We start from the raw sequence: 111,902 nt of genomic DNA, 5'->3' as shown, positions 1-111,902 counted from the left end.
GCCGTCGACGTGGACGGACTGTCCCGTGATGAACAGGACCGTGTTGACGCAGATTCGCATCCAGAGGCCCCGGCCTCCGTGAAAGGATGCCCGGCACCATGAGAACGATCAGCATTCCGGTGCCGGGCGGGAGCCCCCGGTGAGGGGCCGGGCGAAGCCGCCGCCATCGCCGCTCCCCCAGCGCGACGGCGTCGACCCGGTCCGGGTGCGGCTTCCGGCCGACCCGGAGGGGCGGTGGGCGACGGTCCGGGACCATCTGCTGGACCGGTTCGCCGGGGCTATCGGCGCAAACCGGGTGAAGGCACTGCTCGCGGGTGGCCGCTTCGTCTCCACGGAGGGCCCGGTCCTGGGCGACGAGCCGTACACGGCGGGCCGCTACCTGTGGTTCCACCGGGACTTCGCCCCGGAGGAGCCGGTGCCGTTCCCGGTGGGTGTGGTGTACCGGGACGAGCACCTGGTGGTCGCGGACAAGCCGCATTTCCTGGCGACGATGCCGCGCGGCCGGCACATCACGGAGACGGCGGTGGCCCGGCTCCGCCGCGATCTGGACCTGCCGCGGTTGCAGCCCGCGCACCGGCTGGACCGGGCGACGGCGGGGCTGGTGCTGTTCGTGGTGCGGCCCGGGGAGCGCGGGGCCTACCAGACGCTGTTCCGGGACCGGCTGGTGGGCAAGGAGTACGAGGCGGTGGCCCCGTACGATCCCGGGCTCGACCTGCCGCGTACGGTGCGCAGCCGCATCGTGAAGGAGCGCGGGGTGCTCGCCGCGCGCGAGGAGTCCGGGGAGCCGAACAGCGAGAGCCGGATCGAGTTGCTGGAGCACCGGCAGGGGCTCGGCCGCTACCGGCTGCTGCCCGCCACCGGGCGCACCCACCAGCTGCGGGTGCACATGAACAGTCTGGGCCTGCCGCTGGTCAACGACCCGGTCTATCCGGCGGTCCTGCCGGACGCCGCGCCCGGTGACTTCTCGCGACCGCTGCAACTCCTGGCCAGGCTGCTGGAGTTCACCGACCCCGTCACCGGAGAGCCGCACCGCTTCGAGAGCGGGCTGCGGCTCTCCGCGTGGCCGGAAGAGGACTAGGCCCTAGTGACCCCGGGCGATCCACTCGTCCAGGTGCGGGGCCTCCGCGCCAATGGTGGTGGAGTCGCCGTGCCCGGTGCGTACCTCGGTCGCGGGGTCGAGGGTGAGCAGCCGGTCCCTGATCGAGTCGACGATCACCGGGAAGGACGAGAAGGACCGGCCGGTGGCGCCGGGACCGCCCTGGAAGAGCGTGTCGCCGGTGAAGACCGTGGCCAGCTCGGGGGCGTACAGGCAGACGGCGCCCGGGGCGTGGCCCGGGGTGTGCAGCACCGTCAGCGTGGTGCCCGCGACGGTGATCTCCTGGCCGTCGGTCAGTTCGCCGTCGGGCGCCCGGTCCGGGTGGGTCTGCTTCCACAGCGGCAGGTCGTCGGGGTGGAGCAGGATCGGCGCGCCGGTGGCGTCGGCGAGGGCCGGGGCGGCGTCGATGTGGTCGTTGTGCGCGTGGGTGCAGATGATGGCGCGCAGCGTACGGCCGCCGAGGGCGTCCTCGATGGCGGTGGCGTCGTGGGCTGCGTCGATGACGACGGCCTCGGTGTCGTCGCCGACGATCCAGACGTTGTTGTCGACGTCCCACTCGCCGCCGTCGAGGGCGAAGGTGCCGGAGGTGACGAGGTGGTCGATGCGGGCGGTCATCAGAACACCACCACCGAGCGCAGCACGTCGCCGTCGTGCATCCGGTCGAAGGCCTGCTCGATGTCGCCGAGGCCGATGGTCTCGGTGACGAACGCGGCGAGGTCGAGGCGGCCCTGCTGGTGCAGGTCGACCAGCATCGGGAAGTCGCGGGAGGGCAGGCAGTCGCCGTACCAGGAGGACTTGAGCGAGCCGCCGCGGCCGAAGACGTCGAGCAGCGGGAGTTCGAGCTGCATCTCGGGGGTGGGGACGCCGACCAGGACGACGGTGCCGGCGAGGTCGCGGGCGTAGAAGGCCTGCTTGTACGTCTCCGGGCGGCCGACGGCCTCGATGACGACGTCGGCGCCGTTGCCGCCGGTCAGCTCGCGGATCGCCTCGACGGGATCGGTGGAGCGGGAGTTGACGGTGTGGGTCGCGCCCATCGACTTCGCCGTCTCCAGCTTGCGGTCGTCGATGTCCACGGCGATGATCTTCGCCGCGCCGGCCAGCCGGGCGCCCGCGATGGCGGCGTCGCCGACGCCGCCGCAGCCGATGACGGCGACCGAGTCGCCGCGCCCGACCTGACCGGTGTTGATGGCGGCGCCGATGCCCGCCATGACGCCGCAGCCGAGCAGCCCGGCGACCTCGGGGGCGACCTCCGGGTCGACCTTGGTGCACTGGCCGGAGGCGACGAGGGTCTTCTCGGCGAAGGCGCCGATGCCCAGGGCCGGGGACAGCTCGGTGCCGTCGAGGAGGGTCATCTTCTGCTTCGCGTTGTGCGTGTCGAAGCAGTACCAGGGGCGCCCGCGCAGACAGGCGCGGCACTGGCCGCACACCGCACGCCAGTTGAGGATCACGAAGTCTCCGGGGGCCACGTCGGTGACGCCCTCGCCGACGGACTCCACGACGCCCGCGGCCTCGTGGCCGAGGAGGAAGGGGAACTCGTCGTTGATGCCGCCCTGCTTGTAGTGCAGGTCGGTGTGGCAGACGCCGCACGCCTGGACCTTCACCACGGCCTCACCGGGGCCGGGGTCCGGGATGACGATCGTCTCGACGCGCACCGGTTCGTTCTTTCCCGGTGCGATGACCCCTTGTACGTGCTGCGGCATTCCCGTGGACTCCCTTTTCCCGACTCTTCGCTGAGACCGGTGCTCCCGGATTTCCCGGGATCGATCACGGGCCACGGTACGCCGTGCGGGGCGGCGGGCGGTCTCAGGGCGCGAGAACGTCCAGCTCGTGCAGGGCGCCGACGGCGATCTCCTTCGTCAGGCGCTCCGCCTCGGCCGCGTCGCCCTCGCGCACGGCCTCGGCGAGCCGTACGTGCAGGGTGACGGCCGCCGGGTCGGGGTCCTCGAACATCACCTGGTGGTGCGTGCGGCCGGCCAGGACCTCGGCGACCACGTCGCCCAGGCGCGCGAACATCTCGTTGCCGGAGGCGTTGAGGACGATGCGGTGGAAGGCGATGTCGTGCTGGAGGTAGCCCTCCAGCTGGTGGCCGCGCGAGGTGGCGACCATGCCGAGGGCGCGCTCGGTCAGCTCGGCGCACTGCTCCGGGGTGGCGTGGCGGGCGGCGAGCGAGGCGGCGACCGGCTCGATCGCGGACCGCAGGACGGTGAGGGAGCGCAGCTGGCGGGGGCGGTCCGCGCCGGCCAGCCGCCACCGGATGACCTGGGGGTCGTACACGTTCCACGCCTCGGCCGGCCGTACGGTCACGCCGACCCGGCGGCGGGACTCGACCAGGTGCATGGACTCCAGGACCCGGACCACCTCGCGGACCACCGTGCGCGAGACGTCGAAGCGCTGCGCCAGCTCGTCCGTACGCAGCACCTGGCCGGGCGCGTGCTCCCCGGCGGCGATCTCCAGGCCCAGGGTGTCCAGGACATGCGTGTGGAGCCCCTGGGCAGGTGTGGTCATGGCCCCAGGGTACGGGGCACCCCCAGGAGCCTTTAAGTACGACGTTTATGTCACACCCTCTTGAATAAGTCGTACGTATAGGTTTCAGTGGCGCGACGGACCGATGTCGAGGAAGACATCGCAGAGACAGCGAGGCACCGCAATGAGCACCCCCCACGTCGTCGTGGTGATGGGCGTGGCAGGGACCGGCAAGACCACGATCGGCCCCCTGCTCGCCGCCGCACTGGGCGTTCCGTACGCCGAGGGCGACGACTTCCATCCCCCCGCGAACATCGCCAAGATGTCGGCCGGCACCCCGCTGGACGACGCGGACCGGTGGCCCTGGCTCGACGCGATCGGGCAGTGGGCGCACGGCCGGGCCGGGCTCGGCGGGGTCGTCAGCAGCTCCGCGCTCAAGCGCGCCTACCGCGACCGGCTGCGCGCCGAGGCACCGGGCGCCGTCTTCCTGCATCTGACCGGCGACCGGTCCCTCATCGAGGAGCGGATGGCCGCCCGCAAGGGCCACTTCATGCCGACCGCGCTCCTCGACTCGCAGTTCGCCACCCTCCAGCCCCTGGAGGACGACGAGGCCGGCGTGTCGGTCGACGTCTCCGGCACCCCCGAAGAAATCACCCAGCGAGCCGTCGCCGCGCTGCGCCGGCTCGACAGTTAAGGATCACCACCGTGACCAGTCTCAGCGCCGAGATGCTGGCAGCGGACGCCGTCGAACCGATCACCTCGGCCGGCAACGCCCAGCTGGGCATCGCCGTCCTGGCGGGGATCGCCGTCATCGTCCTGCTCATCACCAAGTTCAAGATGCACGCGTTCCTCGCGCTGACCATCGGTTCGCTGGCGCTCGGTTCCTTCGCCGGCGCCGCGCCGGCGAAGACGATAGCCAGCTTCACCGCGGGCCTCGGCTCGACCGTCGCGGGCGTCGGCGTCCTCATCGCGCTCGGCGCGATCCTGGGCAAGCTGCTCGCGGACTCCGGCGGCGCCGACCAGATCGTCGACACCATCCTGGCGCGGACCAGCAAGCGGGCGATGCCGTGGGCGATGGTCCTCATCGCCTCGATCATCGGCCTGCCGCTGTTCTTCGAGGTCGGGATCGTGCTGATGATCCCCGTGGTGCTGCTCGTCGCCAAGCGCGGCAACTACTCCCTGATGCGCATCGGCATCCCGGCCCTGGCCGGCCTGTCCGTGATGCACGGCCTCATCCCGCCGCACCCCGGCCCGCTCGTCGCGATCGACGCGCTCGGCGCCAACCTGGGCGTCACGCTGGCCCTCGGTGTGGTCGTCGCGATCCCGACCGTGATCCTCGCCGGTCCGGTCTTCTCCCGTTACGCCGCCCGCTGGGTGGACATCGAGGCGCCGGACAAGATGATCCCGCAGCGCCCCTCGGAGGACCTGGAGCGCCGCCCCGGCTTCGGCGCCACCCTCGCCACGATCCTGCTGCCCGTCGTGCTGATGCTCGTCAAGGCGCTCGTCGACATCGTGGTGGACGACCCGGAGCAGGGTCTCCAGAAGGTCACCGATGTGATCGGCTCGCCGCTGATCGCGCTGCTCGCGGCCGTGATCGTCGGCATGTTCACGCTGGGCCGGGCGGCAGGCTTCACCAAGGGCAGGCTCTCCACCACCGTGGAGAAGTCCCTCGCCCCGATCGCCGGTGTGCTGCTCATCGTGGGCGCGGGCGGCGGCTTCAAGCAGACGCTGATCGACGCGGGCGTGGGCCAGATGATCCTGGACTTCTCCGAGGACTGGTCGATCCCGGCCCTGCTGCTCGGCTGGCTGATCGCCGTGGCGATCCGGCTGGCGACCGGCTCGGCGACCGTGGCGACGATCTCGGCGGCCGGTCTCGTCGCCCCGCTCGCGGCCGACATGTCGACCTCCCACGCGGCCCTGCTGGTCCTCGCCGTCGGCGCGGGCTCGCTCTTCTTCAGCCATGTCAACGACGCCGGCTTCTGGCTCGTGAAGGAGTACTTCGGCATGGACGTGGGCCAGACGGTGAAGACCTGGTCGGTGATGGAGACCATCATCTCCGTGGCCTCGCTGATCTTCATCCTGCTGCTGTCACTCGTCCTCTAGCCGGCCGTCCGCCCCGGGCTCCCACAGCGGGTGCTCACGGCGGGCCCACTCCCCGCTCACCGACCCGGAGCGCATGCCGCGGCGTGCCTCCGGGTCGGCGTACGCCATGGCGATGTGGCCGGCCAGCACCAGGCCGGCCGCGAGGGCCAGCCAGTCGTGGACGAAGGTCGCGGCGGTGCGCCACACCAGCGGGGCGAAGCCGGTGAACCACATCAGCAGCCCGGTGCCCGCCATGACGAGCACCGCCCCGGCGATCCACGCCGCGTACAGCTTCTGCCCGGCGTTGAACTTCCCGGCCGGCCGCGCACCGGGCCGCCGGTCGCGCCGCAGGGCCGCCCGCAGCCACCGCCGGTCGTGCGGCCCGAAGCGGTTGAGCCGCCGCAGGTCCGCCCGCAACGGCCGCGCCGCGAGACCCGCGAGCAGGGGTACGGGGATGAGCAGCCCCGACCACTCGTGCACGGTGACCACGAGGTGGCGGCGGCCGACGAGTTCGGCGAGCTGCGGCACGTACAGGCAGGCGGCGGAGGCCACGCACAGCAGCGTCAGCGCGGCCGTGGCCCGGTGCACCAGGCGTACCGGACGGGCGAACCGGTGCACCCGGCCCGCCGTTTCAGACGGTGGGGGCGTCGTCGCGGCCGTTGGACCGGCCGACCCAGGCGTCGACGTCATAACCGAGCTTCTCCCAGTAACCGGGGCGTACGGAGTCCGTGACGGTGATCCCGGAGAGCCATTTCGCCGACTTGTAGAAGTACATCGGGGCCACGTACAGCCGCACCGGCCCGCCGTGCGCGTGCGACACCGGCTTGTCGTTCATCCGCAGCGCCACGAGCACATCGGCGCGGCGGGCCTGGGCGAGGGTCAGGCTCTCGCTGTAGGTCCCGTCGAAGCAGGTGAAGCGGACGGCCTTCGCCCCGGACCGCACGCCTGCCGCGTCCAGCAGGGCGGAGAGCCGCACGCCCTCGAAGGCCGTTTCCGGCACCCGCCAGCCGGTGACGCACTGGACGTCCCGGACGATCCGGGTCTGCTCCATGCGCCGCAGCGTGTCCAGTGTGTACGTGGCCGGGCGGTCGACCAGCCCGTCCACCTTCAGCCGGTAGTCGGCGGCGCCCCTGGACGGTACGGAGGAGGCGACCGAGTAGTAGCGGAAGCCGCCGCCGTTGGGCAGCAGGCCGGTGAGCCCGGTGGGGTCCTTGCCCGCGACCGCGCCGAGTCCCGATTCGAGCATCCGTTGCAGGACGGGCGCGGCGACGAGTCCGGCGGCGCCGAGGCCCAGCATGCCCAGGACCACGCGGCGGCCGACGGGAGCGCCGACGCCGTCGGGGCCGTCGCCGGGTGGGCCGTCTTCGGGTGGGGAACTGTTCACCCGACGATTCGAGCACCCGGGGCGCCCGTGCGCCAGGGGCGGCGGCGGGCCGTCACCAGCTCGTCAGATTTGCCCGCGCACCCGGGCCGGGCCGGGTGCCAGACTGGCGCCATGCCGAACCGTGAAGCGCTCAAGCCCTTCCTGCTCGCCTTTCCGGGGCCGCTGCGCGACCAGTTGGTCGCCGCGGTCCTGGACGGGCGCAAGGTGTCGACCTCCGGCCTGCTCGTGGAGTACGAGATCGAGCAGGAGGAGCTGCCCCCGGTCGGTGAGCGGTCCGCCCTCATCGACTCGGACGGCCGGGAGATCGCCGTACTCGAAGTGACGGAGGTCCGGGTGCTCCGGCTGGCGGACGTGGATCTCCAGCACGCGCTGGACGAGGGCGAGGGCTACGCCTCGGTCGCCGAGTGGCGGGCGGGGCACGAGCGGTTCTGGCACAGCGAGGAGATGCGGGACGCGCTCGGCGAGCCGGAGTTCACGGTCGACGACGACACGATGATCGTCGCCGAGCGGTTCCGGGTCGTCGAGCGCATCGGCGCGGACGAGGACTGACCCCCGGCGCCCGCGCCGTCAGCGCGCCTCGGCCTCCGCCCGCTTCTCCCGGTCCCCGCTCTTCACCAGGCCCAGACGGCGGCGGAACGCCAGCAGCCGGGGGTGGCGCTCGTGGAGTACGGCGGAGCGGCGGTCGAGTTCCTGGCCCAGGCGCTCGGCGCGCTTCTCGATGTCCAGCTCGTCCAGGATGCGGTCCACCTCGGCGAGCAGGGCCCCGTGCAGCTGCCACTTCCTGGGGTGTTCCTGGACGGCGGCCAGCAGCATGTCCGCCACCAGGTCGCGGGTCGCCCGGCTGGCGTCGAGCGCGTCGGTGAGCCGGTCCTCGGCCTCCTCGGCGCTGGCGGCGACCGGGGTCGTGATGAGCACCGAGAAACTCTCGATGGCCCCCGCCATCTGTTCGAACAGTTCGGTGATGTGGGCGGCGACCTCGGGCGGGAACTGGGGCGAGTCGCCCCGGTCCTTGGCGAGGTCGGTGAGCGTCCGGGACAGCACCCGTACGACGACCGCGCAGATCTCCAGCGTGTCCAGTCCGGTGCGCAGCACCACGCGGTGCAGCAGCCCCTGCCGCACCCTGGGGTTGTACATGAGGCTTTCCTCGGCCTGCCGCAGGGAGGCGTCCACCTCGACGATGTCGTGGTCGAGGCGGCGGGCCCGGTGCAGCCGGTCGGCCGCCTCCGCGACGGTCACCGGACGGGCGAGGTCGCTGCCCAGGTCGCGGAACATCTGCCCCATCTCGCGGGCCAGTCCGTCGATGGACGCGCCCGCGGTCTGCACCCACACGGGCGGGGCGAACAGCAGGTTGAACAGCAGGCCCACACCGGCGCCGATCAGCGTCTCATACACCCGCTCCCACGCCATGCTGGAGCGCGCGGACTGCGAGGTGACGCCGAGGACGAGCATGGCGCTGATCGCCACCTCGGGGACGAACTCGTCGACCCGGACCAGTCTGCCGATGATCAGCGCCGTGAAGATGGTCAGCCCCAGGCTCCACCAGGAAATGCCGACCAGGGCGCTGAAGCCGCTCGCGATGAGGACACCGACGACGACGGCCACCACACGCTTGACCGACATGTTGACAGTGGCGTAGAGGGTGACTTGGACGACGAGCAGCGCGGTCAGCGGCGCGGTCAGGGGGGCGGGCTCGGACAGCGTCGCGGTCGCCACGGCATAGGCGATGACCGCCGCGCCCGTGGAGCGCAGGGTCTGCGCGGCCACGGGCTCGGTCGTGCGCCGGACGAGGTTGATGACGGGTTCGGCTACTCCTGGCATCCTCTTCCCATGCCCGGATAACGGCGTCTCCCCACGGTTCCGTCCCCGGAACCCCACCGGACGGACGCGCCCCGGGCAGGGAAGCGCTCAGCCGACCGCCTTCGCCGCCGCGCGGCCCGCCGCCCGGCCGGAGAAGATGCAGCCGCCGAGGAAGGTGCCCTCCAGCGAGCGGTAGCCGTGCACCCCGCCGCCGCCGAAGCCGGCCGCCTCGCCCGCCGCGTACACCCCGGCCAGCGGGGTGCCGTCGCCGGTCAGGACGCGCGAGGACAGGTCCGTCTCCAGGCCGCCGAGCGACTTGCGGGTCAGGATGTTGAGCCGTACGGCGATGAGCGGCCCGGCCTTGGGGTCGAGGATGCGGTGGGGCGTCGCGGTGCGGATCAGCTTGTCGCCGAGGTAGGTGCGGGCGCCCCGGATCGCGGTGATCTGGAGGTCCTTGGTGAAGGGGTTGGCGATCTCCCGGTCGCGGGCGGTGATCTCGCGGCGCAGCGCGTCCTCGTCGATGAGCCCGTCCCCGGTGAGCGCGTTCATACCCCGTACGAGGGCGCCGAGGTCCTTCTCGACGACGAAGTCCACGCCGTTGTCCATGAACGCCTTGACGGGTCCCGGCACGTCCGCGCGGGCCCGGCCGATCACGTCACGGATCGACTTGCCGGTCAGGTCGGGGTTCTGCTCGGAGCCGGAGAGCGCGAACTCCTTGCCGATGATCTTCTGATCGAGGACGAACCAGGTGTAGTCGTGGCCGGTGCGCATGATGTGTTCGAGGGTGCCCAGCGTGTCGAAGCCGGGGAAGAGCGGGACGGGCAGCCGTTTGCCGGTCGCGTCCAGCCAGAGGGAGGACGGGCCGGGCAGGATGCGGATGGCGTGCTTGTCCCAGATCGGGTTCCAGTTCTCGATGCCCTCGGTGTAGTGCCACATCCGGTCGCGGTTGATGTGGTGGGCGCCCGCCTCCTCGGCGATGCCGAGCATCAGCCCGTCGACGTGCGCGGGGACGCCGGAGAGCAGCTTGGCCGGCGGGGTGCCGAGCCGGTCGGGCCACTGCTCGCGTACGAGGTCGTGGTTGCCGCCGATGCCGCCCGAGGTGACGATCACCGCCTGGGCCTTCAGCTCGAAGGTGCCGGCGGTCTCCCGGCCGCTCGCGGTCCCTCGCGGGGCGGCGCTCGGCTCCAGGATCTCCCCGGTCACCGTGTCGACGGCGCCCCCGGTGCGGGCGAGGCCGGTGACCCGGTGGCGGAAGCGGAAGGTGACCAGGCCCTTGGCGACGCCCTCGCGGACCCGGCGCTCGAAGGGGGCGACGACGCCGGGTCCGGTGCCCCAGGTGATGTGGAAGCGGGGGACGGAGTTGCCGTGGCCGTTCGCGTCGTAGCCACCGCGTTCCGCCCAGCCGACGACGGGGAAGAACCGCATGCCCTGCGCGTGCAGCCAGGAGCGCTTCTCACCGGCGGCGAAGTCGACGTACGCCTCGGCCCACTTGCGCGGCCAGTGGTCCTCCTCGCGGTCGAAACCGGCCGTGCCCAGCCAGTCCTGGAGGGCCAGCTCGTGACTGTCCTTGATCCGCATCCGGCGCTGCTCGGGCGAGTCGACGAGGAAGAGGCCGCCGAAGGACCAGTGCGCCTGGCCGCCCAGCGACTGTTCGGGCTCCTGGTCGAGCAGGATGACCGAGCGGCCTGCGTCCACGAGTTCCGCGGTGGCCACGAGCCCCGCGAGTCCCGCCCCGATCACGATCACATCAGCGTCGTACGCCATGGCTTCCATCCTTGTCGGGGCTCGCGCCTCGTCGGGGCGCGCGAAGTTACTGGTGCGTCAGATCTTCGGCACCGCCCGTCCCCGCGTCAACCGCCCGGTCGGCCGCGCTGTCCCCGCACCGGCCGGGGGCAGGCGCTATCGTCGAACCACATCACCCTCTTCCGGCCTGACGTGGGGTGGAGACGTGTCGGTGCTGGTCCTCGTGCTCGCCGTGGCTGCCGCCTGCTGCCTGGGCTTCGGCTTCGTGCTCCAGCAGGCCGCCGCCGCGCACGCGCCCAAGCGCGACTATCTGACGTTCCGGCTGCTGCTCGACCTGATGAAGGTGCGCAGCTGGCTGGCCGGCATCGGCCTCATGGTGTGCGGGATGGTGCTGGGCGCGCTGGCGCTCGGCAAGGGTGAGGTCTCCCTCGTCGAACCGCTCCTGGCGACCAATCTGCTCTTCGCGATGGCCCTGTCCCGGCACCGCACCGGCCAGCGGCTCGGCCGGCAGGGCTGGGCGGGGCTCTGGCTGCTGGCCGGCGGGGTCGCCGCGTTCCTGCTGGCGGGCCAGCCGCAGGGCGGCCGGGCGGAGTCCAGTCCGCTGCGGCACTGGCTGGTCGTGGGCGTGGTGGCCGGGCTCGCCCTGCTGCTCACCGCGTTCGCCAAGCGCCGCCGGTCCACCGCGTCCCCGGCGCTGCTCGCGGTGGCGGCCGGGCTGCTGTACGGATTGCAGGACGCGCTGACCCGGGTCAGCGGGCAGCGCTTCTCGGAGGGCGGCTGGGCGGGCCTGATGACGTCCTGGCAGCCGTACGCGGTGCTGGTGCTCGGGGTGACGGGGCTGCTGCTGGTGCAGTCCGCCTTCGAGACGGGGCCGCTGCGGATGTCGCTGCCCGCCCTGACGGCCGCCCAGCCGCTGGCCGGGATCGCCTGCGGGATCGGGTTCATGGGCGACCAGGTGCGGACCGACACGGGCGCGCTGGCCTGGCAGGCCGTCGGGCTCGCGGCGATCGTGACCGGGATCGTGCTGCTGGGCCTGCATCCGGCGATGCCGGAGGGGCCGGTGCGGCGCGGTACGCACAGCCTCCAGCAGCGCTGAGAGCCCCGGGCCCGGCGGGGTGCCGGGGGTCTGCTGTTGGATGGCGGACATGAACCCTTCCGCGGACATGAACCCTTCCGACGAGATCCTGGACATCGTCGACGAGAACGACGTGGTCGTGGGGCAGGCTCCGCGCGGCGAGGCGACCGCCCGGGGCCTGCGCCACCGCTGCGTCTTCATCGAGGCACGGGACGCCGAGGGCCGCGTCTTCGTGCACCGCAGGACCGCGACCAAGCTGGTGTTCCCCTCGCACTACGACATGTTCGTCGGCGGGGTGGTCGGCGCGGGCGAGAGCTACGAGGACGCGGCGCTGCGGGAGGCCGAGGAGGAGCTGGGCGTCTCGGGGCTCCCCCGCCCGGAGCCGCTGTTCAAGTTCCTGTACGAGGACGGCCGGCACGCCTGGTGGTCGTCCGTCTACCGGGTCAGGTGCGAGCTGCCGGTGCGGCCGCAGGTGGAGGAGGTCGCCTGGCACACCTTCCTGGACGACGAGGAGCTGGAGCGGCGCATCGACGACTGGCTGTGGGTGCCGGACGGCCTCGACTGCTACCGGCGACTGCGGGCGCTGCGGGACGCTTCGTGAACGGAAAACCGGCGGATAAGGTCCACGCGTGAACGAATTCGTGCAGAGTGTGCGGCTGTGGTTCGCGCCGGAACGCATCCGCGACGAGGGCGACACCCCCGACTACCGCTTCTCGCTCGCCAACGAGCGGACGTTCCTCGCGTGGATCCGGACGGCGCTGGCGCTGATCGGCGGGGGCTTCGCGGTCGACCAGTTCCTGCCGGAGCTGTCGTGGGGGGTGCGGGCCGGTCTGGCGCTCGCGCTGCTGGCCGCCGGTGTGCTGTGCGCGCTGCGGGCGGTCAACCACTGGGTGCGGTGCGAGCGGGCGATGCGGCGGGGTGAGGATCTGCCGGTCTCCCGTTTCCCGACGCTGCTGAGCGTCGTGGTCGCCGTGGTGGCGGTGGCGATGGTGGTGGTGGTCCTCTTCGGCTGGGAGGGCCGGTGACCGCCGGGGAGCGCGACCCGGGGCTCCAGCCGGAGCGGACCCGCCTGGCGTGGCGGCGTACGACGCTGTCCTGCACGGTGGCGGCGGTGCTGGCCGTACGGCAGACGCTGCACGGCGGGGCGACGGGCGCGGGGATCGTGGCGCTGTCGCTGAGCGCGCTGGCCTGGGTGGGGTTCCTGTGGGTCGCCAACCGCCGGGTGCAGAGCATGGGCGGCGCCCGCCCGCGTCCGATGGAGGCGGGGGGCGCGCTCATGGCCACGGCCTGCGTGGTGGCACTGGCGGTGTTCGCGGCGGCCATGCTGTTCTGACGGGCCGCGGCCCGTCAGCCCTGCGGCGCGTCCCAGTCCACCGTGACGACGATCTTGCCGCGCGTCCGGCCCTCGGCGTTCAGCCGCTGGGCCGCCGCCGTCTCGGCCAGCGGAAAGACCCGGTCGACGTGGACCGTGACGATGCCCTGCTCGGCCAGTTCCGCGAGATGCGCGAGGTCGTCGGCGTCGGGCCGGACGAAGGCGTAGCGCCCGCCGTACGAGAAGACCTCGGGGTCCACGATGGAGGCGAGACGTCCGCCGGGGGCCAGCGTCTCGGCGGAGGCGCGCAGGGCGTCCCCGCCCACGGTGTCGAAGGCGGCGTCGATGCCGTCGGGGGCCAGGTCCCGCAGCCGGTCCACGAGCCCGTCCCCGTACGCAACGGGCTCCGCGCCGAGCGTGCGCAGATGGTCGTGGTTGCGTTCGCTCGCGGTGCCGATGACGCGGCAGCCAGCGTGCCGGGCGAGCTGGACGGCGAGCGAGCCGACGCCGCCGGCCGCCGCGTGGACGAGGACGGTGTCGCCCTCCTGGACGCGCAGGGTGCGGTGGAGCACCTGGTAGGCGGTGAGACCGGCCAGCGGCAGGCCCGCCGCCTCCTCGAAGCTCAGGCGCAGCGGCTTGCGGGCGAGGGTGCGCACGGGCGCGGCCACGTACTCGGCGAAGGTGCCCCGGCTCAGGAAGTCCTCACGGACGTAGCCGATGACCTCGTCGCCCACCGCGAACTCGTCGACGGCGATGCCGGGCTGGACGACGACCCCGGAGACGTCCCAGCCGGGGATCACCGGAAAGACCGTGTCCAGGATGCCGTCGAGCTTCCCTTCCCGGGTGGCCCGGTCGACGGGGTTCACGGCGGCGGCCCGGACCTTCACCAGGACGGTGTCGGGGCCGACCTTCGGGTCGGGCCGCTCGCCGTACTCCAGGACACTCTCGTCGCCGAATCCGCTGTAGCTGATCGCCTTCATGCTCCGACCCTCGCGGCGGGCCGGTGCGCCCGCAACTCGGCCGGTGCGCTCACCAGCGCGGGATCGACGGGGTGCGCCACTCCGGTTCGGCCTTGCGCATCGCGGCGGCGTCGTCGCGTTCGCGCATGGTGCCGTCGTCGTCGAGCCAGCGGCGGTGCAGGGCGGCGAGCCGGTCCCGGTCGAGTTCGACACCGAGGCCGGGGGCGTCGGAGACGGCGAGGTGCCCGTCCCGGAAGACGTGGCGGGTGGTGATGACGTCCTCGGTCTGCCAGGGGTAGTGGCTGTCGCAGGCGTAGTCCAGGTTGGGGACGGTGGCCGCGACGTGCGTCATGGCGGCGAGGCTGATGCCCAGATGGGTGTTGGAGTGCATCGAGAGCCCGACGCCGTGGACGCGGCAGATCGCGGCGAGTTCGCGGGTGCGGTGCAGTCCGCCCCAGTAGTGGTGGTCGGACAGGACGACCTGGACGGCGTCCCGGGCGAACGCCTCGGGGACCTCGGCGAGCGTCGTGACGCACATGTTCGTGGCCAGGGGCACGTCAGTACCCGCCGAGACGGCGGCCATCGCCGCCGTGCCGCTCGCCGGGTCCTCCAGGTATTCGAGTACGTCCTTCAGCTGCTCGGCGACGTACAGCGAGGTCTCCACGGACCAGGCGCCGTTGGGGTCGAGGCGCAGCGGCTGTCCGGGGAACGCCTCGGCGAGGGCGCGGACGGCGGCGATCTCCTCGTCGGGCGGGAGGACGCCGCCCTTGAGCTTGAAGGAGGAGAAGCCGTGGTCGCGGGCGAAGCGGCGGGCCTGGGCGACGACTCCGGCCGGGTCGAGGGCCGCGCCCCAGTCGTCGCGCTCGCCGCCCTCCGGGTGGCCGGCCCAGCGGTAGAAGAGATACGCGCTGTACTCCACGCGGTCGCGGACCTTGCCGCCGAGCAGCGCGTGCACCGGCAGCCCGAGGGTCTTGCCGAGCGCGTCCAGGCAGGCCACCTCGAAGCCGGAGACCACGGAGAGGCGCAGCTTGTCGGCGGTCTGGACGCCGCGCAGCCCGCCCGCGTCGACCCGCTCGTCGGCCGCCCGTGAATCACCGCACACCTCGTCGGCCAGGGCGAACAGCCCGTTCACATCGCTGACCGGCCGTCCGGGCAGGGCGGCGGCCAGGGGCTCCGCGAGCTCCAGGTACTTGCCGTCGCCGTAGGTCTCCCCGATTCCGGTGACCCCGCCCCGGGTGACGACCTCCACCACGAGCCGGGGCGTGTACGGCTGGTGGACGCCCTGGGTGTTGAGCAGGGGCGGGTCGGCCATGAGGATCGGGGTCAGCCGGACTTCGTCGATCAGCAGCGCGGTATCCATACGTGAACCCTATTCAGAGATGCGATTAAGCGCCAGAGCCGGGGCCCGGATGGGACCGGAGTCTCCTCATCCGGTTCCGGGGACGCACTGGACGACATACCGACTGGTCGGCATCATGAGAGCGACCGTTCGCCCACCCCGGAGGTACGCACGATGAGCCACGTCCATCCGCCAGGTCTCGACCTCGACCGGCTGCGCGGACACCTGGACCGCGAGCGTCCCGGACTGGTGAACGGACCGCTCGACGCCCGCGTCGTGGAGGGCGGCCGGTCGAACCTGACGTACGTGGTCACCGACGGGACCGGCCACTGGGTCGTCCGCCGGCCCCCGCTGGGGCACGTCCTGGCCACCGCGCACGACATGAAGCGCGAGCACCGGGTGATCAGCGCCCTGCACCCGACGGCCGTCCCGGTCCCGGAGCCGCTGCTGCTCTGCGAGGACGACGCGGTCATCGGCGCGCCGTTCTATGTCATGGAGTACGTCGAGGGCACGCCGTACCGCACGGCCGAGCAGCTGGCCCCGCTCGGCCCGGAGCGCACCCGCGCGGCGGTCCTCGCGCTCGTCGACACGCTCGTCGAGCTGCACGCCGTGGACCCCGAGGCCGTCGGGCTCGGCGACTTCGGGCGGCCCGAGGGCTTCCTCGACCGGCAGCTGCGCCGCTGGGGCAAGCAGCTGGACGCCTCCCGCAACCGCGAGCTGCCCGGCATCGACGAACTGCACGCCGCGCTCGGCCGGGAGCTGCCCGTCTCCCCCGCGCCCACCGTGGTGCACGGCGACTACCGGCTGGACAACGCGCTGATCGGCGCCGACGACGAGATCAAGGCCGTCCTGGACTGGGAGATGTCCACGCTCGGCGACCCGCTGACAGACCTCGGGCTGCTCGTCATGTACAGCTCCGACCTGGGCCTGCCGCAGTCGCCGGTCTCCACGACCAGCGGCGCGCCCGGCCATCCGACCCCCGCCGAGCTGATCGAGCGCTACGCCGCCCGCTCCGGCCGCGACACCTCCTCCCTCTCCTGGTACACGGCCTTCGCGTGGTTCAAGCTCGCCGTGATCCTGGAGGGCATCCACTACCGCTACACCCTCGGCCAGACGGTCGGCGGCGGCTTCGACCGCATCGGCGACCTCGTCCCCGTCTTCATCGAGCACGGCCTCACCACCCTCCAGGAAGGCTGAACCACCCCATGGACTTCGCATTCGACGCCCGTACCGAGGAGCTGCGCACCCGGCTGCTCGCCTTCATGGACGAGCACGTCTACCCGGCCGAGCGGATCGCGGACGAGCAGCGCGCCGGGCTGGACTCGCCCTGGCAGACGCCGCGGATCGTGGAGGACCTGAAGGCGGAGGCCCGCCGGCAGGGCCTGTGGAACCTCTTCCTGCCGGGGACCGAGCACGGGGCCGGGCTGAGCAACCTCCAGTACGCGCCGCTGGCCGAGATCACCGGGCGCTCGCCGCGTCTGGCGCCGACCGCGACCAACTGCGCGGCGCCGGACACAGGGAACATGGAGGTGCTGGCCGAGTTCGGCACCGACGAGCAGAAGAAGCGGTGGCTGGAACCCCTGCTGGCCGGGGAGATCCGTTCGGCGTTCGCGATGACGGAACCGGAGGTCGCCTCCTCGGACGCGACCAACATCGAGACCCGGATCACCCGCGACGGCGGTGACTACGTCATCAACGGCCGCAAGTGGTACATCTCCGGGGCGATGAACCCGGACTGCGAGATCTTCATCGTGATGGGCAAGACCGACCCGGACGGCGCGGACATCCGCCGCCAGCAGTCGCAGATCCTCGTCCCCCGGGACACCCCCGGTCTGACGGTGAAACGCGCCATGCAGGTGTACGGCTACGAGGACCACTGGCACGGCGGCCACGCTGAGGTCGTGTTCGACGATGTGCGGGTGCCGGCGGCGAACCTGATCGGCGAGGAGGGCGGCGGCTTCGCCATCGCCCAGGCGCGGCTGGGTCCGGGGCGCATCCACCACTGCATGCGGCTCATCGGGATGGCGGAGCGCGCCATCGAGCTGATGTGCCGGCGCGCGGTCTCCCGTACCGCGTTCGGCAAGCCGCTCGCCCAGCAGGGCGTCGTGCAGAACTGGATCGCGGACGCCCGCGTCACCGTGGAGCAGCTGCGGCTGCTGGTGCTGAAGACGGCCTGGCTGATGGACACCGTCGGCAACCGGGGCGCGCACACGGAGATCCAGTCCATCAAGATCGCGACCCCGCGTGCGGTGGTCGCCATCCTCGACCAGGCGGTGCAGCTGCACGGCGCGGGCGGGGTCAGCCAGGACTTCCCGCTGGCCGAGCTGTGGGCCTCGGCCCGCACCCTGCGGCTGGCGGACGGCCCGGACGAGGTGCACCAGCGCTCGCTGGCCCGGCGGGAGATCAAGAAGTACCTGTAGCGCTTCAATAGCCCCCGTACGGTACGTGGTCGGCCAGGGCCAGTTCGCGGGCGAAGGCCCGCACCCGCAGGAGGGTGCGGGCCAGCAGCCTGACCGGGAGGGGGCGGTGCGGGCCGTAGGCCACGGTCCACAGGGCGGGGATGCGGGTGGTGCTCTGGATGTGCGCCATGAATCCAGCTTGGCCCCGGTCCGGGAGGCGGTCCAACAGATGGATTCGCTGCCACCCATCGATAGCGTAGATGCGGGCCGCTAGCGTGGGCGGATGGAGATTCGCCAGCTCCGCCACTTCATGGCGGTGGTCACGCACGGCAGCTTCACCGCCGCCGCCCGTGCCGAACTGATCGTGCAGTCCGCGCTGAGCACGTCCGTACGCAATCTGGAACGGGAACTGGGCGCCGAGCTGTTCGACCGCACCGGCCGCCGGGTGGTCCTCACCGAGGCGGGCAGGGCGCTGCTGCCGGCCGCGCGGACGGTGCTCGCGGGGACGGACGCCGCGCGCGACGCGGTGGCCGCCGTGTCGGGGCTGGCGACCGGGCGGGTGCGCGTCGGCACGATCCAGACGCTGACCTGCGTCGACCTGGCCGCCGAGCTGGCCGCGTTCCACGGGCTGTGGCCCGGGGTGCAGATCTCGCTGCGCGAGGCGACGACGCCGGAGCTGGTGGCGGGGGTGCGCGCCGGGGAGCTGGATCTCGCCTTCCTGGCGCCGGACGCCGCCGCGCTGCCCGAGGGGCTCACCGCGTTCGCGACCTGGCACGAGGACCTGGTGCTGATCACCGCGCCGGGGCACCGGCTCGCGACGGCGGGGCGCACCCTGATCAAGGACCTCGCCGACGAGCCGTTCGTGGACTTCCGCGCGGGCACGGGCCTGGAGACGGCGGTGCGCCGGCTGGCCGCGCACTGCGGCCTGGAGCGCCGGATCACCTGCGACGTCACGCAGATCCGGCTGCTGGTCGACCTCGTCCGGGCGGGCATCGGGGTGGCGATCGTGCCGCGCCGGATCGGCGAGGACGCGGGGCTGCCGTGCGTGACCATCCGGCAGCCGGAGCCGGGCCGGACGGTGCTGCTGGTGGGCCGGGCGCCGCGGCCGCGCAACCCGGCGGCGGAGGCACTGCTCGGGCGGCTGTGCGGTGGGGAGCCCGTTACGGTCTGAGCGCCCGCAGCAGCAGGTCCGCGAGGTGGTCGGCGACCTCCTGCGGGGTGAGGGGGCCGTCCGGGCGGTACCAGGTCGACAGGTGGTGGACCGAGCCGAAGTGGTAGTCGACGATCAGATCCGCCGGGGTGGCCGTGGAGAACACCCCGCTGCGCTGGCCCTCCTCGACGAGAGCGCGGAAGCGCTCGTGGTAGCGCCGCCGCTCGCCCCGTACCTGCTTGTTCTTCTCGGGGCTCAGGTGGTGCATGGAGCGGAAGAAGATCGAGGCGTCGTCAAGGTTGTCGATGGTGGTGACGACGACGTCGGCCGCCGCGTCGCGCAGCCGCTGCTCGATGGGCGCGTCGGCGTTCGCGAAGGCGTCGAGGCGCTCCTGCTGGAGGCGCAGCACCCGGGCGTACACCTCCTGGAGCAGGTCCTCCTTGGAGCCGAAGTAGTGGTACAGCGCCCCCTTGGTGACGCCGGCCGCCTCGACGATCTCCTGGACCGAGGTGCGGTCGTAGCCCTGCTCGGCGAAAAGCCTCGTGGCGGCGGCCAGCAACCGCTGGGGGACGGGGGTGCCGTTCCCGTCCGTCTCCTTGGCCATAGCCGCCGCCTTCCTTCCGTTCGTATCTCTGTGCTACCGGGGGGAACGCAGTTCCCGCCTGAGGATCTTCCCACTTGCCGTCTTGGGCAGCTCGGCCAGGATCTCGACTTCGCGCGGGTACTTGTACGCGGCGAGCCGTTCCTTGCAGTACGCGCCCAGCTCGTCCGGTGCGACGCTCTCGCCGGGCCGCAGGCTGACGTACGCCCGGACGGTCTCGCCCCGGTAGGTGTCGGGCACGCCCACGACGGCGGCCTCGCGGACGGCCGGGTGCGTGTAGAGGACGTCCTCCACCTCGCGGGGCCAGACCTTGAAGCCGGAGGCGTTGATCATGTCCTTCTTGCGGTCGACGACGTAGAGCCAGCCCTCGCGGTCCATGAAGCCGATGTCGCCGGTGCGCAGCTCGCCGTCGGGGAAGGCGGCGGCGGTGGCCTCGGGCAGCCGCCAGTAGCCGGAGACGACCTGCGGGCCGCGCACCGCGATCTCGCCCTGCTCGCCGAAGGGCAGGTCCGCGCCGTTCTCGTCGATGATCCGGACGACGGTGTCCGGGCCGGGCACGCCGACCGAGAGGGTGCCGGAGACCGGGTCGACGGGGGCCTCGCGCTCCGGGGGTACGGAGGCGCAGGGGGCGGTGCACTCGGTGAGGCCGTAGCCGTTGCGTATGTACGGGCCGAAGCCGGACCGGAACTTCTCCACGAGCGCGGGCGGCAGCGGCGCCCCGCCGGAGGAGATGACCTGGAAGGACGCGAAGTGCTCGGGAGTCACGCCGGGGGTGGCCGCGAGCGCCATGAAGGCGGTGGAGGGGCCGACGGTGTACGCGGGCCGGTGCTCGGCGAAGGCGTCGAGGACGACCCCGGGGTGGAAGCGGTAGGCGAGGACCAGGGTGCCCCCGTTGGTGAGGCAGGCGGCCAGCTGGCAGACCATGCCGGTGATGTGGAAGAGCGGGGCGAGCGCGAAGTAGGCGGCGCCCTCGGGGACGGGGTGGCCGGTGCGCTGGCGTTCGGCGTTGACCATGATGTTGCCGTGGGAGTTCATGGCGCCCTTGGGGGTGCCGCTGGTCCCGGAGGTGTAGCTGATCAACGCCGTGTCGGAGGCGGTGAGTTCCCGGCCCGCGGGCGCGGCGAGGCCCCGGCGGGCGACGGCGACCAGGTCGTCTGCGTCCTCGGTGACGGGCAGCCGCTCGAAGTTCAGCACCCGCTCGTCGTTCTTCGTCTGGAGGTCCAGCTCGCAGGCGGTGAGCGCGATCCGGACGCCGGGCGCGGCGGCGGCGGTGTCCCGCAGATACGCCTCCCAGGCCCGGTCCGCGCAGATGAGGGCGGTGACCTCGGCGTCCTTGAGTACGTGGCCGACCTCGGCGGACTTGTACATCGGGTTGAGCGGGACGACGGTGGCCCCGGCCTTCCAGGCGCCGAGGAGTGCGAGGACGAACTGCGGGGAGTTCTGGAGCATGATCGCGACCCGGTCGCCGCGCTCCAGGCCCCGGGCGGCGAGGTGGCCGGCCACGGAGTCGGACAGCTCGTCCGTCTCGCGGTAGCTCAGGCGTCCGTCGAAGTAGGCGAGCGCCGGATGGTCCGGGGTGCGGGCGACCGACGCACGGAAGGCGTGCACCAGGGTCTCGGCGGGGTGGACGGGGGCCCGCTGGGCCTCGCTGAGCAGCGGCAGCCAGGGCTTCGCCGCGTAGATCGACTCGGTCATGCGCCGGTCTCCTCCCAGGTGCGCTGGAGGCGGTTCATGCCGCGGATCCAGCGGTCGGTGTCGGCGGCCCTGGCTTCGTAGTAGCCGCTGACCTCGGGGTGGGGCAGGACCAGGAAGCGGTCGTTCGCCATGGCGTCGAACAGGGCGTCCGCGACGGCCTCCGGCTCGATGGCGCCGGGCGCGAGAACGAGTTCGCCGGCCGATCCGGCGGCGGTGAGCATGTCCGTGCGCACACCCTGCGGGCAGATCGCGTGGACCTTGACGCCCCGGTGCCGGTAGGTCAGCGAGAGCCATTCGGCGAAGGCGACCGCGCCGTGCTTGGTGACGCTGTACGGGGCGGCGCCGATCATGGTCAGCAGCCCGGCGGCGGACGCCGTGGCGACGAACCGGCCGCTGCCGCGCTCCAGCCAGTCCGGGAGCAGCGCGCGGGCCGCCCGGACGTGGGCCATCACGTTGACGTCCCAGGCCGCGGCCCAGACCTCCTCGTCGGCCATCGGGTCGCCCGGCGAGGCGAGGCCCGCGTTGGCGCAGTAGACGTCGATGGTGCCGTCCAGCGCGTCCCGGGCCGCGTCCACGATCCGGGAGGCGTCCCCGGCGACCGCGATGGCGCCGGTCTCCTCGGCGAGCGCCTCGATCCGGGAGGCGTCGAGGTCGTTGACGACGACCCGTGCGCCCTCGGCGGCGAATCTGCGGGCGAGCGCGGCGCCGATGCCGCCTCCGGCCCCGGTGACCACCACGCCCGCGCCCTGCACCGTACTCATCGCTCTCGCACCTCTCAGCCGACTGCACGGGCAGACTAACCAGTCGGTATGTCGCGAGGGAAGGGGTGGAGCCGTCTCATCGGTCACTCCCGGCGCGGCGGCCCCGTCCGACACGTTCCCCCGGGCCCCTCCGCGCGCTAGCGTGCGTGACCATGACACTCGTCGCGATCTTGGAGGTAGCCGAATGAGCCTGTCCAGGCGTGGTTTGCTGACCGCCGGCGGTGCGATGGGGGCCCTCGCGGCCACGGCCGCTTCGGCCGGGCCCGCGGCGGCCGGTCCGTCGCACGGCAAGGGCCATGGGCACGGGAACGGGGGCGGGCCGCGGGTCCGTACCGGGTTCGACCGGCTGGCGGCGGACGGCTACGCCCTGCTGAAGGGGCAGCGGGTCGGCGTCGTCACCAACCCGACCGGGATCACCTCCGACGTCCGGCACATCGTGGACGTGATGCACCCGGACGGCCGGGTGAACCTCACCGCCGTCTTCGGCCCCGAACACGGCTTCCGGGGCACCGCGCAGGCGGGCGGCTCGGAGGGCCGGTACGACGACCCGGCGACCGGACTGCCGGTCTACGACACGTATCTGAAGAGCGGTCAGGCGCTGGCGGACATCTTCACCACGTCGGGCGTGGACACGGTCGTCTTCGACATCCAGGACGCCGGCGCCCGCTTCTACACGTACATCTGGACGCTGTACGACTGCATGGAGGCGGCGGCGCTCGCGGGCAAGAAGTTCGTCGTGCTCGACAGGCCGAACCCGGTGACCGGGCGGGCCGCGCTCGGGCCGGTGCTGGACCCGGCATTCGGCACGTTCGTGGGGCGGCGGGAGATCTCGCAGGCGCACGGCATGACGGTGACCGAGCTGGCGCTGCTGTTCAACGGGGAGTTCCTGAAGGACCGCCCGGCCGAGCTGGAGACCGTGAAGATGTCGGGGTGGTCGCGCTCCGACTTCTTCGACGCGACGGGCCTGCCGTGGGTGCCGCCGAGCCCCAACATGCCGACGGCCGACACGGCGCTCGTCTACTCCGGCACCTGCATGTTCGAGGGGACGAACCTCTCCGAGGGGCGCGGCACAACCCGCCCGTTCGAGCTGCTGGGCGCGGAGGGCATCGACCACACGTGGGCGGACGCGGCCAACGCGCTCGATCTGCCCGGAGTGGCGTTCCGCGAGGCGTACTTCGCGCCGACGTTCTCCAAGTTCCAGGGCGTCACGGTGGGCGGCGTGCAGCTGCACGTCCTGGACCGCGAGGTCTTCGACCCGGTGCGCACGGGAATCGCGCTGCTGATCACCGCGAAGCGGACGTGGAGCGGGTTCGCGTGGCGGTCGGACAACTGGATCGACAAGCTGACCGGCAATACGCGGGTGCGGACGATGATCGACGCGGGGGCGGACGTGGACGAGGTTGTCGGCGCGTGGGCGGCGGATCTCGCGAAGTTCCGGGCCGTCCGTAAGCGGTACTTGCAGTATCGGTGAGTGTGCGCGGCCCGCGCGTGCGGTGAAGCGTGTGGGGGCCCGCCCGGCGCACCGGTTCCGTCCTCAAACGCCGGACGGGCTGGGTGTGCCGGGCGGGGCGGGTTTACCGGTGGCTCGGGAACTCCACCACCTGTTGGTACGTCGGGCGGTTCTGCCAGTGGATGGCCTTCTGGGAGATGCCGCCCAGCGCGCGGTGGATGATCGAGTCCGTGCACCACTGCTCGCCGGCCTTGCAGCTGTCGTCGGCCGGGTAGACCTCCGTCGCCGGCACCGCCGCCGCCTCCTTGAGCGAGGACAGCAGCACCGTACGGCAGGCGCTCAGGTCACCGTTGCCGCAGTACGACTTGGCCAGCGGGCCCTTGACCGGCTGGCCGAGCACCTGGCGCAGGTCCTTGTCGGCGAAGCCCCACCAGCCGTACTGGAAGGCCGAACCGCTGTGCGCCCCGCTCGGCCCGTGGCTGGCGGCCGGGGACTCGTCGGTGGCGAGGTTCGTGGTCAGCGCCCCGTACAGGTCGTCACCGAGACCGGGCCGGAACTCCGCGTCGATGAGCTTCGGCCACCACGCGTCCATGATCCGGACCGCGTCGGCGTGGGTGTACGTGTGCGAGCCGGGGCTGCTCTCCTTGCGCTGGGCGCCCGACGCCCGCCAGGAGTCCAGCTGCTGGACCACCGCGTTCAGGTCCGGGTCGGTGACCGGCTGGGAGCGGATGACCTTCAGCAGCTCGGGCAGCAGCTGCTCGCCGCGCAGGTCGGTGAGGGCCGCGTCCGCCATCGCACGGGTCAGCGAGGCGCGGGTCACACCGCCCTCGTCGACGAGCTTGGAGACCCGGTCGTCGAGCAGGTCGCCCCGGTGCACCGCGCTGAGCCCGAAGCCCGAGGCGGCGTATCCCTCGGCCTGCTTGTTGTTCCAGGAGATGTAGTAGTCCTGCCCGCTGGAGTGCGGGTGCTCGGCGAACGGGGTGTACGCGGCGGTGTTGGCCGCCGGTTCGAAGCCCTGCCACTCGTACGCCTTCTCGGCGCGGATCGGGAGCGCCGGGTCGATGCCGGACGGGCGCACCGGGTTCATGCCGCTGTTGTAGTAGGCGGCGGTGCGGGAGTCGGCGTAGAACCAGTTGAAGGCGTAGTCGATGTTGCTCGCCGCCTGCTGGAAGGAGGCGGCGTCGGTGACGTACGACGGGTCGTTGAGCATCTGGAAGCCGATGATGGAGTCGGCCTCGTGCCGGTAGGTGGAGCGCAGTGAGGTATACGCGACGGGCTTGCCGCCCATGGTGGCGCGGTGGGTGACGATGCCGTAGTCCGTGCGCCACACCTGCATCCGGTAGGAGCCCTTGGCGGTGGAGTCGGCGACGGTCGGCTTCCAGGAGTTGGTCTTCTCCATCTTCTCCATCGCGGTGCAGGCGCCCCGGTAGAGGTAGTGCGTGGAGTCCTTGGTGGGCGCCGAGCCGTCGGGCTCGCACAGGTCGACGGCGTAGGTGTCGGTGATGTCCTGGCCGGCCGAGGTGGCGCTCCAGGCGTAGTCCTGGCCGCGGCCCATCTGGATGTACATGCCGACGCCGGCGAAGGAGACGCCGCGGGCGCTGATGCCGGGGCCCTGGAGCTCCTGGAGCATCATCAGCTGCGGGGCGAAGTAGCCGGTCTGCGGCCCGAACACGGCGACCGGGTGCCCGCTCGCGGTGCTCTTGCCCGACACCACCAGGGCGTTGGACATGCCGCGCTTCTGGGCGCCGGAGCCGGAGCCGGGCAGTGAGCCCTCCGGGATGACGCCGTCGTCGAAGATGCCCTGCGCCTTCTTGAGCGTGGCGGGAGCCTTGACGGGCGCCTTCACCCCGGTGCCGGCGGACCCGGTGCGGTCGTGGATGAGGGGTTCGGCGGTGACGGAACCCCGGTCCGGGAGCGCGGTGCCGACGGCCTTGTCGGGCTTGTTGGCGTACGGGAAGGAGGTGCCGTCGTGGATGGTGAGGACGGCCTCGGGGTCGTTGCGCTGGCGGAAGGACTCCCACACCTTGGTGCCCTCGGCGACGCCGTACTTCTGCTGCGCGGACAGCAGCGACAGGGCTGCCTGCACCTCGCCGCCGCCCCCGCCGCCGAACTGGCCGCCGACGACCGAGGCGATCGAGATCAGGTCGGTCAGTTTGAACGGCTGGATCTCGCCTATGTTCGTGATGGCGTCGATCTTGCCGGTCAGGACGTACTCGCCGGGGAAGTAGCGGCCGTCCTTCGACTTCTTGCGGTAGGCGTTGATGCCGTCGACGTACGCCTGCGCGTCCGCCATGGCCTGCTCGCCCCGGGCCCCCTCATGGGTCCTGATGTACTCGACCTGGGCCTCCAGATCGGCCTCGGTGTACGGGGCCTGCGGCCAGAACTGCTGCTCCAGGCCCTGGTTGGCGAGAGCACCGCCGGCGAACGAGGTCAGCTCGCCGCGCCCGATGTGCCGGAAGAGGTCCATCAGCCAGAGCCGGTCCTGTCCGGCGGCGTACCCGGCGCCGAACTCGGTGCCGTAACGGGTGGTGCCCTTGATGTGCGGGACGCCGGAGGACTTGTCGCGGGTGATGGTGACGTCGTCGCGGGGCGAGGTGACGGACTCGACCTGGTCCTTCGGGACGCCGAAGGAGGCGTCGTTGAAGAAGTCGGTGAGCTTCTGGTCGGTGAGCCCGGTGTGCCCGGCGACCAGCCCGTTGTAGCGGTCGAGCTGGTCGTCGCTGTGCGCGGGGTGGGTGCCGAACGCCTTGTTGCCGAGGATCTCGACCAGGGTGGCGTTGCCGTTCTCGCCGGGCGGCAGGATGTCGTCGCACTGCCCCTGGCAGTAGTCGGGGACGGGGTCCGCCTCGGCGGCGCCCGCGTGCGGCGCGGCGGCGAGCAGGGACGTACCGAGGACGAGAGCGGCGGCGAGCGCACCTGCTCTGGCGGTACCGGTGCGGGCGGTCATACGGGTGCGTGGGGGCATGCGTACTCCTCCGAGAGGCCGATGCGCGGCAGGTTACTGGCGGTATGACCGGCCGGTAAGATGAACATCGGTCACCTTTTCCGAATCACCACATGCCGACGGATTCTGTGCGGCGTCTCATCTGTCGGACGTTCCGGCCTTTGGATGGAGCCGATCCGGGCAGTCGTACGTCCATCCCCTGACGCCGAAGTACGGGCGACGGAGCACGAGCGACGGAGGTGGCGGTGCAATGGCCGGTTTCCGGAGTCTGGCGAGACAGGTCCGCGATCCGAGGAGCGATCTGGCACTGCGGCGGTACTCGCTGCGCAAGTGCCTGGAGCGCTTCGCCCCTTACGGGCACCGCGCGACCTGGGACCATCTGTGCGCACGGCACGGCATCGCCCCCGAGGACCGGGCCCCGGACCCGGTGCGGCTGATGCGTGCCCTGGACGAGCTGGAGCGGGCCCGCACGGTCTGGCTCGGCTACGAGGCGGGGTTCGCGGAGCGCCGCAGGCGGGAGAAGCACCGGGGGCTGCGCCGGCCGGGCGCCTTCGACGACTGGCACCGGCGCACCTGGGGCGGCAACGGGGTCGCGCGCTGCGACGATCCGTCGGTGCACCCCTCGGCACCGCTCGCCGAGGTGCTGGCCCGGCTGATCTCGGCCCTGGAGGGGGAGCCGGGCGCCGGCTGCCCGGTGTGCGCCAGGACCCGGATCACCTGGCGGCACGACCTGGACAGCGAGCCGTGGTCGGGGCCGGTGTGCACGGGGTGCGGGATCGTGGTGCCGAAGCCCGTGCTCACCCCGGCGGCGCTGGCGCGGGCCCGGCGGGACCGGGCCGGGCTGGCCTCCGCGGCGTAACGGCCGGCAGGCGGCCCGCGATGTGCGGGCCGCTCAACACCCCTTGCCGGCGGGGTCGGCCGCCCGGCGTTCCGGCATCAGGCGCGAGCCGCTGATCTTCTCGCCGTTGATGTCGTCCGGGTTGGACAGCACACAGGTCTCCAGCGAGAGGCAGCCGCAGCCGATGCAGTCGGTGAGGTGGTCCCGCAGCCGGTGCAACTGCGTGATCCGCTCGTCCAGCTCGGCCCGCCAGGCGTGCGAGAGCCGCGCCCAGTCCTCGTGGTTCGGTGTGCGCTCCTCGGGGAGTTCGGCCAGCGCCTCGCGGATGGTGGCCAGCGGGATACCCACCCGCTGGGCGGCGCGGACGAAGGCGACCCGGCGCAGCGCGTCCCTGCTGTAGCGGCGCTGGTTGCCGCTGGTGCGGCGGCTGCTAATCAGGCCCTTGGCCTCGTAGAAGTGCAGGGCCGACACGGCGGCACCGCTGCGCGCGGAGAGCTGGCCGACCGTGAGTTCATGAAGTGTCTGCGGGATCTGGGGCACCCGTCGAAGCCTACGTGGCCCGTTCCCCGCCGGTCCGTCGTTGACAGGAACGCACCCGCCAACCATGCTGAGCAAGCGCTTAGACAGCGTGGACGGATGGACGGACGGCAGAGCGGGAAGGCAGGACCAGGGACATGGCAGAGCCGAGGATCTTCAACTCCGCGCAGGAGCTGCGGGACGGCGTGGGCGAGCAGCTGGGGCACAGCGACTGGCTGGAGGTCGACCAGAAGCGGATCGACCTGTTCGCGGACGCCACCGGCGACCACCAGTGGATCCACGTGGACCCGGAGAAGGCGGCGGCCGGCCCGTTCGGGAAGACCATCGCACACGGCTACCTGACGCTCTCGCTGCTGCCGGTGCTCGTACCGCAGGTGATGGCGGTCGAGGGCGCGAAGATGGGCATCAACTACGGCACCAACAAGGTCCGTTTCCCCTCCCCCGTGCCCGTGGGCTCGCGGCTGCGGGCGACCGCCGTCCTGAAGAGCGTCGAGGAGGCGGGCGGCGGCGTGCAGATCACCGCCGTCGTGACGGTCGAGCGCGAGGGCGCCGACAAGCCGGCATGCGTCGCCGAGTCGGTCTCGCGCTACTACTTCTGAACCGGCCGCCCGTACGCGCGTACGCGAACGCCCCCGGCCCCGCGAAGGGACCGGGGGCGCGCCCGTGCTCAGCGCGCGGCGCCCACCATCCGCAGCACCAGTCCGGCGTACAGCTCGCCGACCTCGTCGGGCGTCCGGCTGCCCTGCGCGTTGAACCACCGCGCCACGTCGATGCAGAGCGACAGCACCGCGAGCGTGGTGCCCGGCACGTCCGGTACGTCGAACTCGCCGGAGGCGACGCCCTCGCCGATGATCCGGCGCACCACCGCGTCGGTCCTGCGGCGCAGCGCGATGATCTCGGTGCGGTGCTCCTCGCCGAGCGCGTCGAGCTCGTACTGGACGACGCGGGCGGTGGTGTGCCGCTCGGCGTGCCAGCGGACGAAGGAGCGTACGGCGGAGGCGAGCCGCTCCGCGGCGGTGCCGTCGCTGTCGGCGGCCGACTCCAGCAGGGCCAGGGCGCGGTCGTGACCGATCCGGCTGATCCGGTGGAGCAGCTCTTCCTTCGTCTTGTAGTGGATGTAGAGCGCTGCGGGGCTCATGCCGGCCCGGCCCGCGATGTCCCGGGTGGTGGTGGCGTGGTACCCGCGCTCGGCGAAGGCGTCGACGGCCGCGACGAGGAGCCGCCGGGCGGCCTCGGGCGTGACCTCGGCCCACGGCGGGTCCTCGGCGTCGGTCTCCTGCGCCGTGCTCATCGTCGCTCGCCCCTCTCAGTCAACAGGACGCACACCATACCCTGACCCTGAGCAAGCGCTTAGGGAAACGTTTCGCGAGTGGGTCTCAGAGCTTCTGGAAGGGGTCGTGCTCGGCGAGGATCTTCTCCAGCCGGGCCTGGTCGACCCGGCTGACCAGCTGGCCCGCCTCCTGCTTGTCCCGGATCACCTTGGCCAGGGTGAAGCACGACGTGACCAGGTAGAGGACGCCGATGGCGAGGAAAGCGCGCACCCAGGCATCGGCGTCGAGGAAGTAGATTCCGAGGGTCACCGCGGCCATGGCGATCCCGAAGGACGCGACGGCCTGCCCGAAGTAGGCGCCGGTGGTCTGCTGTTTGACCGATGTCGTCTCACTCATGGCGCCCAGCATCCGCCGGTATGACCCACGCCACATCCGTACAGATACTCAGATGGTACTCAGAACGCCGAAACCCCGGTCAGGGCGCGGCCGATGATCAGCTTCTGGATCTGGCTGGTGCCCTCGTAGAGCGTCATTACGCGGGCGTCGCGCAGCAGCTTGCCGACCGGGTACTCGTCGATGTAGCCGTAGCCGCCGAAGACCTGGAGCGCGTTGTTGGCGGCGCGCACGGCGGCCTCGGAGGCGAAGAGCTTGGCCCGGGACGCGGCGGTGGCGAAGTCCTGGCCCCGGTCGACGAGGTCGGCGACGCGCCAGGTCAGCAGGCGCGCGGCCTCGACGTCCACGGAGATGTCGCTGATGAGTTCCTGGACGAGCTGGTAGCCCGCGATGGGCTTGCCGAACTGCTCGCGCTCGCCCGCGTATCCGACGGCCGCGTCCAGGGCGGCCTGGGCGATGCCGACACAGCCGGCCGCCACCGACATCCGCCCCTTGGCCAGGGCGGACATGGCGATGGAGAAACCCTTGCCCTCTGGACCCATCAGGGCGGTGGCGGGTACGCGGACGTCCTCCAGGACCAGTTCCGCCGTCGCCTGGCCGCGCAGGCCGAGCTTGCCGTGGATGGTGCGGCGGGTGAGGCCGGGGGTGTCGGCGGGGACCAGGAAGGCGGAGACGCCCTTGTGGCCGGGGGTGTCGTTGGTGCGGGCGAAGAGCAGCACCACATCGGCCCAGGTGCCGTTGGTGATGAACATCTTGCTGCCGTTGATGACGTAGTCCGCGCCGTCCCGCACGGCCCGGGTCGCCAGGCTGCCCGCGTCCGAGCCGGTACCGGGCTCGGTGAGCCCGAAGCAGCCGACGGCGTCGCCCGAGGTCAGCCGGGGCAGCCACTGCCGCTTCTGCTCCTCGTCGCCCCAGGCGGCGACGGTCTTGGCGACCAGGCCGAGGGAGACGGAGACGATGCCGCGCACCGAGGAGTCGCCCCGGCCCAGCTCCTCGGTCACCAGGCAGTACGCGAGGTGGTCGCCGCCCGAGCCGCCGTACTCCTCGGGGACGGTCAGGCCGAGGAAGCCGAGGGCACCCAGCTTCTTCACGATCGACTTGTCGACGTTCTCGGACCGGTCCCACTCGACGGCGTACGGGGCGACGTCACGGGCGACGAAGTCCCGGGCGAGCTGCCGGACGGCTTCCTGCTCCTCGCTGAGCTCCAGGTTCATCGGCCGCACCTCTCGATTAATTAGCACTGCTAGTTTTCATCGTGCAGGGCCTACTATGTGCCGCATGGCCCGCCCGCGCAAGCCCCTCCTGAGCAGAGAACGCATCGTCGAGAAGGCGAGCGCCCTCGTGGACGCCGAAGGGCTCGACGCCGTGTCGACCCGCCGTCTGGCGGCCGAGCTGGGGGTCAGCGGGCCCTCGCTGTACAACCACTTCCGCAACAAGGACGAGATCCTGGACGCGGTCGCCGACGCCGTCTCCGCGCAGGTCGATCTGTCGATGTTCGAGGAGTCCGATCCCCGTGACTGGCGGGCCGCCCTGCACGACTGGGCGGTCTCCTACCGGGCGGCACTCGCCGCGCACCCGCACATCGTCCCGGTGCTCGCCCAGGGGCCCGGCCGCCGCCCGGCCGGTCTGCGGGTCGCGGACGCGGTGTTCGGGGCGATGGTCCGGGCGGGTTGGCCGCCGGCCCAGGCCACGTACATCGGGGCGCTGATGCGCTACTTCATCACCGGCTCGGCGCTCGGCTCCTTCGCCCGGGGATTCGTGGACGACGAGACGGCGTACGACCCCGCCGACTACCCGCACCTGGGCCAGGCGCACCTGCTCGCCGAGCGGCGCCAGCAGGTCGACGAGGGGGCCTTCGAGACCGGGCTGCGGGCCCTGGTGGACGGGCTCGCGCTGCAGTACGTCCCGCCGCGGTCCGAGCGGTGACCCTTCGGTGGGCGCCGAACCTTCCCGGCCGTACGGTCAGGTCCATGACGACGCTCCCCTCGCCCGCCGCCGCGCCCCCGGCCCCCCGTGACTGGCGGGCCACGGCCGCCGCCTCCACCACCGTGGTCCTCTGGGCCTCCGCCTTCGTCTCCATCCGCAGCGCGGGCGACGCCTACTCCCCCGGCGCCCTGGCCCTCGGCCGGCTGCTGGCCGGCTCCCTGGCGCTGGGCACACTGCTGCTCGTACGCCGCGAGGGGCTGCCGTCCCGGGCCGCCTGGCCGGGGATCGCCTGGTCCGGGCTGCTGTGGTTCGGCCTGTACATGGTGGTGCTGAACTGGGGCGAGCAGCAGGTCGACGCGGGGACCGCCGCGATGGTCGTGAACATCGGGCCGCTGCTGATCGCGCTGCTCGGTGCCCGGCTGCTCGGCGAGGGGCTGCCGCGCCGGCTGGTGCTGGGCATGGCGGTGTCCTTCGCGGGCGCGGCGGTGGTGGGGCTCTCCATGTCGGGACACGGGGGTTCGTCGGTCCTGGGCGTGCTGCTGTGCCTGCTGGCGGCGGTGGCGTACGCGGGCGGGGTGGTCGGCCAGAAGCCGGCGCTGCGGCACGGATCGGCGCTCCAGATCACCACGTTCGGCTGCCTGGCCGGGACGGTGGCGTGTCTGCCGTTCTCCGGGGCGCTGGTCTCGGACGCCGCCGACGCGCCGCTGTCCGCGACGCTCAACATGGTCTACCTCGGGCTCTTCCCCACCGCGCTGGCCTTCACCACCTGGGCGTACGCCCTCGCCCGCACCACCGCCGGGCGGATGGGCGCCACCACCTACGCGGTCCCGGCGCTCGTGGTGCTGATGTCGTGGCTGCTGCTGGACGAGGTGCCCGCCCCGCTCACCGTCGGCGGCGGGCTGCTGTGCCTGGCCGGGGTGGCGGTCTCCCGGATGCGTCCGCGCACTGGTCCGACGCCGGGCGACCCGGCCCCGGCGGTGGAAGGCCCCCGTGATGACGCGGAAGCCCCGGCAGCGGACCGGAGCTGAGAAGCGGGGGCCGGCGAAGCCCGCCCGGCTGCCGCCGGACAGGCCCTAGAAGACCACCAGCGCCCGGCCGCCCCTGCCCGCGATCATGTGGTCGAAGGCGGCCGGGATGCCGTCCAGGCCGATCCGGTCGGTGACCATCATGGAGAGGTCGAAGCGGCCCGCCCCGATGTGGCCGGCCAGCACCGGCAGGTCGCGGGCCGGGTCGCTGTCGCCGTAGACGCAGCCGGTCAGGGTGCGGCCCCAGTGGAAGATCTCCAGCGCGTTGAAGGTGACCTGCTGGTCCTTGCCGCCGATACCGACGACCGTGGTGCGGCCGCCCCGGCGGGTGGACTCCCAGGCGGCGCGGATGGTGGCGGCCCGGCCCACGCACTCGACGGCCACGTCCGCGCCCTGCTTGCCGGTGAGCCCCCGGATCTCGCGGGGTGTGGTGTCCGAGGCGATCACGTAGTCGGTGGCACCCGCCCGGCGGGCCAGCTCCTCCTTCTCCGGGGAGACGTCCACCGCGATGATCTTCGAGGCGCCGGCGATCCGGGCGGACTGGAGCACGGCGAGCCCGACGCCGCCGATGCCGAAGACCACGACGGACTCGCCCGCGCGGACCCGGGCGCTGTGGTGGACCGCGCCGTATCCGGTGAGCACGGCGCAGCCCAGGAGCGCCGCGTCGGTGAGCGGGATGCCGTCCGGGGCGGGCAGCACGCAGTTCCCGGCGACGACGGTCTCCTCCGCGAAGGCGGCGACGTTGAGCCCGGGGTGCAGTTCGGTGCCGTCGGCCGTGCGGGCGTGCACGTTCGCCGCGCCGGCCAGGGCGTTCGAGCAGAGCCAGACCTCGCCGATGCCGCAGTGGTGGCAGCTGCCGCAGGAGGGGGCCCAGTTGAGGACGACGCCGTCGCCCGGGGCGACATGGGTGACGCCCTCGCCGACCGAGACGACGGTGCCGGCGCCCTCGTGGCCGAGGACGGCGGGGACGGGCACCCGCATCGTGCCGTTGGACAGCGAGAGGTCGGAGTGGCAGACCCCTGCGGCGGCGAGGCGGACGCGCACCTGGCCGGGGCCGGGCTCCGGCAGGACGATGTCGGTGATCTCCAGCGGAGCTCCGACGGCGGGCAGTACGGCGGCGCGGACCACGGACTGGCTCCTTGCTGATCGCTGTTCGGTGGGCGGTACGGGTCGGGTGGGCGGTACGGGGCTCAGAACTGGAGGGACTTGGTCTGGAGGTACTCGGCCAGGCCGTGCGCGCCGAGTTCGCGGCCGACGCCGGACTGCTTGTAGCCGCCGAAGGGCGCGAGCGGGTTGAACCGGCCGCCGTTGATGTCGACCTGGCCGGTGTCCATCCGGCGGGCGAAGGCGACGGCCGTCTCGTCGTCGGCGGCCCAGACGGCGCCCGCGAGTCCGTAGACCGTGCCGTTGGCGATGCGCAGCGCGTCGTCCTCGTCCTCGTACTTCAGGATCGAGACGACGGGGCCGAAGATCTCCTCCTGGGCGATCGTCATCTCCGGGGTGACGTCGGCGAAGACGGTGGGGCTGACGTAGTAGCCGGTGGACAGCGGGGCCTCGGGGCCGCCGGCGACGAGGCGGGCGCCCTCCTCGACGCCCTTCTCGATGTAGCCGCGCACCCGGGCCTGCTGCTTGGCGTTGACGAGGGGCCCGACGCGCTCGCCGGGCACGTACTTGGCGACGGCCGCCGCCGCGAGCGCCACGGCCTCCTCGTACCGCTCCGCGTCCACCAGCATCCGGGTCCAGGCGCTGCACGTCTGGCCGGAGTTGGACATCACGTTGGCGACGCCGACGCCGACCGCCTTGGCGAGGTCGGCGCCGGGCAGGATGACGCTGGCGGACTTGCCGCCCAGTTCCAGCGCGACGCGCTTGACGGCGCCGCCGGCGGTGGCGCCGATCTGCCGGCCGACCGCGGTGGAGCCGGTGAAGGAGACCAGGTCGACGCCCTCGTGCTCGGCCAGCGCCTGTCCGGCGACCGGCCCGAGGCCGGTGACCAGGTTGAAGACACCGTCGGGCAGTCCGGCCTCCGCGACGGCCTCGGCGAACAGCTGGGCGGTCAGCGGGGTGTCCTCGGCGGGCTTGAGGACGACCGTACAGCCGGCGGCCAGCGCGGGGGCGACCTTGGCGACGATCTGGTGCAGCGGGTAGTTCCACGGGGTGATCGCGCCGACGACGCCGACGGGCTCCAGGAACACCTTGGAGTTGCCGTGCCGCTCCTCGAAGACGTACGTGGCGGCGAGCTCGGCGTAGGTGCCGGCGACCAGGACCGGGAGGCCCGCGTGCACGGAGACGGCGAGCGCGGGCGGGGCGCCCAGCTCGGCGGTGACCGTCTCGGCGATCTCCTCGGCGCGGGTTCCCAGCACGTCGCGGAGCGCTGCGATGCGGGCGGCGCGCTCGGCGGGCGGGGTGGCGGCCCAGCCGGGGAAGGCGGCGCGCGCGGCCCGTACCGCGGCGTCGACGTCCTCGGCGGTGCCGGCCGGTACATGGGCGATGACCTGCTCGTCCGCCGGGTTCACGACCGCGATCGTGTCCGTTCCCGCGGCGGGCCGCCATGCGCCGCCGATGTACATACCGTCGTGGGCCTTCATCGCTGTTCCTCCCGGGCACGGTGACGGACGGGATCGTCCGCAGCCCAAACTAGCGCTGTTAGTTTTCGGGCGCCAGGGACTGTCCGGAGACCCCCGTCACGTGCCGTGCCCGGCACCGTCCTACATGTCCAGGCCGGGGACGTCCTTCGGCAGCGGGCAGATGCGGCGGCCCTGGTGGTCGAAGACGTACAGGTGCGCCAGGTCGACCAGGAGCGGCACCTGGCCGCCGGTGCGCAGCATCATGTCGGGCCCGGTCCGGACGACGAGGTCGCTGGCGGTGACGGCGGGGCGGTCCGGGCTGTGCACACCCGCCGGCAGGTCGTCGCTCTCCGGCGCCTCCAGTACGGCGACGGAGCCGCCGACGTAGGAGGTGGCGCGCTCCTTGATCCGCTCCAGCACCCCCGTACCGCCCTGGCCGCCGCGCCGCCTGCGCACGGAGGCGCGGTCGGCGCGGGCCGATTCCAGCTCCGGGACCACGGCGGGCCGTGAGCCGGTGTTGAGGTGGACCAGCGCCTCGTGGCCCTGGTACTCGACGTGCTCGACGATCCCGCTGAGCGCGACCTCGCCCGGCCGGGCCTGGCTGGGCGGGGCGATCCGGACCGCCTCCGAGCGCAGGCCCACGATGACCGGGCGGCCCTGCTGGATGCGCAGCAACTGGTGGTCGGGGCTGAGCGGTTCGGGCAGCGGGAGACGCTGGCGGCCCAGGTCGATCGACATCCGGCCCTCCAGGGGCGCGTGCACGACGGCCTGGAGGAGGTTGATCCTCGGGGTTCCGATGAACGCGGCGACGAACACGTTCTCCGGCAGGGCGTACACCTCGCGCGGCGGGCTGACCTGCTGGAGGACGCCACCGCGCATCACGGCGACCCGGTGGCCGAGCGACATGGCCTCGGCCTGGTCGTGGGTCACGTAGACGGTGGTGACGCCGAGTTCCTTGGTGAGCTGGGCTATCTCGGCGCGCAGGTGGTTGCGGAGCTTCGCGTCGAGGTTGGAGAGCGGCTCGTCCATGAGGAAGGCGGACGGCTGGCGCGAGATCGCCCGTCCCATGGCGACCCGCTGGCGCTCGCCGCCGGAGAGCTGACCGGGGAGGCGGTCGAGGATGCGCTCGATCCCGAGCATCCTGGCGGTGTTCTCGATGCGCTCGTTGTGGTCCTGGCGCGGGTTCTCCAGCTTCAGCGGGAAGCCGATGTTGGCCCGGTTGGTCATGGTCGGGTAGAGCGCGAAGTTCTGGAAGACCATGGCCATCCCGCGTTCGCGCGGGGTGAGGTGGTTGGCCGGTTCACCGTCGAGCAGCACCTCGCCCTCGGTGGTGTTCTCCAGGCCGGCGATCATGCGGAGCACGGTCGATTTGCCGCACCCGGAGGGGCCCAGCAGGACGACGAACTCCCCCGGGTCGATGGAGAGCGAGAGACGGTCGACGGCGCGCGGGGACCGTCCGTACGCCTTGCTGACGTTGTGCAGAGTGATGGCGCGAGTCATGTGTTCCGCCCGGGAGGGATGGTCAGGGAGCGGTGGGGAGCGGCAGCAGTGGCCTGAAATTAACCCACTACGCCCGGTGAGGGAATGACTCGCGCAAAGTTGGGTACGGCAGGGGGCGGTTCACAGCTTCGGGGTGATCAGTCGAGCCTTCGCGCGAGGTAGGCGTGGATGAGTACGCGGGTCTCGGTGACGATCGCGGGGTCGCCGGACGGATCGGTGCGGAAGGCGAGTTTGAGCAGCGCGTCGGCCGCCTCCACGCAGACGAGGATGGCGCGCAGCAGGTCCTCGTCGGCCTCCCGGCCCAGTTGTCCCGCGAGCAGTTCGGTGAGCCGGCCCGCGACCCGCTGGTTGGCGTCGTCGGCCGGGTCCTCGTCGGGGGCGGGGGCGCCGAAGTCGACGAGGGCGAAGCCGGGCACGGAGCGCTTCATCGCCAGGTACTCGTCGAGCACGGCGTCGATCGCGCCGCGCCAGTCGGCCGGTTCGATGGAGGTCAGGCGGGCGGTGATGCGTTCGGCGTAGCTGTCCAGGTTGCGCCGGGCCAGCGCGTCGGCGAGGGACCGCTTGTTGGAGAAGAAGCGGTAGACGGAACCGATGGGCACCCCGGCGCGTGCGGCCACCGCCCGGGTGGACAGCTGCTCGTAGCCGGTCTCGTCGAGGAGTTCGGCGCAGGCGTCGAGAATGCGGGCGAGGCGTTCGGCGCTGCGCTGCTGCACCGGGGTGCGGCGGAGGTTCGTGTTCGCGTGGGGCACGCCTTCCATGATGCCGTGGTCCTCCTCGGCGGACGGCGGGGGTGGGCCGCCCTAGGGCCGGCAGGCCCTAGGCGATGAGCAGCGCGAGACCTCCCACCGTGTACGCGATCATCAGGACGAGCAGCGGGAGTTGGCCGATGACGGCGCGCCGGGGCGGCATGAGCCGTACGGACCTGTCGTGCGCGGCGATGACCCCGAGGACGTGTCCGGTGACGATCGCGACGACCTGGAGGGTGGCGACGCCGCCGGGCCCCAGGGGCGGTTCGGGCACGGCGGGGCGGTCGGCGCCGGACGCCAGTGCCAGGGTGTGCGGGCCTTCGGTGGCGAAGAGCGTGAAGTAGTGGGCGACGAGGTAGCCGAGGGCGATGGGCACCAGGGAGTGGGCGAACGCGGTGAGCGGGTGGGGCAGGCCGCCGCAGACCAGCCGGGTGGCGCCGGCGCAGAGCGCGTACAGGGTGGCCACGAGGGCGACGGCGGCGAGGAGTCCGAGGGTGGCGGTGGTGGTACGGCCGAGTGCGGAGGTCTGCACGGTGGTGATCCAGCGCGGCGCGTCGGAGAAGCCGTCGTACGCGGTGGAGCCGAGCATCACGCAGACGGTGGCCACGAGTCCGGGGAGCCGGGGCGTGGCGTCGAGCCCGTTGAACGGGGAGCGGACGACGAGCCGTCCGTCGGCGGGGCGGCGGCCGAGGGGTGAGAGGCGGGCGAGCAGGCCGGAGTACACCTCGAAGGCGTCGGCGTGGTCGAACCAGTGGGCGCCGTACACCGCCGCGCCCGTCAGGTGGACGGCCGCGTAGACACCGAGGAACACCAGCAGGGCGGTGGGCGAGGCGGGATCGGGCGCGACGAGTTCGAGCCAGGTGAACGCGAGGAGTCCCGCAGCCGCGGGCCACACCCCCAGCTGTACGGGGAGGGAGCGGCCGGTCTCCGGGTCGCGTCCGGACACCCGGCATGCGAGGAGGTGCAGGGTGCGCAGCGGGTTGAGCAGGCGCCAGACGGGCCCGAGGAGCAGGGACGCGGGGACGAGCCCGACCCACAGGAGGACGTAGACCGCGCCGGGCGCCGGGTTGCGGTCCGGGCCGGCGGGCCCGAGGAGCAGCCACAGCACGACGAACAGCGCGGCGGCCAGGCCGAGCGCGTGGGCGGTGACCCGGGTGGCGCGGGCGTCGGCCGCGCGCCGGACGGCGGCCGGCAGCGGGCGGCCCGCGCGCTCGCCCGTGAACCGCGAGTCCGACCAGAGCAGGCCGAGTGCCAGGAACGAGACGAAGAGCGCGGCGAAGGCCCCCGCGAACGCGTAGAACGGCGAGAGCGGCAGATCGTGCTGGGCCCCGATGCCGTGGGCGAGGACGCGCACGGCACCGGGGGCGGGGGTGCCCGTCACCGGACGGCGAGCTGGGTCAGCAGCAGGTCCGACTCATGGGTCTCGACCTCGAAGAGGCCGGTGCGGTCGGCGGTGAAGGTGACCGTGACGGTCCGCCCGGCGGGCAGCTCCGCCTCCTTGTCGTAGCCGTGGACGTGCAGGGTGTCGTCGCGGTCGCTGCGCACCCGCAGGCGCACGGTGCGGCCCTTCTTGATCTCGGTGCGGCCCGGGGGCGGGCTGACCTTGCCTCCCTTGAGGGTGATGCCGACGGTGGTGGTGTTCTCGTCGGGCTGCTCCGCTCCGGCGCTCGCGGCGGCCTCGGTGAGCGTGGCGGCGGCCCTGACCGGGGTGGAGCCGACGGCCCAGGCGGTGTGGTCGTCGGCGTACAGCCCGGCGGTGAGCCGGGTGCCGCCCCCGGCCGCCCGGAGCAGCGACGTGGGGAGGTGGAACCAGGCGCCGTAGACCCGGGCCAGCGGGTGGCCGTCCAGGAAGAGCTGGGCGTGGCCGCGTCCGGCGAGCGCGGCGCCGCCCACGCTGTCCGGGGTGAACCGGAAGGCGCGCACGGTGAGGTGGACGTTCCAGCCGTCCTCCGAGTCGGGCCGGACGGCGACGCTCACCCCGGGCGCACCGTCGGCGTCGACCTGGCGGAGCCGGTGGCCGTTGCCGTCGTCGGCCTTCAGGAGGCGGCCGTTGCTGCCGGTGTCCTCGGCATGGCTGGTACCGGGCTTGTGGTGGGTGGTGGCCCTGCCCCCGCAGGCGCCCGCGCCGAGGGCGAGGACGGCGGCGGTGAACAGGGCGAGGGCGGTACGGGCGGGGCGGGCGCGGTTCATGAGGGGTCGCCTTCCGGTTCCGGTGCGGTGGCGTCGGTCTTCGCGGCGGGCGCCGGCACGGAAGGAGCGGCGGCGGGCGCCGGTACGGAAGGAGCGGCGGCGGGCGCGGGCTCCGGCGCCGCCGCGCCGTCCGGCCCCCTGTCGCCGGCGCCCCCGGCGCCCTCCGTGCCCCGCTCCCCGTGCCGGGCGGCGGCCACGACGGCCCAGACGACCCAGACCAGGCCGAGCAGCCCGCGTACCCAGGCCGGACTCAGCGGGATCCACGGGATCATGAACACGGCCTTGTCCAGCGCGTCGAGCAGCGTCAGCGCGCCCAGCACCACGGTCACCCAGCCGAACACCGGGCGCGCCGGGCGCAGAGCCAGGCCGATGCCGGTCCACCAGAGCCCGGTCAGCAGCAGCGCGAGGGCGGGCACATAGGTGGCGGCGAGGCCCATCGTCGATCCGGCGACGTCCAGGCCGAGGCCGATGAGGCCGATGACGGACGCGACGCTCGCGAGCCGGCTGTCCCGCAGCCGCCGCCACCACAGCACCCCGCCGACGAGCACGAGGACCACGGCGATGCCCAGGGCGGCCTGGACCTCGACGCGTTCGATACCGCGTGCCCCGTACCAGTCGCAGCCGGCCGGCAGCCTGCGGGCCCGTGCGTCGTAGTCGGCGCAGACCAGCAGCTGGGCGAGCTTGACGGGTTCGCCGACGAGCCGGTCGGTGCTGCCGGAGACCACGCCCCGCTTCTCGCCGCAGGCGGGCAGGGAGCGCGGGGTGGAGGCGCCGGTGTCGGACTGCCAGCAGTTGCCGTCGCCCTGGCCGTCCCACCAGACGTCGGTGCCGTTGGGCCGCGCCTTGCCGTTCCTGTCCTTGCCGAGGTGGTTGCCGGCGTAGCGGTTGTGGTGCGAGGTGTCGGTCTGCTTGCCGAGGGCGTTCTCGCCGCGGATGAAGGCGGGGACGGCGCTCAGGAAGAAGGCGGCGCGGTTCTGGCCGTAGATCCAGTTGTCCTCGTAGCGGTTCCAGTTGCCGCCGGCGGTGATGATGCCGGTGCCCGGGGGCATGGAGATCTGCGGGCAGACCACCCCGTCCTCGTACCCCCGCTCGGCGGGCGGCTTGGCGCAGGTGCCGTCGGCGACGTAGCGGTAGTAGTCGGCGTTGTTGTCGTGGATCAGGTTGCGTTCGAAGCGGGCGTGGTTCTGCGGGAGTCCGGGGTGGCCGGGGAAGGCGCTGTCCATCGAGGCGCCGCCCATGTTGTGGTCGAACTCGTTGTCGTGGACGTAGACGGAGTCGCCGGCGGTGCCGGAGTAGCCGACCATGCTGTGGTGGCTGTGGCAGCCGGTGATCTCGATCGAGTAGCGCGGGACGTCGTAGCCGTAGCCGTCGTTGATGTCGGAGGCGCTGCCCGGGTAGATGCCGGAGTCGCCGTTGCCGTAGGACTCGCAGTTCTTGTACAGCCCGTGGTCGCTGGCGAAGGTCAGGAAGCCGTACTCGTCGTTCCAGCGGGTCAGGACGTCGTCGATGACGAAGCCGTCCTGGGCCAGGACGTAGAGCGAGTTGAAGGTGGTGCGCTGGGCGGTGAAGTTCTTGAAGTAGATCCCGTCGGACTTGTCCGAGCGGATCGCGTTGAGCTTGCGGTACTTGGCGTCGATGACGACGTCCGTGCGCGCCGCGCCGGTGCCCTCGATCTGGAGGTCCTTCTTGCCGAGGATCGCCACCAGGTTCTGGTTGTGCGGGCACTTCGCCTGCTGGGCGTAGCTGAGAATCTGGTAGCCGAGCTGCGAGTCGGGGGCCTTCAGCCGGGTGCACGCGCCGGTGGGCTTCGGCAGCGACGGCTCCTCCTCGTAGAGGCCGGGCAGGATCGCGATGTTCTTCCCGGGTCCCGTGACCGCGTCGACCGCCTGCTGGAGGTGGCGGTAGCCGGACTTCCGGCACCGTTCGAAGAGCGTCAGGTTCCTGGCCTTCAGGGCGGCCGGGAATCCGGAGATCCGGCGCTCGAAGTCGGCCCGGTCGGTCTTGCAGACCAGGAGATCGGGCTCTCCGGTGCGGTACACGGGGACGCTGCCGGTGCCGTCGGGCAGGGTGACCGGCCGTTCCTCGTGCGCCTGGGCGGCGGGGGCCGCGAGAAGGGCGGCGACGAGCGCCGCCAGGACCACCAGAAGTCTTCGTGTCCACGACATGTGGCGGAGAGTAGAGCATTGTTCAGCTTTTTGAACCCCTTCTGCACGACGAATGCCGTTGACTCGCCCCGCTTCCATTCCTACGGTTGTGCATAGGATTCCTTCGGACGGGAGCGCACATGGGCGGCAAAGAGCAGGCGAGGAAGACGGCGGAGGGGCTTGAGTACTCCTCCGGGTTCGGCAACGAGCACAGCTCGGAGGCAGTGCCGGGAGCGCTCCCGCACGGCCGCAACTCCCCGCAGCGCGCCCCGCTGGGGCTGTACGCGGAGCAGCTGAGCGGTTCGGCGTTCACCGAGCCGCGCGCCCACAACCACCGCAGCTGGCTCTACCGCATCCGCCCCTCGGCGGCCCACCCCCCGTTCGTCCGCATCGGCAACGCCGCGCTGCGCACCGCCCCGTTCACCGAGACCGTGCCCGACCCGAACCGGCTGCGCTGGGACCCGCTCCCGGACCCCCTGCCCGGCACGGACTTCGTCTCCGGCCTCTGGACCCTGGGCGGCAACGGCGACGCGGCGCAGCGCAGCGGCATGGCCGTGCACCTGTACCACGCCGACACGTCCATGACGGACCGGGTGTTCAGCGACAGCGACGGCGAGCTGCTGATCGTCCCCCAGCACGGCGGGCTCCTCCTGCGCACCGAACTGGGCCTGCTGCGCGCCGAGCCCGGCCATGTCGCCCTGATCCCGCGCGGCGTCCGCTTCCGCGTCGAGCTGCTGGACGGGACCGCGCGCGGGTACGTCTGCGAGAACTACGGCCGCCCCTTCGTCCTCCCGGACCTCGGCCCGATCGGCGCCAACGGCCTGGCCAACGCACGGGACTTCCTGGCCCCGGTCGCCGCGTACGAGGACGTGGAGCGGCCGGTCGAGGTGATCAACAAGTACTGCGGCAACCTCTGGGCCGCGACCTACGACCACTCCCCGCTCGATGTCGTCGCCTGGCACGGCAACCACACCCCGTACGTCTACGACCTGCACCGTTTCAACGTCATCGGCTCGATCAGCTACGACCACCCGGACCCGTCGATCTTCACGGTGCTGACCTCACCGTCGGACACACCGGGCCTGGCCGGGGTCGACTTCGTGGTGTTCGCGCCGCGCTGGCTGGTCGGTGAGGACACCTTCCGCCCGCCGTACTTCCACCGCAACGTGATGAGCGAGTACATGGGCCTGATCGAGGGCGCGTACGACGCGAAGACGGCCGGAAAGGGCGGCTTCGTGCCCGGCGGCGGCTCGCTGCACACCATGATGTCCGCGCACGGCCCGGACCGGGAGACCTTCGACCGGGCCAGCGCGGCCGAGCTGAAGCCGCAGAGGATCGACGACGGCCTGGCCTTCATGTTCGAGACGCGCTGGCCGGTCATCACGACCGCGCAGGCGGCGACGGCGGACCATCTGCAGCACGGCTACGACGACGTGTGGCAGGGTCTGAGCCGCAACTTCAGGCCGTGACAGGCCCCGCCAGGCCCTAGGGCCGGCCACGACGCATGCAGGAGAACCAGGTGCCGCAGCCCGCTCCGAACAGCCCCGCGCCCGGGGGCGGCGCCTTCGCGCCCGACTCGCTGGTCCTGAACCGCAAGCTGCCGCTGTGGTACCAGGTCTCGCAGTCGCTGCGGGCGTCGATACTCGGCCGCTCCCCCGACTCCACACTCCGGCTGCCCACCGAGGAGCAGCTCGCGGCGCACTACGGGGTCAGCGTCCTCACCATGCGCCAGGCCCTCAAGGAGCTGGAGACGGAGGGCCTGATCAGCCGGCACCGGCGGCGCGGCACGTTCATCGAGCCGCGCGCCCGCCGGGGCTCGCCGGTCCGGCTGCTCGGCTCGATCGACGCGATCGTCGCCCAGCAGTCGGGCGAGCGCAGCACCCTGCTCGACCACGGCCCGGTGCCGGTGCCGGGCGAGGTGGCCGAGCACTTCCCGGGCTGCGCCGAGGTCGTCGGCTACCGCCGGCTGCGGTGCGAGGGGACGACCGGCGAGCCGACCAACTGGGCGCAGAACTGGGTGCACCCGGAGGTCGCGGCGCACCTCGACCCGGCGGACCTCGACCGGTGGCCGATGACCAAGGTGCTGCGCGACCGGGTCGGCGTCCCGATCTCCCGGATCACCGACACCGTCGAGGCCCGCCTCGCCGACCCGGCCACCGCCGAACTGCTGGGCGTCCCGCTGCTGAGCCCGATCCTGTACTACACGGGCGTGACGTACGACGAGGACGGCCGGGTGGTCGACGTGGCGCAGATCCGCTACCGGGGCGACCGGTTCTCGTTCTCGGTGACGGTGGACGCGCACTGACGGCGGACGCGCACGAAAGGTGGACCGGCGCTGGCAGTGGACCCGCGCCGACGGTGGACGCGCACCGACGGTGGACGCGCACCGATCGCGCGGGGGCGCCCGCGGCCGGCCGGGCGCCCTGCCGCCGTCCCCGTCGCCGCCGTTACGATGCCGGGGAAGGCGGCGGGCGTGGCAGGCGGGGAGGGCGACACGGTGGCAGCACCGGCAGCGGCCGGGTCCGGCGAGGGCCCGCGCGGCCCCCTTCTGGACGACCTCATGCCCTGGTCCGTACGCCCGCTGCGCACCGGACGCCCCTGGGTGACCGCCGCCGACGCGACGTCCCTCCGCACCCGCTGGGACCGGCTCGTACGGGCGTCCGGCGAGGAGCGCGAGCGGCTGTTCGCCCCGACCCGTGCCCGTACGCAGCTCAGCGCCGTGGCCGCGCTGCCCGGACGGTCCGGTGGTACCGGCCGCTTCGCCCGGGAGACAGGCCCGTGCCCGGAGCCGGTGCGGGTCCTGCACGGCCCGTTCGACGAACAGTGGCTGCTCCCCGACCACCGCCTGATCGACGTGGCCCGGCCCGAGCTGTGGCGGGTCGCCGACGACCGGCAGCTCTTCCTCGTCGAGCACGGCCGGGTGCCGAACGATCCGGGCCCCGCCGTGTCGGTGACGGCGCTGCTGCCCGACGGCCACTCCCCCGCCGGGCGCCCCGGCCGCGTCCGCCCGCTGTACCGCCGCCCCGGCGGCCTCGAACCCAACCTCGCCCCGGGCCTGCTCCCGGCCCTGCGGGCGCGGTACGGGGAGACGGTCAACGCGGAGTCGGTGCTCGCCTGGATCCTGGCGGCGGCCCGTTCCTCACCGGCCGGCTGCGTGGTGCCGCTCCCGGCGGACGCCGCGCGCTGGGCGGACGGGGTCGAGCTGGGCCGTGAGCTGCTGCGGCTCCAACTGCGCGGGGCGCGCGGGACGGAGCGTCCCCGGCTGCCGGGCGGGCAGCGCCCCTATGTGCGGGCCGCCGTCCCGCCGGACCCGGCGCCGCTGTCGTACGACGCCGAGGAGCGGGTGCTGGGTCTCGGCACCGGCCGCGTCTCCCCGGTGCCCGCCGGTGCTTGGGAGTTCCGGGTGAGCGGGGTGCGGGTGCTGGAGCTGTGGTTCGAACGCCGGACGGCGGCTCCCGGGCCGGCGGGCCTGGAGGCGGTGCGACCGCGTGCCTGGCTCCAGGAGTGGACCTCGGAGCTGCTGGAGCTGATCACGCTGCTCGCCCTGCTCGCCGAACTGCGGCCCCGGCAGGAGGAGCTGGCCGACGCGCTCGCGGCGGGACCGGACACCGGCGTCGAGGAGCTGCGCGCGACGGGGGTGCTGCCGGTGGCGGAGGCGGCGCGGCGGCCCGCGTCGGTGCTGGACCACCAGGAGGAGGGCCCGGAGGGGCAGTTCGCGCTGCTGTGAGACGCGGCCCCGGGAAGGGGCCTGTCCGCCGGATCTTCGCGGGACAGTCCCTAGTCGCAGAGCGTGACGGGCCGGTCCAGCGCTCCCAGCAGGCGGACGAAGCCGGATTCCAGGAACGCGCCCAGCTCGTCGAGGGCGTCCGGGTCCTCCAGCGGCCAGCCGGTGACGGCCTCCTCGGCGAAGGCGAGCCAGGCCCGGGTGGCGAGGGTCAGCCGGCGCGTCTGCGGCATCCCGAGCCGCCGCTGCCCCTCCTCCACCCGGCGGGCGAGGGTGGCGCGAGTGGCCTCGACGATGTCCTCGACGGCGGGGTGGCTGCCCGCGGCGCCCCGGACGAGGGCGCGGTAGACCTTGCGGCGCCCGGTCACGTACGCGACGAAACCGGCGATGAACGCGCGCATCCAGGCGACGGGGTCCAGCGAGGCGTCCGGTTCCGTGGCGGCGGCGAAGTCGTCGCACTCCTGGCGCACCACGGACCGGTAGAAGTCGCGCTTGGAGTCGAAGTAGTGGAAGAGCAGGCCCCTCGATATGCCCGCGCGGCGGGCCACGGCGTCGGTGGACAGCTCGTCCAGGGAGCAATCGGCGAGCATGTCCACGCCAATCGCCACCAATTGCGCCCTCCGCTCGTCGGGGTGCAGACGCGCGGCTCGCTTCTCGGGCATGCGCACAGTGTAGAAGTAGTTCGGCACCGAATTACCTCGGCACCCGGGCGGGCCCCGTCGGACACGGTGCGTAACCGGGCGCGGACACGGCGACGCGCCACTGCCGGCTCCGGGGATGACGGAAGAGCGGGCAGCAGCGCGATGCGTGGACCAGGGCGCCGTCGGGTCAGCGGCGGCTGCCGAAGAGCGATCGTCGCAGCCGCCGCAGCGGCGCGAAGAGCGAGACCCGTGCACTTCTGCTGCGCCGGGTGTGTCCGGCGTCGCGCGAGGTCAGCTCGCGCATCAGCAACGTCGCCTCAGCGGACTCGCGCTGCGGGACGACGGGGCCGCCCAGCACCGCGAGATGACGGTCGAGGCGCGAACTCGTCGCGCTGCTCCCGCATGTAATGGCAGGCACGCGCGCCCTGCTGCGCACCGTTATCTGTTCCATGTCACTCCCCACCCGTACGAGGGCACTCGGCCCCGGGCAGGTTAACCCTATCGCCTGCCACCGACACTCGTGTATCCCGGGCGCGGGATTGCGCACACATATACAGAGGTTGACGAACCGTCGGTGAATCCACGTGATTCCGGGGCGACTTGACGGGCGCGCCCCTCCCGGGGCGCGCCACCGCCCTAGTCGAGCGCGTTCAGGACCGGCAGGTAGCCACCGGACTGCCCGGCGGCGAAGGGGTGGTACGACTCGCCGATGTTCAGCCAGTTGAGGCTGTGCAGCCAGGCGCTTCCCGAGCAGATCTCGTGCCCGGTGAACGCGCTGGTGACATCGCCGAAGCTGAAGCCGTGGCCGGCCGCGCGCTTGGCGGTGGCGGCGTTGAGGTAGTCGGCGGCGCCGTTGATGGCGCTGCGCACCTTGTCGCTGAGCCCGACGACACAGCTGCCGCCGATCTTGTAGAAGCGCGGGTAGCCGAGGACGACGACATGGGCGGAGGGCGCCTTGGCCTCGATCGCGTCGTACACCGAGTTCAGCTTGCCGGGCAGCGTGGTGTCCACGTAGCTGCGGGCGGTCGCGATGCGGTTGAGGCAGGTGGACTCCGACTGGAGCACACAGGTCGTCATGACGTCGGAGAATCCGGCGTCGTTGCCGCCGATGGAGATCGAGACGAGGTCGGTCGAGGAGTTCAGCGGTCCGAGCTGATTGGCGAGCACGTCGCCGGTGCGCGCCCCGGAACAGGCCGTGAAGGAGAAGGAGGCCGGCGAGTGGGCGGCGGCCCAGAGGGAGGGATAGGCGAGGGTGCTGCGCTTGCAGTCACCGCTGGAGCCGATGTAGCTCCCGGAGCCGACACCCGAGGAGTACGAGTCACCGAGGGCGACGTAGTCGACGGACGGTGCGGCGTTCGCGGTGGCCGCCCCTGTCAGGGCGATGACCGCGCCGAGCAGGAGCGAGGACGAGAATGCCACAAGTCTGGACAATTTCACGGAATCTCCCTTGGACCGACCGGCAGGATCTCTGCCTACTCATAAGTAGCAGCGCGGACGGGCTTTCCGGAAGTGTTCATGCCAAGTCGAACGGATGAGCTTACGGCGACGGCGCCATGACGGCCGGTCAGCCGGTCGGCCCGGGGCTCATGAGCCGGGAGATACGGTCCGGGACCCGGGCGGACACACCGGGCCGGTTCCCTGCCGGGCCGTCACCTCAGTCCCCGAAGACCGCCCGCACCGCGTCCTGGGCCAGTTCCAGGGAGCGGGCCCGGGAGAGGCCGAGGCGGCGGGCCTGTTCCGCGTACTCCCGGGCCGCCGCGGCGGCATGGCGGTCGGCGGTGTCGCCCGCGGCGGCGACGAACGTGCCGTTGCGGCCGCGGGTCTCGATGACGCCGTCCGCCTCCAGCGCCCGGTACGCCTTGGCGACCGTGTTGGCGGCGAGGCCCAGCTCCTCGGCGAAGCCGCGTACCGTCGGGAGCCGGTGACCGACCGGCAGCACGCCGGAGCGGGCCTGTTCGGAGATCTGCGCGCGCACCTGCTCGTACGGAGCGATGCCGGAATCCGGGTCCACGGTGATGTTGGGGGTCACGGGGCGATTGTCCCCCACCGGCGGAAAATGGGAGGCGAGCGGGGCGGGGGCGTCGGTACGGTCCGGCGCATGACTGTCATCGTGCGCGACTTCCGCCCCGCCGACGCCGAGGCGTGGGTCCGGGTGCGGCGCGCCGCTCTGCCCTACATGATCATCACGCCGGAGCAGGCGGTCTTCGAGCTGACCGGTGCTCCGGCCGGACGGCGGTACCGGATGCTGGTCGCCGAGGAGAACGGCGAGGTCATCGGGACGGCGCAGGTGGGTCTGGCGCACGAGAGCCCCGAGCCGGGGCAGGCGTTCTGCAATCCGTACACCCACCCGGAGCGCACCGGCCGGGGCGCGGGCACGCTGCTGCTGCGGACCGCCGAGGAGTATCTGGCCCTGGCGGGCGCGGCCTCGGTGCACACCTGGGTGCTGGACACCCCGGGCAACCGGGCCTTCGCCACGAAGCACGGCTACGAGCCGAGCCGGCCGGCCCACTTCCTCCATCTGGACCTGGCGAACGGCTCGCTGCCGCCCCGTCAGGAGCCGCCGGCCGGTGTCGAGCTGCGGACGGCCGCCGACTTCGCCGACGACCCGCGCCCGCTCTTCGAGGCGGACGCCGAGACCACGGCGGACGAGCCCAGCGACACGCCCGCCCGGCTCGACGACTACGAGGAATGGCTCACCGAGACCTGGGGCGACCCCGGTCTGGACCGCCGCCTCACCTCGGTCGTGGTGGCCGACGGCGAGGTGGCGGCCTTCAGCGCCGCGCGGACCGACGGGGTGGACCGCTACTGGTCGGGGATGACGGGCACCCGGCGGGCCCACCGGAACCGCGGCCTCGCCAAGCTCGCGAAGAACGACTCGCTGCACCGGGCGCGCGCCGCCGGGTACACCGACGCCTATACCGGGAACGACGCCGGCAACGGTCCGATGCTGGCCATCAACCGCTGGTTCGGCTACGAGATCTGTGCCACGGAGGTACGCCATGTCCGCAGGCTCGGCTGACGCCGGTCTGACCGTCGTCCTGGTCAAGGCCGGGAAGACCAAGATCAGGTATCCGGCGGCCCTGGTCGCCGACAACGGCACCCGGGTGACCGTGCGGGCGCCCTGGGCCGCCCCGGGCGTGCGCGACTTCGGCTTCGTCCGCTTCGAGCCGGGCGACGTCTTCACCGAGCACTACTGGCGCGACGCCTGGTTCGCGGTGAAGGAGGTCCGCACGGGCGCAGGCGAACTCAAGGGCTGGTACTGCGACGTGACCCGGCCGGCCGTGCTGCGGGACGGCGAACTGGTCGTCGAGGACCTGGACCTCGACCTGTGGGTGTCGGCCGACCGCGCGGAGATCCTGCGGCTGGACGAGGACGAGTTCGCGGCGAGCGGCCTGGCCGGGCGTGACCCGGAGGCGGCGGAGGCCGCCGTGTCGGCGCTGGACGGGCTGGAGCGGCTGGCCCAGTCGGCGGACGGCCTCGCCCCGCTGCTGGCCTGAGGGCGCGGGCCGGGCCGGGCTGCCGGAGCCCGGCCCGGCCGACGCCCTCTCAGCGCACCACCAGCTCCACCTCGTACCCCGCCGCGTCCTCCAGGTAGGCGGCCACGCAGTCCTCACCGCCCGCGTGCGGATGGCGGTCCGCGAAGAGCAGCCGCCAGCCGTGGTCCGGGGCCCGGTCCACCAGGGCGTCCAGGGCGGCCCGGTGCTCCACGTGGAACGCCAGGTGGTTGAGGCCGGGGCTGCGCCGCTCGTGCGCACCCGGGGCCAGATCGGGCGACTGCTCGATCACCACATAGGTGTCCCCGCGCCGCCAGCTGCGCCCGTGCGCCCACTCCTGGTACGGGACATGGCCCAGCTCACCGAGGAGCCAGTCCCAGCCCGGCACGGCCGCCGCCAGGTCGGGCACCCACAGCTCGATGTGGTGGACCCGCCCGGTGCGGGTCCCGCCGGACGGCAGCGCCACCGCCCGGCGCTCGCCCTGCGGTTCGTACCCGATCGGGTCGCCGTCCTCGTGCCAGTGGATCAGGAAGCGCTCCCCCGCCCGGTAGCCGTCGAGCCCCGCGCGGCAGTACGCGACCATGTCGTCCGGGAGGGCGTCCAGCGCATACCAGGCCAGCTCGGAGCACTTGTCGGGTTCGCGGTTGTACGGGGGCCGCGTCCGGTCGTACGCCGCTTCGAAGAACCAGCCGGTCCGCGGGTTGCCGCCGGGGCCCCGGTGCTGCATGACCAGGGCCACGCGCAGCTCCTCCGGGTCGAGGTCGAGACCGATCTCCTCGGCCGCCTCCCTGATCAGCGCCTGCCGCACGTCCTCGCCGTCCTCCACATGGCCGGACGGGGCGTGCAGCAGTCCGTCCGCGTAGCCCGTGCCGGCCCGGCGGGCGAGCAGGACGTCGTCGCCGCGGCGGAGGATCAGGTGCACGTCGACGACCTCGGTGTGCCGGCGCGGCCGGTGCACGCGGGCGACCAGGGCGTAGCGCTCGTCGTCGACGTCCTTGCCCCACAGGTCGCGGTCGCCGGAGAGCCGTTCGTGGTGGACGCGCTCGGTGAGCGGGGCGAGCAGCGAGGTGAGGTGCTCGGCGGAGAGTCCGTCGCCGTCCCACACGCCTTCCACCAGGACCAGCCTGCCGCCGGGGCGCAGGAGTCCGGCCCAGTGGCGCAGGACGGCCGCCGGGTCCGGCAGCAGCCACACCACGTGCCGGGCGAGGATCACGTCGAATCTCCGGTCGCCGACGGGCGGCCGGGCCGCGTCCCCCACCAGCACCCGCGCCTGTGTGCCGGCCAGCTTGGCGCGGGCCCGCTCCGCCATGCGCGGCGCGCTGTCCACGGCGGTGAGCCGATGGCCCTGGCCGGCCGCGAGCAGGGCGAGGCTCCCCGTACCGCAGCCGAGGTCGAGCACATCGGAGGGCTCCGGGGGCAGCCAGCTCTCCAGCCGCCGCGCCCAGGCGCTGCGGACCACGGGGTCGAGCAGCCCGTGATCGGCCTCCTCGTCGAAGGAGGCGGCGGCGGAGTCCCAGTCGGTCGTCGTCATGATCCGATCGTGCCAGCCGCCACTGACAATGCCGCTGCCCCGGCGAGGAGGGACCTCGCCGGGGCAGGGCGTCACGGGGTCTAGCCGATGACGGAGGCGCAGTCGGTCGGGCTTGCGTGCGCCGGGTCCAGGGCGTTGACCACCTCGTGGTAGGCGATCCGGTCGATGGTCCCGATCGCCACGTGCTCGGACAGGTCGACCGGGCACAGGTCCTGGAGCAGGACGTTGCGCACGTCGGGTCCGTCCAGGAACTGCGTCCGGTACGGGGTCACGACCTCGTCGTACCGGGTCGCGATGACGGTGTAGTGCACCCCGGGCACGGTGTCCGGCACGGAGTTGAGCTTCTTGATGAAGGGCGACCCGGCCACCTGGTCGGCGAGTCCGGGCGTACCGGCGTTGAGCAGGTCACCGACGCCGGGGAAGTACGGCAGGAGCTTGGTCAGGCCGAGCAGCGTGGTGCCGTGGTTGTCGGGGGCGAGCCCGATCATGGCGTTCACCTTGGCCGCGCCGCCGAGGAACTTCAGGTAGTAGTTCGGCATCATGCCGCCCTGGGAGTGGCCGACGATGTCCGCCTTGGCCGCGCCGGTGGAGGCGAGCACCTTGTCGACGAAGGCGGCGAGCTGTCCGGCCGACTTGTCGATCGGGCCGAGGCCGTTGAAGACCGGCACGCCGGGCAGCTGGCCGTAGTCGAGCGAGTAGACGCAGTAGCCCCGGTTCACCAGGTAGGGGGCGAGGACGAGCCAGTTGTCGACGGAGTTCCCGAAGGTCCCGTGGACCAGGACGACGGGGCGGGGATGGGCGGCGGAGGGCTTGCAGGAGTAGTCGTTCCAGCCGCGCGAGGTGGTGGCCGTCGCGGCGGTGGGGGCGGCCGCGGCCGCGGTGGCCGTGGGGGTGGCGACCGCGGCGACGGCGAGAAGCAGGGCGGCGAGCGTCCGGCGGGCGCGTGGGGAGCGCGGCGCGCGGGTCCAGGACAGCATCGTGGGGTCTCCTTGCGGCTCAAGGGAGTTGCGATGTCTGTGCACCCTGCGGCCCGGACCACAAGTTTCTGCTGCATTTCTGCGTGCTCATGCCAAATTACGCATGAGTAGGGTTCGCTGGGAAGTTACGCGTCGGTAAAAAGTGCGCGGGCCCGCGGGACGGCCCGACGCGGGCTCGCGCGCACCGCTCAGGCCGCCAGCCGCCCCGGCATCACGGCCCGGGGACCGAACCGCTCCCGCAGCCGGTCCGCAACCGCCTCGATCCGCCGCGCCCGCTCGTCCACCGGGTCGAAACTCAGCTGCCGGGCGGCCCGTTCGGCCTCGCCCAGCCCCTCGGCGCGCAGCCCGATCCCCCGCACCCGGGCCCGCTGCAGGGCGAACGAGTCATGGATGCGGTACGCGAGGGCGGTCAGCTCCGCGGAGTGCGCGGTGGGTTCGCGGAGCGTACGGCTGCGGGTCAGCGTCGAATAGCCGGTGCGGTCGGCGTAGCGCACGGAGACCGCGAGCGCGCGGCACACCTGGCCCTCGCCGCGCATCCGCGCTCCCAGCTCCTCGGTGAGTGACATGAGCGCGCGACGCTGCCGCTCCCGGTCCAGTTCGTCGCGCGGGAAGGTGCGTTCGGCGGCGACCGAGCGGGCGGCGGCGTTCGGCACGACCGCGGTGCGGTCGATGCCGTGCGCCCGCTCCCACAGGTCGCGCCCGGTGCGCGCCCCGGTGATCCGTTGCAGGGTGCCGAGCGGGGCGGCCGCGATCCGGCCGACGGAGTCGAGCCCGTACCCGCACAGGGCGCGGGCCGTCGCCGCCCCCACGCCGTCCAGCGCGGCGGCCGGCCGGTCCGCGAGGAAGGCGGCCACCCCGCCGGCGGGCACCACGAAGGTGGTCCCGGGCGCGGCCTGCCGCAGCGCCATCCGGGCCAGCATCGGGTTCTGGGCGGCCCCGATCGCGCAGTCCACCCCGTGCAGGGCCAGCGCGCGGACCCGGATCACCGAGGCGATCCCCTTCACGTCCCGCCCGAAGTAGCGCAGCGCGCCGCGCACATCGGCGAGCGCCCCGTCGGGCGGGGCCGCTTCGACGACCGGGGTGAACGAACCGAGCAGGGCGAGCAGGCCCGCGTACCCGGCGGGGTCCGGGGGCCCGCCGCCGACCCGCCGGAACCGCAGGCAGAGGATCCCGGGCCGCCCGTCCGGCACCCCGTTCATCCCGCGCTCCCCGGGCTCTGGTGCCACAGCTTCCTTCCGGTGGGCAGCCCCTCGCCGGGCGGCTTGAGGTCGGCCCACGGGTTCATCTCGTAACCGGTGGGCATCCGGATGCGGCGGCCGTCGTCACCGGCCGGGGCCTCGCCCGGCGCGGGGTCCCCGGCCTCGGATTCCGGCTCCGGCACCTGCGCCAGCCGGGCCGCGACCGCGTCGAGTCCGCCGGTGCGCCGCAGTTCGGCCAGCTCCGCCAGGTTCCAGGCGGCGGCGCCGACCACGCTCAGGCTGCGCGCCCCGCGCCGCTGCACCACCCCGCGCACCAGCAGCAGCCAGGAGTGGAAGACGGTGTGCGCGCAGGCGGCGTGGCTGTCGTCGAAGAAGGCCAGGTCGACCAGGCCCGTACCGTCGTCCAGGGTGGTGAAGACGACCCGGCGGCCGGAGCGGACGGGCGGCGTCTGGGTCGCCGCCTTGGCGCCCGCGACCAGCACCGTCTCCCCGTGCCGTGCCTCGCGCAGCCGCTTGGCCGAGACCGCGCCCAGCTCCTTGAGGAAGGCGTCGTGATCGCTCATCAGATGGCGCGAGACGTCCATGCTCAGGACGCCCAGCTCGGCGCTGAGCCGTTCCGCCTCGTTGAGGTCGGGCAGGCCGACGGACGCGGTGCGGTGCCCGCCGCCGAGCGGGAGCTGTGCGCCGGATCCCGCGCCCCGCTGGGCGCGGTGCAGTTCGGACAGGTGCAGCAGCAGGTCGCGGCGGTTGGCCCCGAACGCGTCCAACGCGCCGACCTGGGCCAGCCGTTCGGCGGCCGGCTTTCCCGGGCGGGCCCGCTGCCAGAAGTCCAGCAGCGAGCTGTAGGGCTGCCCGTCCTCGATGCGGGCGACCTCGGCCTCGCTGATCCCGTGGACGTCCGAGAGCGCGAGCCGCAGCCCCCAGCGCTCCGCCCCTCCCTCTTCATCAGACACCAGTTCGATTCGATGGGCGGTCGCCGACCGGTTGACGTCCAGCGGCAGCACCGGGACCCCGCGCCGCCGCGCGTCGGCGAGCAGCAGCCGCTTCGGGTACATCCCGGGGTCATGGGTGAGCAGACCGGCGTAGAAGGCCGCCGGATGGTGCGCCTTCAGCCAGGCCGACTGATACGTGGGTACGGCGAAGGCCACCGCGTGCGCCTTGCAGAAGCCGTAGCTGCCGAACGCCTCGATGATCTCCCAGGCGCGGGCGATCACCTCGGCGCCGTACTTCCGCGCCGCCGCGTGCTGGGCGAACCAGACCCTGATCCGGGCCTGCGACGCGGGGTCGGAGAGCCCGCGCCTGACCCGGTCGGCCTCGTCGCGGCCGCAGCCGGTCATGATGTCGACGATCTGGATGATCTGCTCGTGGAAGACCACCACGCCGTACGTCTCGCGCAGCGGCTCCTCCAGGTCGGGGTGCGGGTAGCGGACCGGGGCGCGGCCGTGCCGGGCCTCGATGAACGGGCGGACCATGTCGGCGGAGACCGGGCCCGGCCGGAACAGCGAGATGTCGACCACCAGATCGTGGAAGTTCTCCGGCTGGAGCCTGCCGACCAGGTCGCGCTGGCCCGGCGACTCGATCTGGAAGCAGCCCAGCGTCTCGGCCGTCCTGATCAGCTGGTACGTGCGAGGATCGCCCGGCTCCACGGCGTCCAGGTCCACCTCGCGCCCGGAGGCCCGCTTCACCTCGGCGACCGCGTGCGCCATCGCCGACTGCATCCGTACGCCCAGCACGTCGAGCTTGAGCAGCCCGAGGTCCTCCACGTCCTCCTTGTCGAACTGGGACATCGGGAAGCCCTCGCCGCTGGTGGGCATGACGGGGGTGCGGCGCAGCAGCGAGGCGTCCGAGAGCAGGACCCCGCACGGGTGCATGGCGACGCCGCGCGGCAGGGCGTCCAGCGCCTCCACCAGCTCCCACAGCCGCCCGTACGTCTCTCTGGTCCTGGCGACCTCGCGCAGTTCGGGCAGTTCCTCCATGGCCGCGCGGGCGTCGCGGGCCCGGATGTGCGGGAAGGCCTTGGCGAGCCGGTCGGTCTCGGCCGGGTTCATGGAGAGCGCGGCGCCGACGTCCCGGATGGCGTGGCGCACCCGGTAGGTCTCGGGCATGGCGACGGTGGCGACCCGCTCGGCGCCGAAGCGGTCGATGATCGCGCGGTAGACGTCGAGGCGGCGGGCCGACTCCACGTCGATGTCGATGTCGGGCAGCACGAAGCGGCGTTTGGACAGGAAGCGCTCCATCAGCAGCCCGTGCTCGACCGGGTCGGCGTGGGCGATGCCCAGGAGGTGGTTGACCAGCGAACCGGCCCCGGAGCCCCGGGCGGCCACCCGCACCCTCATCTCCCTTACGTCGTCGACGACCTGAGCGACCGTCAGGAAGTACGAGGCGAAGTTGTGGTGGGCGATGATGTCCAGCTCGCGGTGCATCCGGTCCCAGTACTCCGGCCTGCGGTCGTAGCCGCGCAGCACCATGCCGGCGGCGGCGCGGGAGGCCAGTACCCGCTGGGCGGTGCGCCGGCCGGCGCCGACGAGACGCGGCTCGGGAAAGCGGACGGAGCCGAGCCCGATGTCGCCCTCGGGGTCGACCTCGCAGGCGTCGGCGGTGTGCCGGGTCTCAGCGAGCAGCCGTGCTCCGGCACCGGCGCCGAGCCCGGCGGCGGCGGTGATCCGCTCGGCGGTCTCCGCCATCGCGCGGGCGTCCTTGAGCCAGCGCTCACCGCTGTCCAGCGGGGCGCGGCGCGGGTCGACGGGGACGAGCCTGCGGGCGGCGTCGAGCACGTCGGCGACCGGCCCCTGGCCCGCGTCGGCGTACCGGACGGCGTTGGTCAGCACGGCCCGTACACCCTGCTCGGCGGCGAAGCCGACGGTGCGGGCGGCGAGCCGCAGCGAACCGGGCCCGGTGCCGGTGCGCCCGTGGTGGACGGCTTCGAGCCGCAGGCCGTCGCCGTACAGCTCGCGCCAGGGGGCGAGGAGGGCGGCGGCCAGGTCGGGGCGGCCCGCGCACAGGGCCCGGCCCACGTCGGAGGCGGGGCCGAGGAGCACGGTGAGCCCTTCGGCGGGCAGCGCGAGCCGGCCGACCAGGGGCCGGCCGCCCTCGGGGACGCCGGCGTGGGCGGCGGTGACCAGGCGGCACAGCTCGGCCCAGCCCTGCGCGCCGTCACGGGCGAGGAAGGTGACCCGGGGTGCGGATTCATCGACAAAGACACCCCCGCGGGCCGGGGTACGGGGACGCCGGGCGGGCCCGTCGCCCGCCGCCGGACCCACCGCGAGGTCCGCCCCGAACAGCGGGCGCACCCCTTCCCGCCCGCAGGCGCGGGCGAACCGGACGGCGCCGGCGAGGGTGTCGCGGTCGGTCAGCGCGAGGGCGTCCATGCCCTGCCCGGCGGCGCGCTCCGCCAGCCGCTCCGGGTGCGAGGCCCCGTACCGCAGGGAGAACCCGGAAGCGGTATGCAGATGCGTGAACCCTGGCACCTGCACCTCCTGAACCGATTCGTACGCGCTGCCCCCCTCGCTCTCCACCATAAACCAAGTTTCGAACATTCGTACGATACCCGGGGCCCACCCCTCCCCTGCGCCACCGAGCGGCCGGCACACACCTCTAGGCATGACAGGTGCATGACGGCATCCTGGAGCGACCTCGCGTACCCGCGAGTCGCCACAACTCCCCGCCACCCCACGGAGGCCGCTCATGCGCCGTCGCGTCGCCACCCTGCTCGCCGCTGTCGGACTGTCGCTCCCGCTCGTCCTGCTGCCCGCCGCCTCCGCCTCGGCGGCCCCCGCGGACAAGCCCCAGGTCCTCAGTTCCTGGACGCAGACGAGCGCCGCCAGCTACAACGCGTGGAACTCCGCCCGCAACAACAAGGGCGCGTGGTCCGCGTACGGCTTCGACTGGTCGACGGACTACTGCAGCACCTCGCCCGACAACCCCTTCGGCTTCCCGTTCCAGACGGCCTGCGCCCGGCACGACTTCGGGTACCGCAACTACAAGGCGGCCGGGACGTTCTCCGCCAACAAGGCCCGCCTCGACAACGCCCTCTACGCGGACCTCAAGCGCGTGTGCTCCGCGTACTCCGGGGCCAAGCTGACCTCGTGCAACGCCACGGCCTGGACGTACTACCACGCGGTGGACATCTTCGGCGTCGCACCGGCCGGGGCCGCCCTGGCCGGCTGACGCGGCGCTCCCCCTCACACGTGCGTGGCCCCCGGCCGGAGCCGGGGGCCACGTTTCACCGTGCGGGACGGTCAGCCGATCTCGGCGCCGAACGCCGCCAGCGCCTCCGGCACCGGCTGGAAGAACGTCTCGCCGCCCGCCGAGCAGTCACCGCTGCCGCCCGAGGTCAGACCGATCGCCGTGTCACCGGCGAAGAGCGAACCGCCGCTGTCGCCGGGCTCGGCGCAGACCGTGGTCTGGATGAGCCCGTTGACGATGTCGCCGTTGCCGTAGTTCACGGTGGCGTCCAGGCCCGTCACCTCGCCGTCGTGGACCTGGGTGGTGGAGCCGCTGCGGGTCACCGTCATGCCGACGGTGGCCTCGCCCACCTTGGTGATGGGCTGGGTGGAACCGTTGTAGAGGTCCACCTCGCTCGGGTGCGCGGTGGACGAGGTGTACTTCACCAGGCCGAAGTCGTTGTCCGGGAACTCCGAGCCGGCGTTCGTGCCGATCTCGGCGCCGCCCTGGGAGTCCGACCAGCTGGAGATCGCCTCGGTGCAGTGCCCGGCGGTCAGGAAGTACGGCTCGCCGTCCTTGACCACGTTGAAGCCGAGCGAGCAGCGCCCGCCGTCGCCCCAGATCGCGTCGCCGCCGGCGATGAACGGCTTGAACTCCCCCGCCGACTTCTTGAGCTCCGCCTTGCCGCCCAGCGAGTCGACCACCGCGCCGAGCTTCTTCAGGTCGGCACCCTTGACCGTACGGTCGGCGGTGACGACGACCTTGTTGCCGACCGGGTCCACGGCCCACGAGGTGCCGGGGATCGTCGCCTTGCCGGCCAGGGTCTGCCGGGCGGACTTCAGGTCGGCGAGCGTGTTCTTCACGATTCTGGCGGTGCCGCCCGCCTGCCGCACCCGCTCGGCGGCGGTCTCGTCGACCACGTTCATCACGAGGTGCTTGCTGCCGGCGTCATAGTACGAGCCGGCCGCGTCGGTGCCCAGGTCCTTGCCCAGGTCCGTGGCGAGCTTCCCGGCCGCGGCGGCGTTCAGCGTCCGCGCGGTGAACTGCGGCACGTCGTCACTGGCGTTCGCGCTCTGGAAGGTCACGCCCGCCGCGACCAGGCCGACGACCGCCGAACCGGCCAGCACTGCGCGCTTCCTCGATATGCGTCGATGCTTCAACTTCGACCTCCTGTGGGGGCCGCGCACGGATGATGTGGGGTCGTCCGTACGCGGAGGATGAAGCGCCCACTATGGTCACGCCCCCATGGGCACACAAGGTCGAGCCCCGGACGCACACACGACAACACCGGTTCGGTTGCGCGGTGTTCACTTATCGGTCCCGGCTCTCCGCTCACCGCTCGCCCCCAGCACGACGAAGCCGGCCCCCGGGCGTGTTTCCGCCCGGGGGCCGGCCGATGCCGAACCGCCGTCCGTACCCGCGGGCCCGCCCGTACGCGACGGGTCCGCGGGGCCGGGCCGTCAGTAGACGCTGACGCCGTACGCGCTGAGCGCCTCGGTGACCGGCTGGAAGAACGTCGTGCCGCCGGAGCTGCAGTTGCCGCTGCCGCCCGAGGTCAGGCCGATCGCCTTGGAGCCGGAGTAGAGCGGACCGCCCGAGTCGCCGGGCTCGGCGCACACGTTGGTCTTGATCATGCCGTACACGACGTCGCCGTTGCCGTAGTTGACCGTGGCGTTGAGCGCGGAGACGGTGCCGCTGTGGATGCCGGTCGTGGAGCCCCGGCGGGTCACGGACATGCCGACCGTGGCATTGGCCGCACTGGTGATGTCGACGCTGCCCACGGTGCCCTCGTGCGAGACCGCGGAGTTGTCGTAGCGCACCAGCCCGTAGTCGTTGGTCGGGAAGCTGGAGCCGACCGTCGGGCCTATGTAGGTGGTGTTCGAGGAGTTCGTGTACCAGGGCGGGTTGCCATCGGTGCAGTGGCCGGCGGTCAGGAAGTAGTACGTGCTGCCGCTGCGGACGTTGAACCCGAGGGAGCAGCGCCAGCCGGGTGCGTAGATGGCGTCACCGCCCTTGAGCAGCTTGCTGAACTTGCCGGGGGTGTGCTCGATGCGCAGGGCTCCCGCGTTGCTGCCGGCGGAGTCCTTGATCTGCTGGACCTCGGCGGCGGAGACCGTGCTGTCGACGGTGACCACGAGCTTGCCGGTCGCCGGGTCGACGTTCCAGGCGGTGCCGGCGACATCGGCGCCGAGGACGGCGTCACTGGCGGCGGCGAGCTGGTTGGCGCTGTACGTTCCGGTGGAACTGGCCTGGGCGGTGGGGACGGCCAGGGCGGCGACGGCCACGAGACCGGCAGCGATGGCGATGGCCCTGCTGCGTCTCGCGGTACCGCTGAGGGGGGTGGTGCGCTTGATCCTCACTGTCATTCCTCCCGAGGGGAATCGGGGGTCCGCCTGTGGGGTGGTCGGACCCGTGAGGCGCAGTCGGGCGCACGGCTTCCGTCCGCATTCCGGATATGCCGTGCCCCTGACAAGCGCTGCTCGGGAGTATTCAAGGCGTCAACTTCCGGCGCAAGGGCGCCTTTTGGCCTGAGCCCGGCCCGCACGGCGCGCGAAGGCCCCCGCAGGCGGAATCCCGCGGGGGCCGGACGGAGGCTCTTCCTCAGCCGTCGGCGCGGTGGCGCTCGCCCGCCTCGACGGCGACCGGGAGGGTGTTGCCGGGCGGCGGGAAGGGGCAGATGAAGTGGTCGGCGAAGGCACACGGCGGCAGCAGCGCGCGGTTGAGGTCGACGGTCACCGAGCCGTCGGCCGCCGGTGCGGCGGGCCGCAGGAACCGGAAGCGGTAGCTGCTGTTCCCGCTGGTGGCGTCGGCGAAGACCGCCCAGAGGGACCCGTCGGGCTCGACGGCGACCTGGAGCGTGTGCCCGGCTCCGTCCAGCTCGAAGGCGATCTCCCCGGCGAGCCCGAGTCCGCGTTCGACACCGTCGGCGTTCTCGACCCGGACGGTGCGGGAATCGGCGTACGGACGGAAGGTGCCCGGCACCGCCCAGCGGGCGTCGTACGGGGTCGCGTCGATCGCCCGGAACGCGCGCCGCGCGGGCGATTCGGGGTCGAAGACCCGCACCGCCCACAGGCCCTCGCGGCTCAGCACGACCAGCCTGCGGCCCTCGTGCGCGACCCGGGACGCGTCGACCGGCCCCCGGTCGGCGCCGAGCCGGACCTCGCCGGTGAAGGGCTTCCCGTCCACGGTCAGCCCGTCCGCGGGCGCGGCCTCCAGGACCAGCGCGCCGTCCTCCTCCCGCCACCGGCCCGGGACGGCCGGAATTCGCCCCTCCGGGTGATCGGCGAGCCAGTGGGTGCCGGTGAGGGAGAGCGGCCCGTACGGCGCCGCGACCGTGGTGGTCCGCTCCTCGTGCCAGCGCTCCCAGTCCCGCGCTGCCTGCTGCTGTGCGTGCGTGCTCATGGATCAACCCTTCCATACCGGTTCGGCGAGACCGAGGTGCGACCGCAGCGTGGAACCGGTGTACGCCGGGCGGAAGACCCCCCGTTCCTGGAGGAGCGGGACGACCCGGTCGACGAAGTCGTCGAGGCCGCCGGGGGTGAGGTGCGGGACGAGGATGAAGCCGTCGGCGGCCCCGGCCGCCACGTACTCCGTCAGCTGCGCGGCGACGGTGGCCGGGCTGCCGATGAACGACTGGCGGCCGGTCGCCTCGACGACCGTCTGCCGGATGGAGAGCCCCTTCTCCCGGGACAGCGCGCGCCAGCGGGCCGCCACCGCGAGCGGGTCGCCCTGCCGGACCCGACCCCGGGCAAGCTCGGCGCCGGGATCCGGGTCGCTCGCGGGCAGCGGCCCGTCCGGGTCGTACCCGGAGAGGTCGCGCCCCCAGACCTGCTCCAGGGCGGTGATCGCGTTCTGCGGCGAGACCTGCTGGAGGCGGATGGCGGCCGCGCGCTCCTGCGCCTCGGCGTCGGTGTCGCCGAGCACGAAGGTGACGCCGGGCATGACCTTCAGCTCGTCGGGCTCCCTGCCGTGGGCCGCGAGCCGGCCCTTGACGTCCGCGTAGAAGGCGCGCCCCGCTTCGAGGGTGCCGTGCCGGGTGAAGACGATGTCGGCGGCTGACGCGGCGAAGTCCCGGCCCTCGGGCGAGTCGCCGGCCTGGATGACGACGGGGTGGCCCTGCGGGGAGCGCGGCACGGTGAACTCGCCGTCGACGGTGAAGTGCCGGCCCCGGTGCGAGACCGGGCGCGGGGCGCCGTCGGGGGTCCAGGAGTCCCACAGCTCACGGGCGGTGGCGACGAACTCGGCGGCGCGGGTGTACCGCTCGGAGCGGTCCAGGTAGCCGCCGCGCCGGAAGTTCTCGCCGGTGAAGGCGTCGGAGGAGGTGACCGCGTTCCACGCGGCCCGGCCGGCGCTGAGATGGTCGAGGGTGGCGAGCCGGCGGGCCAGTTCGTAGGGCTCGTTGAACGTGGTGTTGACGGTGGCGGCGAGGCCGAGCCGGTCGGTGACGGCCGCCAGCGCGGACAGCACGGTCAGGGACTCGGGTCTGCCGACCACGTCCAGGTCGTGGATCCGCCCCTTGTGCTCGCGCAGCCGCAGCCCCTCGGCGAGGAAGAAGAAGTCGAACAGGCCCCGCTCGGCCGTGCGCGCGAGGTGTTCGAACGAGGAGAACTCGATCTGGCTGCGGGAGCGCGGGTCGGACCAGACGGTGGTGTTGTTCACGCCGGGGAAGTGCGCGGCGAGGTGCATCCGTTTCGGGGCGGCGGCCGTCATACCCGCTCCCCCACGCGTGCGTACCGGTTGGCGGGACGGGCCAGACCCAGGTGCTCGCGCAGGGTGCCGCCCGGGTAGAAGGTCCGGAACAGGCTGCGGTGCTGGAGCAGGGCGACCGTGCCGTTGACGATCCGTTCGAGGTCGCGCGCGGGGGTGATCGGGGTGAGGTGGAAGCCGTCGACCGCGTCGGCCCGGTGCCACTCGGTGATCAGATCGGCCAGATCGACCGGGCCGCCCCGGAAGTAGGTGCCCCGGTCGGGCGGCGGCGGCCCGCTCGCCAGCCCCGGCTCGAAGGCCGTCTCGGCGTCACCGAGGTCGACGGTGAGCGCGGCGAACACCCGCAGCGCGTCGGGGTCCCGGCCGTGGGCGGCGGCCCGGAGGCGCACGTCGTCGCGGATCGCGGCGGTCCGCTCGGGGGTGGTGGCCCGTACGAGGACGACGTCGGCGTGGCGCGCGGCGGCGTCCCTGGCCGGCTCGGCCGTGCCGTCGACCACGACGACGGGGTGGCCCTGCGGCGGCCGGGGCACGATCGCCGGCCCCCGGACGCTGAACGCGGCGCCCTCGAAGTCGATGTGATGCAGCTTGTCGCGGTCGATGAAGCGGCCGGTCACGGTGTCACGGATCTCGGCGTCGTCCTCCCAGCTGTCCCAGAGCCGGGCCGAGACGTCGGCGCACTCGCCCGCCTCGTGCCACAGGTCCGGTACGGGCGCCGCCGGGCGGCGGCCGAACAGCCGGGCCTCGGCCTCGGTCATGGACACGCCGACCTGCCAGCCCGCCCGGCCCCGGCTGACCCAGTCCAGGGTGGCCACGGCCGACGACACGTGGAACGGCTCCGTGTGGGTGGTGGTGACCGTCGGCACCAGGCCGACGCGGCGGGTGGCGGGGGCCACCCGGGCGAGTACGGCGAGCGCGTCGGGCCCCGGCCGGGCGAACGAGTCGCCGAGGGTGACGAAGTCGAGCGCGCCGCCCTCCGCGAGCCGGGCGAGCCCGGTGTGGTGCGCGGCGTCGTAGCGGGGCGGGCCGCCGATCTCGGCGGCCAGGTGGAGGGGCCGGAGGGCTGGCATGGCGATTCCTTTCGGCGGAGCGTGGGTGCCTGCCTTCGGGCGGCACGGTGAGGGTGGGTACGGGAGGAGGCCGCCGCTGCTCAGTCCCCCGGGTCCGGGTGGAGGCGGCGCAGCAGGAGGAGGGCGGCCCGCGCGGTCGCGTCGTTCTGGCCGAACGCCGGGCCGCCGGTGCGCGGCCGGGTGAACGCCCCGCTCGTGCGCGCCCCGGTGTGCGGGCCGAGCGCGAAGCGGCGCGGGTGCGGGCGGCCGGCGCGGTCGACGATCCGGCCGTCTCCCGGGTCGACCGCGAGCAGCCCGGAGGCGGTGGCGGCGGCCCCGTCCTCGTACAGCGTGCGCAGCAGGGGTGAGCGGGTGCGCCCGGGTGCAGGGGCGGGGAGGCGGGCCTCGACCAGGGCGCGGGCCTCGACCCACTCGCCCGGTACGGTGGCGCTCGCGGCGCGGAAGACGCCCCGTTCCTCGTCGGCCTCGACCGTGGTGCCGGCGCCGAGGAAGCGGACGACGCCGGCCCGGGAGAGCGCGAGCAGCTGCCGCAGCCGGGGGCCGGGCGGCCCGGAGGCGAGGTAGCTGAAGAAGCCGTGCCACTCGTCCCCGGTGTCGCCGAGCCGGACGAGCGTTCCGTAGACCGAGAGCAGTCCGAGGAACACGGCGAGGTCCTCGCTGTGCCCGGGGTCGTTCCGGCGTGCGAGGTCGGCGGTGATATGGGCGCGGAGGGCTTCCTGGAGGGCGCCGGACGAGGCGTGGCGGATCCCGTCCAGCGGGCGGTCGAGCGCGTCGAGGTCGAGCCGGTCGGCGGGGTCGGGGACGGCGTCGGCGATCAGGTCCCGCAGTTCGGCGCTGCCCGGGTCGGCCGCGGCGTACTTCTCCTCGAAGGCGGCCCGGTCGGCGGCGGTGCGCTCGGGGTGGGCGGTGAACAGCCGGTGGTAGTGGGCGTACCCCAGCTCCTTGTCGACATGGGGCCGGATGTCGCGGCGGTAGTCGGGCGGCCGGGGCCGGTCCCGCAGCTCCGCGGCGCGCGCGGGGCCGAAGAAACGCGGCAGCGGCGGCCGTTCGCCCTGTAATCCGTAGCCGATCTTGGCGCGGTACGGGACGCCGCGCCGCGATCCGGCGTACAGGACGGGCTCCCGGCCGGAGGGCACGTACGCCCCGCTCTCGTACCGTCCGCCGCGTCCTTCGGTGAGCAGCACCATGAGGTCGATGAAGGCGAGTCCGAGCCCCCGGACGATGACGGGTTCGCCCGCGGGCAGCGCGCTCAGGTCGCTGTCGGCGGTGAAGGCGGGCGGCAGGTGGACGAGCCCGTGCCGGTCCGCGAAGGCGGAGAGCGCGCGCTGTTCGGCGTCCGGCCCGGCGTCCAGGTGGCCGAGGGTGAGGACGACCAGGTCGGCGGCGAGCGGTGCGGCGCGGCCCGCGAGGTGGACGAGCTGGCGGCCGTCGCGCGGGCCGGTGACGCGCAGGGCCGGAGCACGGTGCTCATGGACGGTGACCGAGGGCGGGAGGGCGGCCACCGCGTGCGCGTACACCCAGCGCAGATAGGCGCCCTGGAGCCGCCGGCTCGGGAAGTCCCGCCCCCGCAGCGTCTCGATCTCGGCGCGCAGCCGGGCATCGGCGGCGGCCTCGGCGCACCGGATCCGGCCCTCCCGTACGTCCGCCGCCCAGGCGTCGAGCGCGGGACCCGCCCGGACGGGGCCCTCCTGGCGGACGGTGTCGTCGGTGAACATCGTGACGTCCTCGGCCATGGAGTTCATCCACAGCAGCGGGGACTGGTCGCGGCGCCAGATCCGGCCGCTCCCGGGCGGGTGGGGGTCGATGAGGTGGAGGTCCAGCGGCCGGTCCCCGTACAGGGCGGGGGCGTTGGCGGCGAGCCGTTCGACCAGGCCGGTGCCGCGGGGCCCCGCGCCGATGACGGCCAGCGCGGGCCGGGCGCTCACCGGTGGTCCGGGGCGGCGGACGCGCGCCGGACGGCATCGTTGTCTTCGGGGGGTGCGACGGGAGGGGCGGTCTGCGCGGGCATGCGGAAGCTCCGTGGATGCGGCGGTCGGACACGGGGCGCACCCTCGGCACGGAGAACAGCAGCGTGGAACACGGAACGGACGGGCCCCTCAGCCCGGTCCTCCTGACGAAGGGAAGCGCCGTCCACGCCGGGCTGTCAAGCCTGTCCACACTGTGAGCATTACGTCTCAGGGCGGTTGACGGGCTATCGGATGACTGTTCCACTGGGGCCATGCATTCGCAGCAGTGGCTGGTCAAGCGCTCCCACATCGACTTCGGTCGCGTGTGGTCCTGTTCCTGTTGAGCCGACGCCCTGCTTCCCGCGCCTTCCCGCTCGCGCCGTGACCGGTGTCCGAGCATCTGCCCAGGCGCGCCCCCGCACGTCCGGAACAGCAGCACACCCTCCCCTCGCTCCGTCCCGCTCCGCCATGTCGCGGAGCGGGACGTACGGCTGACGCCGTCTCAGCAGTCGCACCCGCAGTCACAGCCGTCGCAGCAGCTGCAGCAGTCGCAGCAATTGCTGCACGCGTCGCAGCCGTCGCAGCAGTCCCCGCAGTCGCACTGACTGCACAGCCCCTCGCGCCGCTGACGCGACCAGGGGTCCTCGAAGGTGCCGCAGCACATCTGGCAGGTGCAGGCGAGGCCGGCCCACACCAGGCAGCCCATGACCAGTCCGCGCCGGTCGCGCGGCGGCTCGGGCGGCAGGGGGCCGAAGGGCGCGCCCGGCCCCGTGGGCGCGTACGGATTGCCGGGCGGCGGCCCGAACGAGCCCGCGGGTCCCGTTCCTGACGGTTCGCCGGACACGGTCAGGAGCCCGCCGGATCCGTGGGAGCAGACGTCCGAGGCGAAGGCGCGGTCGACCGAGCGCCGCAGTTCGTGGGCGAGCAGCACGTGCGCGAGCCTGCCGTTGGTGAACTCCGCGTCCTTCAGCGCCAGCCGCACGCCCCGCAGCGCGTCGTCGCACAGCCGCCGGGCCTCGGCGCGCGAGGTGCCGGTCGCGGTGAGCGGGTTCCAGGCACCCGCGGCGGCATCGGCCTCCTGGTCCTCCACGGCGTCCAGCAGGTGCGCGAGGCGCCCGAAGAGGCGCCCGGCCTCGGCGAGCGGCTCGGCGTTCTGCGGCTTGCCCGCGAGGACGGCGGTGTGGGCGAAGGCCGCCGCGGTGGCGGTCTCGGTGGGCTCGGTGACCGTCAGCAGCGGGGTGCCGGGGCCGGCGAGGAGTTCGATGCCGGTCTGCCGGTCGACGGCGTCGACGAGGACCGCGGTGTCGAAGCCGAGCTGTGCGCCGGTGCGAGCCCCGGCCCGGTCCCAGCTCGCCGCCACCCGGCGGGCCGCCGCGGCCACCGGGCGGCGGGCCAACAGGCCGTCCCGGTCGGCGACGTGGTCCCGCACCTTCGCCGATGCCAGCACCAGCGAGACGGCGGCCGCCAGCCGGGCGCCCTCGCCGCGCGCGACGGGCGCGGTGCGCATGGACCGCAGGGGGCAGGGCCCGGCCGTGCGCCGCTGGCCGGGGGTGCGTTCGGTCTGAGCCTCCGTCAGGACCGAGACGATCAGGCCGTCGTAGTTGGTGACGATCCGGGCGAACTGCCCGTGGTCGGAGCGGAGCGCCAGACAGAGTCCGCAGAGGTGGGCCATCCACTCGGCCTTGAGTCCTTCGGACAGTCGATGCGTACAGGGCCTGACGATTCCGAACACGGCCATCCCCCGGGAGTCGTTCACGTGTGCGCCGCACTCGGGCGCGGACGCGACGTGCATCGTATCGAGTGACCCGTTCACCCGTACGTCCCCCATGTCACCCGTACGGACCGGCGCATCATATTTTCTTTCTTCAGGCCCCTTTACCGGTACGAACCCTGACGAATCGCCACATCCTCTGCACCAGTACCGTCACGAATGCCCTGCGCGCCGCCTATCCCCTTGGCGCACGATCCGCATCATGGACGACCATAGGGATACGAAAGACATGCGGAACACCAAGGAACCGCGGTGAGAGGAGGCGTCCATGGGATCGGTGCGCAAGGCGAGTGCCTGGCTGGGCCTCGTAGAGGACAACGACGAGCGGTACTACGACGACGAGTACGCCGAGGGTGCACGGACCGGTACCGGTCAGGCCTGGGTGACCGACCCGCGGGTGCGGGTGGCCTCGGAGACGGCCGAGGAGACGGGCCGCCGGATCGCCACCGTGACCCCGGACAGCTTCCGTGACGCCCGCGCCATCGGCGAGCTCTTCCGGGACGGCGTCCCGGTGATCATGAACCTCACGTCCATGGACTCCGCCGACGCCAAGCGCGTGGTGGACTTCGCCGCAGGGCTGATCTTCGGACTGCGCGGGTCGATCGACCGCGTGGCCACCCGGGTCTTCCTGCTGACCCCCGCCGACACCCAGGTGATGAACGGCGAAGCCGCCGGCCGGCCGGCCGACGGCTTCTTCAACCAGAGCTGACCGCCCTCCGGGCGCTCATCGGAACGCGTCCAGGCCGGTGAGCGCCTTCCCCAGGACCAGCTGGTGCATCTCCACGGTCCCCTCGTAGGTGAGCACCGACTCCAGGTTGGTGGCGTGCCGCATCACCGGGTACTCCAGCGAGATCCCGTTGGCGCCGAGGATCGTGCGCGAGGTGCGGCAGATCTCGATGGCCTCCCGCACGTTGTTCAGCTTCCCGAAACTGACCTGCTCGGGACGCAGCCGCCCCGCGTCCATCCGCTGCCCGAGGTGGTGGGCGAGCAGGATGCCCTTGTGCAGCTCGACCGCCATGTCGGCGAGCTTGGCCTGGGTGAGCTGGAAGCCGCCGATCGGCTTCCCGAACTGTTCACGGGTGCGCGCGTAGTCGACAGCCGCCTCGAAGCTCGACCGGGCCGCGCCCATGGCGCCCCAGACGATGCCGTAGCGGGCGTGGCTCAGACAGCTGAGCGGTCCGCGCAGACCGGTGACCCCGGGCAGGACGGCGTCCGCGGGCAGCCGCACCTCGTCCAGGATCAGCTCGCTGGTGACCGAGGCGCGCAGCGACCACTTGTGCCGGATCTCGGGGGCGGAGAAGCCCGGCGCGTCCGTCGGCACCACGAAGCCCCGGATGCCGGCGCCGGCCGGGCCCTCGTCGGTCTGCGCCCAGACGACCGCGACACCGGCGACCGAGCCGTTGGTGATCCACATCTTGCGCCCGCTGAGCACCCAGTCCTCGCCGTCGCGCTTGGCGTACGTGCGCATGGCGGCCGGGTCCGATCCGTGGTCCGGCTCGGTGAGGCCGAAGCAGCCGATGGTCTCGCCCGCCGCCATCCCGGGCAGCCACCGCTGCTTCTGCTCCTCGGAGCCGAAGCGGTGGATCGCGTACATGGCGAGGGAGCCCTGTACGGAGACGAGCGAGCGGATGCCCGAGTCGGCCGCCTCCAGTTCCAGGCAGGCCAGCCCGTACTGGACGGCGGTGGCGCCGGCGCACCCGTAGCCCTGGAGCGACATGCCGAGCGCGCCGAGGGCGCCGAGTTCACGGGCCAGCTCGCGGATGCCGGGGAGCTCCCCGTTCTCGTACCACTCGGCGATGTGCGGCAGGACGCGGTCGGCCGCCCAGGTGCGGACGGTGTCGCGGATCGCGAGGTCCTCGGGGCTCAGCAGGTCGTCGACGCCGATCGGGTCGCGGGGGTCGAAGGGCGGGAGCTTCGAGGTGGTGGACATGAGGGTGTGCCTCCGGCGGCTCGCACGGTACCGATGTCGGTGGGGGTGGCTCGAAAACCGGTCGAAAACTAGCAGCGTTAGTTACGACGCCGTGCCGACGTTACGACTCAGTGCGCCGCGCGTCCAGAGCGCGCCGCCCCGGCCGGCCGGCGCCGGGCGGGCACCCGCAACGGCGCGTCGAGGCGCTCGGCCGGCTCACGGGCCGGCACGTCGAGGCGCTCGGCGGACGCGCGCGGCGGCGCGTCGGTACGTTCCACGGACTCGCGGGGTTCGCACAGCTTCGGCGCGCACTCCATCACCCGGGGCAGCCGCAGCGCGGCCAGTCCCCCGAGCAGCAGCAGACCCGCGCTGACCAGCAGCGTGATGTGCAGCCCTTCGATGAAGGCGTCCCGGGCCGTGGCACGCAGGACGGCACCCAGGGGCCCACCCAGGTGCGCGGCCTCCTGGTAGGCCTCGCCGAGCGAGTGGGCGGCGCCGGCGGCGGCCGACGCGGGGACACCCTCTCCGTGCAGACCCGCGAGGCCGGGGGTGTACGCGGCGTTCATGACACTGCCGAGCAGCGCTATCCCCATCCCGGCGCCCAGCTGGTACGAGGTCTCCCCGATCGCGGCTGCCCCGCCGGCCCGGTCCGCCGGGGCCTCGCTGAGCATCGACTCGTACGCACCGAACAGCGTGGACTGGAGGCCGAAGCCGAGCGCGACGAAGGCGGCGGTGAGCAGGGCGGGCCGGTCGTCGCGGCCCATCACGGTCAGCGTCAGCACCGAGGCGGCCGTCAGCACGAAGCCCCAGCCGACCATCCGGCGCGGCCCGATCCGGCGCAGGGTGTGGGAGCCGGTGGCGCCGGCGGCCATCGCGGCGAAGGTGAGCGGCAGCAGCCTGAGACCGGTCTCCAGGGGGCTGAGGCCCAGGACGAGCTGGAGGTACTGGACGGCGACGAGCTCCAGGCCGACCAGGGCGAGCATGGCGAGGACGATGCAGCCGACGGCGGCCGAGAAGGCGGGCCTGGCGAACATGCCGATGTCGATCAGCGGGTGGGTGCGCCGCCGCTGGCGGCGGACGAAGGCGACGAGCAGCGCGGCCCCGAGCAGCAGCGGCACCAGGGTGGCCACGCCGGTCAGCCCCTCGCCGGTGCCGGCCCGCTTCACGCCCAGCACCACACCGAGCACCCCGGCCGCCGCCATCAGCGCGCCGAGCACGTCCCAGGGGCCGTCGTCGTTGCCCCGGGACTCGGGGAGCAACAGCCGGCCGACCGGCAGGATCAGGGCCATCAGCGGGATGTTGATCAGGAAGACCGAGCCCCACCAGAAGTGCTCGACGAGGAAGCCGCCGATGACGGGCCCGGTGGCGGCACCGACGGCCGCGACCGCGGACCAGACGCCGATGGCGACGGCCCGTTCGCGCCGGTCGGGGAAGACCTGGCGCAGGATCGAGAGGGTGGCGGGCATGATCATCGCCCCGCCGACGCCGAGCAGGGCGCGGGCCGCGATGAGCACCCCCGCGCTGTCGGCCAGGGCCGCCATCGCGGAGGCGACCCCGAAGAGGGCGTAGCCGAGCAGCAGGACGCGCCGCCGTCCGACCCGGTCCCCGAGGGTGCCGAAGAGGATCAGCAGGGAGGCGCAGACGAGCGGGTAGGCGTCCACGATCCACAGCAGGCCGGCGGCGCTGGGCCGCAGGTCCTCGGTGACGGCGGGCACGGCGACGTGCAGCACCGTCGCGTCGAGCGCCACGAGCAGCAGGCTGAGGCAGAGGACGACCAGGACGACCCAGCGGTTGGCACCGTCGGCGGCTGTGCGCGGGCGGATTCGGGCTGTGGGCGTCCCGGACATGCATCTACCTCCCAGAATGGTCCCTCGCACTCGGCGGGCCCACGGGACGCGGTGACCGCTGTTCCCCCCGGGGCCCGGCATCGACGGGCGAGTGATCCGTCAGCGTACGCGAGTTCGGCAGGGCCACACGTGGCCCATCTCATACCGCCCGGCCCCGCGAAGTGTGGCGTACGCCACTGCGGCCGCGTCGGGCCCGTGCCGCCACCGGGGGCCGCCGGGACCTGCGAGAACCCGCCCCGGGGCCGGCCGGCGACACCCTACGACCCTCCACCCGAAGCCGTACCGTAACCGGACTGACACCCTCCGTTCCGTTCCGCCGCGCTGTCGACAAACACACTTCGCGACCCCGGGAATTCTTCGCCGACACCGGCGAATTACATTGTCGAACAGGTATCGCAAAAGAACGGAAATGAAGACGAGAGTTATTCAGACACCCTGGAAAAACTCGCCGACTGAGACATACTCCACATCACATCGTCATCACAAAGCGCCCGGATCGACCGGCGCGCCCACTCACTCGCTGTAACGTCGATTGGGTGCGTACCGACATCTTCGCCCGGCTGGACCGGGAGCCGGAACCTCCGAAGATAGAGACACCGCGGATGAGCCGTCACCGCATCGCTCTCTTCGGCGGGACGTTGGCGTTCTATGTGGCCATCGTCGTTGCCGTGCTCATGTCGTCCTGGCTGGTGACCCTGGACTGGAAGGTCATGCTCTTCCGGCCCTACCAGCAGTGGCCCGAGATCCACGCCGCCCTCGACTACTACGTGGTCCTCGGGCAGCGCGGACCCACGGCGGTCATGGTCGCCTGCTGGCTCGGCTGGCGCTCCTGGCGGCAGCACACCCTGCGTCCGCTGCTGACGCTCGGCGCCTCGCTGCTGCTGCTCAACCTGACGGTGGGCGCGGTCAAGATCGGCCTCGGCCGGCTCGGCCCGCACTACGCCACCAGGATCGGATCGGCCGAGCTCTTCGCCGGCGGCGATATATTTCCGTCCGGCCACACCGCCAACGCCGTGGTGACCTGGGGCATCCTCGCCTACCTGGCCGCCACCCCGCGGGCCAGGCGCTATCTGTCGGCCATGTCGGCGATCGTCTCGCTCGGCGTCGGCCTGACGACGGTCTACCTCGGTACGCACTGGCTGAGCGACGTGCTCCTCGGCTGGGCGGCGGGCCTGCTGATCCTGCTGGGTCTGCCCTGGGTGGAGCCGCTGATCACCCGCGCCGAGTACTGGATCTTCGCCGCCCGCGCACGGCTGGGCGCGCCGGGCAGCCGGTCCGCTCCCCCGGTGCCCGCCGACGACGCCCCGCTGCCCGTGCCGGCCGTACAGCCGGCCGCCGGCGAGGCGGCGCAGAGCCCGGCGCACGGCGCGGCCGGACGTCCTCCGGCCGCGGGCAGCCGCCCGCGCCCCCATCCCGCGCCCGCGGCGCATCCGGCCCACGCCGTGCGCTCGGAGCGGTCCCCGGTGACGCCGGCCGGCAGCCGCCGCCCGCCGCACGCGGACCGCGCGCCGCGCGGGGGCACGGCCCCGGCGAGACCGGTCGCCGGCGGCTGACGCCCGTCGTACGCATGTGGGGCCCCGACCGGACACGGTCGGGGCCCCACATGCGTACGACGAAGGTCCGGGCCGCTCAGCCGGTCCAGCAGCGCCTGACGACACCGCCGTCGACCTCGAAGTTGATCCGGCCGGCCAGGAACTCCATGGTGATGACCGTGCCCGGCGGCAGGGCCCGTACGGTGGACCAGCCGCGCTCCCGGGCCCGCTGCTCGGCGGTCTCTGCGGAGAGCCCCACATACGCGCCGGTGGCGTCGTCGGGCTGGGCGGGAGGAGTCGGTATGGGTGCCATGCCTCTCACCGTAGGCGCACGGACGCGGGGGCGGTAGCCGGGGCCGCGCGCGGGCACACGGCATCCCCACGTCCCTCACCGGTCACGCTTGTGTCACAGGATCACGACACGTGTTCCGCTCGAACCCCTTCACCCGAACGTGCGATTCACAACCGGACGCACAGTAATCGCACAGGCTCGCAAACGATCATCGGACCGGGTCGCGGAAGACGGGATAACGGGGGGCGATTTCCACCTCGCGGCGAGCGTGAATTCCAGGCCGGAAAACGTTCCGCAAAGACGTGCTTCGCCGGTAATTCATCCTCCCTTATCGCACCCTTATCCCACGGGGACGACAGGCACACCATAGGACAGGCTCACCGCGCACACCGGACCGTATAGCGGACAGCCCGCTCCCACGCATTCCGGCACGCCGGGGCGGGGGCCGTCCGGGCGGCACGGGCGCGCACGGCTCCCACGCCCCGTACCGGGGCCGCCGAGGGCGGCTTTCTCCCGCTTTGTCGTCCGGACCCGTCGTGCCTCGCGCTCCCCGGCCGGATTCCGTACGGCTTCCCGCGTGACCCCGGCAGCGGCTCGCCCGTTGTCATCTTCGAGCCGGGAACCGCCCGGCGCACGTACCGAGTTCGAGGAGCCACCCGTGCCGCGCATGCTCGACGTCAGCGAGGACGTACGCGCCGAGATCGGCGACGCCGAAGCCGACCGGCTGCTCGTCGGCGACAACGCCCCCGGCAGTTACGACTGCACCTCCTGCCGCACACCCGGCGACTCCGAGCAGGAGCGCACCAGCACGGTGCTGTTCGTCGGCGACGAGACGGCCGTGCTCGCCTTCGCGCACGCCAGCTGCATCCCCTCGCAGGTCGTCCAGGTCGCCGAGGAGCAGCTCCAGGGGGCCGTCCGCAGCATCACCGGCGAGCAGGGGGCAGCACCGGACCGGTCCGTCCCCGAGCAGGCCGTCCTCGGCATCACCAGCGGCCTCGTCCTGATCGACGACGAACTGCACCCGGCCCTGGTCGTCGAGCCGACCGGCGCGATCGCGCGCCCGGGGACGGACGGCCGGGACGGCGACCAGTTCCTCCAGCTGCTCCTGGAACAGGGCTTCCAGCCGGTCCACCGCATGGAGCAGGTGCCGGACGTGCTGCACGGCTGGTCGCTCCTGCTCGCGATGGGCCAGCTGCACGCCGTGCTCCAGCCCGGTACGGGGGGCGGTACCCCGGTCGCCTGGTGGCAGGCGCACGCGCCCCTCCAGGTCACCGAGGGCTGGCGGACCGCCGCCAACAAGTCGCAGACCGTGCTGGTCTACGCCGCCCCGGCGGGCTCCATCGGCCAGCAGCCCCGCGAGGACCTGCTCCGCGACGCGCTGGAGAAGGCGTCGGCCGCCGGGCTCCTGGTCGCCGCGGCCATGCCGCTGGCCGGGACCTGATCATGACCGCGCACCCCGCGCGCCGACGGCGAACAGTTGTGTCCCCGACGGGTGTTTCCGCGGCGGGCCCGCATCCGACGGCCGACGGGGTCGTTGGCACCTACGTGCACTCATACGACCCCTCCCACCAGCGTCCGAGCCCGATCCCTGCCATGCGTCCCTCGCAGGACCCCTCGGGCGGCCCGTCCCACACCCCGATCTACGACGCGCTGTACTCCGAGTACCGCCGTTCGTTCCGGGCGTTGCCGGGTGACCGGACCGGCGAGGAGAGTCTCGGCCTCCAGGCGCTCGGCAGCGGCCTTTTCGGCTCGCGCGCCCCGCTGCGCGGCCACTCGGGCCACTCCTCGCCCGGCGGAGCGGTGACGGCCGGGGCGGCTGCCACGACGGGCGACCGCAACGGCACCGGCCCGCGCGCCGGTGGCCTCGGCGGCTGGCAGCGGGTGGGACGGCACGCGGGCCGCAGCAGGCCCGCCGCGCTGCCTCCCGGCTCACGGGACGCCTGACCGCCCGTACGACGCAGCCCCGGACCGCTCGGTGACCGAGCGGTCCGGGGCTGCGTCGTATCCCGTGACCCCGAGGGGCCTACTTCTTGCGGCCGCGCTTCTCGCGGACCCGTACCGAGATGTGGATCGGGGTGCCCTCGAAGCCGAACTCCTCGCGCAGGCGGCGCTCGACGAAGCGCCGGTAGCCGTGCTCCAGGAAGCCCGAGGCGAAGAGGACGAAGCGCGGCGGCTTGGTGCCCGCCTGGGTGCCGAAGAGGATGCGGGGCTGCTTGCCGCCGCGCACCGGGTGCGGGTGGGCGGCGACGATCTCGCCGAGGAAGGCGTTGAGCCGGCCGGTCGGGACGCGGGTCTCCCAGCCCTCGATCGCGGTCTCGATCGCCGGGACCAGCTTCTCCATGTGGCGGCCGGTGCGGGCGGAGACGTTGACCCGGGGGGCCCACGCGACCTGCGCGAGCTCCGTCTCGATCTCGCGCTCCAGGTAGTAGCGGCGCTCCTCGTCGAGCGTGTCCCACTTGTTGAACGCGAGCACGACGGCGCGGCCCGCCTCCACGGCCATGGTCACGATGCGCTGGTCCTGGACGCTGATCGTCTCGCTGGAGTCGATCAGGATGACCGCGACCTCGGCCTTCTCCAGGGCGGCGGCGGTACGCAGCGAGGCGTAGTAGTCCGCGCCCTCCTGGAGGTGGACGCGGCGGCGGATACCGGCCGTGTCGATGAACTTCCAGGTGACGCCGCCCAGCTCGATCAGCTCGTCGACCGGGTCACGGGTGGTGCCGGCCAGCTCGTTGACGACGACACGGTCCTCCTTGGCCACCTGGTTCAGCAGCGAGGACTTGCCGACGTTCGGGCGGCCGATGAGCGCGATGCGGCGCGGCCCGCCGGGGGCGGAGCCGAAGGACTGCGGCGGGGCCTCGGGCAGGGCCTCCAGGACGGCGTCCAGCATGTCGCCGGTGCCACGCCCGTGCAGCGAGGAGACCGGGTGCGGCTGGCCGAGACCGAGGGACCACAGCGCGGTGGCGTCCGCCTCGCCGCTCTGGCCGTCGACCTTGTTGGCGCAGAGCACGACGGGCTTGCGGGCCCGGCGCAGCAGCTTGACGACGGCCTCGTCGGTGTCGGTGGCGCCGACGGTGGAGTCCACCACGAAGACGACCGCGTCGGCCGTCTCGATCGCGTACTCCGCCTGGGCGGCGACGGAGGCGTCCAGGCCGAGGACGTCCTGCTCCCAGCCGCCGGTGTCGACGACCTTGAAGCGGCGGCCCGCCCACTCCGCCTCGTAGGTGACGCGGTCGCGGGTGACGCCCGGCTTGTCCTGGACGACGGCCTCGCGACGGCCGATGATCCGGTTCACCAGGGTCGACTTGCCGACGTTCGGGCGGCCGACGACGGCGAGGACGGGGAGCGGTCCGTGACCGGCCTCACCGAGCGCGCCCTCGACCTCCTCGAGGTCGAACCCCTCCTGCGCGGCGAGCTCCATGAACTCCGCGTACTCGGCATCGCCAAGCTCTCCGTGCTCGCGGTCCGAGCCGCCGGAGTGAATCTGGTCGTTCATGAAGTCCGTTCCTCTTTGCATCATCATCGATGGACCCCGCAGCGCGCGGTCCACTACTCAAGTCTTACCCGGTGCGCCCGGTGAGGCGCCCGGCATGCTCCAGGTGGCCGGTCAGCCGGGCCTGGATGCGCAGCGTGGCCTCGTCGAGCGCCTTGCGCGTACGCCGGCCACTGCCGTCACCGGCTTCGAAGGGCTCTCCGAAGACGACGTCCACGCGGCTGCGCAGCGGCGGCAGTGCCGATATCAACCGTCCGCGGCGCTCGGTGCTTCCCAGGACGGCCACGGGCACGATCGGCGCCCCGCTGCGTACCGCGAAGTACGCGAGCCCGGCGCGCAGCGAGGCGAAGTCTCCGTCGCCCCTGGTGCCCTCGGGGAATATCCCGAGCACCCCGCCGTCCTCCAGCACGCCGAGCGCGCGGGTGACGGCGGTGCGGTCGGCGATCGTACGGTCCACCTTCAGCTGGCCGATTCCGCGCAGGAACGGGTCCAGGGGGCCGACGAACGCCTCTTTCTTGATCAGGAAGTGGACGGGCCTGGGCGCGGTGCCCATCAGCATCGGCCCGTCGATGTTGTGCGAGTGGTTCACCGCGAGTATGACGGGTCCGGAGGCGGGGACCCGCCAGGCGCCGAGCACACGGGGCTTGAAGAGCCCGTACATCAGCCCGATCCCGATGCCGCGCCCGACCGCCGCGCCACGCGGCGAGGGCGTGCTCGTGGCGTCGGTCACTTCGCGGCCCGCTTCTCCCCGACGAGGGTGACGACGCACTCGATGACCTGCTGGAGCGTCAGCTCGGTGGTGTCCACCTCGACCGCGTCGTCCGCCTTGGCGAGCGGCGAGGTCTTGCGGCCGGAGTCGGCGGCGTCCCGCTTGATCAGCGCCTCCTTGGTGGCGGCGAGATCGGAGCCCTTGACCTCACCGCTGCGGCGGGCGGCGCGGGCCTCCGGCGACGCGGTGAGGAAGATCTTGAGGTCGGCGTCGGGCAGCACGGTGGTGCCGATGTCGCGGCCCTCGACCACGATGCCCTTCTCCGCGCTCGCGGCGATGGTGCGCTGGAGCTCGGTGATCAGGGTGCGCACCTCGGGGACGGCGCTGACGGCGCTGACCCGGGAGGTGACCTCCTGGGTGCGGATCGGGCCGGAGGCGTCCTCGCCGTCGACGGTGATCGTGGGGGCGGCCGGGTCGGTGCCGGAGACGATGACCGGCTTGGCGGCGGCAGTCGCGACCTGGGCCGCATCCGACACGTCGATGCCGTTGTTCAGCATCCACCAGGTGATGGCGCGGTACTGGGCGCCGGTGTCCAGGTAGCTCAGGCCGAGCTGGGCGGCGACGGCCTTGGAGGTGCTGGACTTGCCGGTGCCGGAGGGGCCGTCGATGGCGACGATCACTGCGGCCGGGGCGGTCCGGACGGCGGCGCTTACGGTTTCCACGGTGGTGGACACCTTCCTGGTGCTCGGGGCGGGCTGGACGGGACGCGTGAACCCGCCCCGCACAAGGTTACCGAGTACCGGGACGGGTCCGACCACCCCTGTGGACAACTGTGCGACCGGGGTGCCGCGCCGCCGGTCCTACTGCCGGATCGACCAGCCGCGCTCGCGGAGGGCGGCGGCCAGGGCCGGGGCGGCGCTGGGTTCGACCATGAGCTGGACGAGGCCCGCCTGCTGGCCGGTGGCGTGCTCGATGCGCACGTCCTCGATGTTGATCCCGGACCGGCCGGCGTCGGCGAAGATCGCGGCCAGTTCGCCGGGGCGGTCGCTGATGAGGACGGCCACAACCTCGTACGAGGCGGGGGCGGCGCCGTGCTTCCCCGGCACCCGGACGCGGCCCGCGTTGCCCCGGCTCAGCACGGAGCGGATGCCTTCGGTGCCGGCGCGCCGCTTGTCCTCGTCGGCGGACTGGAGCCCGCGCAGCGCCGTCACGGTCTCCTCCAGGTCCGCGGCGACGCCGGCGAGGACGTCGGCGACCGGGCCCGGGTTGGCGGACAGGATCTCCACCCACATCCGCGGGTCGGAGGCCGCGATCCTGGTCACATCCCTGATCCCCTGCCCGCACAGGCGCACCGCGGTCTCGTCGGCGTCCTCCAGCCGGGCGGCGACCATCGACGAGATCAGCTGCGGGGTGTGCGAGACGAGGGCGACGGCCCGGTCATGCGCGTCGGCGTCCATGACGACCGGCACGGCACGGCACAGCGCGACCAGTTCGAGCGCCAGGTTCAGCACCTCGGTGTCGGTGTCCCGGGTCGGGGTGAGGACCCAGGGCCGCCCCTCGAACAGGTCGGCGGTGGCCGCGAGCGGTCCGGAGCGCTCCTTGCCGGCCATGGGGTGCGTGCCGATGTACGGGGTGAGGTCGGCCCCCAGCGCCTCCAGCTCGCGGCGCGGGCCGCCCTTCACGCTGGCGACGTCCAGGTAGCCGCGGGCGACGCCGTCGCGCATGGCGGCGGCGAGCACGGTCGCGGTGTGGGCGGGCGGCACGGCCACGACGGCCAGGTCGACGCGGCCCTCGGGCGGCTCGTTCGTACCCGCGCCGAGCGCGGCGGCGGTCGCGGCCGACTCGGGGTCATGGTCGACGAGGTGGACGGTGATGCCGCGGCTCGCGAGGGCGAGGGCCGCGGAGGTGCCGACGAGGCCGGTACCGATGACGACGGCGGTTCTCACTGGGCGATGTCCTTGCGCAGGGCGGCGGTGGCGCCGAGGTAGACGTGGTTGATCTCGGCCTTGGACAGATACGTCTCGACGTGCGCGAGGATGCGGACGACCCGGGGCATGGCGCCCTCGATGTCCAGTTCCTGGGCGCAGATCAGCGGTACGTCGACGATCCCGATGCCGCGTGCGGCGGCGGCCGGGAAGTCGCTGTGCAGGTCCGGCGTGGCCGTGAACCAGATGCTGATCAGGTCGTCCGCGACGAGTTCGTTCCGCTCCAGGATGGCGGTGAGCAGGGCGCTGACCTGCTCGTCCATGTGCCCGGCCTCGTCCCGCTCCAGCTGGACGGCTCCGCGGACCGCTCGTACCGCCACGTCATGCTCCTTGCTCGTCCGTACCGCTTCGTGCGTGTGTGATCAGCGTAGAGGGACGGCGGGGTCCCGTGCCCGCCCGCCCTTTTTATGAGACGCGCCCGCGCCCGGTCCTCGCGTAACCTCCCGGCATGATCACTCCGGACGACGAGGACCTGGTGCGGGGCCACACGGTCTACTCCTGTGTGATGGGGTCGCGTGCCTTCGGTCTCGCCACGGAGGACAGCGACACCGACCGGCGGGGGGTGTTCCTCGCGCCCACCCCACTCTTCTGGCGCTTCGAGAAGCCGCCCACGCACATCGAGGGCCCGGCCGAGGAGCAGTTCTCCTGGGAGCTGGAACGCTTCTGCGAGCTGGCCCTGCGCGCCAACCCCAATGTGCTGGAATGCCTGCACTCGCCGCTCGTGGACCACGTCGACGCCACCGGCCGGGAGCTGCTCGCGCTGCGCGGGGCGTTCCTCTCCCGGCGGGCGCACGACTCGTTCGTACGCTATGCCGTGGCCCAGCGCCGGAAGCTGGAGGCGGACGTCCGCCAGTACGGCGCCCCGCGCTGGAAGCACGCCATGCATCTGCTGCGGCTCCTGGCGAGCTGCCGGGACCTGCTGCGCACCGGCACCCTGGACATCGAGGTGGGCGAGGCCCGCGAGGACCTGCTCGCGGTCAGGCGCGGCGAGGTCCCCTGGCCCGAGGTGGAGCGCCGCATGACCCGCCTGACCGCCGAGAACGACGCGGCGGCCCCCGCCTCCCCCCTGCCCGCCGAACCGGACCGGGCGCGCGTGGAGGACTTCCTGGTACGCACGCGCCGGGCGTCGGCGGTGGCGTCAGCGCGCTGAGAGCCGGGTCCGCACCACGAGCGCGTGGAGCGCGTCGAGGCCGCCCGCCCGGTCCAGGAGCTGTGACGCCTCCCGCGCCGCGTCGAGGACCCCGTGCAGCGCCTCGACGTCCCGGCCCACCGCCGCGGCGTCCACGCCGTCCGCTCCCCCGTGCTCGGCGTCGGCCTTGGCCGCGATCAGGCCGGGCAGGTAGCCGGGCGCCTCGACACGGGCGAGGAGCGTCGGCAGGTGGGCCAGCACCTCACCGGTGCGCATCAGGTGGATGCCGGTGAGCAGCGCCCGGAAGGTGTACAGGAGTGGCTTGAGCTCACCGGTCCGCTCGAAGAGCCGCCACTGGGTGGTGGCGAAGCCCCGGTAGTGGTGGGCGTGGTTGCGGGTGAGGACCTGCGGGGCGAGGGCCACCAGTTCGGCGTGCGGCGGGGTGGTGTGCACGACCAGCGGCGAGAGCAGCTGCTCCAGCACGTAGCCGTTCGGCTTCAGCATCAGCCGGACGAACTTGCGCAGGTCGTGCGTGACGAGGTCCATCTCCACCCCGTCCCGGTCCCACATCCGCGAGCGGGTCTCCTCGGGCTCCCGCAGCCCGACGAGGTCCTCGGCGGGCAGCAGATGGACCCCGCGCATGTCCACGTCCGAGTCCCGGGACGGAAACCCGTACAGGTGAGCCCCGGAGACTGTGGCGAAGAGCAGCGGGTGGCGTTCGCCGGCGAGGACCGGGCCGAGGTCGGTGACCGGGAGACCGGCCTCCTGGAGGAGCGTGGTGTGCGAAGGCATGGCTCAAGCGTCCCAGAGCGCCGCCAGTGACAGCAGGTCGCTCCGGTACTCGATCCGGTCGGACCATGCGGCGGGCCAGGCCGTGGCGCCCAGGTGGGCGCCGGACAGTGCGCCGGTCAGGGAGGCGATCGAGTCGGAGTCGCCCCGGGTGCAGGCGGCCCGGCGCAGGGCGGTGACGGGTTCGTCCGGGAAGAGCAGGAAGCAGTGCAGGGCGGTGGCGAGGGCCTCCTCGGCGATCCAGCCGTCGCCGGTCGCCTCGCAGGGGTCGGTCTCCGGGGACGGGTTCCGCAGGGCGTCCTGCACCGTCTCCAGCGCGGCGAGGCAGTCGTCCCAGCCCCGGGCGATGAACGCCTCGGGCGAGGCGTCGTGTGTGTGGCGCCACAGGTCCCCGAGCCACCGGGTGAGGTAGCGGTCGCGGTTCTCGTACGCGTAGGAGCGCAGCCGGCCGATCAGGCCGAGGGGTTCGGCGCCCTGGGCGAGCAGGTACACCGCGCGGGCCGTCAGGTCGGAGGCGGCCAGGGCCGTCGGGTGGCCGTGGGTGAGGGCGGACTGGAGCTGGGCCGCCCCGGCGCGCTGCTCGTCGCTGAGGCCGGGCACCAGGCCGACGGGCGCGACGCGCATGTTGGCGCCGCAGCCCTTGGAGCCGGTCCGGCTCGCCTCCTGCCAGACGCGGTCGCCGTCGAGGAGTTCGCAGGCCTCCAGGCAGGTGCGGCCGGGGGCGCGGTTGTTGTCGGGCGAGTGGTACCAGGCGACGAACTCGGCGCGCACCGGGCCCGCCATCCGCTGGGGGGACAGCGGCCCGCCGTCCACGGCGGTGCGGATGCCCCGGCCCAGGGCCAGGGTCATCTGGGTGTCGTCGGTGACGAAGGCGGGCGTGGGCAGCTCCATCTCCCGCCAGGGGCCGCACTTGGCGAGAATCGACGGCACATCGTTGAACTCGGTGGGGAACCCCAGCGCGTCGCCGAGCGCGAGGCCGGTCAGCGCGCCGGTCGCGGCGCCCTTCGTACGGATCGTGGTCATGCCTGTCGTCCTTCGGGTCGCAGCAGCGGAGGGTGCAATGCGGTGGCGTCGCCCGCGCGGTACAGGGCGGCGGGTTTGCCCCGGCCGCCGGTGCGGCGGGGGGCGCCTTCGGCGGGCTCGACGAAGCCCGGGGTCGCGAGGACCTTGCGGCGGAAGTTGGGGCGGTCGAGATCGACGCCCCAGACCGTCTCGTAGACCTGTTGCAGCTCGCCCAGGGTGAAGTGCGGCGGGCAGAACGCGGTGGCCAGGCAGGTGTATTCGAGCTTGGCGCCGACCCGGTCGCGGGCGTCGGCGAGGATGCGGTCGTGGTCGAAGGCGAGGGTGCCGGTCCGGGCGGCGTCCCACCAGCGGGCGCCCGCCGCGTCGCCGCCGCCGCGCGGCTCGGGCAGGTCGGGGACAAGGGCGGTGTGGGCGACGGAGACGACGCGCATCCTGGGGTCGCGGTCCGGGTCGCTGTAGGTGCGCAGCTGCTCCAGGTGGAGACCCGAGACGGTGGCGTCGCTCAGCCCGGTCTCCTCGGCCAGTTCGCGGCGGGCGGCGGCCCCGGCGGACTCGCGGGGCAGCAGGAAGCCGCCGGGCAGCGCCCAGTGGCCCTTGTACGGTGCCTCGCCGCGTTCGACGAGCAGGACGTGCAGCCGGGAGTCGCGGACCGTGAACACGGCCAGGTCGACGGTGACCGCGAACGGCTCGAAGGCACGTGGGTCGTAGCCCTCGGGGGCGGCGGCGCTCATCGGTGCTCCGGGAGGGGCGCGGCGAAGTCCCAGCCCTCGGCGAGCAGCGCGTCGACGGCCTCCACCGCGCGGGCGAGGCGCACCTCACGGCTGCCGGTCAGTTCGACGAACGGCCTTCCGGTGCGGGTGAGTTCGGCCCGGAACCGGTCGGTCATCCAGGGCCGCAGCTCCTCGCCGTCGCGCAGCCCGTCGTCCTCGAAGGCGACACCCTCGTGGTCGGTGAGCAGCCACAGGTGGTGGGCGGCCCGGTCGGCGATGCGCTCGACGAGGGGGTTGCGGCCGCCGACGTACCGCTCGTGCCAGACGGTGGTGGCGAAGGAGTCCGTGTCGCAGAAGAGCACCGGGGAGCCGGTGCGGGCGGCATCCTCCTCGCGGGCGTTCTGCGTCTCGGCGATGTGCGGGAAGTCGTGGGTGGAGAGGGTGACGTCCTCCCACTGGGCCCGGGGCCACCGTTCGCGCAGCTCGGCGAGCTTCCGTTCGCTGAACTCGCGCCCGTACTCGGCCACGTACCCCGTGTACGCCCAGACGCCGCCACGCTGCCGGTAGTGCGCGGCGAGCGCGCGGGCCAGCGTGGTGGTGCCGGTGGACTCCGCGCCGAGGACGACGACGCGGCGGGCGAGCGCCGCCCGGACCGGCGCTTCGAGGAAGCCCCAGCAGCCGGCCGGGTCCGCGCGGACGGCGGTGCCGGAGACGGGGTACGCGGTGCGGCCGGGGTCGACGCAGACGGACTCGGCGCCGAAGCGGCGGGCCAGCTCGTCCCCGTACGACTCCGAGGTGAAGACGGCGTCCACACGCTCGGGCACCGCCCCCGTGAAGACCGCCATGTGGGCGTCCCAGATCGCCGGGTCGTGGAGGTCCATGCGCGTGTCGTCCACCGCGCCCACCACCGTCACGTCCGGGTGCGCCTGCCGCATCCAGTCGACCCGGTCGGCGAGCGGGACGGACTCCACCGAGGCGGCGCAGACCAGGACGGTCAGCCGTTCGCAGCGGGCGGCGGCGGTACGGACGAGGTGGTGGTGGCCGGCGTGCGGCGGGTAGAACTTGCCGAGCACGAGTCCGTGCGGATAGCGCTTCATGCCAGGGCCTTCGAAGGTCGTCGCGGGTCGGCTGCGGTCAGGTCGCGGCGCCAGTTGCGCAGGCCGGTCAGGCACAGCGTCAGGAAGCCGACGTACAGCAGCGAGGTCAGGTACAGCTCCTTGTACGCGTACAGCGGGATGTACACGAGGTCGGCGGCGATCCACAGCCACCAGGACTCGACGAGCTTGCGGCACTGCCCGTAGGTCGCCGCGAGGGACAGCGCGGTGGTCAGCGCGTCCCAGAACGGCACGGTCGAGTCGGTCGCCCGGTCGAGCAGGACGGTCAGCGCGCCGGTCCCCACCGCCCCCGCCACGAGCAGCCAGACCCACTCGGTGCGCGTGGTGCGCCGCACCGGCAGCCCGTCGGTCCCTGGTCCACCCCCGTGGGTCCAGGTCCACCAGCCGTACGCGGCGAGGGCGATGAAGACGATCTGGAGTCCGGCGTCGGCGTACAGGCCGGACTGGGTGAACAGCAGGATGAAGAAGACGTTGTTGGCGATGCCGATCGGCCAGTTGGCGACGTGCTGGCGGGCCACGAGCCAGACGCAGAGCGCCCCGCTGCCGAAGCCCAGCACCTCGGTCCAGCTGACCGGGGTGTCCAGGACCGTCACCAGGGGTTGCTGCAGGGGATCGAGTATGTCCGCGAGACTCACGCCCGCCTCCTTAATAGTCACTGTGACTATAAAGGGTGGGCGGGGCATGCGAAAGGCCCGCGGCCGGTTCCCTTCCGGAAATTTCCGGGAAACCGGCCGCGGGCCTTCGGGTGCCGCTTGCGGGGAGGGCTACAGACCGACCTCGCGCATCAGCATGCCCACCTCGGTGTTGGTGAGCCGGCGCAGCCAGCCCGACTTCTGGTCGCCCAGCGCGATCGGGCCGAAGCCCGTGCGCACCAGCCGGTCGACGGGGAAGCCCGCCTCGGCCAGCATCCGGCGCACGATGTGCTTGCGGCCCTCGTGCAGGGTCACCTCGACGAGGTAGTTCTTGCCGGTGTTCTCCACGACGCGGAAGTGGTCGGCGCGGGCGTAGCCGTCCTCCAGGTGGATGCCGTCCTTGAGCCGCTTGCCCAGGTCGCGCGGGAGCGGGCCCTGGATGGCCGCCAGGTACGTCTTCTTCACGCCGTACTTGGGGTGGGTGAGACGGTGGGCCAGCTCGCCGTGGTTGGTGAGCATGATGATGCCCTCGGTCTCGGTGTCCAGCCGGCCGACGTGGAACAGCCGCGTCTCGCGGTTGGTCACGTAGTCGCCGAGGCACTGACGCCCGTCCGGGTCCTCCATGGAGGCGACGACCCCGGCCGGCTTGTTCAGCGCGAAGAACAGGTAGGACTGGGTGGCGACGGTCAGCCCGTCGACCTTGATCTCGTCCTTGTGCACGTCGACGCGCATGCCCTGCTCGATGACGATCTCGCCGTTCACCTCGACCCTGCCCTGGTCGATCAGCTCCTCGCAGGCGCGGCGCGAACCCATGCCCGCGCGGGCGAGGACCTTCTGCAGCCGCTCGCCCTCCTGCTCGGCGCCCGGGTGCGTCTTGGGGGTCTTGATCTCGGGCTTGTTCGCGTACCGGTCGCGGTTGCGCTGCTCGATCTTGGCGTCGAGCTCGCGCGGACGTGCCGGGGCGCCGTACGGGCCGCGCCGGGGGCCGCCCTTCGCGCCGCCGCCCTGGGCGCTCTTCGGACCGCCCTTGGCGCCGCCGCGGGCCGCCGCGCCACGGCCCTTGCGGACGCCGTCGCCGCTGGGCCTCTCGGAGCCCACGTCGTAGCGGCGCTCCTCGGGCCTCGGCTTGCGGGGGCGCTCCTCGTTCCGGCGGTCCTCGCGCTCGGAGCGGGGGGTGCGCGCGTTCGGGTTGCTGTTCCTGCCGGTGCCGCTGTTGTTCCTGCCGCTCCGGCCCCCGCCGCTGCCGCCGCCGCTCCTGCCGCCGCCGCTACCGCTGTTCCTGCCACTGCTTCGCATCAAAAGTCCGTCTTGTCGTCTGCGTGAGTTTCCGGGGTGTCCGGTGCGTCCGGATCGAACGACGGCACACCCTCTGGCGTCTCGGCCTCGATCGCGTCCGCCTCGGGGAGGAAGGGCGCGAGCTCCGGGAGCTCATCCAGGCCACGCAGGCCCATCCGCTCCAGAAAGTAGTTCGTCGTCCTGTACAGGATCGCACCTGTTTCGGGTTCCGTGCCCGCCTCCTCGACCAGACCCCTCTGCAACAGGGTCCGCATGACCCCGTCGCAGTTCACCCCGCGCACCGCCGAGACCCTCGACCGGCTCACCGGCTGGCGGTACGCGACCACCGCCAGGGTCTCCAGCGCCGCCTGGGTCAGCCGGGCGTGCTGGCCGTCCAGGACGAAGCCCTCGACCGCCGCCGCGTACGCGGGCCGGGTGTAGAACCGCCAGCCGCCCGCGACGAGGCGCAGGTCGAAGCCGCGCCGCTGCACGGTGTACTCGTCGGCGAGCTCCCGCAGCGCGGCGGCCACGGCCCGCCGGGGGCGTTCCAGCACCTTGGCCAGGTGTTCCTCGGCGGCGGGCTCGTCGACGACCATGAGGACGGCTTCCAGGGCGGGCTTGAGATCGAGGTCCGCGACCGCGGAGCCGGTGGGGTCCTGCTCGCTCATGGCGTCACATCCTCCGGGGTTGCGGAGGCGTCCGGGCCGTCCGGGGCCTCCTGGTCGAACTCGTCCGTCACGGTGGGCTCGGCCCCCGCTCCCCCGGCCCAGCGCACCAGCAGCTCGCCGAGCGCCACGTCCTGGTCCAGGGCGACGGCCTTCTCCCGGTACAGCTCCAGCAGGGCGAGGAAGCGGGCGACGACGGTGAGGGTGTCCGGGGCGTCCTCGGTCAACGCCCGGAAACTGATCTCGCCGGCCTCGCGGACCCGGGCCACCACGATGCCCGCCTGCTCGCGCACGCTGACCAGCGGGGCGTGGATGTGGTCGACGTAGACCTGTGGCCGGGGCCTCGGCTGCATCGCCTTCACGGCCAGCCGGGCGAAGCCCTCGGGACCGATGCTGATGACGACGTCCGGCAGCAGTTCGGCGTGGTGCGGTTCGAGGCCGACGGTACGGGGGAAGCGGCGCGCCTCCGATTCGAGCCGTCCGCTGAAGATCTCGGCGACCCGCTTGTACGCGCGGTACTGCAGGAGCCGCGCGAAGAGCAGGTCCCTGGCCTCCAGGAGCGCGAGGTCCGCCTCGTCCTCCACCTCGGCCGCCGGGAGCAGCCGGGCGGCCTTCAGGTCGAGGAGGGTCGCGGCGACCACCAGGAACTCGGTCGTCTGGTCCAGGTCCCAGTCCGGGCCCATCGCCCGGATGTGGGCCATGAACTCGTCGGTGACCTTGGACAGGGCGACCTCGGTGACATCCAGCTTGTGCTTGGAGATCAGCTGGAGCAGCAGGTCGAAGGGCCCCTCGAAGTTCGCCAGCCGCACGGTGAACCGGCCGTCGTCGGGGGCTGGGGCGGGGCCGGCCTCGCGGATCTCCTCGGGCGGCCCGGACGTCGCCTCCGGCGCGGGCGGCGCCTCGGCGGGTGCGGGCGTCTCCACGGGCACAGGCACGGGCACGGGCTCGCCCGCCGCCCCCGGCCCGCGCCCCAGCGGGCGGCGGGCGAAACGGGCTGGCTCGTCGGGTGTCGGCATGGAGATCCAGGGTGCGCGGGGCGGGCTACGGCGGCGGGCGGCGGCCCGTACGGAAGGGGGCAGGCCTTCCGGGCAGGCTACCGGCGCCGTACCGGTCAGCGGCCCCGCAGCCGCCGTACGAGGATGCTCGCGTCGCCGCGCGACTCCAGGTCCGCCAGGACGACGGCGACCGCCTCGCGGACGATCCGGCCCCGGTCGACGGCGAGACCGTGCTCGCCGCGCAGGACGAGGCGCGCGTGTTCCAGGTCCATCAGCTCCTCGGCGGAGACATAGACCGTGATCTTCTCGTCGTGGCGCTCGCGTCCGCTGGGCCGCCGGTTCGCGCCGCGTCCGCCGCCGCCGCGCCGACGCTGCTGCACGACGGGGGCCTGGGGCGGCTCCTGCGCGGCGGGCTGCTGCTGCTGCGGGCGGCGGCCGGCCTGGGCGGCGACGGCGACCCGGTCGGAGTCGGCGGACCGGCTGCGCGAGTCGCCCGCGTCGGCGCCGGCCGCGGAGTGCTCCTGGCGCGCGGGCGCGGTCCCGGCGTCCGGGGCAGCCTCCCCCGGCGCGTCGGTCCCGGGCTCGTTCTCACCGGCCGGAGCCGGTACCCGGGTCTCGCCGTTCGCCTTGCGCCTGCGCTCCGCGGGCGACGAGGCCTGGAGCCCCATCCCCCCGGTCGTACGGAACAGTTCGTCGGCCCCGGGCAGACTCACTCGGCGTGACACCGGGCGAGCACCTCCCTGGCGAGCTGGCGATAGGCGGCGGCACCGACCGAGTTGGAGGCGTACGTGGTGATGGGCTCACCGGCGACCGTGGTCTCCGGGAAGCGGACCGTGCGCCCGATGACCGTGTGGTAGACGTGGTCGTCGAAGGCCTCGACGACGCGCGCCAGGACCTCGCGGCTGTGCACCGTACGGGAGTCGTACATGGTGGCGAGGATGCCGTCGAGCTCCAGGTCGGGGTTGAGCCGCTCCTGGACCTTCTCGATGGTCTCGGTGAGCAGGGCGACCCCGCGCAGCGCGAAGAACTCGCACTCGAGCGGGACTATCACCTTGTGCGCGGCCGTCAGCGCGTTCACCGTGAGCAGGCCGAGCGAAGGCTGACAGTCGATCACGATGTAGTCGTAGTCGGCCATCAGCGGCTTCAGGGCGCGCTGCAGCGTGGACTCGCGGGCCACCTCGCTGACGAGCTGCACCTCGGCCGCGGAGAGGTCGATGTTGCTGGGGAGCAGGTCCATGTTGGGGACCGCGGTCTTCAGCAGGACCTCGTCGGCCGCCATGCCCCGCTCCATGAGCAGGTTGTAGACGGTGAGGTCGAGCTCCATCGGGTTTACCCCGAGGCCGACCGAGAGGGCGCCCTGCGGGTCGAAGTCGACGAGCAGGACGCGTCGTCCGTACTCGGCGAGCGCGGCGCCCAGGTTGATGGTCGACGTGGTCTTGCCGACGCCGCCCTTCTGGTTGCACATCGCGATGATCTTCGCGGGGCCGTGATCGGTCAGCGGACCCGGGATCGGGAAGTAGGGCAGGGGGCGGCCGGTCGGGCCGATCCGCTCGCGGCGCTGCCGGGCGGCGTCCGGCGCGAGCGTGGCCGCGTACTCCGGATCGGGCTCGTACTCGGCGTCGGGGTCGTAGAAGTGCCCCTGGGGCGTCTCGTCGAAGTCGGCGAGGCGGGCGGTGTCCCGGCCACTCTCGTTGCCGGCCATGGCGTTCACGTGTAGGCCGTCCATCATCTGGGGGGCTGTCGTCATGTGCTGGTGGGTGGAGAAGGTGCGGACAGCGACGGAGCCGACAGCCTCCAGCCCGTTCGGGCTCTGGCCCCGTGCAGGCATCCCTGGTTGAACACCCCCGGGAGTAATTGTCGACTCATTCACAAGTCGTCTTACCTCCTTGGACGTGACCAGGAACTTATCGATAGGTCAGCGTGGCACCATGCCGACGATTGGCGACTCTATGGCGTGTCCCCTGTCCGCAGCAACACAATCCGCCGGACCCGGCCCGTTGTGTCGGCAATCGAACGCCCCGCTGTCAAGGGCGCGCAACCCTCGGTACACACTTTTCCCGGGTGTACGAAACGGTTAAAGGGTTACGTTCGAGACGAGTTGCTCGGGGGCGTGCACGACCCCGGCACACGTCCGGCCGGACCTCGGTGACAAGGTCCGGCCGGGCGCACGGAGTTGACGAAGGGGTTGACCCCCGGTCAGCCGATGAGCGTGCCCAGGTCGACATGGTCGAGGCCGTGGGCCTCGGCCACCTCGCGGTAAACGACCTGTCCGTCATGGGTGTTGAGGCCCTTGGCGAGCGCGGCGTCACGGCGCAGCGCCTCCTCCCAGCCCCGGTTCGCCAGCTCCACGATGTACGGAAGCGTCGCGTTGGTGAGGGCGTACGTCGAGGTGTTGGGCACCGCGCCGGGCATGTTCGCGACGCAGTAGAAGACCGAGTCGTGCACTCGGAAGGTCGGCTCGGCGTGCGTCGTCGGATGCGAGTCCTCGAAGCATCCACCCTGATCAATCGCAATGTCGACAAGTACACTTCCGGGCTTCATCTTGGCGACGAGCTCGTTGGTGACCAGCTTCGGGGCCTTGGCTCCGGGGATCAGCACGGCACCGACGACGAGGTCGGCCTCGACGACGGCCTTCTCCAGCTCGAAGGCGTTGGAGACGACGGTCTGCACCTTGGTGCCGAAGACCTTGTCCGCCTCGCGGAGCTTGTTGATGTCCCTGTCGAGCAGCGTGACGTGGAAGCCGAGGCCCACGGCGATCTGGGTGGCGTTCCAGCCGGAGACACCGCCGCCGATGACGACGGCCCGGCCCGCCGCCGTACCCGGGACGCCGCCCGGCAGCACGCCGCGGCCGCCGGCCGAGCGCATCAGGTGGTACGCGCCGACCTGCGGGGCCAGTCGGCCCGCGACCTCGGACATCGGGGCGAGCAGCGGCAGCGCGCGGTTCGCGGTCTCGACGGTCTCGTACGCGATGGCGGTGGTACCCGACTCCAGCAGGGCGTCGGTGCACGCGCGGGAGGCGGCGAGGTGCAGGTAGGTGAAGAGGGTCTGGCCCTTGCGGAGGCGGTGGTACTCCTCGGCGACGGGCTCCTTGACCTTGAGCAGCAGGTCGGCGGTGGCCCAGACCTCGTCCGCGGTGGGCAGGATCCGCGCCCCGGCCGCGACGTACTCCTCGTCCGTGATGGAGGAGCCCGCGCCGGCGTTCTGCTCGACGACGACCTGGTGGCCGTGGCGGACGAGCTCATGCACACCGGCAGGCGTGATCGCCACGCGGAACTCGTTGTTCTTGACTTCGCGGGGGATGCCGACCTTCATGTCGATCACGGTCCTTGGCTCAGAGGATAATCCGGGCACAGCAATGCAAAAAGGGTAGATGCATCGCATGTGAAGGCACCGCGAACGGCCGCGGTACAGCCAGTCTAATGAAGGGCTTCCCGCTGTCTAGCCTTGCAAAGCATTATTTTTCTGTCGAAGCACTGCGGGTTTCGTAGGTCTCGCTCGCCCCGCCCAGCAATCTGTCGGCCGCACCCCGGTGCAGCCCCGCCGCCGCGGGGTCACCGAGCCGGTCCAGGGTGTCGGCGAGCCGCAGCTCCAGCGCGGCCTGCAGCCGTACGTCCCCGGCCCGCCGTGCCCACTCCACCGCCTCCCGGCAGGTCCGCAGCGACTCCTGCGGCCGGCCCGCGTACTCCTGGACCCGGGCCATCTCGCTCAGCGCGCGGGCCTGGGCGGGCAGGTCGCCGAGCCTGCGGTGGCCCGCCGCGGCTGCTCGCCAGTTCCGCAGCGCCTCCCCGTACCGCCCGGCGTAGGTGTGGACGGTGCCGAGCCGCCCGTACAGGCGGGCCGCGTCGGCCTGCTCGCCCTGGGTGAGGCGCTGGGCGAGCGCCCGGCCGTACCAGTCGGAGGCCCGGGGGTAGTCGCCCAGCTCCGCGTAGGCGCCGCCGACGGACTCCATGGCCCGCCCCGTGGCGTACGGGTCCTTCGCCGCCCGCCCGGCGTCCAGCGCCTCCCGGTAGCGGGCCAGCGCCTCCTTCGTCCGCCCCGTCCCGGCGTCCAGGTCGGCCAGGTTGAGCAGGGCCGCCGCCCGTTCGCGGGGCAGGTCGCGGCGCTCCGCGACGGCCAGCACCAGACCGTGCAGGGCGTACAGGTCGGGCGCGGCGGCGTCGGTGCCCTCGTGCGCGGCGAGCGCCCGCACCAGTGCGGCGACCAGCCGGCGGGCCAGCGTGTCGAGTCCGCCGTCCTCGACGGCGATCCGGGCGGCGGCCAGCAGCGCGGGCCTGCGGGCGCGCAGCCAGGCGGCGGCCTCCCCGGGGTTCGGGAAGCGCAGCGAGCGCGGGAGTCCGGCGAGCTTGCGGCGGGACGGGGAGCCCTCGGGGTCGGTGACGGCCCGGCACGACTGGAGCAGGCGCACGGTGCGCTCCAGCATCCGGGCGCGGGCGAGCTGGATCTCGGCCGGGCGGTCCCGGTCCTCCAGCAGCGCCCGCAGCATCCCGGCGAGGCAGCCCGGCACCTCGTACTGCGGCTCCCCGGCGCCCTCGCGGCGCAGCAGGCCGAGCGTCACGAAGTCGTCGAGGGTGGTCCGGGCGGCCGAGACCGAGCAGCCGGCCAGCGCCGAGGCGGTGTGGGCGTCGGCGAGACCGCCGGGGGCGAGGGCGAGCAGTCGCAGTATCCGGGCGGCGGTGGCCGGCAGCGAGTCGTGGACGAGGCGGAAGGCACGGGTCAGCGGACGGGTGCCGGCGGGCAGCTCGGGGTCGTCGGGCAGCGCGCGCAGCTGCCGTCCGGCGTCGGCCACCGAGGCGGTCGGGCGGGCGGCGAGCCAGCCGCCGATCAGGACCAGCGCGGCCGGCTGCCCGCCGCAGTCCTCGGCGAGGGTCTGGGCGGTCAGGGGGTCGACGGTGATCCGGACCTGGCCGGTCGCGCGGCCGAGCAGTTCGACGGCGGAGCCCGTGTCCAGGCCGCCGACGGTGCAGGGCCGGACTCCGGGGATGCCGGTCAGCGGCCCCTCGGAGACGGCGACGACCAGGCAGTCCGGGTTGTCGGGGAGCAGCGGGTCGACCTGTTCGGCGTCCTGCGCGTCGTCGAGCAGGAGCAGGACCCGGCGGACGGCCAGCGCCTCGCGGACCATCTCGGTCAGTTCGTCCGCGTCCGCGCCGGGCGGTCCGGCCAGCTCCAGCAGGCCCAGCAGGTCGCGGGCGGCGCGTTCGACGGGAACGGGGGCGCCACCGGGTTCGGTGAGCCGGACGCGGAGCAGCCCGTCGGGGTAGTCGCCGGTCTCCAGGAGCCGGCGGGCCAGTTCGGCGGCGAGCGCGGTACGGCCGGAGCCGGGGCGTCCGGCGATCAGGAGGACGCGGGCGCGGGCGCTGCGGCGGCCGGCCATGGTGTCGAGGCCGGCGCGCTCGATGTCGTCGCGCAGTTCCTTCAACTCGCGTTCGCGGCCGAAGAATCGGGCTGGTTCGTGGGCGGCAGGCTCCTCGGTCCCCGCTGCCTCGGCCGGGCCGCTGGTGTCCACCGCCTGATCCGTCACGGGCCACGCTCCACTTCGCTGCACGCGTTGCCCGCCGGGAGTCCGGTCAGGGCATTCGAAGCGTAGTTCAGCCGGGTGGGCGGTCGAGGGGGAGCGCGCTCCGGACATCCCTCGATCGGATCAGCATTTCTTACGATCGAGGGATGCGCGGGAGTGACCGTGTCCGGTGCCGCACCGGCCTTTGCCGGTACGGCTTCCGACGGGCCGTCAGTGTCGGAGTCGACGGTTCGTCAGGCCTCGAAGGGGCGGGCCGGCCAGGGCGCGTCGGCGGGCCGCAGCGAGTCGGTGCCGTCGCCCGCGAGGACCGCGGCGAGCGAGAGGACGCCCACGACCAGGCAGCTGTTGTGCAGGTCGCCCGCGAGGACCTTGCGCACGAGGTCCTGGAGCGGCACCCGGGCCAGCTCCATGTCCGCCTCCTCCTCGGCGACCTCGAAGCGCTCGCCCTCCGCCTCGGAGACGTCCCGGGCGAGGAAGATGCGTACGGCCTCGTCGGAGCCGCCGGGCGAGGTGTAGATGTCGGTCAGCACCCGCCAGTCCTCGGCCTTGACGTGCGCCTCCTCGTACAGCTCGCGCTGTGCGGCGTGCAGCGGGTTCTCGCCGGGCACGTCGAGCAGGCCGGCCGGGATCTCCCACAGCTTGTGGCGGACCGGGTGGCGGTACTGGCGCAGGACGAGGACGCGGCCCTCGTCGTCGAGCGCGAGCACGGCGACCGAGCCGGGGTGGACCTGGTAGTCGCGGTGCGCGACCGTACCGTCGGGCATCTCGACGTCATCGGCGCGGACGCTGGTCTTCTTCCCCCGGAACGGGGTCGCGCTCGCGGTGACCCGCCATTGTTCGGGCGTGTCCTGGAAACCCATCTGCGTCCTCCCACGAAAAACGGTGACCGGGGCCCGCGTCCCTGTTCGGACACGCGCCCCGGTCAACCGTAACGCCTGGGGGCCGGCCGTCTACTTGGCCTGCTCGCCCTCGGCCGCGGCGCCCGTCTTGCGGGCGACGGCCGCCTTCACCAGGCCGGCGAAGAGCGGGTGCGGGCGGGTCGGGCGGGAGCGCAGCTCCGGGTGCGCCTGGGTGGCGACCAGGTAGGGGTGCACCTCACGCGGGTACTCGACGTACTCGACGAGCTTGTTGTCCGGGGACGTGCCGGAAAAGACCAGTCCGGCCTTCTTCTCCAGCTCGGCGCGGTAGGCGTTGTTGACCTCGTAGCGGTGGCGGTGGCGCTCCTCCACGTACGGCTGGTCGTCGTAGGCCTCGCGCACGACCGAGCCCTCGGCGAGCTTCGCCGGGTACAGGCCGAGCCGCATGGTGCCGCCCAGGTCGCCGGCGCCCTCGACGTAGGCGAGCTGCTCTTCCATCGTCGAGATGACGGGGTGGCCGGTCGCGGCGTCGAACTCGGTGGAGTTGGCGTCGGGGATCTCGGCGAGGTTGCGCGCCGCCTCGATCACGATGCACTGGAGGCCCAGGCAGAGGCCGAGCAGCGGCACCTTGTTCTCGCGGGCGTACTGGATCGCGCCGACCTTGCCGACCACACCGCGCTCGCCGAAGCCGCCGGGGATGCAGATCGCGTCGATACCGGCGAGGGCCTTCTGCGCGCCGGCCGGGGTCTTGCAGTCGTCGGAGGCGACCCACTCGACCTTGACGCGGGCCTTGTTGGCGAAGCCGCCGGCCCGGATGGCCTCGGTGACCGAGAGGTAGGCGTCGGGCAGGTCGATGTACTTGCCGACCAGGGCGACGGTGACCTCGTGGTCGGGGTTGTGGACGCGGTCCAGCAGATCGTCCCAGGTGGTCCAGTCGACGTCGCGGAACGGCAGGTCGAGCTTGCGCACGACGTAGGCGTCCAGGCCCTCGGTGTGCAGCACCTTGGGGATGTCGTAGATCGACTTGGCGTCCACGCAGGCCACCACGGCGGTCTCGTCGACGTCGCACATCAGCGAGATCTTGCGCTTGATGGCGGTCGGCACATCACGGTCGGCGCGCAGCACGATGGCGTCCGGCTGGATACCGATGTTGCGCAGCGCGGCCACGGAGTGCTGGGTGGGCTTGGTCTTCAGCTCGCCGGAAGGGCCGATGTAGGGCAGCAGCGAGATGTGCACGACGAAGACGTTGTCCCGGCCGACCTCGTGGCGGACCTGGCGGACGGTCTCCAGGAACGGCAGCGACTCGATGTCGCCGACGGTGCCGCCGACCTCGGTGATGACCACGTCGACGTCGTCGGTGGCCATGCGGCGGATGCGGTGCTTGATCTCGTTGGTGATGTGCGGGATGACCTGCACGGTGTCACCGAGGTACTCGCCGCGCCGCTCCTTGGCGATGACCTGCGAGTACACCTGGCCGGTCGTGACGTTGGCCGAGCCGTCGAGGTCGACGTCGAGGAAGCGCTCGTAGTGGCCGATGTCGAGGTCCGTCTCCGCGCCGTCGTTGGTCACGAAGACCTCGCCGTGCTGGAACGGGTTCATCGTGCCCGGGTCGACGTTCAGGTACGGGTCGAGCTTCTGCATGGTGACCCGGAGGCCGCGCGCCTTGAGCAGGGCGCCGAGGCTGGAGGCAGTCAGACCCTTGCCGAGGGAAGAGGCGACACCCCCGGTGACGAAGATGTGCTTGGTCGTCGTGGATGTGGGCTGCATAGCCAAAGGGGGCTCCCGTGGTCGCGATCATGAGGTGCGTACCGGCTTGCCGTCCGGATTTCCGGAGATGCCGTCGCTGCGGTTCGGGGGCCTCGTCCGCTCTCGAGGACGACCACCGGTCCACGGGCTACCAGGGTATCAGCGACAGGGGGAGACCGCTTCCGGCCACCCGGCGCGCGAGCGCCGCGCGAGTCACGTGTGCCACTCGCACCCCACTCGATCGGCGCAGCCCAGTTGGCGAGAGGGTCGCGCGGACCACCCGGGTGCGTCGTATCCTGCTCGGACACTCGCTCGGGCGAGGCAGAAGCTCGCAGGTCACCCCACAACAACCCCTTGCTACGACCTCTTGACCCGCAGTAAGCGCCCCACGGGGCGACATGGCCGTTCGACTGGAGATGCACGTGGCCGGGCGCATCGAGGATTACGCACTCATCGGAGACATGCAGACCGCCGCCCTGGTCTGCCGGGACGGCACAGCGGACTGGCTGTGCCTGCCCCGCTTCGATTCACACGCCATTTTCGCGGGCCTCCTGGGCACCGACGAACACGGCTTCTGGCGTCTGGGACCGGCCCACCCCGAGGGCACGGAGCCTCCGGCGGCCGACCGCCGCCGCTACCGCGGGGACTCCCTGATCCTCGAATCGGAGTGGGACACGCCGCGCGGCACGGTCAGAGTGACCGACTTCATGCCGCCGCGCGACGGCGCGCCCCAGCTGATCCGGATCGTGGAGGGCGTCAGCGGCCGGGTGCCGATGCGCTCGGAGCTGCGCATGCGGTTCAGCTACGGCCGCGTCACCCCCTGGGTGCACAAGGTGGACTCACGTACGGTCGCCGTCGCGGGGCCGGACTCGGTCTGGCTGGACACCCCCGCCGACACCTACGGCGAGAACCTGACCACGTACTCCGACTTCACCGTCGCCCCCGGTGACCGGATCGCGTTCACCATCAGCTGGCAGCCCTCGCACCACGAGCCGCCCGCGCTCCCGGACCCGGACGGCTCGCTGGAGGCGACCGCGGACTTCTGGCGCGAGTGGGTCGAGCAGTGCACGTACCACGGGCCCTACCGCGAGGCCGTGGTCCGCTCGCTGATCACGCTGAAGGCACTGACGTACGCGCCGACCGGCGGCATCGTCGCCGCGCCGACCACCTCGCTGCCCGAGGACATCGGCGGCTCCCGCAACTGGGACTACCGCTACACCTGGCTGCGCGACGCCGCGATCACACTCTCCTCGCTGCTGCGCACCGGCTACCGCGAGGAGGCCCGCGCCTGGCGCGAGTGGCTGCTGCGCGCGGTCGCCGGCGACCCGGAGAACCTGCAGATCATGTACGGGATCGCGGGCGAACGGGAGCTGGGCGAGGCGGAGCTGGAGTGGCTGCCGGGTTACGAGGGCTCCGCCCCGGTCCGCGTCGGCAACGGCGCGGCGGGCCAGCTCCAGCTGGACGTGTACGGCGAGGTCACCGAGGCGCTGCACCTCGCGCACATGACCGGCCTGGCCCGCAACGACTACGCCACCGGGCTCCAGCTCAAGCTCATCGAGTACCTGGAGAAGCACTGGGGCGAGCCGGACGAGGGCATCTGGGAGGTGCGCGGCCCGCGCCGTCACTTCGTGCACTCCAAGGTGATGGCCTGGGTCGCCGTCGACCGGACCATCAAGCTCATCGAGTCCGGCGACACGGACGGGCCGCTGGAGCGCTGGCGCGAGCTGCGCGACGACATCCACCGCGACGTCTGCGAGCGCGGGTACGACAAGGAGCGCAACACCTTCACCCAGTCCTACGGGTCGAAGGAGCTGGACGCCTCCCTGCTGCTCATCCCGCAGATGGGCTTCCTGCCGCCCGACGACAAGCGGGTCATCGGCACCATCGAGGCGATCCAGCGCGAGCTGTCCACGGAGGACGGCTTCGTGCTGCGCTACCCGACGGCGGGCGACGACGCGGGCGTGGACGGTCTGGAGGGCGACGAGGGCGCGTTCCTGGCCTGCTCGTTCTGGCTGGCGGACGACCTGGCGATGATCGGCCGGGTCGACGAGGCCCGCCGTCTCTTCGAGAAGCTGCTGTCCCTCCGCAACGACCTGGGCCTGCTGGCCGAGGAGTGGGACGCACGCCTCCAGCGCCAGGTGGGCAACTTCCCGCAGGCGTTCAGCCACGTTCCCCTGATCGACACGGCCCTGCGCCTGACGGCGAGCGGTGCGTACGTGGGCTGACGGCCACGGTCCCGCCCCGTTCCCGCCCGGCTGCCGCTCTCCGGCAGCCGGGCGGAGCCGTATCAGCCCGCCGCCGCCCCCGTCGCGACCGGCCGGTCCGAGGACGGCAGGCCCCACTCGCTCCAGGAGCCGTCGTACACGGCTGTCCCCCGGTAGCCGGCCAGCTCGGCGCCGAGCGCGAGGACGCAGGCGGTCACGCCCGAGCCGCAGCTGACGTACAGGCGCTTCCGGTCACCGGCCGCACCGGCGAACGCCGCGCGCAGTTCGCCGGGCGGCAGCATCCGCCCCGCGTCCTGGAGCAGGCCGAAGGGCAGGTTCACGGACCCCGGCATATGGCCGCCGCGCAGCCCGGCACGCGGTTCGGGCTCCGTGCCCTCGAACCGCCCCCGGGTCCTGGCGTCGAGCACCGCCGCGTCCGGGGCGGCCAGGGCAGCCGCCACCGTGTCGGCGTCCACGAGGAGCCCGGGGCGGGGCCGGGCCGTGAAGTCCCCGCGCGCGGTGAGGGGTCCGGGCGCGCCCTCGTCGACCGGCAGCCCGGCGGAGGTCCAGGTGGGCAGGCCCCCGTCGAGGACGGCGGCCCGGTCGAAGCCCATCGCGCGGAGCATCCACCAGGCGCGGGCGCTGGAGTAGATACCGGCGGCGTCGTACACGACGACGGTGTCCGCGTCGTTCAGGCCGAGCGCCCGCATCCCGTCGGTGAACCGGGCGGCGTCCGGCATGGTGTGCGGCACCGTCGCCGTGGGGTCGGAGAGCGCGCCGTCGATGTCGAAGACCCGGGCGCCCGCGATCCGCGTCCCGCTCCCCCGGTGCGCGCCCACCGAGGCGTCGAGCACCAGCAGCCCGGGAGCGCCGAGGCGCGCGGCGAGCCAGTCGGCGGGGACGAGCGGTCCCGGCGGCGCGCCGATGTCCGCGCCCTGCTCCCGGTCGACCCGTACGTCCTCGCCCATGTGCCCTCCCAGCCACCCTGCCCGGATTTTCAAGATCGCAGCCGGTCCGGGCGCTGTCAACGGCCGTCAGCGGACCAGCGGCTGGACCAGTTCGTCGTACACGCAGAGCACCTGCGCCACCGTGTCGTCCTCGGTCGGCCAGCTCGCCGCCTGCCGGAGCCCGTCGGCGGCCAGCCGGTCCCGCCCGGCCGGGTCGTCCAGCAGCCCGGCCACCGACAGGGCCAGCGCATCGGCGTCCGCATACGGCACGAGGACCGCCGCGTCCCCCACAAGTTCGGGCGTGCCGCCGACCGCGGTGGCGACCAGGGGCACCCCGGCCCGCAGCGCCTGCTGGGCCATCGTCGAGCGGGACTCCCAGCGGCTGGCCAGGACGGCCACGTCGGCCGCGGCCAGCAACGCGGCGGCGTCGTTCCGGTCACCCAGCAGTTCGACGGGCAGTCCCTCGGCCGTGATCCGCCGCCGCAGGGCGGCCCGCTCCCGTCCCTCCCCGACGACGGCCACCAGCGGCACGGGGTCGAGCAGGCGCCACGCGGCCGCCGCGTCGAGCAGGGTGCCGTAGCCGTGGTGCGGGACGAGACTGCCGAGCGCGACGATCAACGGCCGCTCCACCGCACCGAGTTCGGCGCGCACCTTCTCGGCGGGCGGCCCGGCGGGCAGCGGCGGCCGGGGTGCGGCGACGGGCGCGAGGCGGGCGTCACGGGCGCCCCGGGCGCGCGCCCGGTCGACCAGGTCGGAGGAGGTGGCGAGCACAACGGCCGCCGCGCGCACCGCCCTTCGCTCCAGCAGGTGCAGCAGCCGTCGGCGGGCCCCCTCCGCATGGGCGCGGGTGTGCCAGGTGACGACCAGGGGGATGCGGCGGCCGCCGATCGCCAGGGCCGCCCGCACGGCGGCGTGCAGGCCGTGCGCGTGGACGACGTCCGCGTCGGCGCAGGCGGCACGGAGCGCGGCGACGGCCGCCGGATCGCTGCGCCGGGGCACAGGGGCGAAGTGGGCGCCCGTGGCGGTGAAGTCGTGGGTGCGGTCCAGCGCGGCGGGCGCGCAGACCGTGACCTTCACCCCCCGGGCGACCAGTCCGGCGGCCAGCGAGCGGGCATGCGCGCTGCTGCCGGCACTGCCGCCGCCGAGTACCTGGACCGTGCGCAGCTGTGACACGTCGATTGGCTCCCGGGGCTCCCGAGTCGGGGGTACGAACACGGCCAAGGATGCCAGTCCGTACGCACGTTCCGGCACGACGGAACCGTTACTCCGGCGCTCATCGCGACAAACCGGGCGCCCCAGACCACCCGCACGGGTGAAAGTGTGTACGGCGGCACGACACCCGTACGGCGAAACCGGAGCGGCCGGGACCGCTCCGGTCCCGGCCGCGAAAGCCCCTGCCCGTCCGGCGCGAGCCGTGGCGAGCCGTTCCCCTACCCGTCGGCGCGGGCCGCGGCGAGCAGTTCCTCGGCGTGGGCGCGGGCCGTCTCGGAGTCCTCCTGGCCCGCGAGCATCCGGGACAGCTCCCGCACCCGGTCCTCGCCCTCCAGCACGGTGACACCACTGCTGGTCACCGAGCCGTCCACGGTCTTCTCGACCAGCAGCTGCCGGTCCGCGAACGCGGCCACCTGGGGCAGGTGGGTGACGACCACGACCTGGGCCGACCTGGCGAGCTTCGCGAGCCGCCGCCCGACCTCCACGGCCGCCTTGCCGCCGACACCCGCGTCGACCTCGTCGAAGAGGTAGGTGGGCACGGGGTCGGAACCCGCGAAGACCACCTCGACGGCGAGCATCACCCGGGACAGCTCACCGCCCGAGGCGCCCTTGGCGATCGGCCGGGGCTGGGCGCCGGGGTGCGGGGCGAGGAGCAGTTCGACCTCGTCGGCGCCGGACGGGCCGTAGGCCACGTTCCGGCCGTCGATCTCGATGCCGGATGCCTCGTCCGGCGCCTCGGTCTGCCGGATGTCGAAGGAGACCCGGGCGTGCGGCATGGCCAGGGACGCCAGCTCCTCGGTCACCGCGTCGGCGAAGGACGCGGCGGCGGCCGTCCGGGCGTCGGTCAACGCCTGCCCGAGGCCCGAGAGTTCGGCGCGCAGGGCGTCCCGCTCGGCGGTCAGCTCCCCGATCCGGTCGTCGTCGCCCTCCAGCTCGGTGAGCCGGTCCGCGCCCTCCTGCGCCCAGGCGAGTACGGCGGTGATGTCCTCCCCGTACTTGCGGGTGAGCGCGGTGAGCGCGGCGCGGCGCTCCTCCACGGCGGCGAGCCGCAGCGGGTCGGCGTCCAGCTGGTCCGCGTACCCGGACAGTTCGCCCGAGACGTCGGCGAGCAGGATGGAGATCTCGCCGACCCGGTCGGCGAGCGAGGCGAGCGCCGGGTCGTGCGAGCGCACCCCGTCGAGGGCCTGCCGGGCCGCGGCCACCACGGTCGTGGCGTCCAGGGCCTCCGGGTCCTCCGGGTTGCCGGCCAGCGCGGTGTGCGCGAGGGCGGCGGCGGAGGCGAGCGCGTCGGCGTGGCCGAGCCGCTGGGCCTCGGCGGCCAGCTCGGTGTCCTCGCCGGGCAGCGGTTCGACGGCGGCGATCTCGTTCAGCCCGAAGCGCAGGAGGTCGGCCTCCTGCGCGCGTTCGCGGGCGCGCGTCGTCAGCTCGTCCAGCTCCGCCGCGACGTCCCGCAGCCGCCGGTAGGCCGCCGCGTACTTCGCCAGCGGCGCGGCGACGCCGTCGCCCGCGTACCGGTCGAGGGCCTGCCGCTGCCGGGCCGGCTTGAGGAGGCCCTGCTGGTCGGTCTGGCCGTGCACGGCGACGAGTTCGTCGGCCAGCTCGGACAGCACGCCCACCGGCACGGATCTGCCGCCCAGGTGCGCCCGGGAGCGCCCCTCGGCGGAGACGGTGCGGCTGATGAGCAGCGCGCCGTCCTCGATCTCGGCCCCGGCCTCCTCGGCGCGCAGCGCCACCGCGTCGCCGCCGGCCACCGTGATCCGGCCCTCGACGACCGCTGCCTTGGCACCGATCCGCACCAGGGCGGGGTCGGCGCGCCCGCCGAGCAGCAGCCCCAGGCTGGTGACGACCATGGTCTTGCCGGCGCCGGTCTCGCCCGTCACCGCGGTGAAACCGGGTGACAGCTCCACCACCGCGTCGTCGATGACCCCGAGCGACCGTATCCGCATCTCCTCCAACACGGACATGACCATACGAGGTTTCCCCGCCCGCGTGCACACGGGCCACGGACGGGACGCCCCGATCGTGCGCTCAGTGGGGCGCGCCCCGCCATCCCGAGACGGGCAGGGCGAACTTGGCCACCAGCCGGTCCGTGAACGACGCCTGGTGCAGCCGGGCCAGCCGTACGGGCACGGCACCGCGCCGTACCTCGACGCGCGCCCCGGAGGGCAGCTCGACGGTCCTGCGCCCGTCGCACCACAGCACTCCGTGCGGGGTGTGCGGCTGGACCTCGACGGCGAGCACCGAGGTCGGCGAGGTCACCAGCGGCTTGGCGAAGAGTGCGTGGGCGCTGATCGGGACCATCAGCAGCGCCTCGACCTCCGGCCAGACGACGGGCCCGCCGGCCGAGAAGGCGTACGCGGTCGAGCCGGTCGGCGTCGCGCACACGATGCCGTCGCAGCCGAACCCGGTCACCGGCCGGCCGTCGATCTCCAGGACGACTTCGAGCATCCGCTCGGGCGACACCTTCTGCACGGCCGCCTCGTTGAGCGCCCAGTCGGTGTGCACGACATCGCCGTTGCTGTGCACCAGGACGTCGATCGTCATGCGTTCCTCGACCGTGTACGCCCGGGTGACGACCCGGTCGACGACCTTGTCGAGATCGTCGCGCTCGGCCTCGGCGAGGAAGCCGACCCGGCCGAGGTTGACGCCGAGCATGGGCACCCCGGAGGCGCGCGAGAGCTCGGCGCCGCGCAGCAGCGTCCCGTCGCCGCCGAGGACGATCAGCAGCTCACAGCCGTTGAGCACCTCGGGCGTGGCATCGGTGACGGTCTCGACGGACGCGGGCAGCGGCAGGTCCGCCGCCTCCGTGGCGAGGACCCGGACGCCCAGGCCGCTGCGGAGCAGCCCCTGGACGACGAGTTCCGCGCTGCGGATCGCGGCCGGACGGCCGGTGTGCGCCAAAAGGAAGACTGTTCGTGCCGCATTCGTCGTCAACGAGGCCCCTCCGCCACTGCACGGTCGACATCCGCGGGATCCAGTTCCGGTGCTCCGGCCCGCAGCCACAGAAAGTACTCGACGTTCCCGGAGGGCCCCGGCAGCGGGCTGGCCGTCACGCCCCGGACCCCCAGGCCCAGCGCCCACGCCCGGCGGGCCACCTCCCGTACCGCATCGGCGCGCAGTTCGGGGCTGCGCACCACACCGCCGCTGCCGAGCCGTTCCTTGCCGACCTCGAACTGCGGTTTGACCATGAGGACCAGGTCGGCGCCGGGGGCGGCACAGCGGACCAGGGCCGGCATGACGAGCCCGAGCGGGATGAACGACAGATCGCCCACCACCAGGTCGACCGGCTCACCGTCGATGGCCTCCAGGGTCAGTTCCCGCACATTGGTGCGGTCCTTGACCACGACCCGCTCGTCGGACTGGAGCGACCAGGCGAGCTGCCCGTAGCCGACGTCCACGGCCACGACCTGTGCGGCCCCGGCGCGCAGCAGCACATCGGTGAACCCGCCGGTCGAGGCCCCCGCGTCCAGCGCCCGCCTGCCCTGGACCTCAAGGCCCAGCGGGACGAAGGCGGCGAGGGCGCCGGCCAGCTTGTGGCCGCCGCGCGAGACGTACTCGGGGTCGCTGTCGTCCTTGGTGACGACGACGGCGGCACTGGTCTCGACCTGGGTGGCCGGTTTCGTCGCGGTGTTGCCGCCGACGGTCACCCGGCCCGCCGCGATCAGCTGGCTTGCGTGCTCACGCGAGCGGGCGAGCTTGCGGCGTACCAGCTCGGCGTCGAGACGGCGGCGGGCGACTCCTGCCACGTTCGGTTCAGCTCCTGTGGTTGTACGGGGGCACCCCTGCGGGTCCCGGTGCGGGGGCGGGCCCGGCGTCCAGCGCGCTCAGCGCCTCGCGCAGGCCCCGGTGTACATCCTCGTACACCTCGGTGTGTCCGTCCGCCGCGAGGTGGTCGGCATCGGCCAGCCGCTCCAGCAGGCCGTCCACCCCGGCGTCGCCGGTCGGGGTCCGTACGACTCCGAGGGGCGCCGGCCCCGCGGGCTCGGCCGGCTCCGGCGGGGCGTCCGTCTCGGGCTGGGGCATCGGGTCGCTCATGCGGAAACGCTACCGCGAAGGGCTGGGGTACGGTCGATCACGATGGCGACCATGGCGGAGTGCCGCAGCGCACTCGACAGACTTTCCGACAACCTCGCGGGGGCGGACGGCGACGTGCGCCGCGCCGCCGACCTGGACCGCTCGCTGAGCTGCCACATCAGGGACCTGGACATCACGTTCACCGGCCGCCTGTCCGGCGGCCGCATCCAGGTCCTGGACACACTGAAGGGCCCACCCCGCGAGAAGGCCGAGATCCGCCTCGCAATGACCGGCGACGACCTGGTCGCCATGGTCGACGGCGACCTCAACTTCGCGAAGGCCTGGGCCTCGGGCCGTGTCCGCCTGGAGGCAGGCTTCAGAGACCTGCTGAAACTGAAGTCACTGCTGTAGGGAATCCAAGCTCCGCGTGCGAACCAGGGCCGGCAAACTCAAGCCCGTCCGGCGCTTGCGGACGTCTTTTCGACCCCGCGCGCCCCGCGCACCCGCGCTGCCGGCACGACCAACGGCGTCCCCGTCTCCGGATCCGGAATCACCTGACACCGCAGCCCGAACACCCGCTCCACCAGCTCCGCGGTGACGATCTCCCCCGGTGCCCCTTCCGCGACGACCTCCCCGCCGCGCATCGCGATGAGGTGCGTCGCGTACCGCGCCGCGTGGTTCAGGTCGTGCAGGACGGCCACCAGGGTCCGCCCCTGCGTCTCGTGCAGCTCGGCACACAGGTCGAGCACATCGATCTGGTGCTGGATGTCGAGGTACGTCGTCGGCTCGTCGAGCAGCAGCAGCGGCGTCTGCTGCGCGAGGGCCATCGCGATCCAGACGCGCTGCCGCTGACCGCCGGACAATTCATCGACATAGCGATCGGCCAGTTCCCCGACGCCCGTGGACGCCATCGACTCCTGGACGACGCGTTCGTCCTCGGGCGACCACTGCCGCAGCAGCCCCTGGTGCGGATAGCGCCCCCGCGCCACGAGGTCCCCGACGGTGATGCCCTCCGGCGCGATCGAGGACTGCGGCAGCAGGCCCAGCGTCTTCGCGACCTTCTTCGCGGGCAGCCCGTGGATCGACTGCCCGTCCAGCAGCACCTGGCCCCGGCTCGGCTTCAGCATCCGCGACAGAGCCCGCAGCAGCGTCGACTTGCCGCAGGCGTTGGGGCCGACGATCACGGTGAACGAGTGGTCGGGTATCTCGACCGAGAGGTTCTCCGCGATCACCCGCTCGTCGTAGCCGAGGGTCACCGAGTCCGCGGTGAGGCGCTGCATGGTCGTACTCCGGGGGTCGGACGGTCGGGAGGGGGCGTCGGCGCGGGACTTCATATGCGTCCCGCCTTGCGCTCGGTCACCAGCAGCCACACGAGATAGCAGCCGCCGAGCACGCCGGTGACGACGCCGACGGGCAGCTGCCGGTCGCCGAACGCGTCGAGCGCGATCCAGTCGGCGACGAGCAGGAGCGCCGCGCCCATGAAGGTCGCGGCCACCAGATTGGGGCCGGTGGAGCGGGTCAGCCGGCGCGCCAGCTGCGGGGCGCTGAGCGAGACGAAGGCGATCGGCCCGGCGGCGGCCGTGGCGACGGCGACGAGCAGGACGGCGGAGCCCATGAGGAGGAGGCGGGTGCGTTCGACGCGCACCCCGAGCGCGTACGCGGCGTCGTCGCCCATCTCCATGACCCGCAGGGCCGGCCCGTGCCCGTACACCAGCGGGAGCAGCACGGCGCAGACGACCAGCAGCGGCCAGACCTGCGCCCAGTCCCGGCCGTCGAGCGAGCCGGTCATCCAGACCACGGCACGCGTGGCGTCGACCAGGTCGGCCTTGGTGATCAGGTACTGGGTGGCGGCCGTCAGCATGGCCGCCGCGCCGATGCCGACCAGGACGAGCCGGAAGCCGTGCACCCCGCGCTTCCACGCCAGCAGGTAGACCGCGACACCGGTCACCAGGCCGCCGATGACCGCACCGGCCGAGACCGCCGCCGCGCCGCCCTGGAAGAGGACGATCACGGTGAGCGCGCCGACCGTGGCGCCCTGCCCGAAGCCGAGCACGTCGGGGCTGCCGAGCGGGTTGCGGGAGATGGTCTGGAAGACGGCCCCGCCGGCACCGAGCGCACCGCCGACGAGGAGCCCGACGAGCACCCGGGGCAGCCTGAGGTCGGTGACGATGAACTCCTGCTGGAAGGTCCCGTGGCCGAAGAGCGTGGTCAGCACCTCGCCGGGCGTCATAGAGAAGTCGCCGCTGCCGATGAGGACGACCGCCGCTGCCGCCGCCACGAGGGCCAGGAGCAGGACGACCAGGGCGGCCCGCACGTTCATCCGGAACGAATATCCGCCGGGTGTCCGGACGGCCCGCACCGGACCGGCGGTGTGCGCCGTCCCCTTCGTGGTCGTGGCCTTCACAGCTGGGACATCCTCTTGCGTCGTACGAGGTGGATGAAGACGGGCCCGCCGATCAGCGCGGTGACGATGCCGACCTGGAGCTCGGAGGGGCGGGCGATGACCCGGCCCACCACGTCCGCGCCGAGCAGCAGCACCGGCGAGAGGACGGCCGCGTACGGCAGGATCCACCGCAGGTCCGGCCCGGTGAGGGTGCGCACCAGGTGCGGGATCATCAGCCCGATGAAGACGATCGGCCCGCACGCGGCGGTCGCCGCCCCGCAGAGCAGGGTGACGGCGAGCATCGCGAGGACGCGGGTCCGGGTCAGGTTCGCGCCCAGCGACCTGGCGGTGTCGTCGCCCATCTCCAGGGCGTTGAGCGGGCGCGCGATGAACACGGTCAGCAGGACGCCCGCCGCGATGAACGGCCACACCTTGCCGACGGTCTCGGTGTTCGCGGAGGCCAGCGAGCCGACCGTCCAGAACCGCAGCCGGTCCAGCGCCGCCGAGTCCAGCAGCTGTACGGCGTTGACGTATCCGTACAGCGCGGCGGTGACGGCCGTCCCGGCGAGCGCGAGCCGCACCGGGGTCGACGAGCGGCTTCCGCCGAGGAAGTACACGGCCACCGACACGATCGCGGCGCCCGCGAAGGCGAACCACACATAGCCGGTCAGCGAGGTGACGCCGAAGAAGCTGATGGCGGAGACGACGGCGGCCGAGGCCCCCGCGTTGACACCGAGGATGCCGGGCTCGGCGAGCGGGTTGCGGGTCAGCGCCTGCATCACCGCCCCGGCGAGGCCGAGCGCGGCGCCGACGAGGAGCCCGAGCAAGGTGCGCGGGACGCGTACCTTGCGTACGAGGACGTCGTCGCCGCTGCCCGCGTAGTGGAACAGTCCGTGCCACACGTCGGAGAGGGGCAGCGCCTTGGCGCCGATCCCGATGGACGCGAGGCACACCAGCACGAGGACGGCCACGGCCACCAGGAGCCCCGCCGCTCTCGCCGCGTGACGCCTGCGGGGAGCGGCGGCCTTGTCCGGCGCGGCTATCGGGCCGGAACTGGAATCCGGGGGGCTTTCAACCAACACCCGGTTAGGTTAGCCTACCCACCCTCCCTGACCCGCGCCCCGGCCTCAGAGCCCCAGCCGGGCCAGCGCCTTCTCCGCGTCCAGGTCACAGGCATGGTCGCCCGCCTGGGACCAGGCCGCCGCGCACAGCGCCCGCAGCCCGTCGAGCGGTTCGCCGTCGCCGTCCAGCACCAGCCGGCCGTCCCGGGCGGACGCCGTCCAGCCGCCGCAGCGGAATCCCCCGCCGTCCTCCTCGACCTCGGGCTGTCCGGTGAGCAGCCCGCGCAGATCCGCGTCGATGTACGTCGGCCGGTGCTCGGGCACGGCGGTCACCAGCTGCGCCGCGTCGGTCACCCCGGTCAGCACCAGCAGCGAGTCGACCCCGCCGTTGAACGCCCCCTCGATGTCCGTGTCGAGCCGGTCGCCGACCACCAGCGGCCGTTCGGCCCCGGTGCGCAGCACGGTCTCGCGGTGCATCGGCGGGAGCGGCTTCCCGGCGACCTGCGGCTCGGCGCCGGTCGCGATCCGGACGACCTCGACGGCCGCCCCGTTGCCCGGCGCGATCCCCCGGGCACTCGGAATGGTCAGGTCGGTGTTGGACGCGAACCACGGCAGCCCGCGGTTGATCGCGTACGACGCCTCGGCGAACCGGCCCCACGCCATGTCCGGCCCGCCGTACCCCTGCACCACCGCGACCGGGTCGTCGTCCGCCGACTCGACGGGTTCGAGACCGCGTTCCCGCAGCGCGACGCGCAGTCCCTCGCCGCCGATGACCAGCACCCGCGACCCGGCCGGCAGCTGGTCGGCGACCAGCCTGGCCACGGCCTGCGCCGAGGTGATCACGTCGTCGGGCTCGGCCGGGACACCCAGCTCGGTCAGGTGCTCGGCCACCGCGGCCGGGGTGCGCAGCGCGTTGTTGGTGACGTACGCCAGGTGCATTCCGCCGTCCCGGGCCGTGCCCAGCGCCTCGACGGCGTGGTCGATCGCGTGCCCGCCCGCGTACACGACACCGTCCAGGTCGAGCAGCGCTGTGTCGTACGCCTCGCTCAGCGCGGTGCTGCTGCCGCTCGGGCCGGTCCTGCTCGTGCCACTCATGTTCCGCGCTCCTATCGCTGCTTGTCCCCCGATCATCGCGCATCCCCGTACCGCACATACGATGCACAAATGAACACACCAGGCACGGCGGACCGGGGACTGCGGCTGATTCCGTTCCGCGGACTGCGGTACGTCCCCGAGCGGGTCGGCAGCCTCGCCGCGGTGACCTCTCCCCCGTACGACGTGGTCGTACGGCCCGACGGACTGCACCACCTGGAGTCGGCGGACCCGCACAACATCGTCCGGCTGATCCTTCCGCAGGCCGGCACGGTCGCCGCCCGCAACGCACAGGCCGCCGCCACCCTGGACGACTGGCTCGCCGAGGGCGTGCTCGCGCCGGACGACGAGCCTTCCCTGTACGTGTACGAGCAACGCGGCGACGGCATCCTGCAGCGGGGGGTGATCGGCGCCCTCGCGCTCTCCGGGCCCGCCGAGGGCATCGTGCTCCCGCACGAGGACGTCATGGCGCATGTCGTCGAGGACCGGGCCGATCTGATGCGCGCCACCGCCGCCCACCTGGAACCGCTGCTGCTGACCTACCGGGGCGACGGGGAGGCCGCCACGGGCGCGACCGCCGTCGTCGAACGGACCGTGGACCGCCCGCCGTTGCTCGACACGACCACGGAGGACGGTTTCTGCCACCGGCTGTGGGCGGTCACCGACCCCGCCGAGCGCGCGGAGATCGAGGCGGACCTGCTGCGTCACCAGGCGCTGATCGCGGACGGCCACCACCGCTGGGCGACCTACCTGCGGCTCCAGCAGGAGCACACGGACCCGGGCCCCTGGGACTACGGCCTCGTTCTCCTCGTGGACACGGCCCGCTACCCGCTCCGGGTCCGCGCCATCCACCGCCTGCTGCACGGCCTGCCGGTCGCCGACGCCCTGGCCGCTCTGGCGGGCCTGTTCCGGATACGCGAGGTGGCGGGGCCGCTCCCCCGGGCGCTGGACGCCCTGGCCGACGCGGCCGCCGAGGGCAACGCCTTCCTGCTCGCCGGCGACGGGGGCTTCCATCTGGTCGACCGCCCCGACGAGGCCCTGCTGTCCCGCACGGTGCCGGCGGAGCGGCCGGCGGCCTGGCGCACCCTCGACGCGACGGTCCTGCACTCGGCGCTGCTCGACCATGTGTGGGAGATCCCGGACGACCCGGCGCACATCGCCTACATCCACGACACCGCGGCCGCCGTCGAGCAGGCCGAACGGCACCACTCCACGGCGGTGCTGATGCACCCGGTACGCGAGGAACTCGTCCGGGACCTGGCCCGGCAGGGCGTCACCATGCCCCGCAAGTCGACGTCCTTCGGCCCGAAGCCCGCCACGGGCCTGGTGCTGCGCAGCCTGAAGCTGGGCTGAACGCGAAAGAGGGCGGCACCCGATGCGGGTGCCGCCCTCTTCTCATGCGTTACGCCTGGGACTTGCCGTCCTCGTCGGCGTCGTCGCCGTCCTCGTCGGCCGCCACGGGCGCCTGGGCTTCGGCGTGCTCGTCGTCCTCGTCCAGGGCGTCGACGAACTCGACCCCGTCCAGCTCGGCGAGGCGGTCCGACGCGTCGGTGGCACCGTCCTTGTCGGCCTCCAGCGCCTTGCCGAACCACTCGCGCGCCTCGTCCTCGCGGCCCGCTTCGAGCAGCGCGTCGGCGTAGGCGTAGCGCAGTCGCGGCGTCCATGGGTGCACGGCGTTCGAGGCCAGCTCGGGGCTCTGGAGCGTGACGATGGCAGCGTCGATCTGCCCCATGTCCCGCCGGGCACCGGCGGCCACGAGACGCATCTCGACCTGCCCCGCCTTGTCCAGCTTCTGCACCTCGGGCTCACCGGCCATCGCCATGGCCTTCTCGGGCCGGCCGAGACCGCGCTCGCAGTCGGCCATGACCGGCCACAGCTCCGCCGAGCCCGTCATCCGCCGGGCCGCGCGGAATTCCGCCAGCGCCTCCGCGTACTTCTGGGTCGCGTACGCGGCGAAGCCGGCGGCCTCGCGGACGGCGGCGACGCGCGAGGCCAGCCGCAGGGCGATGCGCGAGTACGCGTACGCCTCCTCGGGGTCCTCGTCGATGAGCCGGGCCACCATGACCAGGTTCCTCGCCACGTCCTCGGCCAGCGTCTTCGGCAGGCTCAGCAGCTCCTGGCGGACGTCCGGGTCGATCTCGTGGCCGGTGACCTCGTCCGGGATCGGCAGCCGCTTGATGGGCTCGCGGTCGCGGTCGTCCCTGCGCTCGTAACCGCCCGGCCGGCCGCCGCGGTCGTCACGGCCCCGGTAGCCACCGCGGTCACGGTCGTCCCGCTGTCCTCGGTAGCCGCCGCCCCGGTTGTCGTCGCGACGGGGGCCGCGGTCCCGGTCACGGTCGCGGTCGTCGCGGCGGAACCCGCCACCCGCCGGACGGCTGTCGTCACGACGGGGGCCGCGCGGCCGGTCGTCGCGGCGGTCGTCACGCCGGTCGGAGCCGTAGCCGCCGGAACGGCCGCCGCGGTCGTCGTCGCGACGGGGACCACGGTCCCGGTCACGGTCGTCACGGCGGTCGAAGCCACCCGGCCGACCGCCACCGCTGTAACCGCCACGGTTGTCATCGCGACGGTCGTCACGCCGGTCGTCACGCCGGTCATCGCGACGGAAGCCACCACCGGAGGAACCGCCACGGTTGTCGTCGCGGCGGAACCCACCGCCGGAGGAACCGCCACGGCTGTCGTCACGACGGAACCCACCGCCGGAGGAACCGCCACGGCTGTCGTCACGACGGAACCCACCGCCGGAGTTGCCGCCGCGGTCGTCGCGGCGGAAGCCGCCGCCACGGTTGTCGTCGTCCCGACGCGGCCCACGCGGCCGGTCGTCGCGGCGGTCGTCGCGGCGCTCGAAGCCACCCGGCCGGCCACCACGGTCGTCATCACGACGCGGCGCACGGTCATCACGACGGAACCCACCACCACGGTTGTCGAAACCGCCGCCACGGTCGTCCCGACGGAAGCCACCACCGGAGTTGCCGCCCCGGTCGTCGCGGCGGAACCCACCGCCGGAGGAACCGCCACGGTTGTCGTCGCGGCGGAAACCGCCGCCGGAGTTGCCGCCGCGGTCGTCGCGGCGGAAGCCGCCGCCACGGTTGTCGTCGTCCCGACGCGGCCCACGCGGCCGGTCGTCACGACGGTCGTCGCGGCGGTCGTCGCGGCGCTCGAAGCCACCCGGCCGGCCACCACGGTCGTCATCACGACGCGGCGCACGGTCATCACGACGGAACCCACCACCACGGTTGTCAAAGCCACCGCCACGGTCGTCCCGGCGGAAAGCACCACCGGAGTTGCCGCCCCGGTCATCACGACGGAACCCACCAGCGGAAGAGGGCCGGTCGTCGCGACGCGGACCACGGTCCCGGTCGTCGCGACGGAAACCGCCACCCGAGGGGCGGTCGTTGTCGCGGCGCGGGCCGCGCGAACGGTCGTCGCGGCCGCCGCCGAAGCCGCCCCGGTCACCGCCGTCCCGGCGACGCGGCTCGCGCTCCGAACGATCGTCGGGAGAGTTGGTGGACATGGGTGGGGCTCCTGTCATTCGGGGTACTACAGACATTCTCGCGCAGCCGGACACCCGACGCGCTTCGGGAAAAACAAAAGGACCCTTGGTCCAGCGTTGAACGCTGGACCAAGGGTCCTTCAAAAATTGTTCGGCGGCGTCCTACTCTCCCACAGGGTCCCCCCTGCAGTACCATCGGCGCTGAAAGGCTTAGCTTCCGGGTTCGGAATGTAACCGGGCGTTTCCCTAACGCAATGACCACCGAAACACTATCGGCCACTCCGCAACAAAGCGGAGTATCGGCACTTAGCGAACAAGCACACTTTTCAATTAATTGAATGACGCTGTTCAACCAGCACGACTGTTCGTGGCCTGGGAACAACACAGTGGACGCGAGCAACTGAGGACAAGCCCTCGGCCTATTAGTACCAGTCAGCTCCACCCGTTACCGGGCTTCCACATCTGGCCTATCAACCCAGTCGTCTACTGGGAGCCTTAACCCTTCAAGAGGGTGGGAATACTCATCTCGAAGCAGGCTTCCCGCTTAGATGCTTTCAGCGGTTATCCTTTCCGAACGTAGCCAACCAGCCATGCCCTTGGCAGAACAACTGGCACACCAGAGGTTCGTCCGTCCCGGTCCTCTCGTACTAGGGACAGCCCTTCTCAATATTCCTACGCG

104 protein-coding genes, 1 rRNA gene and 1 other annotated feature are annotated in these 111,902 nt (G+C 72.9%); of the genes, 30 read left to right on the top strand and 75 right to left on the bottom strand.

What is annotated here, in order from left to right:
- Positions 1-139: 139 nt before the first annotated feature.
- Positions 140-1,078 (top strand): pseudouridine synthase, encoded by a 939-nt coding sequence (locus EAO73_RS22110; RefSeq protein WP_147973218.1) that lies wholly within the window; start codon positions 140-142, stop codon positions 1,076-1,078.
- A gap of 3 nt (positions 1,079-1,081) precedes the next feature.
- Here the strand turns inward: EAO73_RS22110 and EAO73_RS22105 are convergent, their stop codons facing one another.
- From EAO73_RS22105 to EAO73_RS22095, 3 genes are all read right to left on the bottom strand, one after another.
- Positions 1,082-1,711 (bottom strand): MBL fold metallo-hydrolase, encoded by a 630-nt coding sequence (locus EAO73_RS22105; protein ID WP_147973217.1) that lies wholly within the window; start codon positions 1,709-1,711, stop codon positions 1,082-1,084.
- Positions 1,711-2,796 carry an S-(hydroxymethyl)mycothiol dehydrogenase gene (locus EAO73_RS22100; protein ID WP_147973216.1) on the bottom strand — a complete coding sequence of 362 codons (1,086 nt, stop codon included), beginning with the start codon at positions 2,794-2,796 and terminating at the stop codon, positions 1,711-1,713. The genes EAO73_RS22105 and EAO73_RS22100 overlap by 1 nt, the downstream gene beginning before the upstream one ends.
- Positions 2,797-2,899: 103 nt before the next feature.
- Positions 2,900-3,601 (bottom strand): FadR/GntR family transcriptional regulator, encoded by a 702-nt coding sequence (locus tag EAO73_RS22095; protein ID WP_147973215.1) that lies wholly within the window; start codon positions 3,599-3,601, stop codon positions 2,900-2,902.
- Between the two features lie 142 nt (positions 3,602-3,743).
- On the opposite strand from EAO73_RS22095, the gene EAO73_RS22090 reads away from it, so the two are divergent.
- Entirely contained in the window at positions 3,744-4,253 is a 510-nt protein-coding gene (locus EAO73_RS22090; RefSeq protein WP_093709553.1) for a gluconokinase, read from the top strand.
- 11 nt (positions 4,254-4,264) lie between these two features.
- Entirely contained in the window at positions 4,265-5,662 is a 1,398-nt protein-coding gene (locus tag EAO73_RS22085; protein WP_147973214.1) for a GntP family permease, read from the top strand.
- Here the strand turns inward: EAO73_RS22085 and EAO73_RS22080 are convergent.
- Both EAO73_RS22080 and EAO73_RS22075 read right to left on the bottom strand, forming a co-directional pair.
- Entirely contained in the window at positions 5,648-6,331 is a 684-nt protein-coding gene (locus EAO73_RS22080) for a cytochrome b/b6 domain-containing protein (protein ID WP_224756387.1), read from the bottom strand. The two genes, EAO73_RS22085 and EAO73_RS22080, sit on opposite strands and share 15 nt — an antisense overlap.
- Positions 6,273-7,025: a molybdopterin-dependent oxidoreductase gene (locus EAO73_RS22075; protein WP_147973212.1), complete on the bottom strand. Its 753-nt coding sequence runs from the start codon at positions 7,023-7,025 to the stop codon at positions 6,273-6,275. The genes EAO73_RS22080 and EAO73_RS22075 overlap by 59 nt, the downstream gene beginning before the upstream one ends.
- A 111-nt stretch (positions 7,026-7,136) precedes the next feature.
- Between EAO73_RS22075 and EAO73_RS22070 the strand changes: the two genes are divergently transcribed.
- The gene (locus EAO73_RS22070) at positions 7,137-7,574 is read left to right on the top strand and encodes an ASCH domain-containing protein (RefSeq protein ID WP_147973211.1); all 438 of its coding nucleotides are present in this window, start codon (positions 7,137-7,139) and stop codon (positions 7,572-7,574) included.
- An 18-nt stretch (positions 7,575-7,592) separates the two neighbouring features.
- Here EAO73_RS22070 and EAO73_RS22065 read toward each other — a convergent pair whose 3' ends face one another.
- Positions 7,593-8,843: an FUSC family protein gene (locus EAO73_RS22065; RefSeq protein ID WP_147973210.1), complete on the bottom strand. Its 1,251-nt coding sequence runs from the start codon at positions 8,841-8,843 to the stop codon at positions 7,593-7,595.
- Positions 8,844-8,930: 87 nt separating this feature from the next.
- Positions 8,931-10,586 carry an FAD-binding dehydrogenase gene (locus EAO73_RS22060; RefSeq protein ID WP_147973209.1) on the bottom strand — a complete coding sequence of 552 codons (1,656 nt, stop codon included), beginning with the start codon at positions 10,584-10,586 and terminating at the stop codon, positions 8,931-8,933.
- Positions 10,587-10,770: 184 nt separating this feature from the next.
- Here EAO73_RS22060 and EAO73_RS22055 point away from each other — a divergent pair, with 184 nt between their 5' ends.
- The 4 genes from EAO73_RS22055 (at position 10,771) to EAO73_RS22040 (ending at position 12,973) form a co-directional block, all read left to right on the top strand.
- A complete protein-coding gene (locus tag EAO73_RS22055) occupies positions 10,771-11,661 on the top strand; it encodes a DMT family transporter (protein ID WP_147973208.1) in 891 nt (296 codons plus the stop codon).
- A gap of 67 nt (positions 11,662-11,728) precedes the next feature.
- Positions 11,729-12,241 carry an NUDIX hydrolase gene (locus tag EAO73_RS22050; RefSeq protein WP_147973591.1) on the top strand — a complete coding sequence of 171 codons (513 nt, stop codon included), beginning with the start codon at positions 11,729-11,731 and terminating at the stop codon, positions 12,239-12,241.
- A gap of 28 nt (positions 12,242-12,269) precedes the next feature.
- Positions 12,270-12,665, top strand: a complete 396-nt coding sequence (locus EAO73_RS22045) for a YidH family protein (protein WP_147973207.1) — start codon at positions 12,270-12,272, stop codon at positions 12,663-12,665.
- Positions 12,662-12,973 carry a DUF202 domain-containing protein gene (locus tag EAO73_RS22040; protein ID WP_147973206.1) on the top strand — a complete coding sequence of 104 codons (312 nt, stop codon included), beginning with the start codon at positions 12,662-12,664 and terminating at the stop codon, positions 12,971-12,973. The genes EAO73_RS22045 and EAO73_RS22040 overlap by 4 nt, the downstream gene beginning before the upstream one ends.
- A 14-nt stretch (positions 12,974-12,987) precedes the next feature.
- Here the strand turns inward: EAO73_RS22040 and EAO73_RS22035 are convergent, their stop codons facing one another.
- Positions 12,988-13,932: an NADP-dependent oxidoreductase gene (locus EAO73_RS22035; RefSeq protein WP_147973205.1), complete on the bottom strand. Its 945-nt coding sequence runs from the start codon at positions 13,930-13,932 to the stop codon at positions 12,988-12,990.
- 49 nt (positions 13,933-13,981) lie between these two features.
- Positions 13,982-15,271, bottom strand: a complete 1,290-nt coding sequence (locus tag EAO73_RS22030; RefSeq protein ID WP_147973204.1) for a glucarate dehydratase family protein — start codon at positions 15,269-15,271, stop codon at positions 13,982-13,984.
- A 153-nt stretch (positions 15,272-15,424) separates the two neighbouring features.
- On the opposite strand from EAO73_RS22030, the gene EAO73_RS22025 reads away from it, so the two are divergent.
- Both EAO73_RS22025 and EAO73_RS22020 read left to right on the top strand, forming a co-directional pair.
- Positions 15,425-16,447: a phosphotransferase family protein gene (locus tag EAO73_RS22025; RefSeq protein ID WP_147973203.1), complete on the top strand. Its 1,023-nt coding sequence runs from the start codon at positions 15,425-15,427 to the stop codon at positions 16,445-16,447.
- Between the two features lie 8 nt (positions 16,448-16,455).
- A complete protein-coding gene (locus EAO73_RS22020) occupies positions 16,456-17,670 on the top strand; it encodes an acyl-CoA dehydrogenase family protein (protein WP_147973202.1) in 1,215 nt (404 codons plus the stop codon).
- 4 nt (positions 17,671-17,674) lie between these two features.
- On the opposite strand, the gene EAO73_RS36050 is transcribed toward EAO73_RS22020, so the two are convergent.
- Positions 17,675-17,839 (bottom strand): hypothetical protein, encoded by a 165-nt coding sequence (locus EAO73_RS36050; RefSeq protein ID WP_191134164.1) that lies wholly within the window; start codon positions 17,837-17,839, stop codon positions 17,675-17,677.
- Positions 17,840-17,932: 93 nt separating this feature from the next.
- Between EAO73_RS36050 and EAO73_RS22015 the strand changes: the two genes are divergently transcribed.
- Positions 17,933-18,820, top strand: a complete 888-nt coding sequence (locus EAO73_RS22015; protein ID WP_147973201.1) for a LysR family transcriptional regulator — start codon at positions 17,933-17,935, stop codon at positions 18,818-18,820.
- Here EAO73_RS22015 and EAO73_RS22010 read toward each other — a convergent pair.
- Genes EAO73_RS22010 through EAO73_RS22000 form a run of 3 tightly spaced genes read right to left on the bottom strand, consistent with a single transcriptional unit; the run spans position 18,810 to position 21,856 of the window.
- The gene (locus EAO73_RS22010; RefSeq protein ID WP_018524011.1) at positions 18,810-19,403 is read right to left on the bottom strand and encodes a TetR/AcrR family transcriptional regulator; all 594 of its coding nucleotides are present in this window, start codon (positions 19,401-19,403) and stop codon (positions 18,810-18,812) included. The two genes, EAO73_RS22015 and EAO73_RS22010, sit on opposite strands and share 11 nt — an antisense overlap.
- Positions 19,404-19,436: 33 nt before the next feature.
- Positions 19,437-21,095, bottom strand: coding sequence for a class I adenylate-forming enzyme family protein (locus tag EAO73_RS22005; RefSeq protein WP_147973200.1), 1,659 nt, complete (start codon positions 21,093-21,095; stop codon positions 19,437-19,439).
- A complete protein-coding gene (locus tag EAO73_RS22000) occupies positions 21,092-21,856 on the bottom strand; it encodes an SDR family oxidoreductase (RefSeq protein WP_147973199.1) in 765 nt (254 codons plus the stop codon). Before EAO73_RS22000 ends, EAO73_RS22005 begins: the two co-directional genes overlap by 4 nt.
- 184 nt (positions 21,857-22,040) lie before the next feature.
- On the opposite strand from EAO73_RS22000, the gene EAO73_RS21995 reads away from it, so the two are divergent.
- On the top strand, positions 22,041-23,327 hold the full coding sequence (locus EAO73_RS21995; RefSeq protein ID WP_147973198.1) for an exo-beta-N-acetylmuramidase NamZ domain-containing protein: 1,287 nt from the start codon (positions 22,041-22,043) through the stop codon (positions 23,325-23,327).
- Between the two features lie 103 nt (positions 23,328-23,430).
- Here EAO73_RS21995 and EAO73_RS21990 read toward each other — a convergent pair whose 3' ends face one another.
- Positions 23,431-26,271, bottom strand: a complete 2,841-nt coding sequence (locus EAO73_RS21990; protein ID WP_147973197.1) for a penicillin acylase family protein — start codon at positions 26,269-26,271, stop codon at positions 23,431-23,433.
- Positions 26,272-26,500: 229 nt separating this feature from the next.
- Here EAO73_RS21990 and EAO73_RS21985 point away from each other — a divergent pair, with 229 nt between their 5' ends.
- Positions 26,501-27,109 carry a hypothetical protein gene (locus EAO73_RS21985; RefSeq protein ID WP_147973196.1) on the top strand — a complete coding sequence of 203 codons (609 nt, stop codon included), beginning with the start codon at positions 26,501-26,503 and terminating at the stop codon, positions 27,107-27,109.
- Positions 27,110-27,142: 33 nt separating this feature from the next.
- Here the strand turns inward: EAO73_RS21985 and soxR are convergent, their stop codons facing one another.
- Complete coding sequence (gene soxR, locus EAO73_RS21980) at positions 27,143-27,628, bottom strand: redox-sensitive transcriptional activator SoxR (RefSeq protein WP_147973195.1); 486 nt, start codon at positions 27,626-27,628, stop codon at positions 27,143-27,145.
- Between the two features lie 134 nt (positions 27,629-27,762).
- Between soxR and EAO73_RS21975 the strand changes: the two genes are divergently transcribed.
- A complete protein-coding gene (locus tag EAO73_RS21975; protein ID WP_147973194.1) occupies positions 27,763-28,224 on the top strand; it encodes a MaoC family dehydratase in 462 nt (153 codons plus the stop codon).
- Positions 28,225-28,292: 68 nt separating this feature from the next.
- On the opposite strand, the gene EAO73_RS21970 is transcribed toward EAO73_RS21975, so the two are convergent.
- The 3 genes from EAO73_RS21970 to EAO73_RS21960 all read right to left on the bottom strand — a co-directional run bounded on the left by EAO73_RS21970 (position 28,293) and on the right by EAO73_RS21960 (position 30,503).
- On the bottom strand, positions 28,293-28,916 hold the full coding sequence (locus EAO73_RS21970) for a TetR/AcrR family transcriptional regulator (RefSeq protein ID WP_147973193.1): 624 nt from the start codon (positions 28,914-28,916) through the stop codon (positions 28,293-28,295).
- Positions 28,917-29,001: 85 nt separating this feature from the next.
- Positions 29,002-29,292 (bottom strand): YiaA/YiaB family inner membrane protein, encoded by a 291-nt coding sequence (locus EAO73_RS21965; RefSeq protein ID WP_132903480.1) that lies wholly within the window; start codon positions 29,290-29,292, stop codon positions 29,002-29,004.
- A gap of 59 nt (positions 29,293-29,351) precedes the next feature.
- On the bottom strand, positions 29,352-30,503 hold the full coding sequence (locus tag EAO73_RS21960; protein WP_147973192.1) for an acyl-CoA dehydrogenase family protein: 1,152 nt from the start codon (positions 30,501-30,503) through the stop codon (positions 29,352-29,354).
- Between the two features lie 64 nt (positions 30,504-30,567).
- On the opposite strand from EAO73_RS21960, the gene EAO73_RS21955 reads away from it, so the two are divergent.
- Together EAO73_RS21955 and EAO73_RS21950 are read left to right on the top strand one after the other, a co-directional pair.
- The gene (locus EAO73_RS21955) at positions 30,568-31,215 is read left to right on the top strand and encodes a TetR/AcrR family transcriptional regulator (RefSeq protein WP_147973191.1); all 648 of its coding nucleotides are present in this window, start codon (positions 30,568-30,570) and stop codon (positions 31,213-31,215) included.
- 44 nt (positions 31,216-31,259) lie between these two features.
- Positions 31,260-32,243: a DMT family transporter gene (locus tag EAO73_RS21950; protein WP_147973190.1), complete on the top strand. Its 984-nt coding sequence runs from the start codon at positions 31,260-31,262 to the stop codon at positions 32,241-32,243.
- A 45-nt stretch (positions 32,244-32,288) separates the two neighbouring features.
- Here EAO73_RS21950 and EAO73_RS21945 read toward each other — a convergent pair whose 3' ends face one another.
- The 7 genes from EAO73_RS21945 to EAO73_RS21915 form a co-directional block, all read right to left on the bottom strand.
- Positions 32,289-33,368 carry a Zn-dependent alcohol dehydrogenase gene (locus tag EAO73_RS21945; protein ID WP_147973189.1) on the bottom strand — a complete coding sequence of 360 codons (1,080 nt, stop codon included), beginning with the start codon at positions 33,366-33,368 and terminating at the stop codon, positions 32,289-32,291.
- Between the two features lie 62 nt (positions 33,369-33,430).
- A complete protein-coding gene (locus EAO73_RS21940; protein ID WP_147973188.1) occupies positions 33,431-34,825 on the bottom strand; it encodes an aldehyde dehydrogenase family protein in 1,395 nt (464 codons plus the stop codon).
- Between the two features lie 120 nt (positions 34,826-34,945).
- Complete coding sequence (locus tag EAO73_RS21935; protein WP_147973187.1) at positions 34,946-36,304, bottom strand: ABC transporter ATP-binding protein; 1,359 nt, start codon at positions 36,302-36,304, stop codon at positions 34,946-34,948.
- Positions 36,305-36,441: 137 nt separating this feature from the next.
- Positions 36,442-37,062 (bottom strand): TetR/AcrR family transcriptional regulator, encoded by a 621-nt coding sequence (locus tag EAO73_RS21930; RefSeq protein WP_147973186.1) that lies wholly within the window; start codon positions 37,060-37,062, stop codon positions 36,442-36,444.
- Between the two features lie 58 nt (positions 37,063-37,120).
- On the bottom strand, positions 37,121-38,431 hold the full coding sequence (locus tag EAO73_RS21925; protein WP_147973185.1) for a hypothetical protein: 1,311 nt from the start codon (positions 38,429-38,431) through the stop codon (positions 37,121-37,123).
- Positions 38,428-39,240, bottom strand: a complete 813-nt coding sequence (locus EAO73_RS21920) for a hypothetical protein (RefSeq protein ID WP_147973184.1) — start codon at positions 39,238-39,240, stop codon at positions 38,428-38,430. The genes EAO73_RS21925 and EAO73_RS21920 overlap by 4 nt, the downstream gene beginning before the upstream one ends.
- Positions 39,237-41,405, bottom strand: coding sequence for a right-handed parallel beta-helix repeat-containing protein (locus tag EAO73_RS21915; protein WP_147973183.1), 2,169 nt, complete (start codon positions 41,403-41,405; stop codon positions 39,237-39,239). Before EAO73_RS21915 ends, EAO73_RS21920 begins: the two co-directional genes overlap by 4 nt.
- A gap of 119 nt (positions 41,406-41,524) precedes the next feature.
- On the opposite strand from EAO73_RS21915, the gene hmgA reads away from it, so the two are divergent.
- The 3 genes from hmgA (at position 41,525) to EAO73_RS21900 (ending at position 45,111) form a co-directional block, all read left to right on the top strand.
- Complete coding sequence (gene hmgA, locus EAO73_RS21910; protein ID WP_147973182.1) at positions 41,525-42,853, top strand: homogentisate 1,2-dioxygenase; 1,329 nt, start codon at positions 41,525-41,527, stop codon at positions 42,851-42,853.
- A gap of 35 nt (positions 42,854-42,888) precedes the next feature.
- Positions 42,889-43,689: a GntR family transcriptional regulator gene (locus tag EAO73_RS21905; protein ID WP_147973181.1), complete on the top strand. Its 801-nt coding sequence runs from the start codon at positions 42,889-42,891 to the stop codon at positions 43,687-43,689.
- A 147-nt stretch (positions 43,690-43,836) separates the two neighbouring features.
- Positions 43,837-45,111 (top strand): type ISP restriction/modification enzyme, encoded by a 1,275-nt coding sequence (locus EAO73_RS21900; protein ID WP_412074909.1) that lies wholly within the window; start codon positions 43,837-43,839, stop codon positions 45,109-45,111.
- A gap of 50 nt (positions 45,112-45,161) precedes the next feature.
- On the opposite strand, the gene EAO73_RS21895 is transcribed toward EAO73_RS21900, so the two are convergent.
- From EAO73_RS21895 to EAO73_RS21880, 4 genes are all read right to left on the bottom strand, one after another.
- The gene (locus tag EAO73_RS21895) at positions 45,162-45,770 is read right to left on the bottom strand and encodes a TetR/AcrR family transcriptional regulator (protein ID WP_224756386.1); all 609 of its coding nucleotides are present in this window, start codon (positions 45,768-45,770) and stop codon (positions 45,162-45,164) included.
- A 166-nt stretch (positions 45,771-45,936) separates the two neighbouring features.
- Complete coding sequence (locus EAO73_RS21890) at positions 45,937-46,200, bottom strand: hypothetical protein (RefSeq protein WP_147973180.1); 264 nt, start codon at positions 46,198-46,200, stop codon at positions 45,937-45,939.
- A 185-nt stretch (positions 46,201-46,385) separates the two neighbouring features.
- Positions 46,386-47,186 carry an SGNH/GDSL hydrolase family protein gene (locus tag EAO73_RS21885; RefSeq protein WP_191134163.1) on the bottom strand — a complete coding sequence of 267 codons (801 nt, stop codon included), beginning with the start codon at positions 47,184-47,186 and terminating at the stop codon, positions 46,386-46,388.
- A gap of 217 nt (positions 47,187-47,403) precedes the next feature.
- Complete coding sequence (locus EAO73_RS21880; protein ID WP_147973179.1) at positions 47,404-47,778, bottom strand: GntR family transcriptional regulator; 375 nt, start codon at positions 47,776-47,778, stop codon at positions 47,404-47,406.
- 69 nt (positions 47,779-47,847) lie between these two features.
- On the opposite strand from EAO73_RS21880, the gene EAO73_RS21875 reads away from it, so the two are divergent.
- Together EAO73_RS21875 and EAO73_RS21870 are read left to right on the top strand one after the other, a co-directional pair.
- Complete coding sequence (locus EAO73_RS21875) at positions 47,848-48,768, top strand: GNAT family N-acetyltransferase (protein ID WP_147973178.1); 921 nt, start codon at positions 47,848-47,850, stop codon at positions 48,766-48,768.
- On the top strand, positions 48,749-49,246 hold the full coding sequence (locus tag EAO73_RS21870; RefSeq protein WP_147973177.1) for a DUF402 domain-containing protein: 498 nt from the start codon (positions 48,749-48,751) through the stop codon (positions 49,244-49,246). The genes EAO73_RS21875 and EAO73_RS21870 overlap by 20 nt, the downstream gene beginning before the upstream one ends.
- A gap of 49 nt (positions 49,247-49,295) precedes the next feature.
- Here the strand turns inward: EAO73_RS21870 and EAO73_RS21865 are convergent, their stop codons facing one another.
- The 4 genes from EAO73_RS21865 to EAO73_RS21850 form a co-directional block, all read right to left on the bottom strand.
- Positions 49,296-50,774, bottom strand: a complete 1,479-nt coding sequence (locus EAO73_RS21865) for a trifunctional class I SAM-dependent methyltransferase/NUDIX hydrolase/VOC family protein (RefSeq protein ID WP_147973176.1) — start codon at positions 50,772-50,774, stop codon at positions 49,296-49,298.
- 80 nt (positions 50,775-50,854) lie between these two features.
- Positions 50,855-51,751, bottom strand: coding sequence for an esterase/lipase family protein (locus EAO73_RS21860; protein WP_147973175.1), 897 nt, complete (start codon positions 51,749-51,751; stop codon positions 50,855-50,857).
- A 188-nt stretch (positions 51,752-51,939) separates the two neighbouring features.
- Entirely contained in the window at positions 51,940-52,950 is a 1,011-nt protein-coding gene (locus EAO73_RS21855) for a hypothetical protein (RefSeq protein WP_147973174.1), read from the bottom strand.
- A complete protein-coding gene (locus tag EAO73_RS21850; RefSeq protein ID WP_191134162.1) occupies positions 52,947-56,468 on the bottom strand; it encodes a DNA polymerase III subunit alpha in 3,522 nt (1,173 codons plus the stop codon). The genes EAO73_RS21855 and EAO73_RS21850 overlap by 4 nt, the downstream gene beginning before the upstream one ends.
- 166 nt (positions 56,469-56,634) lie before the next feature.
- Here EAO73_RS21850 and EAO73_RS21845 point away from each other — a divergent pair, with 166 nt between their 5' ends.
- Complete coding sequence (locus EAO73_RS21845; protein WP_147973172.1) at positions 56,635-57,117, top strand: phospholipase; 483 nt, start codon at positions 56,635-56,637, stop codon at positions 57,115-57,117.
- Positions 57,118-57,188: 71 nt separating this feature from the next.
- Here EAO73_RS21845 and EAO73_RS21840 read toward each other — a convergent pair whose 3' ends face one another.
- From EAO73_RS21840 to EAO73_RS21810, 7 genes are all read right to left on the bottom strand, one after another.
- Positions 57,189-58,274, bottom strand: a complete 1,086-nt coding sequence (locus EAO73_RS21840) for a S1 family peptidase (protein ID WP_147973171.1) — start codon at positions 58,272-58,274, stop codon at positions 57,189-57,191.
- A 300-nt stretch (positions 58,275-58,574) separates the two neighbouring features.
- Complete coding sequence (locus EAO73_RS21835) at positions 58,575-59,474, bottom strand: S1 family peptidase (RefSeq protein WP_147973170.1); 900 nt, start codon at positions 59,472-59,474, stop codon at positions 58,575-58,577.
- 241 nt (positions 59,475-59,715) lie between these two features.
- Complete coding sequence (locus EAO73_RS21830) at positions 59,716-60,516, bottom strand: DUF1684 domain-containing protein (protein ID WP_147973169.1); 801 nt, start codon at positions 60,514-60,516, stop codon at positions 59,716-59,718.
- A 3-nt stretch (positions 60,517-60,519) separates the two neighbouring features.
- Positions 60,520-61,824, bottom strand: coding sequence for an NtaA/DmoA family FMN-dependent monooxygenase (locus tag EAO73_RS21825; protein WP_147973168.1), 1,305 nt, complete (start codon positions 61,822-61,824; stop codon positions 60,520-60,522).
- Positions 61,821-62,888 carry an LLM class flavin-dependent oxidoreductase gene (locus EAO73_RS21820; RefSeq protein ID WP_147973167.1) on the bottom strand — a complete coding sequence of 356 codons (1,068 nt, stop codon included), beginning with the start codon at positions 62,886-62,888 and terminating at the stop codon, positions 61,821-61,823. Before EAO73_RS21820 ends, EAO73_RS21825 begins: the two co-directional genes overlap by 4 nt.
- An 80-nt stretch (positions 62,889-62,968) precedes the next feature.
- Positions 62,969-64,813: an FAD/NAD(P)-binding protein gene (locus EAO73_RS21815; protein ID WP_147973166.1), complete on the bottom strand. Its 1,845-nt coding sequence runs from the start codon at positions 64,811-64,813 to the stop codon at positions 62,969-62,971.
- A 523-nt stretch (positions 64,814-65,336) separates the two neighbouring features.
- Complete coding sequence (locus EAO73_RS21810) at positions 65,337-66,566, bottom strand: DUF5685 family protein (protein ID WP_191134201.1); 1,230 nt, start codon at positions 66,564-66,566, stop codon at positions 65,337-65,339.
- A 307-nt stretch (positions 66,567-66,873) separates the two neighbouring features.
- On the opposite strand from EAO73_RS21810, the gene EAO73_RS21805 reads away from it, so the two are divergent.
- Complete coding sequence (locus EAO73_RS21805) at positions 66,874-67,314, top strand: cell division protein SepF (RefSeq protein ID WP_147973165.1); 441 nt, start codon at positions 66,874-66,876, stop codon at positions 67,312-67,314.
- Between the two features lie 15 nt (positions 67,315-67,329).
- Here EAO73_RS21805 and EAO73_RS21800 read toward each other — a convergent pair whose 3' ends face one another.
- Both EAO73_RS21800 and EAO73_RS21795 read right to left on the bottom strand, forming a co-directional pair.
- A complete protein-coding gene (locus tag EAO73_RS21800) occupies positions 67,330-68,535 on the bottom strand; it encodes an acyl-CoA dehydrogenase family protein (protein ID WP_147973164.1) in 1,206 nt (401 codons plus the stop codon).
- Positions 68,536-68,642: 107 nt separating this feature from the next.
- A complete protein-coding gene (locus EAO73_RS21795) occupies positions 68,643-70,361 on the bottom strand; it encodes an MFS transporter (RefSeq protein WP_147973163.1) in 1,719 nt (572 codons plus the stop codon).
- 536 nt (positions 70,362-70,897) lie between these two features.
- Here EAO73_RS21795 and EAO73_RS21790 point away from each other — a divergent pair.
- Positions 70,898-71,914 carry a phosphatase PAP2 family protein gene (locus EAO73_RS21790; RefSeq protein WP_147973162.1) on the top strand — a complete coding sequence of 339 codons (1,017 nt, stop codon included), beginning with the start codon at positions 70,898-70,900 and terminating at the stop codon, positions 71,912-71,914.
- 76 nt (positions 71,915-71,990) lie between these two features.
- Here EAO73_RS21790 and EAO73_RS21785 read toward each other — a convergent pair whose 3' ends face one another.
- The gene (locus EAO73_RS21785; RefSeq protein ID WP_147973161.1) at positions 71,991-72,206 is read right to left on the bottom strand and encodes an I78 family peptidase inhibitor; all 216 of its coding nucleotides are present in this window, start codon (positions 72,204-72,206) and stop codon (positions 71,991-71,993) included.
- Between the two features lie 637 nt (positions 72,207-72,843).
- Between EAO73_RS21785 and EAO73_RS21780 the strand changes: the two genes are divergently transcribed.
- Positions 72,844-73,626: a hypothetical protein gene (locus EAO73_RS21780; RefSeq protein ID WP_147973160.1), complete on the top strand. Its 783-nt coding sequence runs from the start codon at positions 72,844-72,846 to the stop codon at positions 73,624-73,626.
- A gap of 152 nt (positions 73,627-73,778) precedes the next feature.
- The gene (locus EAO73_RS21775; protein ID WP_147973159.1) at positions 73,779-74,129 is read left to right on the top strand and encodes a hypothetical protein; all 351 of its coding nucleotides are present in this window, start codon (positions 73,779-73,781) and stop codon (positions 74,127-74,129) included.
- Positions 74,130-74,208: 79 nt separating this feature from the next.
- Here EAO73_RS21775 and der read toward each other — a convergent pair whose 3' ends face one another.
- The 5 genes from der to aroH all read right to left on the bottom strand — a co-directional run bounded on the left by der (position 74,209) and on the right by aroH (position 78,689).
- Complete coding sequence (gene der / locus EAO73_RS21770) at positions 74,209-75,678, bottom strand: ribosome biogenesis GTPase Der (RefSeq protein WP_147973158.1); 1,470 nt, start codon at positions 75,676-75,678, stop codon at positions 74,209-74,211.
- A 64-nt stretch (positions 75,679-75,742) separates the two neighbouring features.
- Positions 75,743-76,405 (bottom strand): lysophospholipid acyltransferase family protein, encoded by a 663-nt coding sequence (locus tag EAO73_RS21765; RefSeq protein WP_147973157.1) that lies wholly within the window; start codon positions 76,403-76,405, stop codon positions 75,743-75,745.
- On the bottom strand, positions 76,402-77,118 hold the full coding sequence (gene cmk, locus EAO73_RS21760; protein WP_147973156.1) for a (d)CMP kinase: 717 nt from the start codon (positions 77,116-77,118) through the stop codon (positions 76,402-76,404). The genes EAO73_RS21765 and cmk overlap by 4 nt, the downstream gene beginning before the upstream one ends.
- Positions 77,119-77,244: 126 nt before the next feature.
- Positions 77,245-78,330, bottom strand: a complete 1,086-nt coding sequence (locus EAO73_RS21755) for a prephenate dehydrogenase (protein ID WP_147973155.1) — start codon at positions 78,328-78,330, stop codon at positions 77,245-77,247.
- Positions 78,327-78,689 carry a chorismate mutase gene (gene aroH, locus EAO73_RS21750; RefSeq protein ID WP_147973154.1) on the bottom strand — a complete coding sequence of 121 codons (363 nt, stop codon included), beginning with the start codon at positions 78,687-78,689 and terminating at the stop codon, positions 78,327-78,329. The genes EAO73_RS21755 and aroH overlap by 4 nt, the downstream gene beginning before the upstream one ends.
- A gap of 128 nt (positions 78,690-78,817) precedes the next feature.
- On the opposite strand from aroH, the gene EAO73_RS21745 reads away from it, so the two are divergent.
- Complete coding sequence (locus EAO73_RS21745) at positions 78,818-79,519, top strand: DNA polymerase beta superfamily protein (RefSeq protein ID WP_147973153.1); 702 nt, start codon at positions 78,818-78,820, stop codon at positions 79,517-79,519.
- On the opposite strand, the gene EAO73_RS21740 is transcribed toward EAO73_RS21745, so the two are convergent.
- The 14 genes from EAO73_RS21740 to EAO73_RS21675 form a co-directional block, all read right to left on the bottom strand.
- Positions 79,508-80,290, bottom strand: a complete 783-nt coding sequence (locus EAO73_RS21740) for a DNA polymerase beta superfamily protein (RefSeq protein WP_147973152.1) — start codon at positions 80,288-80,290, stop codon at positions 79,508-79,510. The genes EAO73_RS21745 and EAO73_RS21740 overlap by 12 nt on opposite strands.
- A 3-nt stretch (positions 80,291-80,293) precedes the next feature.
- Complete coding sequence (locus EAO73_RS21735) at positions 80,294-81,310, bottom strand: ADP-ribosylglycohydrolase family protein (protein WP_147973151.1); 1,017 nt, start codon at positions 81,308-81,310, stop codon at positions 80,294-80,296.
- Positions 81,307-82,041 (bottom strand): NUDIX hydrolase, encoded by a 735-nt coding sequence (locus EAO73_RS21730; protein ID WP_147973150.1) that lies wholly within the window; start codon positions 82,039-82,041, stop codon positions 81,307-81,309. The genes EAO73_RS21735 and EAO73_RS21730 overlap by 4 nt, the downstream gene beginning before the upstream one ends.
- Complete coding sequence (locus EAO73_RS21725) at positions 82,038-83,117, bottom strand: AAA family ATPase (RefSeq protein WP_147973149.1); 1,080 nt, start codon at positions 83,115-83,117, stop codon at positions 82,038-82,040. The genes EAO73_RS21730 and EAO73_RS21725 overlap by 4 nt, the downstream gene beginning before the upstream one ends.
- Positions 83,114-83,770: a nicotinamide riboside transporter PnuC gene (gene pnuC, locus EAO73_RS21720; RefSeq protein WP_147973148.1), complete on the bottom strand. Its 657-nt coding sequence runs from the start codon at positions 83,768-83,770 to the stop codon at positions 83,114-83,116. Before pnuC ends, EAO73_RS21725 begins: the two co-directional genes overlap by 4 nt.
- A gap of 129 nt (positions 83,771-83,899) precedes the next feature.
- On the bottom strand, positions 83,900-85,063 hold the full coding sequence (locus EAO73_RS21715; protein WP_147973147.1) for a pseudouridine synthase: 1,164 nt from the start codon (positions 85,061-85,063) through the stop codon (positions 83,900-83,902).
- Positions 85,063-85,710, bottom strand: a complete 648-nt coding sequence (gene scpB, locus EAO73_RS21710; RefSeq protein ID WP_147973146.1) for an SMC-Scp complex subunit ScpB — start codon at positions 85,708-85,710, stop codon at positions 85,063-85,065. Before scpB ends, EAO73_RS21715 begins: the two co-directional genes overlap by 1 nt.
- On the bottom strand, positions 85,707-86,723 hold the full coding sequence (locus EAO73_RS21705) for a segregation and condensation protein A (RefSeq protein ID WP_147973145.1): 1,017 nt from the start codon (positions 86,721-86,723) through the stop codon (positions 85,707-85,709). The genes scpB and EAO73_RS21705 overlap by 4 nt, the downstream gene beginning before the upstream one ends.
- Positions 86,724-86,818: 95 nt before the next feature.
- Positions 86,819-87,415, bottom strand: a complete 597-nt coding sequence (locus tag EAO73_RS21700; protein ID WP_147973585.1) for a hypothetical protein — start codon at positions 87,413-87,415, stop codon at positions 86,819-86,821.
- On the bottom strand, positions 87,412-88,530 hold the full coding sequence (locus tag EAO73_RS21695; RefSeq protein WP_147973144.1) for a ParA family protein: 1,119 nt from the start codon (positions 88,528-88,530) through the stop codon (positions 87,412-87,414). Before EAO73_RS21695 ends, EAO73_RS21700 begins: the two co-directional genes overlap by 4 nt.
- Positions 88,531-88,898: 368 nt before the next feature.
- Positions 88,899-90,014, bottom strand: coding sequence for an alanine dehydrogenase (gene ald, locus EAO73_RS21690; protein ID WP_147973584.1), 1,116 nt, complete (start codon positions 90,012-90,014; stop codon positions 88,899-88,901).
- A 142-nt stretch (positions 90,015-90,156) separates the two neighbouring features.
- The gene (locus tag EAO73_RS21685; protein WP_147973143.1) at positions 90,157-92,220 is read right to left on the bottom strand and encodes a tetratricopeptide repeat protein; all 2,064 of its coding nucleotides are present in this window, start codon (positions 92,218-92,220) and stop codon (positions 90,157-90,159) included.
- Between the two features lie 230 nt (positions 92,221-92,450).
- Positions 92,451-93,077 carry an NUDIX domain-containing protein gene (locus EAO73_RS21680; RefSeq protein ID WP_147973142.1) on the bottom strand — a complete coding sequence of 209 codons (627 nt, stop codon included), beginning with the start codon at positions 93,075-93,077 and terminating at the stop codon, positions 92,451-92,453.
- A 90-nt stretch (positions 93,078-93,167) separates the two neighbouring features.
- Positions 93,168-94,841: a CTP synthase gene (locus EAO73_RS21675; protein WP_147973141.1), complete on the bottom strand. Its 1,674-nt coding sequence runs from the start codon at positions 94,839-94,841 to the stop codon at positions 93,168-93,170.
- A 401-nt stretch (positions 94,842-95,242) separates the two neighbouring features.
- Between EAO73_RS21675 and EAO73_RS21670 the strand changes: the two genes are divergently transcribed.
- Complete coding sequence (locus tag EAO73_RS21670) at positions 95,243-97,045, top strand: glycoside hydrolase family 15 protein (RefSeq protein WP_147973583.1); 1,803 nt, start codon at positions 95,243-95,245, stop codon at positions 97,043-97,045.
- 62 nt (positions 97,046-97,107) lie between these two features.
- On the opposite strand, the gene EAO73_RS21665 is transcribed toward EAO73_RS21670, so the two are convergent.
- The 6 genes from EAO73_RS21665 to EAO73_RS21640 form a co-directional block, all read right to left on the bottom strand.
- The gene (locus tag EAO73_RS21665) at positions 97,108-97,992 is read right to left on the bottom strand and encodes a sulfurtransferase (protein WP_147973140.1); all 885 of its coding nucleotides are present in this window, start codon (positions 97,990-97,992) and stop codon (positions 97,108-97,110) included.
- 66 nt (positions 97,993-98,058) lie between these two features.
- Complete coding sequence (locus EAO73_RS21660; RefSeq protein ID WP_147973139.1) at positions 98,059-99,144, bottom strand: glycosyltransferase family 4 protein; 1,086 nt, start codon at positions 99,142-99,144, stop codon at positions 98,059-98,061.
- Between the two features lie 257 nt (positions 99,145-99,401).
- Positions 99,402-101,147, bottom strand: coding sequence for a DNA repair protein RecN (gene recN, locus EAO73_RS21655; protein ID WP_191134161.1), 1,746 nt, complete (start codon positions 101,145-101,147; stop codon positions 99,402-99,404).
- A 64-nt stretch (positions 101,148-101,211) separates the two neighbouring features.
- On the bottom strand, positions 101,212-102,117 hold the full coding sequence (locus EAO73_RS21650; protein ID WP_147973137.1) for an NAD kinase: 906 nt from the start codon (positions 102,115-102,117) through the stop codon (positions 101,212-101,214).
- On the bottom strand, positions 102,114-102,929 hold the full coding sequence (locus tag EAO73_RS21645; protein ID WP_147973136.1) for a TlyA family RNA methyltransferase: 816 nt from the start codon (positions 102,927-102,929) through the stop codon (positions 102,114-102,116). Before EAO73_RS21645 ends, EAO73_RS21650 begins: the two co-directional genes overlap by 4 nt.
- Before the next feature lie 7 nt (positions 102,930-102,936).
- Complete coding sequence (locus EAO73_RS21640; RefSeq protein WP_147973582.1) at positions 102,937-103,206, bottom strand: hypothetical protein; 270 nt, start codon at positions 103,204-103,206, stop codon at positions 102,937-102,939.
- A 54-nt stretch (positions 103,207-103,260) separates the two neighbouring features.
- On the opposite strand from EAO73_RS21640, the gene EAO73_RS21635 reads away from it, so the two are divergent.
- On the top strand, positions 103,261-103,608 hold the full coding sequence (locus EAO73_RS21635; RefSeq protein WP_147973135.1) for an SCP2 sterol-binding domain-containing protein: 348 nt from the start codon (positions 103,261-103,263) through the stop codon (positions 103,606-103,608).
- A 38-nt stretch (positions 103,609-103,646) separates the two neighbouring features.
- Here EAO73_RS21635 and EAO73_RS21630 read toward each other — a convergent pair whose 3' ends face one another.
- From EAO73_RS21630 to EAO73_RS21615, 4 genes are all read right to left on the bottom strand, one after another.
- Entirely contained in the window at positions 103,647-104,477 is an 831-nt protein-coding gene (locus EAO73_RS21630) for an ABC transporter ATP-binding protein (RefSeq protein ID WP_147973134.1), read from the bottom strand.
- Between the two features lie 50 nt (positions 104,478-104,527).
- Entirely contained in the window at positions 104,528-105,601 is a 1,074-nt protein-coding gene (locus EAO73_RS21625) for a FecCD family ABC transporter permease (protein WP_147973133.1), read from the bottom strand.
- On the bottom strand, positions 105,598-106,557 hold the full coding sequence (locus tag EAO73_RS21620; RefSeq protein WP_147973581.1) for a FecCD family ABC transporter permease: 960 nt from the start codon (positions 106,555-106,557) through the stop codon (positions 105,598-105,600). The genes EAO73_RS21625 and EAO73_RS21620 overlap by 4 nt, the downstream gene beginning before the upstream one ends.
- A 150-nt stretch (positions 106,558-106,707) precedes the next feature.
- Positions 106,708-107,736 carry an HAD-IIA family hydrolase gene (locus tag EAO73_RS21615; RefSeq protein ID WP_147973132.1) on the bottom strand — a complete coding sequence of 343 codons (1,029 nt, stop codon included), beginning with the start codon at positions 107,734-107,736 and terminating at the stop codon, positions 106,708-106,710.
- Between the two features lie 69 nt (positions 107,737-107,805).
- Between EAO73_RS21615 and EAO73_RS21610 the strand changes: the two genes are divergently transcribed.
- A complete protein-coding gene (locus EAO73_RS21610; protein WP_147973131.1) occupies positions 107,806-109,086 on the top strand; it encodes a DUF1015 family protein in 1,281 nt (426 codons plus the stop codon).
- Positions 109,087-109,135: 49 nt separating this feature from the next.
- Here EAO73_RS21610 and EAO73_RS36665 read toward each other — a convergent pair whose 3' ends face one another.
- The 3 genes from EAO73_RS36665 to rrf form a co-directional block, all read right to left on the bottom strand.
- Positions 109,136-109,843, bottom strand: coding sequence for a tetratricopeptide repeat protein (locus EAO73_RS36665; RefSeq protein WP_376560509.1), 708 nt, complete (start codon positions 109,841-109,843; stop codon positions 109,136-109,138).
- Positions 109,840-111,111: a hypothetical protein gene (locus tag EAO73_RS37130; protein ID WP_318153279.1), complete on the bottom strand. Its 1,272-nt coding sequence runs from the start codon at positions 111,109-111,111 to the stop codon at positions 109,840-109,842. Before EAO73_RS37130 ends, EAO73_RS36665 begins: the two co-directional genes overlap by 4 nt.
- Positions 111,112-111,372: 261 nt before the next feature.
- Positions 111,373-111,489, bottom strand: a 5S ribosomal RNA gene (gene rrf / locus EAO73_RS21600).
- A 148-nt stretch (positions 111,490-111,637) separates the two neighbouring features.
- Positions 111,638-111,900, bottom strand: a sequence feature (23S ribosomal RNA rRNA prediction is too short).
- Between the last annotated feature and the right edge of the window lie 2 nt (positions 111,901-111,902).

This window comes from Streptomyces sp. col6, from assembly GCF_008042035.1.
Lineage (GTDB): Bacteria > Actinomycetota > Actinomycetes > Streptomycetales > Streptomycetaceae > Streptomyces.
The sequence above is the reverse complement of the archived record's forward strand: the minus strand, read 5'-3'. Positions and strand labels throughout refer to the sequence as shown.

Coding starts and splice junctions, on each gene's coding strand:
- EAO73_RS21795 (WP_147973163.1), bottom strand. CDS start 70,361: ATGTCCGGGACGCCCACAGCCCGAATCCGCCCGCGCACAGCCGCCGAC.
- EAO73_RS21805 (WP_147973165.1), top strand. CDS start 66,874: ATGGGATCGGTGCGCAAGGCGAGTGCCTGGCTGGGCCTCGTAGAGGAC.
- EAO73_RS21665 (WP_147973140.1), bottom strand. CDS start 97,992: ATGGGCGAGGACGTACGGGTCGACCGGGAGCAGGGCGCGGACATCGGC.
- EAO73_RS21675 (WP_147973141.1), bottom strand. CDS start 94,841: ATGCAGCCCACATCCACGACGACCAAGCACATCTTCGTCACCGGGGGT.
- EAO73_RS22020 (WP_147973202.1), top strand. CDS start 16,456: ATGGACTTCGCATTCGACGCCCGTACCGAGGAGCTGCGCACCCGGCTG.
- EAO73_RS22100 (WP_147973216.1), bottom strand. CDS start 2,796: ATGCCGCAGCACGTACAAGGGGTCATCGCACCGGGAAAGAACGAACCG.
- EAO73_RS21745 (WP_147973153.1), top strand. CDS start 78,818: ATGATCACTCCGGACGACGAGGACCTGGTGCGGGGCCACACGGTCTAC.
- EAO73_RS21895 (WP_224756386.1), bottom strand. CDS start 45,770: ATGCCCGAGAAGCGAGCCGCGCGTCTGCACCCCGACGAGCGGAGGGCG.
- EAO73_RS21935 (WP_147973187.1), bottom strand. CDS start 36,304: ATGACTCGCGCCATCACTCTGCACAACGTCAGCAAGGCGTACGGACGG.
- EAO73_RS22095 (WP_147973215.1), bottom strand. CDS start 3,601: ATGACCACACCTGCCCAGGGGCTCCACACGCATGTCCTGGACACCCTG.
- hmgA (WP_147973182.1), top strand. CDS start 41,525: ATGGGCGGCAAAGAGCAGGCGAGGAAGACGGCGGAGGGGCTTGAGTAC.
- EAO73_RS21920 (WP_147973184.1), bottom strand. CDS start 39,240: ATGAACCGCGCCCGCCCCGCCCGTACCGCCCTCGCCCTGTTCACCGCC.
- EAO73_RS21725 (WP_147973149.1), bottom strand. CDS start 83,117: ATGAAGCGCTATCCGCACGGACTCGTGCTCGGCAAGTTCTACCCGCCG.
- EAO73_RS22035 (WP_147973205.1), bottom strand. CDS start 13,932: ATGAAGGCGATCAGCTACAGCGGATTCGGCGACGAGAGTGTCCTGGAG.
- EAO73_RS21900 (WP_412074909.1), top strand. CDS start 43,837: ATGCCGGGGAAGGCGGCGGGCGTGGCAGGCGGGGAGGGCGACACGGTG.
- EAO73_RS22005 (WP_147973200.1), bottom strand. CDS start 21,095: ATGACCGAGTCGATCTACGCGGCGAAGCCCTGGCTGCCGCTGCTCAGC.
- EAO73_RS21970 (WP_147973193.1), bottom strand. CDS start 28,916: ATGAGCACGGCGCAGGAGACCGACGCCGAGGACCCGCCGTGGGCCGAG.
- EAO73_RS22010 (WP_018524011.1), bottom strand. CDS start 19,403: ATGGCCAAGGAGACGGACGGGAACGGCACCCCCGTCCCCCAGCGGTTG.
- EAO73_RS21855 (WP_147973174.1), bottom strand. CDS start 52,950: ATGAACGGGGTGCCGGACGGGCGGCCCGGGATCCTCTGCCTGCGGTTC.
- EAO73_RS21870 (WP_147973177.1), top strand. CDS start 48,749: ATGTCCGCAGGCTCGGCTGACGCCGGTCTGACCGTCGTCCTGGTCAAG.
- EAO73_RS21890 (WP_147973180.1), bottom strand. CDS start 46,200: ATGGAACAGATAACGGTGCGCAGCAGGGCGCGCGTGCCTGCCATTACA.
- EAO73_RS21820 (WP_147973167.1), bottom strand. CDS start 62,888: ATGCCAGCCCTCCGGCCCCTCCACCTGGCCGCCGAGATCGGCGGCCCG.
- EAO73_RS22065 (WP_147973210.1), bottom strand. CDS start 8,843: ATGCCAGGAGTAGCCGAACCCGTCATCAACCTCGTCCGGCGCACGACC.
- EAO73_RS36050 (WP_191134164.1), bottom strand. CDS start 17,839: ATGGCGCACATCCAGAGCACCACCCGCATCCCCGCCCTGTGGACCGTG.
- EAO73_RS21735 (WP_147973151.1), bottom strand. CDS start 81,310: ATGACCACGATCCGTACGAAGGGCGCCGCGACCGGCGCGCTGACCGGC.
- EAO73_RS21860 (WP_147973175.1), bottom strand. CDS start 51,751: ATGCTGTCCTGGACCCGCGCGCCGCGCTCCCCACGCGCCCGCCGGACG.
- EAO73_RS21715 (WP_147973147.1), bottom strand. CDS start 85,063: ATGCGAAGCAGTGGCAGGAACAGCGGTAGCGGCGGCGGCAGGAGCGGC.
- EAO73_RS22090 (WP_093709553.1), top strand. CDS start 3,744: ATGAGCACCCCCCACGTCGTCGTGGTGATGGGCGTGGCAGGGACCGGC.
- EAO73_RS21740 (WP_147973152.1), bottom strand. CDS start 80,290: ATGCCTTCGCACACCACGCTCCTCCAGGAGGCCGGTCTCCCGGTCACC.
- EAO73_RS21930 (WP_147973186.1), bottom strand. CDS start 37,062: ATGGAAGGCGTGCCCCACGCGAACACGAACCTCCGCCGCACCCCGGTG.
- EAO73_RS21730 (WP_147973150.1), bottom strand. CDS start 82,041: ATGAGCGCCGCCGCCCCCGAGGGCTACGACCCACGTGCCTTCGAGCCG.
- EAO73_RS21830 (WP_147973169.1), bottom strand. CDS start 60,516: ATGAGCACGCACGCACAGCAGCAGGCAGCGCGGGACTGGGAGCGCTGG.
- EAO73_RS21940 (WP_147973188.1), bottom strand. CDS start 34,825: ATGAAGGCCCACGACGGTATGTACATCGGCGGCGCATGGCGGCCCGCC.
- EAO73_RS21875 (WP_147973178.1), top strand. CDS start 47,848: ATGACTGTCATCGTGCGCGACTTCCGCCCCGCCGACGCCGAGGCGTGG.
- EAO73_RS21680 (WP_147973142.1), bottom strand. CDS start 93,077: ATGGGTTTCCAGGACACGCCCGAACAATGGCGGGTCACCGCGAGCGCG.
- der (WP_147973158.1), bottom strand. CDS start 75,678: ATGAACGACCAGATTCACTCCGGCGGCTCGGACCGCGAGCACGGAGAG.
- EAO73_RS21975 (WP_147973194.1), top strand. CDS start 27,763: ATGGCAGAGCCGAGGATCTTCAACTCCGCGCAGGAGCTGCGGGACGGC.
- EAO73_RS22000 (WP_147973199.1), bottom strand. CDS start 21,856: ATGAGTACGGTGCAGGGCGCGGGCGTGGTGGTCACCGGGGCCGGAGGC.
- EAO73_RS21995 (WP_147973198.1), top strand. CDS start 22,041: ATGAGCCTGTCCAGGCGTGGTTTGCTGACCGCCGGCGGTGCGATGGGG.
- ald (WP_147973584.1), bottom strand. CDS start 90,014: ATGAAGGTCGGCATCCCCCGCGAAGTCAAGAACAACGAGTTCCGCGTG.
- EAO73_RS21845 (WP_147973172.1), top strand. CDS start 56,635: ATGCGCCGTCGCGTCGCCACCCTGCTCGCCGCTGTCGGACTGTCGCTC.
- EAO73_RS22050 (WP_147973591.1), top strand. CDS start 11,729: ATGAACCCTTCCGACGAGATCCTGGACATCGTCGACGAGAACGACGTG.
- EAO73_RS21800 (WP_147973164.1), bottom strand. CDS start 68,535: ATGTCCACCACCTCGAAGCTCCCGCCCTTCGACCCCCGCGACCCGATC.
- EAO73_RS22030 (WP_147973204.1), bottom strand. CDS start 15,271: ATGGATACCGCGCTGCTGATCGACGAAGTCCGGCTGACCCCGATCCTC.
- EAO73_RS22060 (WP_147973209.1), bottom strand. CDS start 10,586: ATGGCGTACGACGCTGATGTGATCGTGATCGGGGCGGGACTCGCGGGG.
- EAO73_RS21695 (WP_147973144.1), bottom strand. CDS start 88,530: ATGCCTGCACGGGGCCAGAGCCCGAACGGGCTGGAGGCTGTCGGCTCC.
- EAO73_RS21950 (WP_147973190.1), top strand. CDS start 31,260: ATGACGACGCTCCCCTCGCCCGCCGCCGCGCCCCCGGCCCCCCGTGAC.
- EAO73_RS21905 (WP_147973181.1), top strand. CDS start 42,889: ATGCAGGAGAACCAGGTGCCGCAGCCCGCTCCGAACAGCCCCGCGCCC.
- EAO73_RS21615 (WP_147973132.1), bottom strand. CDS start 107,736: ATGAGTGGCACGAGCAGGACCGGCCCGAGCGGCAGCAGCACCGCGCTG.
- recN (WP_191134161.1), bottom strand. CDS start 101,147: ATGTCCGTGTTGGAGGAGATGCGGATACGGTCGCTCGGGGTCATCGAC.
- EAO73_RS21630 (WP_147973134.1), bottom strand. CDS start 104,477: ATGCAGCGCCTCACCGCGGACTCGGTGACCCTCGGCTACGACGAGCGG.
- EAO73_RS21640 (WP_147973582.1), bottom strand. CDS start 103,206: ATGCCCCAGCCCGAGACGGACGCCCCGCCGGAGCCGGCCGAGCCCGCG.
- scpB (WP_147973146.1), bottom strand. CDS start 85,710: ATGAGCGAGCAGGACCCCACCGGCTCCGCGGTCGCGGACCTCGATCTC.
- EAO73_RS21785 (WP_147973161.1), bottom strand. CDS start 72,206: ATGGCACCCATACCGACTCCTCCCGCCCAGCCCGACGACGCCACCGGC.
- EAO73_RS21850 (WP_191134162.1), bottom strand. CDS start 56,468: ATGGTGGAGAGCGAGGGGGGCAGCGCGTACGAATCGGTTCAGGAGGTG.
- EAO73_RS22070 (WP_147973211.1), top strand. CDS start 7,137: ATGCCGAACCGTGAAGCGCTCAAGCCCTTCCTGCTCGCCTTTCCGGGG.
- EAO73_RS21610 (WP_147973131.1), top strand. CDS start 107,806: ATGAACACACCAGGCACGGCGGACCGGGGACTGCGGCTGATTCCGTTC.
- EAO73_RS21915 (WP_147973183.1), bottom strand. CDS start 41,405: ATGTCGTGGACACGAAGACTTCTGGTGGTCCTGGCGGCGCTCGTCGCC.
- EAO73_RS21635 (WP_147973135.1), top strand. CDS start 103,261: ATGGCGACCATGGCGGAGTGCCGCAGCGCACTCGACAGACTTTCCGAC.
- EAO73_RS22080 (WP_224756387.1), bottom strand. CDS start 6,331: ATGACGTCGACGCCTGGGTCGGCCGGTCCAACGGCCGCGACGACGCCC.
- EAO73_RS21865 (WP_147973176.1), bottom strand. CDS start 50,774: ATGACGACGACCGACTGGGACTCCGCCGCCGCCTCCTTCGACGAGGAG.
- EAO73_RS22105 (WP_147973217.1), bottom strand. CDS start 1,711: ATGACCGCCCGCATCGACCACCTCGTCACCTCCGGCACCTTCGCCCTC.
- EAO73_RS22025 (WP_147973203.1), top strand. CDS start 15,425: ATGAGCCACGTCCATCCGCCAGGTCTCGACCTCGACCGGCTGCGCGGA.
- EAO73_RS21825 (WP_147973168.1), bottom strand. CDS start 61,824: ATGACGGCCGCCGCCCCGAAACGGATGCACCTCGCCGCGCACTTCCCC.
- EAO73_RS21705 (WP_147973145.1), bottom strand. CDS start 86,723: ATGCCGACACCCGACGAGCCAGCCCGTTTCGCCCGCCGCCCGCTGGGG.
- EAO73_RS21985 (WP_147973196.1), top strand. CDS start 26,501: ATGGCCGGTTTCCGGAGTCTGGCGAGACAGGTCCGCGATCCGAGGAGC.
- EAO73_RS21960 (WP_147973192.1), bottom strand. CDS start 30,503: ATGAACCTGGAGCTCAGCGAGGAGCAGGAAGCCGTCCGGCAGCTCGCC.
- EAO73_RS21775 (WP_147973159.1), top strand. CDS start 73,779: ATGCGTCCCTCGCAGGACCCCTCGGGCGGCCCGTCCCACACCCCGATC.
- EAO73_RS21990 (WP_147973197.1), bottom strand. CDS start 26,271: ATGCCCCCACGCACCCGTATGACCGCCCGCACCGGTACCGCCAGAGCA.
- EAO73_RS22015 (WP_147973201.1), top strand. CDS start 17,933: ATGGAGATTCGCCAGCTCCGCCACTTCATGGCGGTGGTCACGCACGGC.
- EAO73_RS21955 (WP_147973191.1), top strand. CDS start 30,568: ATGGCCCGCCCGCGCAAGCCCCTCCTGAGCAGAGAACGCATCGTCGAG.
- EAO73_RS21965 (WP_132903480.1), bottom strand. CDS start 29,292: ATGAGTGAGACGACATCGGTCAAACAGCAGACCACCGGCGCCTACTTC.